Source organism: Streptomyces sp. NBC_01497 (genome assembly GCF_036250695.1).
GTDB lineage: Bacteria > Actinomycetota > Actinomycetes > Streptomycetales > Streptomycetaceae > Streptomyces.
In genome coordinates, this window is the sequence record NZ_CP109427.1 from 6733672 (window position 1) to 6848235 (window position 114564).

Annotated in this window: 100 protein-coding genes and 8 tRNA genes (2 of these 108 cut by a window edge); 71 read left to right on the forward strand and 37 right to left on the reverse strand. The window is 72.3% G+C overall.

The genetic code is table 11. The features are described 5' to 3' along the window. Positions 1-67: the 3' portion of an aminotransferase-like domain-containing protein gene (locus tag OG310_RS28470; RefSeq protein ID WP_329458710.1), read on the forward strand. Its footprint begins 1400 nt before the window's first position; 67 of the gene's 1467 nt are visible here — the last part of the coding sequence; the start codon falls outside the window, past its left edge; it ends in the stop codon at positions 65-67. A 196-nt stretch (positions 68-263) separates the two neighbouring features. Here the strand turns inward: OG310_RS28470 and recQ are convergent, their stop codons facing one another. Next, positions 264-2309, reverse strand: a complete 2046-nt coding sequence (gene recQ / locus OG310_RS28475) for a DNA helicase RecQ (protein WP_329460436.1) — start codon at positions 2307-2309, stop codon at positions 264-266. A 379-nt stretch (positions 2310-2688) separates the two neighbouring features. Here recQ and OG310_RS28480 point away from each other — a divergent pair, with 379 nt between their 5' ends. Further along, entirely contained in the window at positions 2689-3552 is an 864-nt protein-coding gene (locus tag OG310_RS28480) for a LysR family transcriptional regulator (protein ID WP_329458711.1), read from the forward strand. Between the two features lie 26 nt (positions 3553-3578). Here OG310_RS28480 and OG310_RS28485 read toward each other — a convergent pair whose 3' ends face one another. From OG310_RS28485 to OG310_RS28495, 3 genes are all read right to left on the reverse strand, one after another. Next, positions 3579-4898, reverse strand: coding sequence for a tetratricopeptide repeat protein (locus OG310_RS28485; protein WP_329458712.1), 1320 nt, complete (start codon positions 4896-4898; stop codon positions 3579-3581). Positions 4899-5086: 188 nt separating this feature from the next. Beyond that, positions 5087-5749 (reverse strand): hypothetical protein, encoded by a 663-nt coding sequence (locus tag OG310_RS28490; protein ID WP_329458713.1) that lies wholly within the window; start codon positions 5747-5749, stop codon positions 5087-5089. Next, entirely contained in the window at positions 5749-6216 is a 468-nt protein-coding gene (locus OG310_RS28495; RefSeq protein WP_329460437.1) for a DUF2199 domain-containing protein, read from the reverse strand. The genes OG310_RS28490 and OG310_RS28495 overlap by 1 nt, the downstream gene beginning before the upstream one ends. Positions 6217-6374: 158 nt before the next feature. Between OG310_RS28495 and OG310_RS28500 the strand changes: the two genes are divergently transcribed. Then, on the forward strand, positions 6375-6752 hold the full coding sequence (locus OG310_RS28500; RefSeq protein ID WP_329458714.1) for a hypothetical protein: 378 nt from the start codon (positions 6375-6377) through the stop codon (positions 6750-6752). 114 nt (positions 6753-6866) lie between these two features. Here the strand turns inward: OG310_RS28500 and OG310_RS28505 are convergent, their stop codons facing one another. From OG310_RS28505 to OG310_RS28520, 4 genes are read right to left on the reverse strand one after another with little or no spacing between them, the layout of a single operon-like run. After that, a complete protein-coding gene (locus OG310_RS28505; RefSeq protein ID WP_329458715.1) occupies positions 6867-8693 on the reverse strand; it encodes a TniQ family protein in 1827 nt (608 codons plus the stop codon). 8 nt (positions 8694-8701) lie between these two features. Further along, positions 8702-9919: a TniB family NTP-binding protein gene (locus OG310_RS28510; RefSeq protein WP_329458716.1), complete on the reverse strand. Its 1218-nt coding sequence runs from the start codon at positions 9917-9919 to the stop codon at positions 8702-8704. 53 nt (positions 9920-9972) lie between these two features. Next, positions 9973-12021 carry a transposase gene (locus OG310_RS28515; RefSeq protein ID WP_329458717.1) on the reverse strand — a complete coding sequence of 683 codons (2049 nt, stop codon included), beginning with the start codon at positions 12019-12021 and terminating at the stop codon, positions 9973-9975. After that, the gene (locus tag OG310_RS28520) at positions 12021-12863 is read right to left on the reverse strand and encodes a TnsA-like heteromeric transposase endonuclease subunit (RefSeq protein WP_329458718.1); all 843 of its coding nucleotides are present in this window, start codon (positions 12861-12863) and stop codon (positions 12021-12023) included. The genes OG310_RS28515 and OG310_RS28520 overlap by 1 nt, the downstream gene beginning before the upstream one ends. 472 nt (positions 12864-13335) lie before the next feature. Between OG310_RS28520 and argC the strand changes: the two genes are divergently transcribed. Genes argC through OG310_RS28545 form a run of 5 tightly spaced genes read left to right on the forward strand, consistent with a single transcriptional unit; the run spans position 13336 to position 18403 of the window. After that, positions 13336-14364: an N-acetyl-gamma-glutamyl-phosphate reductase gene (gene argC / locus OG310_RS28525; protein ID WP_329458719.1), complete on the forward strand. Its 1029-nt coding sequence runs from the start codon at positions 13336-13338 to the stop codon at positions 14362-14364. After that, complete coding sequence (argJ, locus tag OG310_RS28530) at positions 14361-15560, forward strand: bifunctional glutamate N-acetyltransferase/amino-acid acetyltransferase ArgJ (protein WP_329458720.1); 1200 nt, start codon at positions 14361-14363, stop codon at positions 15558-15560. Before argC ends, argJ begins: the two co-directional genes overlap by 4 nt. Then, the gene (argB, locus tag OG310_RS28535) at positions 15557-16540 is read left to right on the forward strand and encodes an acetylglutamate kinase (RefSeq protein ID WP_329458721.1); all 984 of its coding nucleotides are present in this window, start codon (positions 15557-15559) and stop codon (positions 16538-16540) included. Before argJ ends, argB begins: the two co-directional genes overlap by 4 nt. A 5-nt stretch (positions 16541-16545) precedes the next feature. Next, on the forward strand, positions 16546-17826 hold the full coding sequence (locus tag OG310_RS28540; protein WP_443078903.1) for an acetylornithine transaminase: 1281 nt from the start codon (positions 16546-16548) through the stop codon (positions 17824-17826). A gap of 25 nt (positions 17827-17851) precedes the next feature. Further along, positions 17852-18403 carry an arginine repressor gene (locus OG310_RS28545; RefSeq protein WP_329458722.1) on the forward strand — a complete coding sequence of 184 codons (552 nt, stop codon included), beginning with the start codon at positions 17852-17854 and terminating at the stop codon, positions 18401-18403. A 191-nt stretch (positions 18404-18594) separates the two neighbouring features. Here OG310_RS28545 and OG310_RS28550 read toward each other — a convergent pair whose 3' ends face one another. The 5 genes from OG310_RS28550 to OG310_RS28570 all read right to left on the reverse strand — a co-directional run bounded on the left by OG310_RS28550 (position 18595) and on the right by OG310_RS28570 (position 23867). Next, on the reverse strand, positions 18595-19563 hold the full coding sequence (locus OG310_RS28550) for a PfkB family carbohydrate kinase (protein ID WP_329458723.1): 969 nt from the start codon (positions 19561-19563) through the stop codon (positions 18595-18597). Continuing rightward, a complete protein-coding gene (locus tag OG310_RS28555) occupies positions 19560-21071 on the reverse strand; it encodes a purine-cytosine permease family protein (protein ID WP_329458724.1) in 1512 nt (503 codons plus the stop codon). Before OG310_RS28555 ends, OG310_RS28550 begins: the two co-directional genes overlap by 4 nt. 84 nt (positions 21072-21155) lie before the next feature. Next, positions 21156-22082, reverse strand: a complete 927-nt coding sequence (locus OG310_RS28560; protein WP_329460439.1) for an ADP-ribosylglycohydrolase family protein — start codon at positions 22080-22082, stop codon at positions 21156-21158. 71 nt (positions 22083-22153) lie between these two features. Continuing rightward, a complete protein-coding gene (locus OG310_RS28565) occupies positions 22154-22873 on the reverse strand; it encodes a GntR family transcriptional regulator (RefSeq protein WP_329458725.1) in 720 nt (239 codons plus the stop codon). Positions 22874-23153: 280 nt separating this feature from the next. Next, positions 23154-23867 (reverse strand): L,D-transpeptidase family protein, encoded by a 714-nt coding sequence (locus OG310_RS28570; RefSeq protein WP_329458726.1) that lies wholly within the window; start codon positions 23865-23867, stop codon positions 23154-23156. Positions 23868-24047: 180 nt separating this feature from the next. On the opposite strand from OG310_RS28570, the gene OG310_RS28575 reads away from it, so the two are divergent. The 3 genes from OG310_RS28575 to OG310_RS28585 all read left to right on the forward strand — a co-directional run bounded on the left by OG310_RS28575 (position 24048) and on the right by OG310_RS28585 (position 27016). Next, positions 24048-25244, forward strand: coding sequence for an argininosuccinate synthase (locus OG310_RS28575; RefSeq protein ID WP_329458727.1), 1197 nt, complete (start codon positions 24048-24050; stop codon positions 25242-25244). Positions 25245-25431: 187 nt separating this feature from the next. Further along, positions 25432-26859 (forward strand): argininosuccinate lyase, encoded by a 1428-nt coding sequence (gene argH, locus OG310_RS28580; RefSeq protein WP_329458728.1) that lies wholly within the window; start codon positions 25432-25434, stop codon positions 26857-26859. An 84-nt stretch (positions 26860-26943) separates the two neighbouring features. Further along, positions 26944-27016: transfer RNA gene (locus OG310_RS28585), tRNA-Trp, on the forward strand. Between the two features lie 131 nt (positions 27017-27147). Here OG310_RS28585 and OG310_RS28590 read toward each other — a convergent pair. After that, a complete protein-coding gene (locus OG310_RS28590; RefSeq protein ID WP_329458729.1) occupies positions 27148-29370 on the reverse strand; it encodes an NADP-dependent isocitrate dehydrogenase in 2223 nt (740 codons plus the stop codon). Positions 29371-29530: 160 nt separating this feature from the next. Between OG310_RS28590 and OG310_RS28595 the strand changes: the two genes are divergently transcribed. Next, positions 29531-30079 (forward strand): TetR/AcrR family transcriptional regulator, encoded by a 549-nt coding sequence (locus OG310_RS28595; protein WP_329458730.1) that lies wholly within the window; start codon positions 29531-29533, stop codon positions 30077-30079. Further along, a complete protein-coding gene (locus OG310_RS28600) occupies positions 30076-31701 on the forward strand; it encodes an MFS transporter (RefSeq protein ID WP_329458731.1) in 1626 nt (541 codons plus the stop codon). The genes OG310_RS28595 and OG310_RS28600 overlap by 4 nt, the downstream gene beginning before the upstream one ends. 135 nt (positions 31702-31836) lie before the next feature. On the opposite strand, the gene OG310_RS28605 is transcribed toward OG310_RS28600, so the two are convergent. After that, on the reverse strand, positions 31837-32511 hold the full coding sequence (locus tag OG310_RS28605) for a lysophospholipid acyltransferase family protein (RefSeq protein ID WP_329460440.1): 675 nt from the start codon (positions 32509-32511) through the stop codon (positions 31837-31839). A 490-nt stretch (positions 32512-33001) separates the two neighbouring features. Here OG310_RS28605 and OG310_RS28610 point away from each other — a divergent pair, with 490 nt between their 5' ends. Both OG310_RS28610 and OG310_RS28615 read left to right on the forward strand, forming a co-directional pair. Continuing rightward, positions 33002-33544, forward strand: a complete 543-nt coding sequence (locus tag OG310_RS28610) for a sigma-70 family RNA polymerase sigma factor (protein WP_329458732.1) — start codon at positions 33002-33004, stop codon at positions 33542-33544. Between the two features lie 38 nt (positions 33545-33582). Beyond that, positions 33583-34086 carry a GNAT family N-acetyltransferase gene (locus tag OG310_RS28615; protein ID WP_329458733.1) on the forward strand — a complete coding sequence of 168 codons (504 nt, stop codon included), beginning with the start codon at positions 33583-33585 and terminating at the stop codon, positions 34084-34086. A gap of 248 nt (positions 34087-34334) precedes the next feature. Here OG310_RS28615 and OG310_RS28620 read toward each other — a convergent pair whose 3' ends face one another. Continuing rightward, entirely contained in the window at positions 34335-34817 is a 483-nt protein-coding gene (locus OG310_RS28620) for a hypothetical protein (RefSeq protein WP_443078904.1), read from the reverse strand. 75 nt (positions 34818-34892) lie between these two features. Then, positions 34893-35252: a hypothetical protein gene (locus tag OG310_RS28625; protein WP_329458735.1), complete on the reverse strand. Its 360-nt coding sequence runs from the start codon at positions 35250-35252 to the stop codon at positions 34893-34895. 152 nt (positions 35253-35404) lie between these two features. Here OG310_RS28625 and OG310_RS28630 point away from each other — a divergent pair, with 152 nt between their 5' ends. From OG310_RS28630 to OG310_RS28655, 6 genes are all read left to right on the forward strand, one after another. Then, the gene (locus OG310_RS28630; protein WP_329458736.1) at positions 35405-36043 is read left to right on the forward strand and encodes a GNAT family N-acetyltransferase; all 639 of its coding nucleotides are present in this window, start codon (positions 35405-35407) and stop codon (positions 36041-36043) included. Between the two features lie 471 nt (positions 36044-36514). After that, a complete protein-coding gene (gene cbiE / locus OG310_RS28635; RefSeq protein ID WP_329458737.1) occupies positions 36515-37762 on the forward strand; it encodes a precorrin-6y C5,15-methyltransferase (decarboxylating) subunit CbiE in 1248 nt (415 codons plus the stop codon). Between the two features lie 347 nt (positions 37763-38109). After that, positions 38110-41406: a nicotinate-nucleotide--dimethylbenzimidazole phosphoribosyltransferase gene (gene cobT, locus OG310_RS28640; RefSeq protein WP_329458738.1), complete on the forward strand. Its 3297-nt coding sequence runs from the start codon at positions 38110-38112 to the stop codon at positions 41404-41406. Between the two features lie 486 nt (positions 41407-41892). Further along, the gene (cobA, locus tag OG310_RS28645; protein ID WP_329458739.1) at positions 41893-43185 is read left to right on the forward strand and encodes a uroporphyrinogen-III C-methyltransferase; all 1293 of its coding nucleotides are present in this window, start codon (positions 41893-41895) and stop codon (positions 43183-43185) included. Positions 43186-43189: 4 nt separating this feature from the next. After that, the gene (locus tag OG310_RS28650) at positions 43190-44002 is read left to right on the forward strand and encodes a TrmH family RNA methyltransferase (RefSeq protein WP_329458740.1); all 813 of its coding nucleotides are present in this window, start codon (positions 43190-43192) and stop codon (positions 44000-44002) included. A gap of 298 nt (positions 44003-44300) precedes the next feature. After that, on the forward strand, positions 44301-45308 hold the full coding sequence (locus tag OG310_RS28655) for a 1-aminocyclopropane-1-carboxylate deaminase (protein WP_329458741.1): 1008 nt from the start codon (positions 44301-44303) through the stop codon (positions 45306-45308). A gap of 43 nt (positions 45309-45351) precedes the next feature. Here the strand turns inward: OG310_RS28655 and OG310_RS28660 are convergent, their stop codons facing one another. Next, entirely contained in the window at positions 45352-46584 is a 1233-nt protein-coding gene (locus OG310_RS28660) for a serine/threonine-protein kinase (RefSeq protein ID WP_329460441.1), read from the reverse strand. A 642-nt stretch (positions 46585-47226) separates the two neighbouring features. On the opposite strand from OG310_RS28660, the gene OG310_RS28665 reads away from it, so the two are divergent. The 3 genes from OG310_RS28665 (at position 47227) to OG310_RS28675 (ending at position 49081) form a co-directional block, all read left to right on the forward strand. Continuing rightward, a complete protein-coding gene (locus OG310_RS28665) occupies positions 47227-47430 on the forward strand; it encodes a hypothetical protein (RefSeq protein ID WP_329458742.1) in 204 nt (67 codons plus the stop codon). A 335-nt stretch (positions 47431-47765) separates the two neighbouring features. Then, complete coding sequence (locus OG310_RS28670) at positions 47766-48698, forward strand: phosphotransferase family protein (protein ID WP_329458743.1); 933 nt, start codon at positions 47766-47768, stop codon at positions 48696-48698. Between the two features lie 80 nt (positions 48699-48778). Continuing rightward, positions 48779-49081, forward strand: coding sequence for a TFIIB-type zinc ribbon-containing protein (locus OG310_RS28675; RefSeq protein WP_329458744.1), 303 nt, complete (start codon positions 48779-48781; stop codon positions 49079-49081). 152 nt (positions 49082-49233) lie between these two features. On the opposite strand, the gene OG310_RS28680 is transcribed toward OG310_RS28675, so the two are convergent. From OG310_RS28680 to OG310_RS28700, 5 genes are all read right to left on the reverse strand, one after another. Further along, a tRNA-Val gene (locus OG310_RS28680) sits at positions 49234-49305 on the reverse strand. A gap of 29 nt (positions 49306-49334) precedes the next feature. Then, positions 49335-49406 (reverse strand) — tRNA-Val (locus tag OG310_RS28685). 20 nt (positions 49407-49426) lie between these two features. Next, positions 49427-49498 (reverse strand) — tRNA-Val (locus OG310_RS28690). A 1-nt stretch (position 49499) separates the two neighbouring features. Then, a tRNA-Cys gene (locus tag OG310_RS28695) sits at positions 49500-49573 on the reverse strand. 39 nt (positions 49574-49612) lie between these two features. Continuing rightward, a tRNA-Gly gene (locus OG310_RS28700) sits at positions 49613-49685 on the reverse strand. Between the two features lie 375 nt (positions 49686-50060). Between OG310_RS28700 and OG310_RS28705 the strand changes: the two genes are divergently transcribed. Together OG310_RS28705 and OG310_RS28710 are read left to right on the forward strand one after the other, a co-directional pair. Further along, entirely contained in the window at positions 50061-50891 is an 831-nt protein-coding gene (locus OG310_RS28705; RefSeq protein WP_329458745.1) for an aminotransferase class IV, read from the forward strand. 85 nt (positions 50892-50976) lie between these two features. After that, the gene (locus OG310_RS28710) at positions 50977-51816 is read left to right on the forward strand and encodes a GNAT family N-acetyltransferase (protein WP_329458746.1); all 840 of its coding nucleotides are present in this window, start codon (positions 50977-50979) and stop codon (positions 51814-51816) included. Between the two features lie 50 nt (positions 51817-51866). Here the strand turns inward: OG310_RS28710 and OG310_RS28715 are convergent, their stop codons facing one another. Then, a complete protein-coding gene (locus OG310_RS28715) occupies positions 51867-52376 on the reverse strand; it encodes a DsbA family protein (RefSeq protein ID WP_329458747.1) in 510 nt (169 codons plus the stop codon). A gap of 179 nt (positions 52377-52555) precedes the next feature. On the opposite strand from OG310_RS28715, the gene OG310_RS28720 reads away from it, so the two are divergent. Continuing rightward, entirely contained in the window at positions 52556-53017 is a 462-nt protein-coding gene (locus tag OG310_RS28720; RefSeq protein ID WP_329458748.1) for a hypothetical protein, read from the forward strand. Between the two features lie 177 nt (positions 53018-53194). Further along, entirely contained in the window at positions 53195-53365 is a 171-nt protein-coding gene (locus OG310_RS28725; protein ID WP_329458749.1) for a hypothetical protein, read from the forward strand. A 98-nt stretch (positions 53366-53463) separates the two neighbouring features. Here OG310_RS28725 and OG310_RS28730 read toward each other — a convergent pair whose 3' ends face one another. Then, complete coding sequence (locus tag OG310_RS28730; RefSeq protein ID WP_329458750.1) at positions 53464-54036, reverse strand: CGNR zinc finger domain-containing protein; 573 nt, start codon at positions 54034-54036, stop codon at positions 53464-53466. 267 nt (positions 54037-54303) lie between these two features. Continuing rightward, a complete protein-coding gene (locus tag OG310_RS28735) occupies positions 54304-54717 on the reverse strand; it encodes an SsgA family sporulation/cell division regulator (RefSeq protein WP_003959770.1) in 414 nt (137 codons plus the stop codon). Positions 54718-54907: 190 nt separating this feature from the next. Between OG310_RS28735 and OG310_RS28740 the strand changes: the two genes are divergently transcribed. Together OG310_RS28740 and OG310_RS28745 are read left to right on the forward strand one after the other, a co-directional pair. Beyond that, entirely contained in the window at positions 54908-55300 is a 393-nt protein-coding gene (locus OG310_RS28740; protein ID WP_329458751.1) for a TIGR02611 family protein, read from the forward strand. Between the two features lie 72 nt (positions 55301-55372). Continuing rightward, a tRNA-Val gene (locus OG310_RS28745) sits at positions 55373-55444 on the forward strand. 85 nt (positions 55445-55529) lie between these two features. Here OG310_RS28745 and OG310_RS28750 read toward each other — a convergent pair. Beyond that, positions 55530-57998: an SCO7613 C-terminal domain-containing membrane protein gene (locus OG310_RS28750; RefSeq protein WP_329458752.1), complete on the reverse strand. Its 2469-nt coding sequence runs from the start codon at positions 57996-57998 to the stop codon at positions 55530-55532. 158 nt (positions 57999-58156) lie between these two features. On the opposite strand from OG310_RS28750, the gene OG310_RS28755 reads away from it, so the two are divergent. Continuing rightward, positions 58157-58228: transfer RNA gene (locus OG310_RS28755), tRNA-Val, on the forward strand. 66 nt (positions 58229-58294) lie between these two features. On the opposite strand, the gene OG310_RS28760 is transcribed toward OG310_RS28755, so the two are convergent. Continuing rightward, positions 58295-59017: a 3'-5' exonuclease gene (locus OG310_RS28760; RefSeq protein ID WP_329458753.1), complete on the reverse strand. Its 723-nt coding sequence runs from the start codon at positions 59015-59017 to the stop codon at positions 58295-58297. A 200-nt stretch (positions 59018-59217) separates the two neighbouring features. Here OG310_RS28760 and thrS point away from each other — a divergent pair, with 200 nt between their 5' ends. Then, positions 59218-61200 (forward strand): threonine--tRNA ligase, encoded by a 1983-nt coding sequence (gene thrS, locus OG310_RS28765; RefSeq protein WP_329458754.1) that lies wholly within the window; start codon positions 59218-59220, stop codon positions 61198-61200. A gap of 33 nt (positions 61201-61233) precedes the next feature. On the opposite strand, the gene OG310_RS28770 is transcribed toward thrS, so the two are convergent. Continuing rightward, positions 61234-61908: a potassium channel family protein gene (locus OG310_RS28770; protein ID WP_329458755.1), complete on the reverse strand. Its 675-nt coding sequence runs from the start codon at positions 61906-61908 to the stop codon at positions 61234-61236. Between the two features lie 66 nt (positions 61909-61974). On the opposite strand from OG310_RS28770, the gene OG310_RS28775 reads away from it, so the two are divergent. Continuing rightward, the gene (locus OG310_RS28775) at positions 61975-62538 is read left to right on the forward strand and encodes an HIT family protein (protein WP_329458756.1); all 564 of its coding nucleotides are present in this window, start codon (positions 61975-61977) and stop codon (positions 62536-62538) included. A gap of 29 nt (positions 62539-62567) precedes the next feature. Here the strand turns inward: OG310_RS28775 and OG310_RS28780 are convergent, their stop codons facing one another. Both OG310_RS28780 and OG310_RS28785 read right to left on the reverse strand, forming a co-directional pair. After that, positions 62568-64196, reverse strand: a complete 1629-nt coding sequence (locus OG310_RS28780; RefSeq protein WP_329460442.1) for a hypothetical protein — start codon at positions 64194-64196, stop codon at positions 62568-62570. A 175-nt stretch (positions 64197-64371) separates the two neighbouring features. Then, positions 64372-66606 (reverse strand): elongation factor G-like protein EF-G2, encoded by a 2235-nt coding sequence (locus OG310_RS28785; protein WP_329458757.1) that lies wholly within the window; start codon positions 66604-66606, stop codon positions 64372-64374. A gap of 281 nt (positions 66607-66887) precedes the next feature. Here OG310_RS28785 and pgsA point away from each other — a divergent pair, with 281 nt between their 5' ends. The 15 genes from pgsA to OG310_RS28860 all read left to right on the forward strand — a co-directional run bounded on the left by pgsA (position 66888) and on the right by OG310_RS28860 (position 82930). Next, a complete protein-coding gene (pgsA, locus tag OG310_RS28790) occupies positions 66888-67589 on the forward strand; it encodes a phosphatidylinositol phosphate synthase (RefSeq protein WP_329458758.1) in 702 nt (233 codons plus the stop codon). Further along, positions 67586-68521 carry a phosphatidylinositol mannoside acyltransferase gene (locus OG310_RS28795; RefSeq protein ID WP_329458759.1) on the forward strand — a complete coding sequence of 312 codons (936 nt, stop codon included), beginning with the start codon at positions 67586-67588 and terminating at the stop codon, positions 68519-68521. Before pgsA ends, OG310_RS28795 begins: the two co-directional genes overlap by 4 nt. Next, positions 68518-69666, forward strand: a complete 1149-nt coding sequence (locus tag OG310_RS28800; RefSeq protein ID WP_329458760.1) for a glycosyltransferase family 4 protein — start codon at positions 68518-68520, stop codon at positions 69664-69666. The genes OG310_RS28795 and OG310_RS28800 overlap by 4 nt, the downstream gene beginning before the upstream one ends. Before the next feature lie 321 nt (positions 69667-69987). Next, positions 69988-70539 (forward strand): hypothetical protein, encoded by a 552-nt coding sequence (locus tag OG310_RS28805; protein ID WP_329458761.1) that lies wholly within the window; start codon positions 69988-69990, stop codon positions 70537-70539. Positions 70540-71056: 517 nt separating this feature from the next. After that, positions 71057-71986, forward strand: coding sequence for a pyridoxal 5'-phosphate synthase lyase subunit PdxS (gene pdxS / locus OG310_RS28810; RefSeq protein WP_329458762.1), 930 nt, complete (start codon positions 71057-71059; stop codon positions 71984-71986). 4 nt (positions 71987-71990) lie between these two features. After that, positions 71991-72581 (forward strand): pyridoxal 5'-phosphate synthase glutaminase subunit PdxT, encoded by a 591-nt coding sequence (gene pdxT / locus OG310_RS28815; protein WP_329460443.1) that lies wholly within the window; start codon positions 71991-71993, stop codon positions 72579-72581. Between the two features lie 62 nt (positions 72582-72643). Continuing rightward, positions 72644-73396, forward strand: a complete 753-nt coding sequence (locus OG310_RS28820; RefSeq protein ID WP_329458763.1) for a YebC/PmpR family DNA-binding transcriptional regulator — start codon at positions 72644-72646, stop codon at positions 73394-73396. A gap of 127 nt (positions 73397-73523) precedes the next feature. Next, positions 73524-74093 (forward strand): crossover junction endodeoxyribonuclease RuvC, encoded by a 570-nt coding sequence (gene ruvC, locus OG310_RS28825; RefSeq protein ID WP_329458764.1) that lies wholly within the window; start codon positions 73524-73526, stop codon positions 74091-74093. Next, entirely contained in the window at positions 74090-74719 is a 630-nt protein-coding gene (gene ruvA / locus OG310_RS28830) for a Holliday junction branch migration protein RuvA (RefSeq protein ID WP_329458765.1), read from the forward strand. Before ruvC ends, ruvA begins: the two co-directional genes overlap by 4 nt. 88 nt (positions 74720-74807) lie before the next feature. After that, positions 74808-75911, forward strand: a complete 1104-nt coding sequence (gene ruvB, locus OG310_RS28835) for a Holliday junction branch migration DNA helicase RuvB (RefSeq protein WP_443078749.1) — start codon at positions 74808-74810, stop codon at positions 75909-75911. 164 nt (positions 75912-76075) lie between these two features. Continuing rightward, entirely contained in the window at positions 76076-76618 is a 543-nt protein-coding gene (gene yajC / locus OG310_RS28840) for a preprotein translocase subunit YajC (protein ID WP_329458766.1), read from the forward strand. A 157-nt stretch (positions 76619-76775) separates the two neighbouring features. Beyond that, a complete protein-coding gene (gene secD / locus OG310_RS28845) occupies positions 76776-78569 on the forward strand; it encodes a protein translocase subunit SecD (protein WP_329458767.1) in 1794 nt (597 codons plus the stop codon). Between the two features lies 1 nt (position 78570). Continuing rightward, the gene (gene secF, locus OG310_RS28850) at positions 78571-79668 is read left to right on the forward strand and encodes a protein translocase subunit SecF (protein WP_329458768.1); all 1098 of its coding nucleotides are present in this window, start codon (positions 78571-78573) and stop codon (positions 79666-79668) included. Then, complete coding sequence (locus OG310_RS28855; protein WP_329458769.1) at positions 79665-80210, forward strand: adenine phosphoribosyltransferase; 546 nt, start codon at positions 79665-79667, stop codon at positions 80208-80210. Before secF ends, OG310_RS28855 begins: the two co-directional genes overlap by 4 nt. Before the next feature lie 197 nt (positions 80211-80407). Beyond that, positions 80408-82930, forward strand: coding sequence for a RelA/SpoT family protein (locus OG310_RS28860; RefSeq protein ID WP_329458770.1), 2523 nt, complete (start codon positions 80408-80410; stop codon positions 82928-82930). 110 nt (positions 82931-83040) lie between these two features. Here the strand turns inward: OG310_RS28860 and OG310_RS28865 are convergent, their stop codons facing one another. From OG310_RS28865 to OG310_RS28875, 3 genes are all read right to left on the reverse strand, one after another. Next, positions 83041-84585, reverse strand: a complete 1545-nt coding sequence (locus OG310_RS28865; protein WP_329458771.1) for a GMC family oxidoreductase — start codon at positions 84583-84585, stop codon at positions 83041-83043. 149 nt (positions 84586-84734) lie between these two features. After that, positions 84735-85964 (reverse strand): DUF349 domain-containing protein, encoded by a 1230-nt coding sequence (locus tag OG310_RS28870; protein ID WP_329458772.1) that lies wholly within the window; start codon positions 85962-85964, stop codon positions 84735-84737. Between the two features lie 161 nt (positions 85965-86125). Further along, entirely contained in the window at positions 86126-86935 is an 810-nt protein-coding gene (locus OG310_RS28875; protein WP_329458773.1) for a peptidylprolyl isomerase, read from the reverse strand. A gap of 189 nt (positions 86936-87124) precedes the next feature. On the opposite strand from OG310_RS28875, the gene OG310_RS28880 reads away from it, so the two are divergent. From OG310_RS28880 to OG310_RS28895, 4 genes are all read left to right on the forward strand, one after another. Further along, the gene (locus OG310_RS28880) at positions 87125-87847 is read left to right on the forward strand and encodes an MBL fold metallo-hydrolase (protein WP_329458774.1); all 723 of its coding nucleotides are present in this window, start codon (positions 87125-87127) and stop codon (positions 87845-87847) included. 14 nt (positions 87848-87861) lie between these two features. Next, entirely contained in the window at positions 87862-89130 is a 1269-nt protein-coding gene (hisS, locus tag OG310_RS28885) for a histidine--tRNA ligase (protein ID WP_329460445.1), read from the forward strand. A 120-nt stretch (positions 89131-89250) separates the two neighbouring features. Then, positions 89251-89886, forward strand: a complete 636-nt coding sequence (locus OG310_RS28890) for a vitamin K epoxide reductase family protein (RefSeq protein WP_329458775.1) — start codon at positions 89251-89253, stop codon at positions 89884-89886. Positions 89887-89959: 73 nt separating this feature from the next. Next, positions 89960-91312: a replication-associated recombination protein A gene (locus tag OG310_RS28895; protein WP_329458776.1), complete on the forward strand. Its 1353-nt coding sequence runs from the start codon at positions 89960-89962 to the stop codon at positions 91310-91312. Positions 91313-91441: 129 nt separating this feature from the next. On the opposite strand, the gene OG310_RS28900 is transcribed toward OG310_RS28895, so the two are convergent. After that, entirely contained in the window at positions 91442-92134 is a 693-nt protein-coding gene (locus tag OG310_RS28900; RefSeq protein ID WP_329458777.1) for a DUF2470 domain-containing protein, read from the reverse strand. Positions 92135-92351: 217 nt separating this feature from the next. Here OG310_RS28900 and rpsD point away from each other — a divergent pair, with 217 nt between their 5' ends. Beyond that, on the forward strand, positions 92352-92966 hold the full coding sequence (gene rpsD, locus OG310_RS28905) for a 30S ribosomal protein S4 (protein ID WP_329458778.1): 615 nt from the start codon (positions 92352-92354) through the stop codon (positions 92964-92966). 138 nt (positions 92967-93104) lie between these two features. Here the strand turns inward: rpsD and OG310_RS28910 are convergent, their stop codons facing one another. Continuing rightward, positions 93105-95285: an ATP-binding protein gene (locus tag OG310_RS28910; RefSeq protein ID WP_329458779.1), complete on the reverse strand. Its 2181-nt coding sequence runs from the start codon at positions 95283-95285 to the stop codon at positions 93105-93107. Positions 95286-95452: 167 nt separating this feature from the next. On the opposite strand from OG310_RS28910, the gene OG310_RS28915 reads away from it, so the two are divergent. The 14 genes from OG310_RS28915 (at position 95453) to nusB (ending at position 109807) form a co-directional block, all read left to right on the forward strand. Continuing rightward, positions 95453-95881: a DUF948 domain-containing protein gene (locus OG310_RS28915; protein ID WP_329458780.1), complete on the forward strand. Its 429-nt coding sequence runs from the start codon at positions 95453-95455 to the stop codon at positions 95879-95881. 7 nt (positions 95882-95888) lie between these two features. Beyond that, entirely contained in the window at positions 95889-96260 is a 372-nt protein-coding gene (locus OG310_RS28920; protein WP_329458781.1) for a hypothetical protein, read from the forward strand. Next, entirely contained in the window at positions 96260-98932 is a 2673-nt protein-coding gene (gene alaS, locus OG310_RS28925; protein WP_329458782.1) for an alanine--tRNA ligase, read from the forward strand. The genes OG310_RS28920 and alaS overlap by 1 nt, the downstream gene beginning before the upstream one ends. Next, on the forward strand, positions 98929-99393 hold the full coding sequence (gene ruvX / locus OG310_RS28930; protein WP_329458783.1) for a Holliday junction resolvase RuvX: 465 nt from the start codon (positions 98929-98931) through the stop codon (positions 99391-99393). The genes alaS and ruvX overlap by 4 nt, the downstream gene beginning before the upstream one ends. 122 nt (positions 99394-99515) lie before the next feature. Then, the gene (gene mltG / locus OG310_RS28935; protein WP_329458784.1) at positions 99516-101627 is read left to right on the forward strand and encodes an endolytic transglycosylase MltG; all 2112 of its coding nucleotides are present in this window, start codon (positions 99516-99518) and stop codon (positions 101625-101627) included. Then, entirely contained in the window at positions 101624-102493 is an 870-nt protein-coding gene (locus OG310_RS28940) for a shikimate dehydrogenase (protein WP_329458785.1), read from the forward strand. Before mltG ends, OG310_RS28940 begins: the two co-directional genes overlap by 4 nt. 435 nt (positions 102494-102928) lie before the next feature. Then, positions 102929-104113, forward strand: a complete 1185-nt coding sequence (gene aroC, locus OG310_RS28945) for a chorismate synthase (RefSeq protein WP_329458786.1) — start codon at positions 102929-102931, stop codon at positions 104111-104113. A gap of 29 nt (positions 104114-104142) precedes the next feature. Further along, a complete protein-coding gene (locus tag OG310_RS28950; RefSeq protein WP_329460446.1) occupies positions 104143-104628 on the forward strand; it encodes a shikimate kinase in 486 nt (161 codons plus the stop codon). Then, complete coding sequence (aroB, locus tag OG310_RS28955; RefSeq protein WP_329458787.1) at positions 104625-105728, forward strand: 3-dehydroquinate synthase; 1104 nt, start codon at positions 104625-104627, stop codon at positions 105726-105728. Before OG310_RS28950 ends, aroB begins: the two co-directional genes overlap by 4 nt. Continuing rightward, positions 105725-106165, forward strand: coding sequence for a type II 3-dehydroquinate dehydratase (gene aroQ, locus OG310_RS28960; RefSeq protein WP_329458788.1), 441 nt, complete (start codon positions 105725-105727; stop codon positions 106163-106165). Before aroB ends, aroQ begins: the two co-directional genes overlap by 4 nt. A 525-nt stretch (positions 106166-106690) precedes the next feature. Next, positions 106691-107548 carry an AAA family ATPase gene (locus OG310_RS28965; RefSeq protein ID WP_329460447.1) on the forward strand — a complete coding sequence of 286 codons (858 nt, stop codon included), beginning with the start codon at positions 106691-106693 and terminating at the stop codon, positions 107546-107548. Between the two features lie 72 nt (positions 107549-107620). Continuing rightward, on the forward strand, positions 107621-108736 hold the full coding sequence (locus OG310_RS28970) for an aminopeptidase P family protein (RefSeq protein ID WP_329458789.1): 1116 nt from the start codon (positions 107621-107623) through the stop codon (positions 108734-108736). Between the two features lie 73 nt (positions 108737-108809). Beyond that, complete coding sequence (efp, locus tag OG310_RS28975) at positions 108810-109376, forward strand: elongation factor P (RefSeq protein WP_329458790.1); 567 nt, start codon at positions 108810-108812, stop codon at positions 109374-109376. Between the two features lie 2 nt (positions 109377-109378). Further along, a complete protein-coding gene (gene nusB / locus OG310_RS28980) occupies positions 109379-109807 on the forward strand; it encodes a transcription antitermination factor NusB (RefSeq protein ID WP_329458791.1) in 429 nt (142 codons plus the stop codon). A 639-nt stretch (positions 109808-110446) separates the two neighbouring features. Here the strand turns inward: nusB and bldD are convergent. Further along, on the reverse strand, positions 110447-110947 hold the full coding sequence (gene bldD, locus OG310_RS28985; RefSeq protein ID WP_329458792.1) for a transcriptional regulator BldD: 501 nt from the start codon (positions 110945-110947) through the stop codon (positions 110447-110449). A 206-nt stretch (positions 110948-111153) separates the two neighbouring features. Between bldD and pyrR the strand changes: the two genes are divergently transcribed. From pyrR to OG310_RS29005, 4 genes are all read left to right on the forward strand, one after another. Continuing rightward, a complete protein-coding gene (gene pyrR, locus OG310_RS28990) occupies positions 111154-111744 on the forward strand; it encodes a bifunctional pyr operon transcriptional regulator/uracil phosphoribosyltransferase PyrR (RefSeq protein WP_329460448.1) in 591 nt (196 codons plus the stop codon). Positions 111745-111871: 127 nt separating this feature from the next. Beyond that, positions 111872-112921 (forward strand): aspartate carbamoyltransferase catalytic subunit, encoded by a 1050-nt coding sequence (locus OG310_RS28995; protein ID WP_329458793.1) that lies wholly within the window; start codon positions 111872-111874, stop codon positions 112919-112921. After that, positions 112918-114210: a dihydroorotase gene (locus tag OG310_RS29000; protein ID WP_329458794.1), complete on the forward strand. Its 1293-nt coding sequence runs from the start codon at positions 112918-112920 to the stop codon at positions 114208-114210. The genes OG310_RS28995 and OG310_RS29000 overlap by 4 nt, the downstream gene beginning before the upstream one ends. After that, positions 114207-114564: the 5' portion of a PH-like domain-containing protein gene (locus OG310_RS29005; RefSeq protein WP_329458795.1), read on the forward strand. The gene runs 323 nt beyond the window's last position; 358 of the gene's 681 nt are visible here — the first part of the coding sequence; the start codon lies at positions 114207-114209; its stop codon lies off the right edge, out of view. The genes OG310_RS29000 and OG310_RS29005 overlap by 4 nt, the downstream gene beginning before the upstream one ends.

Consider the following 114564-nt stretch of genomic DNA (forward strand, 5'->3'; position numbering starts at 1 on the left):
CGCGGAGATCGCGGAGGGCGTCCACCGGCTGCGCGCCGCGTACGACGAGGCCCGCGGGCAGCGATAGCCGCGCGCGGCGCAGGTGGAGGTGCGCGGGCGGGTGGCCCGCTCCCGCCCGGCCGGAACGCCGGGAACCCGCCCGGCCGGCGTACGAGCGCCGTACCGGGATCGCCGGGCTCGGCGGCCCGGGGCGCCGTCACACGGCCCGGCGGGGGCCCGGTACCGGAGCGGCCGGGCGCGACGAACGGCCCGGCCGGGACCGGTCAGACCCGGTCGTCCGGGAACGGCCCCTCGTCGAAGGGGTCTTCGGGGAAGTCGTCAGCCGGGAACGGGTCGTCCGGCAGCGACTCCTCGGGGAACGGGTCCTTGGGACCGGCGCCGCCCTGCGGGGGCGGGGTCCGGGGCGGCCCGGTCGTCCGGGACCCGGCAGGAGCGCCGCCCTCCGCGCCGCCGCCCTGCCCGCCGAGCGTGTCGAGGATCGACTGACCGTACTTGGCCAGCTTGTTCTCGCCCACGCCGTTGATGCCGCTGAGCCCACCCAGGGTCGACGGCATCGACAGCGCGATCTCCCGCAGGGTCGCGTCGTGGAAGATCACGTACGCGGGGACGCCCTGCTCCTTCGCCGTGGCCCCCCGCCACGCGCGCAGCGCCTCGAACACGGGCACCGTCGCGGCCGGGAGGTCCACCGCCGCCGGGCGGGCCCGCCCGCCGGCACCGCTGCCGGAACCGGCGGAGCGAGGGGCCTTCGCCACCCGCTCCGGCTCCTTGCGCAGTGTCACCTTCCGCTGCCCGCCGAGCACTTCGCCGCTGCCGTCGGTCAGGACCAGCGTGCTGTACTCACCCTCGACTGCGAGCAGGCCCTGCGACAGCAGCTGTCGCGCGACGCCGCGCCACTGCGCCTCCGCGAGGTCGGCGCCGATGCCGAAGACGCTCAGTCCGTCGTGGTCGAACTGGATGACCTTCGCCGTCTTCTTGCCGAGCAGGATGTCGATGGTCTGGCCCACCCCGAACTTCTGGTTGCGCTCGCGCTTGAGCCGTACGACGGTCGACAGCAGCTTCTGCGCCGGCACTGTGCCGTCCCAGGACTGCGGCGGGGACAGGCACGTGTCGCAGTTGCCGCAGGGGCCGCTCTTCTGCCCGAAGTAGTCCAGCAGCCGCACCCGGCGGCACTCCACCGTCTCGCACAGGGCCAGCATCGCGTCGACGTGCTCCCCGAGCATCCGCCGGTGTGCGGCGTCGCCCTCCGAGGTGTCGATCATCTTCCGCTGCTGGACGACGTCCTGGTAGCCGTACGCGAGCCAGGCCGTCGACGGCCGCCCGTCGCGGCCCGCGCGCCCCGTCTCCTGGTAGTACCCCTCCACCGACTTCGGCAGGTCGAGGTGGGCGACGAACCGCACGTCCGGCTTGTCGATACCCATACCGAACGCGATCGTCGCGACCATCACCAGCCCGTCCTCACGCAGGAACCGGGCCTGGTTGTCCCGGCGGACCCGCGCGTCCAGGCCCGCGTGGTACGGCAGCGCGTCGACGCCGTTCTTCACGAGGAACTCGGCGGTCTTGTCCACGGAGGCCCGCGAGAGGCAGTAGACGATGCCGGAGTCACCCGGGTGCTCGGCGCGCAGCAGTTGCAGGAGCTGGCGGCGGGGCTCGTCCTTCGGGGCGATCCGGTACTGGATGTTCGGCCGGTCGAAGCTCGCCACGAAATGACGGGCGTCCTCAAGCCCCAGCCGCGAGGCGATCTCCGCGTGCGTGGCCTCCGTGGCCGTCGCCGTGAGCGCGATGCGCGGGACGTCCGGCCACCGCTCGTGGAGCGCGGACAGGGCGAGGTAGTCCGGCCGGAAGTCGTGGCCCCACTGCGCCACGCAGTGCGCCTCGTCGATCGCGAACAGCGAGATCGTGCCCCGCTCCAGCAGCCGTACGGTCGACTCGACCCGCAGCCGCTCCGGTGCGAGGTACAGCAGGTCCAGCTCGCCGGCGAGGAACTCGGCCTCCACCAGCCGGCGTTCGTCCAGATCCTGGGTGGAGTTGAGGAACCCGGCCCGCACACCGAGCGCCCGCAGGGCGTCCACCTGGTCCTGCATGAGCGCGATCAGGGGGGACACCACGACACCGACACCCGGGCGCACGAGTGCGGGGATCTGGTAGCAGAGGGACTTCCCGCCGCCCGTCGGCATGAGCACCAGCGCGTCACCGCCGCCGGCCACATGGTCGATGATCTCCTGCTGGCTGCCGCGGAAGGCGTCGTACCCGAACACCCGGTGCAGCACGGCGAGCGCGTCGCCGCCACGCGCCACCTCCGCGGCCGGCATCGCGGGCGCCGCGGCGGGGCCGTCCTGGAGGGAGGCCTGGTCCGGGGCCGTGCCGGTGCGGGGGGTGTCGAAGTCTGGAGCGCTCACGGCCCCGAGTCTAGGGGCGCGGTACGACAGCCGTGCCCGGCGACCGGAACACGGACCGCCACCGTGACCCGGCGCACCGTGACCCGGCGCACCGGGTCACGGGAAGCACGCGCCGCGAGCGCCGCGGACTCCGGGGCCGGGGCCGGGCGAGGACTGCGGCTGGGCGGGGGCCGCGGCTGGGCAGGGGGCGGCCGGGCAGGGGGCGGCCGGGCAGGGGGCGGCCGGGCCCCGTCCCGGCGGAGCGCCATACCCTTGAGGTATCAGGCCGGGGCAGGCCGCTCAGGGAGAGTGGATGGACATCGATCTCAGGAAGCTGCGGTACTTCGTCGCCGTCGCGCAGGAGCTGCACTTCCGCCGGGCCGCCGAGCGCCTGCACATCGCGCAGCCCGTGCTGTCCCGGCAGATCCGGGCCCTGGAGAGCGACCTGGGGGCGGAGCTGCTGCGCCGGGACAGGCGCTCCACCGAGCTGACGGAGGCGGGACGCCGGCTGCTGGAGGACGCTCCGGCGCTGCTCGCGTCCGCGCAGGCAGTGCGGCGCAGGGTGGCCGACGCGACGCGCGCGGTCCCGAGGTTCGGGGTCGCGTTCATGCCCGGGATCACCGTCACCTCGGCCGTGCGCGCCCTGACCGCGCGCCATCCGGACCTCACGGTCGACGTCATGCGGACGTACTGGGGCGAGCAGGCGCAGGTGGTGCTGGACGGCCGGGTCGACGTCTGCTTCGTGCGCGTACCGGTGGACCGGCGCGGACTGCGCCTGCACCCGCTGTTCGAGGAGCCTCGGGTGGCGGTGCTGCCGGCCGGTCACCGGCTCGCGGGCAAGCCGTCGGTCGGTATCGCGGACCTGGCCGGGGAGTACCTGCTGCAGGACCCGGACGCGGTGCCCGAATGGCGCGATCTGCCGGGGCGCGGTGACGTGCCGTCCCGCAGCCGGCCGCGGGCGGCCACGGTGGAGGAGAAGCTCGAATACGTGGCGGCGCGCGAGGGCCTGGTGATCCTGCCGTTGTCGGCCGCGGCGTTCTACACGCGCGAGGACATCGTCCACGTGCCGGTCCACGACATCCCGCCGGGTCAGGTGCAGCTGGCCTGGAGCGCGGACCGCGGCACCCCGCTGATCGCGGAGTTCACGGCGCTCGCGAGCGCCTGCTACGAGGGCTGAGGCGGGGGCCCCTCCGCCTCCCGCCGTCACACGAAGCGTGAACTCGGCACCGGTCCTGACGAGTCGAGTCGCTCCCGGTCGCCCCGCAGCCAGCAGTCGCGTACCGCGGTGACGAACCGGGCGAAGTGCTCGGCCGGGTCGTCGGGCCCTTCGCCGTCCCCGCTGTCCGGCGCGGGGTCGGCGGCGCTGATGCCGGCCGCGACGGCGCCGGCGGGCCGGTCGTCGGGGGGTGTCCGCCGTACGCCGCCGCCGGCTCCGTGCCGCAGGCGCCCGTCCCAGGGCGGCACCACCGACTGGTGCAGCAGGCCCACGCTGTCGGCGGTGACGGCCGGGGCGTCGGACCAGCTGCTCGCGTGCTCGTGGAGCACCTGGCCCGGGACGCGCCGGAACAGCCGGCGGCGCAGTTCGGGCCCACCGCGTCGCGCCGTGAGCCTGTTCAGGTCGTACGCCACGACGACGGTGTCCTGCCGGCCGGGTTCGAAGGGCCGCGCGGGCAGACCGAGCACGTCGGCGGCGGCGAGGCCGAGGACCTGGCTGCCGCGGTCGGGCAGCAGCGACACCGAGCGCGGCGCCACCCCCGCGCTCTCCAGCAGCGCCCCGAGCCGCAGCAGCCCCCGGAGGCACTGGCCGTAGGTGTCCTGGAGCCAGGCGTAGCGGCCGTTCATGCCCGCCTCGAAGCCGAAGGGGGACAGGGTGCCGAGGACCGTGCCGCCCAGGACGAACTGCCAGCCGCGCAGGTCGGTCGCGTCCAGCGCACTGGTGCGCGCGACGCTCGCGGCCCGCGCCAGCATGCGGCGCTGCCGCTCCCGCGCCGGCGCCCAGCGCGGGTCCACCGGGTCGGGCAGCACCTCGGCCCGGTCCCGGGCCGGCGCGAGGTCGCCGGCCATGAGGGCGTTGACGACGAGGAGGTGGCCGTCGGGCCACTCCTGGAACCGGTCCTCGTAGCGCATCAGCAGGTCGGTGGCTTCCCGGTGCCGCCCCTGCCGCTCGTACGCCGCCACCAGTTCCCTGACGACCGCGAGGAGGTCCGGGTTCAGCCGGAGCGCCTCGCGCAGGGCGGGCACCGACATCCAGGGCGGACCGCGTTCGGCGCAGGCGTACCCGAAGCGGTGGAGCGCGAGTCCGCTGCGGGGCGCCCCGGCGAGTGTCCCGGCGGCGGAGCCGAGGTCGTCGAAACCGGCGGCCTCGGCGGCCCGGCGCACGACGAGCGCCATCTCCGCCAGGGGCAGCGTCTCCGCGCCCGCCCGCAGCCGCCGCAGCGCTCCGGGTACGTCCCCGGCGTCCAAGAGCTCCCAGCACTCCAGGAGTTCGGGCGTATTCGGTCGGCGTCTTTTGGACGAGAACATGCCGGGGATTCTCTACGGCGGCCCGGAAACGCAACAACGTGATCATCGATCCTCTCGGCATGTGAACGGACATTGCCGCGAAGGGCCCCAAGCGGCCGAAAGGCGTCCCCGGAGCCGGTGAGACTGAGTGCTCTACTTGGCCCGTTCGGCCAAGTAGAGCACTCAGCAGGTGGACAGGACCGGGGGCGTCAGTTGCCGCCCAGGCCCCATGCGTCGAGGCTGCCGTAGATGTGGGCCTCTCGGCAGTGGGGGGCAGCGAACCCGACGGCCTCGCCGCGGTAGATGGCGATGAGGGAGTCCTTGCCCCGCCACCAGGTGTCGGTGAGTCCCTCGACTTCGGGTACTGGCTCGAATCCGTTGAGGTCCAGGTGGTCGACGGCGTCGCCTTTGATCTTCGTGACGGTCTTGGCCCAGTAGCCCGCGTGGTGGGCCAGTGCCAGGGCTTCCACCCATCCCTCTGTGCTGGCGTGCAGTGGTGTCCACTGGTGGGCATCGATGCCGAACTCGCCTGCGGGCCCGATCATGAATCCGTGGGCCATGGACACGCGGCAACCGCCGGCCGGGAATCTCCATCCGTCTGCGGCCGGGCCATCGGGAACGTCGGCTTCTAGAACGCGCGGGCCGCCTTCATAGGCGGGGGCGGGAGGCAGGGCGATGCCGCCCCAGCGCTCCTGGAAGGCCACGGCCCGGTCGATCTCCGCAGCAGGTATCCCGTGCTCGAGCCACCCGTCCCTATGGGACCGGATGTCCCGGTGGGGAACCCGCAGTCCGTGCGCCTCGACGAAGTAGCGGGCCCGGCGGCTCAGCCCTTCTGGCGCCCGGAAGGCACGCAGCACTCGTGTGTCCGCCATTAGGACTGGTTCCTATCGAGGGAGGTGTGCAGCACCGCCGCGGCGATCTCCTCTACGCGGTCCCGGGTGATTCCCGTGCGCTGTTCGACGGCGAGGGGGTGGTCGGTGGGTTCGAGTTCGACGAAGGGGCGCTCGCCGACCGGGCGGGTGTGGACGTGGGTCTTCAAGTTGAGAGTTGTGGGCGAGTAAGCCAAGAGGTCAGTAGTAAGCCAGCCGAAGTAGGGCTCTTCCGCTTCTCGACCGGGGGCGTCCCACAAGTCCGCCGCGTGGGAGAAGTTCTCGCGGCTTAGCGAGACCCAGACAGCCCAGGAAAACACCTCGCCGCTGCCGATGACCGGTATCTCAATCAGGCCCTTGACGAAGTAGTGCTGTGCCCGGATCACGCACTGCTCCGAGGAGAGCAGGCAGTCGTCCGCGTCAGCGAAGGCTGGATCCCACACGGTCGGGGCCTCGGCCGCGTAGTTCATGGGCAGCTCAGGGTGGTGCGCCCCACAGCACGAGCAGGTGAATCCGGTAACGTCGGTCATGACATGGAGCCTAGTGATCGCCTCCGCCACCCTCGATCGTTGGCGAGCGATACCTGCCCATCGGCAAGTGCGGGACGGGGAGCGAGGATGATGGGTGCATGTCTTCCTTGTCCATCGCGCCTCGTCCCCTGAACGACTCTGAGCGAGCTGTGCTGGAGTGTGTCCTCTCGATTGACTTTGTCGGCGCTTCAGCGCTGCGGAGCCAGTTGGACCAGACGGAAGTCGTGGCCATCTGGGCGCCCGATTCCGTGAGTATCGACCTGCGGGTTCGTGAGCCGGCGCAGCGTGCGGCCATGGCCTCCGAACTTGTTCCCGTCGACGCCCAAGTCCTCAACCAGTTCGGCGAGTACGTCGGTGAGCTGCTGGTATGGACTGAGGGAGGCGACACCCTGGCGGGTCTGGAATATGCCTGGATTACCGACGAGATGCCGACCTCTCTGCCATCTGTCGACCGATTGCAGCTCACAGTCCGCTGAGTGCCTGCCGCCTCATGCTGCGCAGGGAGATCGGGCGTCAAAGAAATCGACCTTCCGGCGGCAACCAGAGCGCTCAGATCCGTTGCAGGGCCCAGATAGGGGGCACTGTCGGTATCATCTATCTCGCAAATCCGCGCATGCCTTGCTGGGTCGGAACGTCCTCGCCTCGATGTCTGCGGCGAACTGGTGAGCGTAATCGGTGAGTGCATTCCGCAGGTCGGCGTAATGCCGCATCGGATCAGGGCGGGTGAGTTGGAACCATGTGGTGTTCCGGCGTCGCGCCCAGTCTTGTTGGACGTCCAGTGATTGCGCGGCTTCGATGGGACGAGGCGCGAACAGGTGCTCACCACACGTGACATGGACCCAGATGAACACGGACGGGTCCTGGCGCTTGCGGTCATCGAGGACGGGTTGCTTGCCGTGCGGAGGCTCCAGTCGGCTGGTCAGTTCCTGCCAGGTGCTGGGGTCGAGGGACCAGTCGCGGAGGGCCTCGCGGCGGTACTGATAGTCGATGAGCCCGTCGGCTCGGTTGCTGAGTTCTGCGGCGAGGTCGCTGAGGGCGATCCTGAAGTCCTGCACTTCGTGGGTGGATTTCATCCAGATATGAGTGTTGTCTTCGGTGTAGAGGGCCTTCTCGGCTTCGACGCCGAGATAGCGGGCGGCTTCGGGAATTGACGCTTGAGCTGTCCACTGGACGAGTTGGATGGCTGCGATCCGTCGGAGGATCCTGTGGTCGGTTGGGCCATCGAGTTTCTGGAAGTGGCGGGCATACCAGTTCGGCTCCAGGTGGGCGGGAATGTTTTCAGCCCGGTAGCCGGTGGGGCTGGGGGCAGCCCAGCCAGGAGAGGGGGAGTAGGTGCGGATAAGGGGTGCTGCGGCAGTACGCAATCGCTGTGAGCAGGATTTTTCGTACTTGGTGAAGATCTGGGCCCATCCCGCGCGAGCTGAGGTGCCGGTGAAGGCCGAATCGAAGAATTCAGCGAGGGCATCACGAAGACTGTCGATCTGTAGCAAGGAGTGGGCAGTGTCGAGGATCGCGCCGCAGGCAATTGGGTCGATAGGGGAAGTGTCGTGGACTCGGATGCCGCCAAGGATCCTTCGGGCGTCGGCCTCGATGTCGACGACCGGGGCGAATGTGGAGTCGACTCGACGCCTGCTATGGGGCCACGAAATAGTGATCAACGCAGTGAGCAGATGCAGGTCGCTGAAGTACTCGCGGACTTCGGGATTGTCGTCCTGGGTTTTGAGGAGGCTGAGAAGATGATGCTGCAGTGCCAGCAGTCGGGGGGCAGGACGCAAGGCGGGGGTGGGAGCTTGGTCGAGCCGGGCCCCGCAAGGAGGTCGTCTGAGTCTTCGAGCCGTAGCGGGTAACGGATAGCGGCATGCGGTGGGGTGGAGACCGCGAAAGCCGTCGAAGGGGATCAGCCTTGGTGCTCGGTCGTAGTCCGGTGGCTGCCCGCCCTGCGGACAGTGGTGGCCGAGGAAGCACTCATGCTGTGGACAGGCGAAGACGATTCCAAGGTGCCATTCCTTCTTCCAGGGACCGCCGTATTCGCGCTGGATTGGGCTGTCATCCCCAACCAGACACTGGGGACAGTAACGGTCGAGTCCGCCCAGGATCCATTTGTCGATCTGCGGGGCTTGGCCGTGCAGCGGCGGCAACCAGCTTTGGATCGGGGGGTAGTTGCGACGCCACGTGCTCAGTGTGAGGAGCCTGGCCTCACTGCGCGACAATCGGGTAGCTTGCGTGAACTCGTTGAGTGACAGACCGGGGAAATCTAGGACGAGTCGGCGAGGGAGATAGCCGCCACTGGTGGACACCAGGCCAGTGGTGCGCCCGAGCTCGCCAGGAGTCAGGTCGAGCCGGAAGGACAGCCTCAATAGGTAACCGGGCAGGGACTCGTCAGGCAACGGATCAAGGCTCCGGGGAAGGGGATGCACCGGCGTATTCAGCTTCCGGTGTCCGCGGCTGCCGGGCCGTGATCGTCGAGCACGGTGTTTCTGGGGCGCTTACGTTTGGCCGAGCGAGGGCCGGCGGCAGGTCCGTTCTTGACCGACGGGACAGCGGGGATTTCTCCAGCTCCGGAATCACGGGCGGTGTCCCCGTCGACGGTGATGGCGATGCCTTCGAGGAGGCTCTCGGTCAAGCACTCCTCACTCGAATCGATGGCTTCCTGGCAGCCGTCTTCGATCAGCCGTTCCAGCAGGCCGACCACGCCGTTGGTGCGCTCGAAGAGGTACTCGGGCATGCGCCCTCCGGTAAGCATCTCTGAGGGGGCGTCCATTAGCCTGAGCTGGGCTTCGACGCCGGTGAGATGGTCGATCCAGGCGGTGATCTGTTCGGCGGTGTCGTAGCGGAAGTGATCAAGTTCAACGAGGTCGAAGCGCCGCTCGGTTTGTGTCGCCTCCAGTCCGTGAACCTTGGCCTGCCGGGAGGAGGGGAAGATCACCTGGCCTGTGCGGGGATCGTTCCGGCCTTCTCGGAGAAGGCCCGAGCCGGGGATGTCCACTCCGATGAGGACGAGGGTGACGTGCATGCTCATGAAGGCCCGGATCAGGTCGAGTGTGTCCTGATCGTCGACTCGATGGAGGCGGAGCCTCGTAATGTCGTCCAGTAGAAGCGCCCTCGTTCCATGGTCATGCAAGGAAGCGGCGACCTGCCGGATCAACTCGGGAAGGTCCATGCGCGGGTGGATCGGGGCGCCGTAGAAGTTCAGGATGGCCTTGCAAAGACTCTTCGGCTTCGCCGTCACCGGGGTTTGCACATAGGCGACAGGAATGTGCAGGTCGCGGGCCCCGGCGACGGCATCTGGATTGAGGTGGCGCCGCAGTTCCAACCAGGTGTCCTCGAATGTCGCCAAAATCTCGCATCCCGTCTCTGTCTTGCCCTGGTATCCCCCGCCCGTGACCATGACCCCGGCCCGGGTGGTCGGCTTGTGCTTGAGCGCATTGGTCATGACCCGTCCGTGCAGCAGCTTGGTGACGGCTTTGGTCATCGGGGTCTGAAGCAGTGGGAGATTGGCGTGCGTAGCCGCGCGGTGCAGATCGTGCAGCGTCTTCTTCCTCGGGCTCAGCAGTCGCCATTCAGCCGGACTCAGCCGAGGTGCGGGCACGAAGTCGTGGCGAGTGCTGCGCCAGCGCTCCCAGCCGTCGACCGTATCCCGCATCGGCGGAAGGCCCGGCAGGACGAAAGGGACAGATCCTCTGCCGCTCGGGGCACTCATGTGGTCCCCGATCCCGGCTCATCGGCCTGGTCGACATCCTCATCGGGCAGCAGGAACAGGCTGCGGGCCCGCAAGGACTCACCCAGCAGAGGAGGCGCTGTCGGCGGCTGCGAGACGGCGGCCTCGCGGCGCCTCTGCCGGTCTGCAGTGACGGCTCGCCGAGTGGTGGCGGCCAGCTCGGATGGTGAGGCGGGTGGAGGAAGAGTGCTCAACGGAACCGGCGCCCGGTCGGACGCGGCAGCGCGGGCTCGTGCCATCTCGCGAGCCCGCTCGCTCTTCTGCTTGGCGGTCATCTGGGTGGGCCATGCCGCAACCGGCGTGCGTGTAGCCACCAACTTCAGCAGCACGGGCAGCAGTTCACCATCGTCGCGCGGTTTGAGGCCGGCGCGGGCAGCCTCGCGCAGCACTTCACGTACGCGTGTATCAGAGAAGGCCGGAACGTCGTCTCCCGGCGGCAGGCCGTTGCAACTCAGGGCATGCCAGAGCCCCGGGTGCTCGGGGTCCTCGAAGTAGACCTCGCGGCAGTCCCGCGGATCGCGACTGATGGCCCACTTGCCCTCGTGCCGTCCGCTGCGGCCGGATCGCTGGCCGCGATAGGAGTCCAGAACCGGGTCGGTGCCGCCGTACCAGAGTCCGCCGATCTTCACCCCACGACGGCGGTCGATCTTCACGAAGTGTGCCGGCAGAAGCTCGTAGTACAGACTCGGCTCAGGGATCTCCAGACTGATCCCGTCGCGGGCCGCCGCAGCCGCGAAGAGCGTGTTCGGACTGTGTCGCCCGCCCGGGTCCCAAGCAGGCGAATACTGATCAAGTCTCCGGTTTTGCCACACTGCGACAACCCAGGTTGCCAACAGGTGCTCCATCTCCGCCAGCGTCCAGACCGCGTCCCCCTCCGGGTCCACTCCGCGGTCAGCGACATCGACGCCGCGGAACCCGAGCAGGAGTTCCAGCAGCAGCGACTGGATCCCGGCGAAAGCACGTTCGCAGGCAGCCTTGTCAGTCGGACGCATCGCACGGGCCGGCAACAACTCCATCCCCAACGTGCGCGCGACCTGCACGATCTGGTGATTCTTGTAAACGCTGCCGTGATCGCTTGTCACCGTCTCCGGAGCGAAGAACGGCAAGCCAGCCACCCGGTGCCCAGCGAACTCGGCGACCAAGGCGGCCGGGACGCCGGGGTAGAGCCACTCCATCTCCTCGCCCCAGTCCGGGCGCATCGGTAGCGGCAGCAGCACATCCCGCAGCAGCATCGCCACCTCCACCGACGAGTCAGACACCGGCGTGAGACGGAACGCGACCAGCGAATGCGAGTAGGTGTCCAGGGCCAGGGTGAGATGGACGGAGATCGGGGCACCGAAGATGTCATCGAGCACCTTCACCGGCAGCGGCGTGGTGTCCAGCGCGACCACCTGCCCCGGCCGGACGATCACCACCTTCGCCTTCCCCGTCTCCACCGCCGCAGCGGAGCGGATGTATCGCTGCCGGGCCCCCTCGGCGCCGAACCACTCCTTCCACACCTTCGCCAGCGTGGTGTAGTGCGGCACCTCCACCTTCTTGCCCTCGGTCTCGAACTTCTCCCGCACGTACTGGTGGATCAACCTCTCCTTCGTTTTCATGCTCAGCTTCGAGCGATGTAGCGACTCGGCATGAACGGCACGGATCGCCTCGGCGACTTCGTCCCCGATCGCCCGGCGGCCTCGCAGGGGTGGTGTCCACCTTCCGTCCGCCAGCCCCATCAACCCGTTCTCGTCGTACTGAACAGCCATGCGTTTCAGCGTGCGCTCGCTGATCCACTCCAGCCCCAGCTGTTTGGCCTCCTGGCGGTCCAGATCCTTCAGCTCGTCCACCTTCGCGCGCCGACGCTCGGTCAGCGTGGTCCGCTCCGGGTCGTACTCGGCCCTGGGCTCACCGGGCCGGGCCCAGGACCGGCTGCCACTGCGGTAGCCCGTCTCCACCTCCAGCAGATGCGCCATCCGGATCCGGGCCCGCGTCAGGTCGTGCTCTTCAAGATCCTCAGTCCGAGGCCGCTGCTGCGCAGCGGCCATCAGGCCCTCCCCACCGGGTAAATCCACGTGGCATCGTCCAGCGGCTGAGTCAGATCCATCGCCAGTCGGCGGTGCCAGAGCAAGTGAACCGCATGTACGCGGGCCACCGCAGGCAGCGACGTCTCCTCCGCCAGCTCTCCGAACCGCCGAGGACGTTCCCGAACCAGCCCCAGCAGTTCTCCCTGAAGCCCGAGGCGGTCGGACATCGGACGCCTCCGCGCGGACAGCGCATCAAGGCCGGTCAGGACCTGGCGGCGCCAGCCGGACGCCACCAGGTAGCGCCACCCCACCGCACCAGCCGCCCACTCCGTTGCGGCGAACTTCACCAGATCCTTGTCCTTGACCAAATGACCGGGCCGGACATCGATCAGTACAGCCGTATCGGGCAAGAGCACCAGGAAATCCGGCGTGTGGTCCTCACTGCCGTCTGCAGTGGTGAACCGCAGCTTGAACGGTTGCGACAGCACCTCCACCACCTCGCCGGCGAAGTCCAGGGCAAGCAGCAGATTCCGCTCGGCCAGGCTCTCGAAGCCATGCATTCGACCCGTAGCCAGCAGGTACTGCAGTCCGGGTCGGTGCCGCTGACCCGCCCGCCAGGTGAACCCGCGAACTGGCACCGACGCGATGGCCGGGACACTGGCCAGCTCTTGGACCGGGCAGATCACCTCCGCCTGCGCGGTCTTCCATCTCGCCGTCCACCGCCGGGTCCACCCAGGCCCCATGTCCAATCTCTCCGCCACCGCCGGATCGATGGCGTACGGCGAGACGAGGTCATCCAGGGCGCAGCTGTGCGACCAGATCGGCCGGGATTCGATCTCCGGAGCATGGACCGTAACCGTCATGCCTCCAGAACAACGCGCTGCACCGCTTCCCGTACGGCTTCTCTCGAAGTCCCAGCAGGTCAGCGAACCAACCGCTACCCTGCGTGCCAACATCAACGCCCAGCGGGGCCAACTCAAGCGCTAAAGGGCCAACTCAGCCGCTCAGTCTCAGGAGCTGTGACTGAGCGCTCGACTTGGCCCGTCCGGCCAACTCAAACGCTCAGCGCCCCAGCCTCCGGACCAGGGATTTCTACGGATGGGCGAGCAGGGTCCATCAGGACCTCGCCCACCCCGAGAGGCACGACGAATCGAGGAGAGTTCACTGGCCTGCTGGAATGGACGGGCCAGCTCGTCAGCTCAGGCGGGCCTCCTGAAGTGCTCAGGGGCCAAGTCGAGCGCTCAGTCTCAGGAGCCGGTGGCCGTGCCGCCATCCCGTCATTGCATAAAACTGCATGCATACGTATAGTCATGCCATTGAGAGGGAGGCTTTCCGATGGCTCTACGTGTGGCAGTGGCCGGCGCCAGTGGGTACGCCGGCGGTGAGATCCTGCGGGTGCTGCTCGGGCACCCCGAGGTCGAGATCGGGGCCGTCACCGGCAACTCCAACGCCGGGCAGCTGCTCGGGGCGCTCCAGCCGCACCTCCTGCCGCTCGCCGGCCGGGTGCTGGGGGAGACCACCGCCACGACGCTCGCCGGGCACGACGTCGTCTTCCTCGCGCTGCCCCACGGGCAGTCGGCGGCCGTCGCCCGGCAGCTCGGGGCCGACACCCTCGTCGTCGACATGGGAGCCGACTTCCGCCTCCGGGACGCCGCCGACTGGGAACGGTTCTACGGCTCCGAGCACGCCGGGACCTGGCCCTACGGGCTGCCGGAACTGCCGGGTGCCCGCGCCGCGCTGGAAGGCTCCAAGCGCATCGCGGTACCGGGCTGCTACCCCACCGCCGTCTCGCTCGCGCTGTTCCCCGCGTACGCCGCGGGGCTCGCCGAGCCCGAGGCGGTGATCACCGCGGCGTCCGGTACGTCCGGCGCCGGCAAGTCGGCCAAGGTCCACCTGCTGGGCAGTGAGGTCATGGGCTCCATGTCCCCGTACGGTGTCGGCGGCGGGCACCGGCACACGCCCGAGATCACCCAGAACCTCAGCCATGTCGCGGGCGAGCACGTCACCGTGTCCTTCACCCCCACTCTCGCGCCCATGCCCCGCGGCATCCTCGCCACCTGCTCCGCCACGGCCCGGCCCGGCACCACGGCCGAGACGGTCCGCGCCGCGTACGAGAAGGCCTACGCGGACGAGCCGTTCGTCCACCTGCTCCCCGAGGGGCGGTGGCCCGCCACGGCGTCCGTCCACGGGTCCAACGCCGTACAGCTCCAGGTCACCCACGATCCGTACGCGAACCGGATCATCGCGATCAGTGCCATCGACAACCTCGCGAAGGGCACCGCGGGCGGCGCCGTGCAGAGCATGAACATCGCCCTCGGACTCCCTGAGGACACCGGACTCTCCACGATCGGAGTCGCGCCTTGAGCGTCACCGCACCGAAGGGATTCGCCGCGGCGGGCATCGCCGCGGGAATCAAGCAGAACGGCAACCCCGATCTGGCTCTCGTCCTCAACCGCGGCCCCCGTCGCGCCGCCGCGGGCGTCTTCACCTCCAACCGCGTCAAGGCCGCGCCCGTGCTCTGGTCGGAGCAGGTCGTGAGCGGCGGCGAGATCGCCGCTGTCGTTCTCAACTCCGGTGGCGCCAATGCCTGCACGGGCCCCCAGGGCTTCCAGGACACCCACGCCACCGCGGAGCGGGCCGCCGAGGTCCTCAGCGCTCCCGCCGCCGGCTCCACCGGCCCGTCCGAGCCGGTGGAGATCGGGGCCGGCCAGATCGCCGTCGCCTCCACCGGCCTGATCGGCGAGCTTCTGCCGATGGACAAGCTGCTGGCCGGCGTCGAGCGGGCCGCGGCCGAGCTCTCCGAGCACGGCGGGGAGAAGGCCGCCCTCGCCATCAAGACCACCGACACCGTCCACAAGACGGCGGTCGTCACCGGTCCCGGCGGCGCCTGGACCGTCGGCGGCATGGCCAAGGGCGCGGGCATGCTCGCGCCGGGCCTCGCCACCATGCTCGTCGTCCTGACCACCGACGCCGACGTCGAGGCCCCGTCGCTGGACCGCGCGCTGCGCGAGGCGACCCGTACGACCTTCGACCGCGTCGACTCCGACGGCTGCATGTCCACCAACGACACGGTGCTGCTGCTCGCGTCCGGCGCCAGTGGCACCGCCCCGCGCTACGAGCCGTTCGCCGAGGCCGTCCGTGAGGTGTGCGCGGACCTCGCCCGTCAGCTCATCGGCGACGCCGAGGGCGCGTCCAAGGACATCCGCATCGAGGTGGTCGGCGCGGCCGACGAGGACGACGCCGTCGAGGTGGGCCGCTCCATCGCCCGCAACAACCTCCTCAAGTGCGCCATCCACGGCGAGGACCCCAACTGGGGCCGCGTCCTGTCCGCGATCGGCACGACCGGTGCCGTCTTCGAACCGGACCGGCTGAACGTCGCCATCAACGGCGTGTGGGTGTGCAGGAACGGTTCGTTCGGCGAGGACCGCGGCCTGGTCGACATGCGCTACCGCGAGGTCCGCATCACCGCCGACCTGGCCGCCGGCGACGAGTCCGCCGTCATCTGGGCCAACGACCTCACCGCCGACTACGTCCACGAGAACAGCGCGTACAGCTCATGAGCACACGCAAACACACCGCGCTCCCCAAGGCGCAGACCCTCGTCGAGGCGCTGCCCTGGCTGGTCCGGCACAACAACAAGATCGTCGTCGTCAAGTTCGGCGGCAACGCCATGGTCGACGACGACCTGAAGGCCGCGTTCGCGCAGGATGTCGTCTTCCTGCGGCAGGCCGGCCTCAAGCCGGTCGTCGTGCACGGCGGCGGACCCCAGATCAGCGCCCAGCTCGACCGGCACGGCCTGGTCAGCGAGTTCCGGGCGGGCCTGCGTGTCACCACGCCCGAGGCCATGGACGTCGTACGGATGGTGCTCGCGGGCCAGGTCCAGCGCGAGCTGGTCGGGCTGCTCAACGCACACGGCACGCACGCCGTCGGCCTCACCGGCGAGGACGCCCACACCCTCACCGCGACCAAGCACCAGCCGCGCATCGAGGGCGAACTGGTGGACATCGGCCGGGTGGGCGAGATCAGCGCGATCGACACGGGCCTGATCACCACGTTGCTGGACGACGACCGCATCCCGGTGGTCTCCTCCATCGCCCGCAGCGCCGACGACCACCACGTCTACAACGTCAACGCCGACACGGCCGCCGCCGCGCTCGCCGTCGCCCTCGGCGCGGAGATGCTCGTCGTCCTCACCGACGTCGAGGGCCTCTACGAGGACTGGCCGAACAGCGACGACGTCATCAGCCGCCTCACGGCGACCCAGTTGGAGAAGCTGCTGCCCGAACTCTCCAGCGGGATGGTGCCGAAGATGCAGGGCTGCCTGTACGCGGTGCGCGGCGGCGTGGCGACGGCGCGCGTCATCGACGGGCGGGTGCCGCACTCGATCCTGCTGGAGATCTTCACCGACGAGGGCATCGGCACGATGGTCGTACCGGACGGGCCGGCCGGCCGCGACGCATCCGGCGCGCCGCACGAGCGGGGCGCGGACGCCACCCCCGGCCCCGGCGCACCGCACACCACAGGAGGGGACACCCAGTGAGCGACATCGCGGTCACCGGCGCGAGCGGGACCACGCCGACCGGCGCCGGCGAACCAGCCGGCAACGACGCGCTCTCCCGCCGGTGGGAGGCCGTCATGACCGACAACTACGGCACGCCCGGCCTGTCCCTCGTCCGCGGCGCGGGCGCGACCGTCTGGGACGCGGACGGCGCCGCGTACACGGACTTCGTCGGCGGCATCGCCGTCAACGCGCTCGGCCACGCGCACCCCGCCGTCATCGAGGCGGTGTCCCGGCAGATCGCCTCGCTCGGGCACGTCTCGAACCTCTTCATCGCCGAGCCGCCCGTCGCGCTGGCCGAACGGCTGATCCAGCTGTCGGGCCGCCCCGGCCGCGTGTACTTCTGCAACTCCGGTGCGGAGGCCAACGAGGCCGCGTTCAAGATCGGCCGGCTGACGGGCCGCCGGCACATGGTCGCGACGGTCGGCGGCTTCCACGGCCGGACCATGGGCGCGCTCGCGCTGACCGGCCAGGAGGGCAAGCGGGCACCGTTCGCGCCGCTGCCGGGCGAGGTCACGCACGTCCCGTTCGGTGACACCGACGCGCTGCGCGCGGCCGTCACCGAGGAGACAGCGCTCGTGATCATCGAGCCGATCCAGGGTGAGCTGGGCGTGGTCGTCCCGCCGAAGGGCTACCTGGAGGCGGCCCGCGAGATCACCCGCGCCACCGGCACCCTGCTCGTCCTCGACGAGGTGCAGACGGGCGTCGGCCGTACGGGCCAGTGGTTCGAGTACCAGGCCCACCAGGGCGTCGAGCCCGATGTCGTCACCCTCGCCAAGGGCCTCGGCGGGGGCCTGCCGCTCGGCGCGACCCTCGCGTTCGGCGCGGCGGCGGACCTGCTGAAGCCGGGTCAGCACGGTACGACGTTCGGCGGCAACCCGGTCGCCTGCGCCGCCGGGCTCGCGGTACTCGACACGCTCGCCGCGGACGGCGCGCTCGATCACGTGAAAGCTCTCGGCGAGAAACTCCGCGAGGGGATCGAGGGGCTCGGCCACCCGCTGGTGTCCCACGTCCGCGGTGCGGGCCTGCTCCTCGGTATCGTGCTGGAGGAGCAGCTCGCGCCGGCGGTGCAACGGGCGGCTCAGGACGCCGGTTTCCTGGTGAACGCGCCCGCCCCCGATGTCGTACGGCTGATGCCGCCGCTGATCATGGGGGACGGCGAGGCCGACGGATTCCTGCGGGCGCTGCCGGGCGTCCTGGACGCGGCCCTTGAGGCGGTACGGGACGCGGCGGCGAAGAACGACGGAACAGGGCCCGGTCCGAACTGAGCAGAACTGAGATGAGACGACGACGATGAGTGAGCCGCAGCAGCAGGGCGGTCCTTCGCTGCCCCAGACGAGAATGGCCCGGCACCGCCGGATCGTGGACATCCTGGGCAGGCAGCCGGTGCGCTCGCAGAGCCAGCTGGCGCGGCTGCTCGCGGACGACGGACTGACCGTCACCCAGGCCACGCTCTCCCGCGACCTGGACGAACTCGGCGCGGTCAAGATCCGCAACGCCGGAGGCGAACTCATCTACGCGGTACCCAGCGAGGGCGGCTTCCGCACCCCGCACGCCCCGCTGGGGGAGTCGGTCAAGGAGGAGCGCATGCGCCGCCTCGCCGGCGAACTCCTCATCTCGGCGGAGGCGTCCGCGAACCTCGTGGTGCTGCGGACGCCTCCGGGCGCGGCGCAGTTCCTGGCGTCCGCCATCGACCAGGCAGAACTCGGCGACGTGCTCGGCACGATCGCGGGCGACGACACGCTCATGCTCATCAGCCGGGACCCGGCGGGCGGCCAGGAACTCGCCGCCCACCTCCTGAAACTGGCCGAGGCGGGCCACGAGCGCGAGGCCCGCGACCGCTGACCCGGCCCGTCGGGCCGCCGGCCCGGGTGTCGGGTGGACCGCTCCGCCCGCCTGCCCGGCCCGGTGCGAAGCTGAAGCCGAAGGCGGGGCCGTAGCCGTGGCCGGGGACAACGCGAAGGGGCGGGGAGCGCGATGCCTCGGCATCCGCGCTCCCCGCCCCTTCGCCGTTCCCGGACCGAGGGCCCCGGCGGCTACCCGCCGAGCAGTGCCACCACGTCCTGCGCGCCCGCGTCCCGGGCGAAGACGATCAGCTCCTGCCGGGTCGGCGCCGTGGCCGGCCCCCGGCGCGTCACCGCGTAGGCGGCCGCCGCGTTGGCGGCCCGCACGGCGGCCTCGGGCGCGGCGCCCTCGCCCAGCAGCGCCAGGAACGCGCCGACGTGCGCGTCACCCGCGCCGTTGCTGTCCACGGCCGTCACCGGGAAGCCCGCGACATGGACCGGGGCTGAGCCGTCCGGCGGCGCCAGCCAGCAGCCGTCCTTGTCCGCCCGTACCAGGACCCCCGCGCCCGGTGCGAGTCGCGCGCGCAGCGCCGCCGCGGCCCGTCCCGGACTCTCGCTCCCCGACATCAGGGAGGCCTCGCGCGCGTTGGCACTCAGCCAGTCGGTACGGGCGAGGACGGGCTCCAGCACGGCGGCCGGGATGTCCGCCACCAGCGGGGCCGGGTCGAGGCAGAGGGTCACTCCCCGCGGCAGGCCCGCCGCGAACGCGCAGAGCAGCGGGCCGTTCACCGGCATCACCAGGCCGTAGCCCGAGAGTTGCACCAGGTCCCCGGCCCGTACCTCCGCGGCCACCTTCGCCATGTCGTCGGGTCGCATCTCGGCGTCCACACCGAAGCTCGTCACGAACGTCCGCTCGCCGCCCGCGTCGACCAGCGCCACCGTGAAACCGGTGTCACCGTCCGTCCTGGCCGGCAGCAGCGGCCGTACGCCCTCCGCCGCGAGCGCGGTGCGGACCAGGTCGCCGTACGGGCCGGTGCCGTGCAGCCCGGCGAAGACCGTCTCCGCGCCGAGCCGGCCCGCGGCGACGAGCGTGTTGAAGCCGCCGCCCGCCGTCAGTTCGGTCCGGGTGCCGATGACGTCGCCGCCGCGCTCCGGCAGTGCGGGCACCTCGATGACCAGGTCGGCGATGACGTTGCCCGCCAGGATCAGCTGCCCGCTCACCGGCGTGCCCCTTCAAGGCCGGCTGCCGCGGGGGCCGGCTCCTCGGGCGCCCGTACCGGACGCCGGCCGAACACCCCGTAGACGAGCGCGCCCACGGCCATGGCGATCGCCCAGCCGAGCCCGTTCGTGCCGAGCCAGGTGTGCGCCCAGGGCCCCGCGAACCAGACGTCGTCCGCACTCGTCGAGGCCTCCGTGAACAGGAGTCCCATCACGATCGCGGCGGCCCAGGCCAGCACGGCCGGGACGTGGAAGCCGCCGGTGTACCAGTAGCGGCTGGTGCGGGTGGTGTCCATCAGCCCGTCGGGGTCGTAGGTGCGCCCGCGCCCCGAGTCGACCAGGATGACCCCGACCCACGCCGAGATCGGTACCGCGAGGAGCGTCAGGAACGTCGAGAACGGACCGTAGAAGTCCTTCGCGATGAGCATGAAGTACACGCCGCCGAGGAACATCAGCACGACGTCCACGGTCACCGCGAGGTGGCGCCGGACCTTCAGCCCCAGGGTCAGCATGGTCAGGCCCGCCGAGTACGTCGACAGGTGGTTCGACATCAGCAGCCCCCCGAAGGCCGCGATGAGGTACGGCACGGCCATCCACGACGGCAGCATGCCGTTGATCGCGGAGACCGGGTCGGACGCGCTCGCCAGGGTCTTGTCCCCGGCCGACAGCAGCGAACCGAGCGAGATCAGCAGGACCAGCGGGATGCCCGCGCCGAACGCGGACGCCGTCACCAGCCGTCCCGCGGGCAGTTTGCGCGGCAGGTAGCGGGCGTAGTCCGCACCGGCGTTGGCCCAGCCGATGCCCGTACCGGCCGCGATGAAGCCGATACCGGCGACGACGCTGCTGGCCGGTCCCGCGTGCACGCCGAGGACCTTGTTCCAGTCGACGGTCGCGACGAGGAAGCCCATCACGATCAGGTTCAGCACGCCGAAGAGGATCGTCGCCCACTTGTTGATCCACATGATGGTGGCGTGGCCGAGACCGCTGATCAGCAGCGTGCAGCCGATGAAGACGAGCAGGCAGATGATCGTCAGCACGGTGTTCTGGTGCCAGCCGAAGATCCACTGGACGAGGGCGAGCAGCGCGTACGCGGCCGTCGTGGTCGTGATCGTCTCCCAGCCCACCCGGCTGAGCCAGCTGATGAGGGTGGGGCCCGCGTTGCCGCGCTGCCCGAACACCGCCCGGGACAGCGTCAGCGCGGGCGCGCCGCCCTTCTTGCCGGCCAGGCTGAGGATGCCGACCAGGGCGAACGACCCGACGGATCCGATGGTGGCGACCAGGATGGCCTGCCAGATGTTCAGGCCGCGGAACGCCACGAGGGTGGCGCCGAGCGGCAGCCCGAGGATGGAGATGTTGGCGGCGAACCACGTCCAGAACATCTGGCTCGCGTGACCGTGCCGCTCGTTGTCGGGGACCGGTTCGATCCCTCGGGTCTCGATGGCGCCGACCTGCTCGCGGCCGGCTGCCTGATCGCCGGCACCGACGTGATCGTTCGTCGTCGAAGCGGTCATGACGGAACCTCCTTGCCTCTTACGGGGTGACTGGTGCCGCGCCGCCGGCGGGGGCCGGTGGTGCGAGGGGCGCGCCGACGGGGGTCAGCGCAGCGCGAGCAGGCGCTCCGTGAGGGGCTCAAGCTCAAGATCGTTGACGGTGCGCAGAGTGGTGACCGCGTCGGCGGGCAGGGCCGCGAGGCCCGCCACGGACCCGGCGATCGCACCCGCGATCGCACCGATGGTGTCGCTGTCGCCGCCGAGGTTCGCGGCGAGCAGTGTGCTGCGCCACGGGTCGCCACCGGCGACGGAGAGCACCGCGAACGCGGCGGGTACCGACTCCTGGCTGGCCACACTCGTCCCGACGAGCGAGCACACCAGGTCCAGCGCCTCCGCCTCCGGGACACCCTTGACCAGCTCGGACGCCCACTCGATGCGGGCGGCGATGTCGGCGCCCGCGATCCAGTGGCCGCGCTCCGCGCCGGCCCGCGCGGCCACGACGGCGGCGGCGACCGCGTCCTCAAGAGTGCCACCACCGACGCCGGTGCTGACGGCGGCGGCGACGGCCGCCGCGCCCGCGATGCCGACGGTGGTGTCGTGCGTCACCTGGCAGGACTCCACGACCCGGTCGAGGAACGCCTCGGTGGGCCGCGCGGGAAACGCGATGCCGACCGGTGTGACGCGCATCGCTGCGCCGTTCGTGGTGCCGTACCTGCCCGCCTCGCTGGGCGGCACCCCCTGCGCCACCCTGTCGAGCGCCGCCTTGGTGGAGGGGCCCAGGAGGTCGAAGGAGCCCTTCGCCTTCATGTCCTTCTCCCAGGCGAGCAGTTCGTGGGCGAAGCGCAGCGGGTCGATGTGGCCGGCGCCCTCCAGGAGCAGCCTGCCGACGATGACGGCCTGGTCGGTGTCGTCGGTCACGGAACCGGCCGGCATCCCGGCACTGACCGGGTTGCCGGGCCCGGCCGGCGCGAAGCCGGTGAGGGTGCCGTACGCCCTGACGACGTCGCGTCGCGACATGACCTGCGTGGGCATGCCGAGCGCGTCGCCGAGCGCGAGGCCGTAGAACGCGCCGAGGGCGCGGTCCCTGGTGGTGCTGTCGATGGTCACTGGCGGTCTCCTCGACCCGTGTGGACGTGCAGTTGGAACCTGGCGGGGTCGAGGAGGCTCGTCACCTGTTCGACGACGGACCCATCGGCGGCCCGGTACACCTGGGCCAGGTGCAGGAACGATTCACCGGGGGAACGGCGCAGCGTCGCCGCCTCGGCCTCGTCGAGACCGCGTACGGAGACCCGGCCGTCGCCGGATTCGGCGATCCGGCCCGCGGCGAGCAGGGTCTTGTTCAGCGATCCCTCGGTGAGCCCGTGCCGGGGCAGCTCCGCGAGCGCGCCGACGGCGGGCACCCGGCTCAGCTCCAGCGAGACCCCGGCTCCGTCGCCGAGCCGCCGGACCCGGTCGAGCGCGACGAACGCGTCCGTCCGCGTGTCCAGCGCCGCCGCGAGCGCGGGGTCGTGGACGGTCTCGAAGCGCAGCACCTCGGTGACCAGCTCGGTGGCCCCTGCGGCGAGGGCGTGTGCCCAGCCGAGCCGGTTGTCCAGCGGGGTGCCGTCGAAGGTGACGAACGATCCGATGCCGGGGTGCGTCGCGATCAGCCCCTGCTCGCCGAGGACCTGGAGCGCCTGCCGCAGCGTGGTGCGGCTGACTCCGAACCGCTCGGTGAGCGCGTGCTCCCCGGGCAGCCGCTCGCCGGTGCTGTGCACACCGGCTCTGATCTCGTCGGCGAGAACGCGGGCGATGCGATGATGCTTGTGAACCTGTCCAGGCATGTCTGGAGAGTAGTGGACATGCCTGGACAGGTCCATAGGCGAGGGAGGGTCATTTACGTCACCGCCCAGCGGGCAGCGGGACGGTCCGCTCCGGCGGCAGGGCCCCTTCGGGTTCGGCGCCCGCCCCGGACCCCACGGCCGCACGGCTGCACGGACCTGGGGGCGTAGCTCCGTACGGACGTCCGCGCTGACGGGCACCCGGCGGCGAGGCGGCGCGGGGCGGCGGGGCGGCGGCCGGGCGGCAGGCGGTCCTCGGGCCGCGCCCGACGGGACCGGGTGGTCAGTACGCCGTGAGCGCCGTGGCCCCGTCCTTGTCCGTGCCGATCGCGACGTGCGGGGCCCGCGAGACGTCCACCCAGGCCAGGACGGACGCCATCGCGTCCGCCGGGAGCGACACGCAGCCCGCCGTCGCGCCCTTCCCGTTCACGTGCAGGAAGATCCCGGCGCCCCGCCCGTGCACCGGGTGCGCGTAGTTGAACCCGATCACCAGCGCGTGGGCGTACTGCGTCGCGTAGTCCGCCAGGTGCTCCGACTCGCTCGCCCGGCAGTCCTTCGGCAACCCTTCCGTCCACCGGTTGTACGCGCGCGAGGCGTTGTCCTCGCACCACCAGGACCGCGCCGTCGTGCGCCGGTAGGGGTACGTCGTGCCGCGCGGCGGTGCCGCGTTGCCGAACGCGTACGGCAGGTCGTACAGCCCGGTCGGGGTCGTCGAGGTGCCCTGCTTCCTGCTCGCCCCGTCCGTCAGGCCGTGCGCGCCGAACCGCGCGGGCGCGGATCCCGTCGCGACCCAGGTCCGGCCGCGCCGGTCCCACCACGTCAGGCGGCCCGAGGTGGAGCCGAGGGCGGCGCCCTGGACGGTGATCAGCTGGCTTCCGCCACCGGTGTCCGCCATCCGTCCGGGCGCCGGCCCGGTGCCGGGGGGTGCCGCGCCCGCCGTGGCGGCGACGGCGGCGAGGGCGAGGAAGGCGGACGCTGCGGCGCGTACGGTCGTCATGCTCGGAGCGTAGGAGTGAGCGGCCGCCGGCGATCGCCGGGTGCGGCCGGACGGGCGAGTGCCCTTCCCCCGGCGTCCGCGCCATGCCCCGGTCGGCACCCTCGCGGCCACGGCTTTGACAAACCATGCGGAGGCTTGCATAGTTATACCCATCAGCGAATGCATCCAAAGGAGAGACCCGTGACCGAGCGCGTCGTACTCGCCTATTCGGGCGGCCTGGACACGTCCGTCGCCATCGGTTGGATCGCCGAGGAGACGGGGGCCGAGGTCATCGCCGTCGCCGTCGACGTCGGCCAGGGCGGCGAGGACATGGACGTGATCCGCAAGCGAGCCCTCGCCTGCGGTGCCGTCGAGGCCGAGGTCGCCGACGCGAAGGACGAGTTCGCCGAGGGCTACTGCCTGCCGGCGATCAAGGCCAACGCGCTCTACATGGACCGCTACCCGCTGGTCTCCGCCCTGTCCAGGCCGGCGATCGTCAAGCACCTGGTCGCCGCCGCCGAGAAGCACGGTGCCGACACCGTCGCCCACGGCTGCACCGGCAAGGGTAACGACCAGGTCCGCTTCGAGGCCGGCATCGTGGCCCTCGCGCCCGGTCTCAAGTGCATCGCCCCGGTCCGCGACTACGCGATGACCCGGGACAAGGCGATCGCCTTCTGCGAGGCGAAGAACCTCCCGATCGCGACCACCAAGAAGTCCCCGTACTCCATCGACCAGAACGTCTTCGGGCGGGCCGTCGAGACGGGCTTCCTGGAGGACATCTGGAACGCGCCGATCGAGGACATCTACGACTACACGCAGAACCCCGCCACGCCCCGCGAGGCCGACGAGGTCGTCATCTCCTTCAAGGCGGGCGTCCCCGTCGCCATCGACGGCAGGCCCGTCTCCGTCCTGCAGGCCATCCAGCAGCTCAACGAACGCGCCGGCGCCCAGGGCATCGGCCGGATCGACATGGTCGAGGACCGGCTCGTGGGCATCAAGTCCCGCGAGGTCTACGAGGCCCCCGGCGCGATCGCGCTGATCACGGCCCACCAGGAGCTGGAGAGCGTCACCGTCGAGCGCGAGCTGGCCCGCTACAAGCGGCAGGTCGAGCAGCGCTGGGGCGAACTGGTCTACGACGGCCAGTGGTTCTCGCCGCTCAAGCGTGCCCTGGACGGTTTCGTCAACGAGGCGAACGAGCACGTCACCGGCGACATCCGGATGACCCTGCACGCGGGCAGCGCCGTGGTCACCGGCCGCCGCTCCGGCGAGTCGCTCTACGACTTCAACCTCGCCACGTACGACACGGGCGACACGTTCGACCAGTCGAAGGCCCAGGGCTTCATCGAGATCTTCGGCCTCTCCTCGAAGATCGCGGCGAAGCGCGACCTGCAGGCGTAGTCCGCGCGCCGGCGGCAGCCGTACGGGCCCCACCACCGCCTCCCCGTTCCCTCGTGGGCGGGGAGGCGGTGGCGTTGGCGGGCCCGCGCCCGCCAGGAGCCCGGAACCGGGCCCGTCCGCGCACGGATCCCGGTCGCCGGCCCGTACCCTCGACCTCCTCCACCTCCACTCCACCTCGGGAGCAGCAGTGAGCAGCAACAACGGTGACGTCCGGCTCTGGGGCGGCCGGTTCGCCGGCGGACCGGCCGACGCCCTGGCCAAGCTCTCGGCGTCCGTGCACTTCGACTGGCGTCTCGCCCCCTACGACATCGCGGGATCACGCGCGCACGCCCGCGTGCTGCACAAGGCGGGGCTGCTCACCCGGGACGAGCTGACGGAGATGCTCGCGGGCCTCGCGCAGCTGGAGGACGACGTCACGGACGGGTCGTTCACCGGGACCGTCGCCGACGAGGACGTGCACACGGCGCTGGAGCGCGGCCTGCTGGAGCGCCTCGGTCCTGACCTGGGCGGCAAACTGCGGGCCGGCCGCTCCCGCAACGACCAGGTCGCCACCCTCTTCCGCATGTACCTGCGCGATCACGCCCGCGTCATCGGCGGCCTGATCGCCGAACTGCAGGACGCGCTGGTCGGCCTCGCCGACGCGCACCCCACCGTCGCCATGCCGGGCCGTACGCACCTCCAGCACGCACAGCCCGTCCTGTTCGCGCACCACGTCCTCGCGCACGTCCAGGCACTGACGCGCGACGCGGAGCGGCTGCGCCAGTGGGACAAGCGCACGGCGGTCTCCCCCTACGGCTCCGGCGCGCTGGCCGGCTCCTCGCTCGGCCTCGACCCGGAGGCCGTCGCCGTGGACCTGGGCTTCGAGCGCGGCTCGGTGGGCAACTCCATCGACGGCACGGCCTCCCGTGACTTCGTCGCCGAGTTCACCTTCATCACGGCGATGATCGGGGTGAACCTGTCCCGGGTGGCGGAGGAGGTCATCCTGTGGAACACGAAGGAGTTCTCCTTCGTGACCCTGGACGACGCCTACTCCACCGGTTCCTCGATCATGCCGCAGAAGAAGAACCCGGACATCGCGGAGCTGGCGCGCGGCAAGTCCGGCCGGCTCATCGGCAACCTGACGGGGCTGATGGCGACCCTGAAGGCGCTGCCGCTCGCGTACAACCGCGACCTCCAGGAGGACAAGGAGCCCGTCTTCGACTCCTGCGACCAGCTGGAGCTGCTGCTGCCCGCCTTCACCGGCATGATGGCCACGCTGAAGATCAACCGGACCCGGATGGAGGAGCTGGCCCCGGCCGGCTTCTCGCTGGCGACGGACGTCGCGGAGTGGCTGGTGAAGCAGGGCGTGCCGTTCCGGGTGGCGCACGAGGTCGCGGGGGAGTGCGTCAAGGAGTGCGAGGCGCTCGGCATCGAACTGGACGAGCTGACGGACGAGCAGTTCGCGAAGATCTCGCCGCACCTGACGCCGGACGTCCGCTCGGTGCTGAACGTGCAGGGCGCGCTGGCGTCCCGCAACGGGCGCGGGGGCACCGCCCCTTCGGCGGTCGCCACCCAGCTCTCCGAGCTGAAGGCGGACCTGGTCATCCAGCACGCGTGGGCCACCGCCAGGAAGTGACGGCCATTCGGGGTACGCGGACCCGACACACCGATAATCGGATGGCACCCCTGAGGCGGACCTGTCAGAGTCTGGACCAGCCGAAGGGGTGTAGCTCAGAGGCCAGAGCGTCGCTCTCCAAAAGCGAATGCCGTAGGTTCGACTCCTGCCGCCCCTGCTGACGTACGAAGAAGGCGAACGGCCCGCGATTCGCGGGCCGTTCGCCTTCTTCGTCGGGTACGCCCCCGGGCCGGTCCGGGACCGGCCCGGGGGCGGCAGCCGGTGCCCCGGCCGCCGCGCCCTTTTCGATCAGCCCTTCAGGCCGTCGATCGCCTGGTTGAACGTCTTCGACGGGCGCATGACGGCCGCGGCCTTCGCCGGGTCCGGCTGGTAGTAGCCGCCCAGCTCGACCGGCGAGCCCTGCACCGCCGCCAGTTCCCCGACGATGGTCGCCTCCTGCTCGCCCAGCGTCTTCGCGAGACCCGCGAACGCCTCCGCCAGCTGCGTGTCGTCCGTCTGCTTCGCCAGCTCCTGGGCCCAGTACAGGGACAGGTAGAAGTGGCTGCCGCGGTTGTCGATCCCGCCGACGCGGCGGCTCGGCGACTTGTCCTTGTCGAGGAAGGTGCCGGTTGCGCGGTCCAGGGTGTCGCTGAGCACCTGGGCGCGCGCGTTGCCCGTGCTGGTCGCCAGCTGCTCGAAGCTGACCGCGAGGGCCAGGAACTCGCCCAGGCTGTCCCAGCGGAGGTAGTTCTCCTTGACGAGCTGCTGCACGTGCTTGGGCGCGGAGCCGCCGGCGCCCGTCTCGAACAGCCCGCCGCCGTTGATCAGCGGGACGACCGAGAGCATCTTGGCGCTCGTACCGAGCTCCAGGATCGGGAACAGGTCGGTGAGGTAGTCGCGCAGCACGTTGCCGGTGACCGAGATGGTGTCCTCGCCGCGGCGGATGCGCTCCAGGGAGTACCTGATCGCGTCGACGGGCGACTTGATCTCGATGGTCAGGCCCTCGGTGTCGTGCTCCGGCAGGTACGCCCTGACCTTCTCGATCAGGTTCCGGTCGTGCGCGCGGGTCTCGTCCAGCCAGAAGACGGCCGGGGTGCCGGTGGCACGTGCCCGCGTGACCGCGAGCTTGACCCAGTCCCGGATCGGGATGTCCTTGGTCTGGCACATGCGGAAGATGTCACCGGCGCCGACGGCCTGCTCCAGCACCGCCTCGCCGGACGCGTCGAGGACGCGGACCGTGCCGGTGGTGGGGATCTCGAAGGTCTTGTCGTGGCTGCCGTACTCCTCGGCTGCCTGCGCCATCAGACCGACGTTCGGCACCGAGCCCATGGTGGACGGGTCGAAGGCGCCGTGCGCGCGGCAGTCCTCGATGGTGGCCTGGTAGATGCCCGCGTAGCTGCTGTCGGGGATGACCGCGAGGGTGTCGTGCTCGCCGCCGTCCTTGCCCCACATGTGACCCGAGGTACGGATCATCGCGGGCATGGACGCGTCCACGATGACATCGCTCGGCACGTGCAGGTTGGTGATGCCGCGGTCGGAGTCGACCATCGCGAGCTCGGGGCCCGCGGCGAGCTCGGCGTCGAAGGACGCCTTGATCGCGGGGCCCTCGGGCAGCGACTCGATGCCCTTCAGGATGCCGCCGAGACCGTCGTTGGGGGTCAGGCCGGCCGCGGCGAGCACGTCACCGTACTCGGCGAACGTCTTCGGGAAGAAGGCGCGGACGACGTGACCGAAGATGATCGGGTCGGAGACCTTCATCATCGTGGCCTTCAGGTGTACGGAGAACAGCACGCCCTGGCGCTTGGCCTCGGCGATCTGCGCGGTGAGGAACTCGCGCAGCGCGGCCACGTGCAGGACGGACGCGTCCACGACCTCGTCCTTGAGGACCGGCACCGACTCGCGCAGCACCGTGGTGGTGCCGTCGTCGCCGGACAGCTCGATGCGCAGGGTTCCCTCGGCGCCGATGACCGCGGACTTCTCGGTGGAGCGGAAGTCGTCGGCGCTCATGTGCGCGACGTTCGTCGTCGAGTCGGGGGACCAGGCGCCCATGCGGTGCGGGTGCTTCCTGGCGTAGTTCTTCACGGACGCGGGCGCGCGGCGGTCCGAGTTGCCCTCGCGCAGCACCGGGTTGACGGCGCTGCCCTTGACCTTGTCGTAGCGGGCGCGGATGTCGCGCTCCTGGTCGGTCTTCGGGTCGTCCGGGTAGTCCGGCAGCGCGTAGCCCTGGCTCTTGAGCTCCGCGATCGCGGCCTTGAGCTGCGGGATCGAGGCCGAGATGTTCGGCAGCTTGATGATGTTCGCGTCGGGCGTCCTGGCGAGTTCGCCCAGCTCCGCGAGGGCGTCGCCGACCCGCTGCTCCTCCTTGAGACGCTCGGGGAAGTGCGCGATGATCCGCCCGGCCAGGGAGATGTCCCGGCTCTGCACGGCGATGCCCGCCGTGGAGGCGTACGCCTCGATCACCGGCAGGAACGAATAGGTCGCCAGGGCCGGCGCCTCGTCGGTGTGCGTATAGATGATGGTCGGGTCAGTCACCGGTGCTCCGCTCCACGTTGCTCACGTCAGCAAGGACTTCTGCAATATTGCTCGACATCAAGATATCCCGTGACCGGACCCGACCGGACATGGCATGGGTCGCACGTGACATCGCCCACCTTGTGAGACGTCATTGTCTCATTCGGGTTAGGGTCGTCTCATGGCTGTCGACCGTGACCACGTCCTGCGCAGCGCCGCCGCGCTCCTGACCCGCCGCGCCACCGCCACCATGGACGAGGTGGCGAAGGCGGCCGGAATCGGCCGCGCCACCCTGCACCGGCACTTCGCCGGGCGGGAGGCGCTCGTACGGGCGCTGGAAGCGCTCGGCATACAGGAGATCGAGGCCGCGCTCGACGCGGCCCGGCTCGACGAGGGCCCGGCCGAGGACGCGCTGCGCCGCTTCGTCGGCGCGGTCGAGCCCGCCGCGGGCCTGCTGGCCTTCCTCGTCACCGAGAACCAGTTGTTCGAGGACGGCGTGCACGCGGGCTGGAGCCGGATAGACGCCCGGATCTCGGCCCTGTTCCGGCGCGGTCAGGAGCGCGGCGAATTCCGCATCGACCTGCCCCCGGCCTGGCTCACCGAGGCCCTGTACGGGCTGATCGGTGCGTGCGCCTGGTCGATCCAGGACGGCAGGGTCGCGGCGAAGGACTTCACGTACATGACCACCGAGCTCCTGCTCGGTGGGGTACGCCGGGGAGCGCGGACATGAGCGGCGGCACGACGCGGACCGGCCGGACGCCGCCCAGGACCCAGGAGCCGCCGCGCGGCCGTGCGGGCCGCTGGCTCGCGCTGTCCGTGCTGGTGCTCGCCGTACTGCTGGTGGCGGTCGACGCGACCGTCCTCGGCCTCGCCACCCCCTTCCTCAGCGAGGACCTGCGCCCGTCGAGCACCCAGCTGCTGTGGATCGGCGACATCTACTCGTTCGTCATCGCCGGGCTGCTCGTCTCGATGGGGAGCCTCGGCGACCGCATCGGCCGCAAGAAACTGCTGCTGTGCGGATCAGTCGCCTTCGGCGGCGTCTCCGTGCTCACCGCGTACGCCACCAGCCCGGGGATGATGATCGTCGCGCGCGCCCTGCTCGGCGTCGCGGGCGCGACCCTGATGCCGGCGACGCTGGCGCTGATCCGCAACATCTTCCACGACCCGAAGGAGCGCAGTCTCGCCGTCGGCATCTGGGGCGCGATGGCCTCGGCGGGCGCCGCGGTCGGTCCCGTCGTCGGCGGCTTCCTGCTGGAGCACTTCTGGTGGGGCTCGGTCTTCCTGATCAACCTGCCGGTGATGGCGGTACTCGTCATCGTCGGCGTCAGACTGCTGCCCGAGTCGAAGAACCCGCGCCCGGGCCCCTGGGACCTGCCGAGCGTGCTGCTGTCCCTGATCGGCGTCATCGGCGTGGTGTACGCGGTCAAGGAGGCGGCCGCCCACGGGCTGCGCTGGGACATCGCGACGACGGCGCTGATCGGGATCGTCGCGCTCGCCTGGTTCGTACGGCGTCAGCTGACCCTCCCGGTACCGCTGCTGGACATGCGGCTGTTCACGCACCGGGGGTTCAGGGGCGCGGTCCTCGCCGATCTCCTGACCATCCTCGGCCTCTCCGGCCTGGTCTTCTTCCTGTCGCAGTACCTGCAACTCGTGCAGGGCAGGGACCCGCTGGAGGCGGGCCTGGCCGAGCTCCCGGCGGCGGTCGGCGCCGTCGCGGCCGGCCTGGTCGCGGGCCGGGCGGCCCGGCGCTTCTCGGTCCGCGCCATCGTGTCCGGGGGCCTCGCGGCGATCGGGCTGGCACTCGCCGCGGTCACCCTGTTCGGCGAGCACACGGGATACCCGGCGCTGGGCAGCGTCCTGCTGGTCGTCGGGATCGGCGCGGGTTTCAGCTTCACCGTGACGGCCGACGTGATCCTCGGCAGCGTCCCCAAGGAGGAGGCCGGCGCGGCGGCCGCCGTCTCGGAGACCGCCTACGAGCTGGGCGCGGCGCTCGGCATCGCGCTGCTCGGCACGATCGTGACGGGCGTGTACCGCGGTTTCCAGGCGCCCGCCGGCATCCCGGCGAGTGCTTCGGCCGCGGCCCACCAGTCGCTCGGTGGGGCGACCCTGGCGGCCGGTGGCCTCGGCCGCCAGGGCCAGGCCCTCCTCGCCGCCGCGCAGGAGTCGTTCATGAGCGGGCTGCGGGTGGCCGCGGGCGTCGGCGCGGTGATCCTGCTGCTGACCGCGGGCGCTGCCTGGGTCCTGCTGCGGGGCCAGCACCTCGGGGAGTCCTCGGCCGAGGACGCGTCCGGGGGCGAGCCGGGGCGCGCGGCGGACACCTCACCGGCGCGTGCCGAAAGCCGGGCGAAGTGACCCGGCGGACCGGTCGGGGATCCGGCCGGCCGGACGTGCCGAAGGCGCCGGCCCGGCGGGCCCCAGTCGCCGGGCCGTCGTCCGGCGCCGGTTACGCGGTGGCATCGGGCGGGCCCTGGGCCCGCCCGGGGGGCCTCAGGCCGCTGCCTTCGCCTTCGTCGCGTACATGTCCACGTACTCCTGGCCGCCGAGCCGCATGACCTCCGCCATGACGGAGTCCGTCACCGCGCGCAGGACGTAGCGGTCGCGCTCCATGCCGTCGTAGCGCGAGAACTCCATCGCGGGGCCGAAGCGCACGGTCACCTTGCCCGCGCGCGGCAGTCCCTTCCCGTCGGGCTGGAGCTTGTCGGTGCCGATCATCGCGAACGGCACCACCGGCGCGCCCGTCATCAGCGTCAGCCGCGCGATGCCCGTACGGCCCCGGTACAGACGCCCGTCCGGGGAGCGGGTGCCCTCGGGGTAGATCCCGAAGATCTTGCCCTCCTCCAGGACCCGGCTCCCCGTCATCAGCGCCGCGACCCCGCCGCGCCCGCCGTCGCGGTCCACCGGGATCATGCCGACGCCCGTGAAGAACCAGGCCATCGCCCGGCCCTTGATGCCCCGGCCGGTGACGTACTCGTCCTTGCCGATGAAGAAGACCTGCCGGTCGCAGACCAGGGGCAGGATCATCGAGTCGATGAAGGTCAGATGGTTGCCGGCGAGGATCACTGGCCCGGTGCCCGGAATGTGCTCCGCACCCTCCACCCTCGTACGGAACGCGAGGCGCACCAGCGATCCGATCGTTGCCTTGAGGAACGCGAAACGGGACAACGGGTCCTCCGTGTCGTCGGCGGGCATGGATGAACGGCGAGGTCTGTGCAGGTGAGGACATTACTCGCGAGGCGTGTCGGAGCGCACCTCGGGAGCGTCGCCCGGGTAGCGGGGAGCCTCACACGCGCCGCACAGTGAACTCACAGACATACGGCGGGATTCCGTCGGATCCCGCCAACTTCCCTCATACGGGGGCCCGTCGACCCGGAGGCCTGCCGTTCATTGTCAGGTTCCGTACACAATCTCCGTGCGGTGAAAGGGGCGTCGGAAAGCCGGCGCCCACCCGTCGGCGACCCCGGAGCGGCTGCGCCTGCCGCCGGGACGTGCGGCGCCGGGTCGCCCGGCCGGCGTGGTGGCCGGGCGCTCGCTCGATCCCGGCCCTCGCGCTCCCGCCGGGCAGAAAAATCGCACGCGCGTCCCATGTCTTCCCGAACGGGTGAGCTGTTCGAACCGGGGCAACCCGCGGCTGTGCAAAAACGTCTCGGCGTGCATGGTCACCACCCCAGGGGCCGGCGAACTGTTCGCCGCGCTGTCCCCCCTCGTACGCGCCGAGGCGACCGCGGAGGCCCCGGCCGCCGCCGTCGAGGCGCGCGATCTCGAACAGGCCGTATGGGTACGCCTCCTGGAACGCCTGTCGGGACAGGGCCCACCGCCCGACGCCTCCCGCTGGGTCAGGGAGACGGTCCGCGGCGAGGCCCGCCGGGCCCGCCGTACCGCCGCCCGCGAGATGCCGTACGGCACCGGGTCCGCGCACCACCCCCGCACCGACCCCGAAGCGGGGCCCGAACGGGTGGTCCTGCGCGCCGAGCGGCGCCTGGCGATACGCGAGGCGGTCGGCAGGACACCCGGCCGCTGTCCGGGCCTGCTGACCGCGATGCTGTCGCCGGGCGACCCCACGTACCGGGAGATCGCAGGGGCGTTGGGTATGTCACAGGGCAGTTTGGGACCGATCCGTTCCAGATGCCTGGGATGCCTGCGGAGAATGCTCGCGCCGGAGGTTGCAGCTCATGGACATCTGGGAAAAGAGCCGTAGACAATCGGCGTAACCAGGTGAGCGGGAGGCATGCACACATGGGCATGAGCGTGACCATCTCAGCGGCACGTGCGCAGGACGCGGAGAACATCCTCAAACTCCAGTACCTGTGCTACCAGGGGGAGGCGGAACTCAGCGGTGACTACACCATCGAGCCGCTGACCCAGACACTCGACGAACTCAGGGCCGACCTCGACGGCGGCCACTGTTTCGTCGCGCGCCTCGGTGACGAGGTCGTCGCCTCGGTGCGCGGCAGGATCGACCCGTCCGGTACGGCCCGGATCGGCAAACTCATGGTCCACCCGAGGATGCAGCGCCACGGCCTCGGCGGACGGCTGCTCGACGCGATCGAGACGCGGTTCGCCCAGGATCCCGCGGCGAGGCGCTTCCAACTGGTCCCGGGCGGCCGCGCCGACGGCAACATGCGCCTGTACCGCAGCCGGGGGTACGCCCCGGTCCAGGCGGGCGCCGACGACACCCGGCTGGACCTGATCGCGCTGGAGAAGCCCGCCTCCGCCGGCACCTTCGTGGCGAGCGCCTGACGCGAGCCCCTGACGTCCCGGGGCGCGGACGTCAGGGGCGAACACCCCGCCGCCGATGACGGGGCCGGCGACCATCGTCCGGCCGTCCAAGCCCGTCGGGCACGCGGGGGCCGGCACACCGGCCGTCGGGTACGCGGAGGGCGGTCATCCGGCCCTCGAACGCCCGGTCCTCGATCAGCGCACCGCCCACCCGGGAGAGCCCCCGACGGCCCCTCGCGCCGACGGCGTCAAGCTCGCCGCGCAGGGCCTCAGGCCGCCGGCGCGGACGCGGTGAGCGCCCGGGACCTGCGCAGCCACAGGATGCCCGTCACGGGAAGCGCCACCGGGATGAGGATGTAGCCGGCGCCGTAGTACGACCAGACCGTCGCGTCCGGGAAGGCCGACGAGTCGAGCAGCGTCCAGGTCCCCACCGTCAGCACCCCGACGAGTTCGAACGCGCAGCAGACCAGCGCCACCTTCCGCGCCGTCTCCCCGCCGCGCACCAGGGTGTACGTAATGAACACGTAGACCAGCGCGGCGACCGCCGACAGTGAGTACGCCAGCGGCGCCCGGCCGAAGTCGGAGGCGATCTGGTACACCGACCGGGAGGCCGCGCCGACCGTCATCACGCCGTAGAGCCACACGAGCACGATCCCCGGGCCGCTGACCAGCTTGGTCCGCTTGCCGGGCCGCTCTGCCGGGCCCGCCTGCTCCGCGGCCCCGGCCACGTCGGCCGCCGCCGTAGGGCCCATCTCCCCTGCGGCGGTCCCCACGGGTCCCGCCGTCCGCTCCGTCACGTCCGATCCGTCCCTTTCCATCGCCGTCCGTCACCCTCCCCAGATCGCGTGAAGCCGTACTTCCAGCACCGCGAGGACGACCCCGCCCCCCGCGACCACCACGGACCCCCACCTGCTGCGCTCCGTCAGGGACATGAAACCGGCCACCGGCACCGAAAGCGCCGCGCCCAGCAGGTAGGCGAAGAAGATCACCGACCCGTCGTGGGCCTTCTCCCCGCGCGCCACCTGGACGATCCCCACCACCAGTTGCACCAGCGCCAGGACGGACACCACGGCCATGCCGATGAAGTGCCAGTCCTTCGTGGGCTGGTCCCGGTAGGCGGCAAGAGCGCACCACGCGGCGAGGGCGAGCGCGGCCACGGTCACCGCGATCGTCAGGGCGACAAGCATTGACCGAGGGTATTACGGCGCGGGCCGCCTCCCACGCCCGGCCCTGCCCCGCCCCGACCACCCCCTATGCGTCGGGGGCGTCCGATGCTGCATGCTGTGCTTTTACGGCGGACTGGACGCACTGCCGGACGGACCGAGGCATGGAGCTGCGGATGACCACCACCTTTCCGGACGTTTCCATCAGTACGGAGCGACTGGTGCTGCGCCCGTTGGAGTCGGCCGACGTCCCGGCGTACACCGACATGATGAACGACGAGATGGTCACCGCCTGGACGTCCGTTCCGCACCCCTTCTCCGCTTCCGACGCCGCAAGGTGGGTCGGCCGGTCGGCCCCGGCCGTGCGCAGGGAGGGGCGCGGCATCGTCTTCGCCGTCACCGAGTTCCTCACCCAGCGCCTCGTCGGTACGGTCCGGCTGCACGACACGGACTGGCACACGCTGGCCGTGCACGCCGAGTACACGACGGCGCCCTGGGCGCGCGGCGAGGGCTACGCCACGGAGTCGATGCTCGCCGTATCCCAGTGGCTCTTCCGGGACCAGAAGTTCGAGCGGCTCGAACTGCGCACCGCCGCCGACAACACGGCGGCCCAGCAGGTCGCCCAGAAGATGGGCTGCATCAGCGAGGGAGTGCTGCGCAACGCGTGGATAGCGCGCACGCAGACCGAGGACGGCGGCTGGACGGACATCCGCACGGACCTGATCGTGTGGAGCCTGCTGCCCGAGGACCTCGAAGGCACCGGCGAGCAGCTGGCCGACGCCGGCGGATACGCCACCTACACCGACTGGCGCTGACAACGGGACCCGCGCGGCGGGCACGGAGCCGTGGCCGTCGGCGTCCCTGGCGTGCGGGATCAGGGGCGGGCGTGTCCCGTCGCGCGGTGCGGCCGGTACTCCCCGGCCTCGGGACCCTCGGGTCCTCCGCTCCTTACGGGTCCCCTTGGGTCCACCGTGCCCTTCGCCGCCCTGCGGCCGCGCCCACCGGGTCCTGCGGGCGGCGGCCCGAGGCCCCACCGGCGCTGCCCGCGCGGCGCAGGGGAACGAGCCTGATCGGCGCGGGGGTCGCCCTGCCGACTCGTCGGCACCCGGGCCCCCGCGCGCCGTGAGGACCCGGCCGGCCCCGGCCCGTACCCCCACCGGTCTGCCGCCCGGCGACGCGGCCCGGTACTCTCACCGTGCCCGGCGTCCCGCGCCCCACCGCGACGGACCCACCGTCCACGCACTCCACTCCACCCCACTCGCGACACCTCCGGGAGAGATACGACGATGGCCGACCGCGTCACGGTGATCGGCTGGGACGGCTCACCGCTCACCCCTGCGGCCCGATCCGCGCTCCTCGCCGCCACTTTGGTGGCCGGCGCCGCGCACCACCTGGCCCTGCCCGAAGTACCCGACGACGCCGAGCACATCAGGCTCGGCAGCATCGACCTCGCGGCCCGCCGCATCGCCGGACACCGCGGCAGCGCCGTCGTACTCGCCGACGGGGACCCGGGGTTCTTCGGGGTCGTCAGGACCCTGCGTGCCCCGGAGCACGGCCTGGAGGTCGAGGTCGTGCCCGCCGTCTCCGCCGTGGCCGCGGCCTTCGCACGCGCCGGCATGGCCTGGGACGACGCGCAGGTCGTCGTCGCGCACCGCCGCACCCTGCGGCGCGCCGTCAACGTCTGCCGCGCACACACCAAGGTGGCGGTTCTCACCTCGCCGGGGGCGGGACCGGTCGAACTCGCGCTCCTCCTCGAAGGCGTCCACCGCACGTTCGTCATCTGCGAGGAGCTCGGCACCGACCGCGAACAGGTCTCCGTCCTGACCTCCGACAAGGTCGCCGACCACGTGTGGCGCGACCCCAACGTCGTGATCGTCATCGGTGGCACCGCGGTGGGCTCCGGCGCGTCCGGCACCGCGATAGCCGCCGCACCCGGCTGGCTCCTCGGCGGCGACTCCGCCCGGCCCTCCGGGACCGGCGCGCGCGGTTGGGCCCTGCCCACCGAGGAGTACGGGATCACCCTCGACGAGGGCGAGTCGACGTGGCTGCGGGCCGCGCAGCTCGCCCGCATCGGCGCGCGGACGGGCGACCTGGTCTGGGACATCGGTTCGGGCAGCGGGGCCGTCGCGGCCGAGGCCGCCCGGTTCGGCGCCGCCGTCATCGCCGTGGACGAGGAGGAGGGAGCCTGCGCGGCCACCGCGGCGGCGGCCCGCCGCGCGGGGGTCCAACTCCAGGTCGTCCAGGGCCGCGCACCCCATGTCCTCGAAAGTCTCCCGGAACCCGATGTCGTACGGATCGGCGGCGGCGGACTCGACGTCGTCACCGCGTGCGCCGATCGCAGGCCCGAGCGGATCGTCACCCACGCGGCCACTCGTGACGAGGCGGAGGCCGTCGCGGCGGCGCTCGCCGGGGGCGTCTACACCGTGGAGTGCTCCCTGCTCCAGTCCGTGGACCTGGACACCCGTGACTGGTCGGAACGGGAACGCGCGGTGGTCTTCCTCGTCGCGGGACGGCGCCGCGAAAGCGCCCCCTGACCCTGCCGCGTGAGAGCGCGCGGTAGGCTGGCGGACTGTTGTACCGCAGCCGGCCACCCGTGGATTCGGTGGTCAATGTCCGGGAAATCCGGTCGAAATGGAGTCGCTTCCGGCTCCCGCTGTGGTACGCGGAAACCGGGGGGACGCGCAACGAGGCGCGGTCCGCGGCCGGTCGTCGGGGCGCGTGTCCCGCGACCCGTGGGAATGCGCGAGGACACGCCAGGACCGCGGTCCTTCGTGCCGCGCGGCGGCCCCGCTCGTTGTTATCGACGGGCGGCAGGGGCCAACGGCCCCGCGCGACCCCGGCGAAGGGCTGAAGGAGCAGAACCGATGGGCGAGGGGTACGCATGACTGACACCGGCAGGGTCCCGGGCGAGGGACAGCCGGAGAACGCAGGCATGGCGGAGCAGCCGGGCATCCCGACTGCCGGTGAGTACGCCTACCTGGGCCCCTCCGAGACCCCTCAAGAGGACGACGACCTGCTGCTGATGCCGAGCGCGCAGGGCGCCTGGAGCGACCCGCAGCCGGTGCCGCCGCAGGAGCCCGCGCACCAGGCGCCGCCCGTGGAGCACGGCGGCTACCCGGTTCAGGAGCAGCACGCCGTCGTGGGCCGGGACCCGGAGGCCCCGACGACGACCGCGCCGCCGATAGATGAGCCGGCGCCGGTGACGGAGCCGGCGGCAGGGACCCCTGCGTACGCGGCCCCACAGGAGCCGTACTCCCCGCTGCAGCAGCACACCCCCGCGCACGGAACGGCCTACGAGGTGCCGGGCACCCCCGCGCACGGAACGGCCCACGAGGTGCCGCAGGCCCCGCACCCCCAGGAGCAGACGTACAGCTCCGACGGCCGGGGATTCGCCTACGCGCAGGTACCGGCGCAGGGCCACGACCCGGTGGAGCAGGCCGCCCACGCCCCCGAGAGCTTCGGCGGCGGCCAGGTGCCGTCGCCCTCCGCGGCCCCCGACGCCTCCCTCGGCGGCCCCGTACCGGTCGCCGCGGGCGTCGCGGCTGCCACCGTCCGCAGGCCGCTGCACCTCGGCCCGCCGGTCTCCGACCCGACCAGCGGCGTCGTGCGCTCGCTCGCCGACCGGGGCCCCGCCGCCCGTACGGCACCGGCCTACCCGACACGCTCGGGGACGTCCGGCCCGCCCACGACGGGCCCGGAATACCTCGACATCCCGCCCGACGGGAGCGCCGCCACGCAGGGCGGATCGGTGCTCGCGCCCGACGCGGCCGAAGCGCCGCAGGGCGGCGTCCCCTGGGTGCCCGAGCCCCAGCGCCCCCAGCAGGAGGAGGCGGCGGAACAGGACACACCGGTGTCCGCCGAGGCGGCCCCCGCGGCTTCGCCCGTGGAGATCCCGGCGGATCCCGAGGTCATCGAGACGCAGGCGGCGGCAGTGCCGCAGCAGGCGGCCGAGGCACCCGAGACCCCGGAAGTGCCGGACGCCGACGCCGCCGTTGACCCCGCCACCCCGGTGCAGGCCACCGCGGAGCAGGAGCCGTTGCCGGCGCAGACCCCGGCGCACGAAGCCCCCGCACCCCTGGCCATGGAGCTCCGGGCCACCGCACCGGAGGCCGCGCCGCACGAAGCCCCGGCCCCCGAGGACCCCGAGCCGGCCACCGCGGACGTGGCCGTCCCGCAGGACCCCGCGGCGGAGCCCGGGACCGCGGACGCCGCCGAGGCCGTTGCCGCCGAGCCCGCCGCGCCGGAGCCCGTCGCCGTCGAGGCGCCGCCGGCCGCCGACCCGGCACAGCCGGACGTACACGAACCCGCTCCCGTACCCCTCGCCGAGGCGCAGGCGCCCGCCGCCACCCCGGAACAGCCGGCCGCCACCCCGTCGGTACCCGACCTGGAGCCTGCCCCGGAGGCCGGGACGGCCGCACCCGCGGCAGCCGGTACCCCGGCCTCCCCGCCGGCCCCCTCCGGCTACGACGAGGCCGAACGGGACACCGTGCTGCGGGTGATGCGCGAACGCCGCGACATCCGCAACGGCTTCCGCTCCGACCCCGTCCCGCACGACGTGCTGATGCGCGTCCTGGAAGCCGCGCACACCGCGCCCAGCGTGGGCCACTCGCAGCCCTGGGACTTCGTCGTCATCCGCTCCGAGGAGACCCGGCGCGCGATGCACGAACTGGCCGAGCGCCAGCGCGACGCGTACGCCAAGTCGCTGCCGAAGGGCCGCGCGAAGCAGTTCAAGGAACTGAAGATCGAGGCGATCCTCGACACCCCGGTGAACATCGTCGTCACAGCGGACCCGACCCGCGGCGGCCGGCACACCCTCGGCCGGCACACCCAGCCGCAGATGGCGCCCTATTCCTCCGCGCTCGCCGTGGAGAACCTCTGGCTCGCCGCGCGCGCCGAGGGCCTCGGTGTCGGCTGGGTCAGCTTCTTCGACGAGCGCGAGATGGTCAGGGCGCTCGGCCTGCCGGACCACCTGGAGGTCGTGGCGTACCTCTGCGTCGGGTACGTCGACGCGTTCCCGCAGGACCCCGAACTGATGCAGGCGGGCTGGTCCAAGCGGCGCCCGCTCGCGTGGGTGGTCCACGAGGAGACGTACGGCAGGCGGGTCCTGCCCGGCGCGGAACCGCACGACCTGCTGGAGGAGACGGTCGCCAACATCCGGCCGCTCGACGCGAAGGCACTCGGCGAGGCCTGGGAGCGCCAGAAGCGCATGACCAAGCCGGCCGGCGCGCTCGGCGTGCTGGAGATCATCTCCGCGCAGCTCAGCGGGCTGTCCCGGATGAGCCCGCCGCCCATCCCGGAGCCCGCGGCCGTGGCGATCTTCGCCGGTGACCACGGGGTCCACGCGCAGGGCGTCACCCCGTGGCCGCAGGAGGTCACCGGGCAGATGGTGGCGAACTTCCTCGGTGGCGGCGCGGTGTGCAACGCGTTCGCCACCCAGGTCGGCGCCGAAGTGTGCATCGTCGACGTCGGAGTCGCCTCCGAACTGCCCGCCACCTCCGGCCTGCTGCCGCGCAAGGTGCGGCCGGGCACCGCCGACTTCACCACCGGGCCCGCGATGACCCGCGAGGAGGCGGTCGCCGCGATCGAGGTGGGCATCGAGACGGCGCGCGATCTCGTCACGGCCGGCAACAAGGCGCTCCTCACGGGCGAGATGGGCATCGCGAACACCACCGTGTCCGCGGCGCTGATCTCCGTGTACACGGGCATGGACCCGGCGGAGGTCACGGGCCGGGGCACCGGCATCAACGACGAGACCCACGCCCGCAAGGTCGACGTGGTGCGCCGCGCCCTGGACCTGCACCGCCCGGACCCGGCCGACCCGATCGGCGTCCTCACGGCGGTCGGCGGTCTCGAACACGCCGCGCTGGTCGGCTTCCTGCTGGGCGGCGCCTCCATGCGTACGCCGGTGATCCTCGACGGGGTCAGCGCGGGCGCCGCCGCCCTGGTGGCCCGCGCGATCGCGCCCGAGGCGCTCGCGGCCTGCATCGCGGGACACCGCAGCGCGGAGCCGGGGCACCAGGCGGCCCTGACCAAACTGGGCCTGCGCCCGCTGGTCGACCTGGACCTGCGCCTCGGCGAGGGCACGGGCGCGCTGCTGGCGCTGCCGCTGGTGCAGAGCGCGGCGCGCGCGATGCACGAGGTCGCGACGTTCGACTCGGCCGGAGTCACGGAGAAGTAGACGACGGGACGAGCCGCCGGGACCCGCCCCGCTCAGGGGCCCCGGCGGCTCGCGCCGTCCTGCCGGTGCGGGGGAGCGGGGACGGCTCGCGGTCCCGGGCGACGCGCCGGCGGCGAGCGGAGCGGGTGCCGGGACGAGCGAGACGCGGGACGCGCGGGGCCGGGGCCCCCGGGGCCCGGGACGCGTGGTCACCGCGAAGTCCCGTACCGCGAAGTCCCGTACCGCGAAGTCCCGTACCGCCGGGCCTGCACCGTCGGGCCCGGGCCCCGATGCGTCCTCCTGTGGACACGACCCCGGCGAGCGACCCGTGTCGTGCCTGGTACCTGGTGGACAAGGCCCCGTGATCCCGGTGCCGCCGCCTCGGGAACGGGGACCCCGGCGACCCCGGCACGCCCGCCCCGTAAAGTGGTCGCACCACCCGTCCCACCAGCCGCTCCACCGGCGCAGCGGCCGCCAGAAGAATCCGCCCGAGGAGCCGCACGCACCATGGCCGAGCCCCACGACGACGCCCCACGAGAGCCGCGACCCGCCCCGGGGGCCGGCCGGCACTCCGCCTACCCGGTCGGCCTGCGGCTCTCCGGCCGCCGGGTCGTCGTCGTCGGCGGCGGCCAGGTCGCCCAGCGCCGCCTGCCGGCCCTGATCGCCGCCGGAGCGGACATCGTGCTCGTCTCGCCGTCCGCCACCCCCTCGGTCGAGGCCATGGTCACCGCGGGCGAACTGCGCTGGGAGCGCCGCCGCTACGCCGAGGGCGACCTCGCGGACACCTGGTACGCGCTGGTCGCGTCCAGCGACCCGGCCGCCAACGCCGCCGCGTCCGCCGAGGCGGAGCGCACCCGCACCTGGTGCGTGCGCAGCGACGACGCCGAGGCCGCCACCGCCTGGACCCCGGCCACCGGCCGCGACGGCGGCATCACCGTCGCCGTCCTCGCCGGCTCCGACGCACGCCACCGCGACCCGCGCCGCTCGGCGGCCGTGCGGGACGCCGTCATCGAAGGGCTCCGCGAGGGGACCATCGCGCCGGCACCCGCCCGCGGCCGGCAGGACGGCGGGGCACCGGCCCCCGTCGCCCTCGTCGGTGGCGGTCCCGGCGACCCCGACCTCATCACGGTGCGCGGCCGCCGCCTGCTCGCCGCCGCCGATGTCGTCATCGCCGACCGGCTCGGCCCGCGCGACCTGCTGGACGAACTCCCGCCGCACGTCGAGGTCATAGACGCGGCGAAGATCCCCTACGGTCGCGCCATGGCGCAGGAGGCCATCAACGCGGCGCTCGTGGAGCACGCGAGGGCGGGCAGGAACGTCGTACGGCTCAAGGGCGGCGACCCGTTCGTCTTCGGCCGCGGCATGGAGGAGGCGCAGGCGCTCGCCGAGGCCGGGATCCCCTGCACGGTCGTGCCCGGCATCTCCAGCAGCATCAGCGTGCCGGGCGCCGCGGGCATCCCGGTCACGCACCGGGGCGTGGCCCACGAGTTCACCGTCGTCAGCGGCCATGTGGCCCCCGACGACGCGCGGTCCCTGGTGGACTGGGAGGCACTGGCGCGACTGCGGGGCACCCTCGTCGTCCTCATGGGTGTGGAGAAGATCGGTGCGATCGCCGAGGCCCTCATCCGGCACGGCAAGGACCCTGCGACGCCCGTCGCGCTCGTCCAGGAGGGCACGACCGCGGCCCAGCGCCGCGTCGACGCGACGCTCGCCACCGTGGGGGCCACGGCCAGGGCCGAGGCCGTGAGGCCGCCCGCCGTGATCGTGATCGGTGACGTCGTCGCGCTGGGGAACGGCTGAGCCGATGGCAGAACCCATCGTCCTGGACGACCCGGACGACCCGCGCCTGCACGACTACAGCGGCCTCACGGACGTCGAGCTGCGGCGCCGTCGCGAGCCGGCGGAGGGCCTGTTCATCGCGGAGGGCGAGAAGGTCGTCCGCCGGGCCGTGGGCGCCGGATACGCCATGCGCTCGATGCTGCTGTCCGCGAAGTGGCTCGGCCCGCTGCGGGACGTCGTGGACGCCGCGACCGCGCCGGTCTACCTGGTGGATCCGGCACTCGCCGAGCAGGTCACCGGCTACCACGTCCACCGCGGCGCCCTCGCCTCCATGGCGCGCAAGCCCCTTCCCGCGGCCGGTGAACTCCTGCCCGGCGCACGGCGCGTGGCGGTGTTCGAGGACATCGTGGACCACGCCAACATCGGTGCCGCCTTCCGCAACGCGGCGGCTCTCGGCATCGACGCGGTCCTGCTGACACCGCGCTGTGCCGACCCGTTCTACCGCCGGTCCGTGAAGGTCTCGATGGGGGCCGTCCTGCAGGTCCCCTGGACCCGCGCCACCGCGTGGCCGGGCGACCTGGCGGAGCTGCGTGCCGCGGGTTTCACGGTGGCGGCGCTGTGTCTGAGCGACCGCGCGGTCACGCTCGACACGCTCGCGTCGCGTCAGGAGCCGAAGCTGGCGCTGGTGTTCGGCACGGAGGGCGCGGGGCTCTCCTCCACGACGCTGGAGGCGGCCGACGTGCACGTCCGCATCCCGATGGAGGCGGGCGTCGACTCCCTGAACGTCGCGGCCGCCTCGGCCGTGGCCTTCTACGCGACGCGCCCCGCAGCGGGCTGACCCGGGCGCGGTTGCCGGTCCTGTGCGGTTCCGGGGCCGGTCCGCTTGGGCGCCGACCGAACGGGCCGCGCGCGGCGGCCTCTTGACTCCGTCCGCCGTGGCGGCGTGCACTGACTGGCATGCCGGTCTCCACCCAACCGGGGGCCCGTGCGAAGACCGGCCCTGCGGGAGAAGCGCCCACCGCGAGAACCGCGACACCGTCGTCGACGGCGACCTCGCCCCCGGCGAACGTCTCCACGACGTGGCCCCGTCCCGTGGCCGGCGCCCGCCGCACCCGAGCCCGGACCGAGGAGCGCGCATGTCACTCGACGACTTCGACCGCTACCCCCTGCTGTTCGGGCCCAGCCCCGTGCACCCGCTCGGCCGCCTCAGCGACCACCTCGGCGGCGCGCGGATCTGGGCCAAGCGGGAGGACTGCAACAGCCCTCTCGCTCACGGCGGAAACAAGACCCGCAAGCTGGAGTACCTGCTGCCCGACGCCCTCGCGAGCGGCGCCGACACTCTCGTCAGCATCGGCGGGGTGCAGTCCAACCACACCCGGCAGGTGGCCGCCGTCGCCGCCCGGGCCGGCCTGCGGGCCGTGCTCGTCCAGGAGAGCTGGGTCGACTGGCCCGACCCGGTCAACGACAAGGTCGGCAACATCCAGCTCTCCCGCATCATGGGCGCCGATGTGCGCCTGGTGCGGGCCGACTTCGGCATCGGGTTCAAGGACAGCTGGCAGCAGGCACTGGACGACGTCCGCGCCGCCGGCGGCACTCCGTACGCGATTCCCGCCGGCGCCTCCGACCATCCGCTCGGCGGCCTCGGCTTCGCCCGCTGGGCCGAGGAGGTGCGGGTGCAGGAGGAGGAGCTGGGCGTCTTCTTCGACACGATCGTCGTGTGCAGCGTCACGGGGAGTACCCAGGCGGGCATGATCGCGGGCTTCGCCGGGCAGGACCGGCCCCGCCGTGTCCTGGGCATCGACGCGTCGGCCCGACTCGCGGCGACCCGGGCCCAGGTGGAGAAGATCGCCCGCGATACGGCGCGACGTGTCGGCCTCGGCCGGGAGTTGCGCGACGACGAGATCACCGTCCTCGACGGCTGGGCGGGGGAGCGGTACGGCATCCCCGTGCGGTCCACGCTCGACGCGATCCTGCTGGCCGGCCGCCTCGAAGGGATGATCGTCGACCCGGTCTACGAGGGGAAGTCGATGGCCGGACTCATCGACCTCGTGGGCGGCGGCGACATCCCGAAGGACAGCGAGGTCCTGTACGTCCATCTCGGCGGCCAGCCCGCGCTGAACGCCTACAGCGGCATCGTCCCCTGACGTCGGGGACACCGGCCGCCGGCCTCCCGGCGGGGCGTCGTCGTCACAGCTGCTGGGCGAGCCAGATCCCCAGCACGACCAGCAGGGTGACGATCACGAAGACGATCAGCCGCTGCCGCAGGAGCCGCGGGTTGGCGGGCCTGCGCCCCGGCGCCGTGCTCCGTGCTCCGGGCCGGCTCGCGCCGCGCGGCTGCGGCGGGCGGGTACCGCCCGTGCGCGGTGCGGAGGCCCCGCTACGCTTCTGGGCCGGGCGCGAGGAACCCGCGGCGCGCGGCTGCGAGGGGTGTTCGCCGTGCTCGCCCGCTTCCGCGGCGGCGGCACGCCGCATCGACCGCTCCGTGTACTGCTCCGTCGGGCGCTCGCCGACCCGGCGCTCCCGCTCCCGCATCCGCCCCGTCGGTACGTCCTGCGGTGCCCGGTCACGCTGCGCGGGCGGTCTCGCCTCGGTGAGCCCCTGTGCCTCACGCGCGGCGATCTCCTTCAGCCGCATCGACAGCTGCAGCGTGCTGGGCCGGTCGCCCGGGTCCTTCGCCAGGCACGCGCGCAGCAGCGGCGCCAGGGTGTCCGGCACGTCGCGCAACTGCGGCTGCTCGTGCACCACCCGGTAGAGCATGACCTCGGAACTTCCGTGCCCGAAGGGCGAGTCGGCGGTCGCGGCGTAGGCCAGCGTCGCACCGAGCGCGAACACGTCCGTGGCGGGCGTGACCATGGCCCCGCGTACCTGTTCCGGTGCGAGGAAGCCGGGGGAGCCGACGGCGGTGCCCACGTGCGTCAGGGTGCTCGCCCCGGTGGCCCACGCGATCCCGAAGTCGATGATGCGGGGGCCCTTGGGTGACAGCAGGATGTTCGACGGCTTCAGATCGCGGTGCACGACGCCGGCCTCGTGCACGGCGACCAGGCCCTCCGACAGGGCGGCTCCGACGGCCGCGACGTCGGAGGCGGTCAGAGGGCCCTCCTCGGCGACCTTGTCGTGCAGCGAGGGGCCGGGCACGTACTGCGTGGCGAACCAGGGGCGCTCCGCCTCCAGATCGGCGGCGACGAGCCGGGCGGTGCAGCCGCCACGGATGCGCCGGGCCGCCGAGACCTCGCGCGCGAAGCGGGACCGGAACTCCTGGTCCTCCGCGAGGTCCGGTCTGATGACCTTCAGCGCGACGCGCTGTCCGCGCCGGTCGGAGCCCAGATAGACGACGCCCATGCCGCCGGCGCCGAGTCGCCGGTGAAGACGGAAGGAACCGACGACTCGCGGGTCCTCGCGCCGGAGCCGCATCATCGCCATGTCCATCCCCGCTGCCCGGTCGACCGTCTGACGTCGCACAGCTTACGTACCCGCGCCCCGGCGTGCTCACAGGCCGCGCCCTGGCGACCAGATCGATTGTCAGTACGCCGCCGGGGACATGAGGAGCGGTCAGCAGGGCCGCTGTTCAGGCGGGCTTGACCCGGACGTGACCCCAAGGCCCCCGCACAGCAAAGGGATTGCGTCCCGGGGTCCGGCCGGGACGGCCGGGGACGGACGGCGCGTCCCGCACCGGGCGCGGCAGGGCGGCCGGGCGGGGCCCCGCCCGGCGACGCCGGGTACGGTCCCGCGCGGGTGAGTGATGTCACGCGTACCGGGCTCCGGCGTGCGCGGCGCACGTAGGCCCGGGGGCGGACCCGCCCGGCGCGCGGGGGCGGACCCCCGCGCAGGTGGGACGGCGCGCGCCGGGGAGCGGGGGCCGACCCCGAGACGGGAGCGCCGGGACTCCACCCAGGGGAGTAGGCGTCCCCGTGCCGGGTCATCCCCTGGGAGGCCGGACAAGCCGTGCGCGGGCATGACGACCCGGCGCCCGCGGGTCCCTAGTGTTGAGGTCGAGCGGCGGGTCCAGCACTCGTCCCCCGAGGTCAGGTACTCGCCGCTGCAGGATTCGACGGGAGAGGGATCATGGCGGACACGGTGGCACGGACCACGCTCCGCGCGCAGCGCAAAGCCTTCGCCGCGCTCGGCGTACGGCCGTCCGGCACACGCCACCCGCTGGTGGCGGTGGCCATGGTCCTTCCCCTCGCGGCCCTGCTCGTCGTCGTCTTCGGCGGCTGGAGCGCTGTGGTCGAACAGGCGTCGTCCGTGGGCGTGATGCTGGGGCGCTGAACGCGTCCCGGGCCCGGGAGAGCGGTCCGGGCCGGGGGCATCCGGCCAACAGCCCCGTGGGGACGGGGGTGCGGCGGACGGCAGCGTACGGCCGGTCAGCTGGGGAGCTGACCGGCCGGCGCGTTGTGCGGGGACCCGCGGCCCGGCCCCCGGGCCGCGGGCCGCGTACGCTCCCCACGGGAATCAGGGACTTCGGGGATCCCAGGACTTCGGCCGGTGGGGAATCCGGCCGGTGGGGAATCCGGGCAGCGGGGAATCCGGCCGGTGGGGAATCCGGGCAGCGCAGCGCCGGGCACCGAAGCGCAGGACACGGGGACACGGGGACACGGGAGATCATGACCGCCGACGGGCTCCTGCCCACACTCCAGCGCGTCGCGCGCGCCACCGCCCATCGCTCGGGGGCCTGCTCCGCCTGTGACCTGGAGAGTGTCCTCGCGGACCGCCCCGACGCCGCCGTCGTGCGGCACGGTTCCGCCGTGGTGAAGGCACACGCCGACGACACCGACCCGGCCGCCCACCGGGTGCGGATGGCCCTCGCCGCACACCCGCGCCTCGCGGGGACGTTCCTGGCGCCGCTCCCCTCCACCGCCGCGGACGTGCACGGCCGCCTGGTGACGGCCTGGCCCTACGGCGTGCCGGTCGACCCCGAGGACCCGGACGCCGCACCCTGGGAACACGTGGCCGAACTCCTCGCCCGCCTGCACCGCGTACCGCTCGCGGCCCTCGCCGGAGCGCTGCCCGGGCCGCTGCCGCCGATGCGCGCCCCGCTCAAGGTGCGTGCCGCCGTCGCGCGGATGCGCGCCGCTGCCCCCGGCCACCCGGGGGCCCGAGCGGTCGAGCGCGCCCACCGCGCTCTCACGTCCGGCGCGGCCGGCTCCGGCCCCACCGCCCTGTGCCACGGAGACCTCCATCTGGGGCAGCTCGTGCGCGATCCGTCCGACGGACGCTGGCTCCTCATCGACGTGGACGACGCCGGCACCGGCGACCCCGCGTGGGACCTCGCGAGGCCCGCCGCCTGGTACGCGGCCGGGCTGCTGCCGCCGGAGGTCTGGGGACGCTTTCTCGACGCGTACCGGGCCGCCGGCGGCTCCGCGGTGCCCCGGGACGGGGACCCCTGGCCGCGCCTCGACCTCCCGGCCCGCGCCCTCACCGTGCAGACGGCGGCTCTCGCGATCGCCAAGGCCGCCGAGGAGGGCCGGGAGACCGACGAGGTCGAGGAGTTGGTGGTCGCGGCGTGTGTCCGGATCGCCGCGCTCGGCCCCAACTGAGCGCGCGGGCAACCGTGCAGGGCCCCGGTGCGTCGTCGTAGGGTGAAGCGTTGGTCCACGTGCCGAGGAGCTGAAGCCGGATGAAGTGCCCCAAGTGCCATGCGGAGATGCACACCTACAACCGCAACGGTGTCCAGATCGAGCAGTGCAGCGGCTGCCGGGGGATCTTCCTCGACTTCGGTGAGCTGGAGACCCTGACCCGCATCGAGTCGCAGTGGTCCCAGCCGATGCCGCCAGGCCCGCCTGCCGCGCCCTACCCGCCGGCCCCCGGCCCGGCCTGGGGAGCCCCGTACGGCGGGGGCCACGGCGGCGGCGGTCACTACGGCGGCCACGGCCACCACGGTCACCACAAGAGCTTCTCCCACATGCTCTTCTCGACCTGATCCGGCGGCGTACGCCAGCGGGAGAGGGCCCCGGCGGAGGAGAGGGCGGGGGCCCGCCCGCACCGGCGCCGCGAATCACGGGCGAGGCACCGGGAAACCGGCCCGACGCAACGACGAAGCCCCGGCGGACGAATCCGCCGGGGCTTGCTCTGTGCGCGATACTGGGATTGAACCAGTGACCTCTTCCGTGTCAGGGAAGCGCTCTCCCGCTGAGCTAATCGCGCAGGTCACCACCGAGATGGCTACTGCTGCGTGCGCGATACTGGGATTGAACCAGTGACCTCTTCCGTGTCAGGGAAGCGCTCTCCCGCTGAGCTAATCGCGCGGGAATCCTTGCGGATCCAGTGGACGATACTGGGATTGAACCAGTGACCTCTTCCGTGTCAGGGAAGCGCTCTCCCGCTGAGCTAATCGTCCTTGGAGGTGGAGACGGGATTTGAACCCGTGTAGACGGCTTTGCAGGCCGTTGCCTCGCCTCTCGGCCACTCCACCCGGAGTGCGCGGGCGCTGATCGTTACAGCTCCCACATCGAGCGGACGACGAGATTCGAACTCGCGACCCTCACCTTGGCAAGGTGATGCTCTACCAACTGAGCCACGTCCGCCTGTCGTTTCCGGTCCGTTTTGCGTGCCGGGCGACGGAGTGAACTCTAGCGGATTTGAGGGCCAGCACAAAAACGCGTTTACGCAGCGTGCTGAGGGCGCGGCGCCGGCGGTGGCGCGCACCGTCCCGTTCCCCGCCCTCCCGCCGGCCCGCGCCGTACGGGCTCCGGGTCCGGCCCGAGCGTGCCGGGACGTCGCGGTCGGGCCGGGCGGTGAGCCGTCGGTCCTGGCCGGGCGGCCGCGCCGCGCCACCGGCACAGGGGCGGCCCCGAGCCGGACCGCGGCCCGTAGCGTGAGCGGGCGTGGAGCCGTCCCGAGGTCGCGAGGGCTCCTCGGGTAGCGTCGGACAGGTACGGGCGAGTGGGAGGATCGGGCACATGAAGATCTGGGTGAACGGCGGACTGCGCGAGGCGGACGAGGCCCAGGTGTCGGTCTTCGACCACGGACTGACCGTCGGCGACGGGGTGTTCGAGACCCTCAAGACGGTGCGGGGCCGCCCCTTCGCGCTGACCCGGCACCTGGACCGGCTGGCGCGCTCCGCGCGCGGTCTCGGCCTGCCGGAGCCCGACCTCGACGAGGTGCGCGCCGCGTGCGCGGCCGTCCTGGACGCCTCACCCATGGCGCTCGGCCGGCTGCGCGTCACATACACCGGCGGGCTGGCCCCGCTCGGCTCGGACCGGGGAGAGCCCGACTCCACCCTGGTCGTCGCGCTCGGCGAGGCCCACCGGCCGCCCGCCTCGACCGCCGTGGTCACCGTGCCGTGGGTACGCAACGAGCGCGGCGCCCTCTCCGGCCTGAAGACCACGTCGTACGGCGAGAACGTCGTCGCCCTCGCCCGGGCGCACGAGTCGGACGCCTCGGAGGCGCTGTTCGCGAACACCGTCGGCCGGCTGTGCGAGGGCACGGGATCCAACGTCTTCGTCGTCGTCGACGGCGAACTCCACACCCCGCCGCTCGCCTCCGGCTGCCTGGCCGGGATCACCCGCGCGCTGACCGTCGAGTGGACCGGTGCCCGCGAGAGCGACCTGCCGATGGACGTCCTCGGCAGCGCGGAGGAGATCTTCCTGACGTCGAGCCTGCGCGACGTCCAGGCAGTGCGCCGGGTGGATGACCGCGACCTCGACGAGGCGCCGGGACCCGTCACGGCCAAGGCGATGCGGATCTTCCAGGAGCGCGCGGCGGCCGAACCCGACCCGGCCGCGGTCTGAGCGTGCGCGCGGACCCGGCCCGGCGCGGCCCGGCCGCCCCCCGGCGGGGTGACGCGCGGTGCGGTGGACGGGTAGAACACCAGGGATGACCACCACCCTGCGGCCGACCGGGCCGCTCAACGAGAGTCCGGACGGCGTCAGGTCCCGCGCCTACCAGGTATGTGTCAACAGCCGTCCCGTCGGGGCCGTCGAACTCGGCACCGATCCCTCCTTCGGCCCCACCGCGGGCGTGGTCCGGGCGCTGCGCATCGACGAACCGGACCGGCGCAGGGGCAGGGGCACGGTCGCCGCGCTCGCCGCCGAGGAGGTGCTGCGCGGCTGGGGCTGCCGGCAGGTGCTGGCCTCGACGCCCGGCGACGCGGGGACCCCGGCCCGGATGCTGGGCGCGCTCGGGTACACCGAGCGCAGCGTGAACATGGTCAAGGACCTGCCGTCAAAGGCGCCGGAGCTGCCCCCGGGCGTCACCGAACGGGCCATGACGGCGGACGAGTTCGACGCGTGGTGGGCGGGCGCCCACGCCCTCTTCGCGGACAGCTGGGCCAGCCGCGGCATGACCCGTGAGCAGGCCGCGGCCAAGGCGGAGGCGAGCCGGCGCCAGGCCCTGCCCGACGGGTTCGCGACCCCCGGCGCGGCCTTTCGGGTCCTGGCCGCCGCGGGAGCCGTCGTGGGCCGGGTCTGGGTCGCCCGGCAGGAGATCGCCCCGGGGGTGCCCGGCGCGTACGTCTACGAGGTCGAGGTCGCCGCGCCGAGCCGGGGCCGGGGGTACGGGCGCTCGCTGATGGGCGTCGCCGAGCGGGTGGCCCTGGACTGGGGCGGCGCGGCACTCGGCCTGCACGTCTTCACGGACAACACCCCGGCGGTGCGGCTCTACACGTCGCTCGGCTACCGCGTCACCGCCCGCCACTTCGCCAAACAGCTGCTCTGAGGTCCCGGCCGCAGGCGCGGCCTGGACCCGCGGCGCGAGGGCCCCGGATCTCAGCGGGCGAGCAGGGCGTCCACGATCTCCTCGACGCGCTCCCGTATGCCGTCCTGGCTCTTGCTCCCGTCCAGCAGCCGGCCGCCCACCTCGTAGGTGGGCGTCCCCTTGACGCCGATGGCCTTGCCTTCGGCGTGGTCGGCGTCCACGACCAGGATGTGCCGGCCGTCGACCAGCGCGGTGTCCACCTCCTCCGCGTCGAGGCCCAGCTCGCGCGCGACCTCGACGAGTACCTCCTCACCGCGGTCCCCGAGCGCCTCGGTGCGGGCGAGTACCGCCGCGACGTACTCCCAGCCGCTGCCCTGCCCGGCGGCCTCCTCGGCGGCCTGCGCCGCGGCGAAGGAGTGCTGGTGCTTCTCCAGCGGGAAGTGGCGCAGCCGGGGCTCGACGCGGTCCCCGTACTTCTCGCGCAGCGCGTCGAGGTCGGCGAGGGCGCTGCGGCAGTCCGGGCACTGGAGCTCGCACCACACGTCGAGCACGACGGGGGAGGCGGCCGGGGAATCGTTCATGGAAGCAGTCTTCCAGGAGGGTGACCGGCCGCCCAAACGCGACCTGGGAAGGACGCCGCCCCGGACTTCCCCCTGAGGTGCGCCGCGATCGTGGCCCCGACGGGGACCTCGGGTGCAGGATGGAGGGGTACGAACCTGTTCGTATCGACAGGACGACGGCAGACCGCCAGGAGGACCGGATGATTGCCGAGACCATTTGCGCCGCGGTGTCGGCCGCGGGGCTGGGTATCGCCGCGGTCACGGCGTACCGCAAGCGGTTCCTGACCGCCACGAAGATCGCCGCGTTCGCCCTCGTCCCCATCGGGCTGGCGATGACGGGCGTCGTCAAGTGGGTGGCCCACACGGCCTTCAGCCCGACGGCGTGGGGCGGCTTCGCCGTGCTCGCGATCGCCGTCGTGCTGTTCCTCATCACGAGGGCCGTGGACCGCCACCGGGGGATGACGCGCAAGGAGCGCCGCGAGGCCGAGAAGGCCCGCAGGCGCGAGGCCGTCGCCCCCGCGGCATCGGCGCCGTCGCTCGGCGCGGGCGGCGGGCAGCCGACGGGGGCCTCGGACGCCGTGCGGCCGAAGGGTGCGACGCAGCAGCAGAAGCCGGAGGATTTCAGCGACATCGAGGCGATCCTCAAGAAGCACGGCATCTGACCTCGCGGGCGGCCCCCGGGCGCGGGGCCGCCGCCCCCTCGGGGAGCAGGCTTGCGCCTCGCGATGATCAAGGTCGCTCAGATAGTGCAAGGTCACCGACGAAATCAGGTGAAGTCCTTGCCCTAGGTGGTCTGTTGGTCAGGAGCACTCGCCCGGCTGCGTCATCATCTGTCCGAGATGCTCGATACCTCCGGGGATCAGTACCCCGCACCGCCGGAACAATACGTTCCCTCCGAAGAGCAGCGCGGCTGCCTCTTCGCACTGTCCCAGCCGCCGCTGATGATCTTTCTGGCCGTCGTCGGCTCGCTCCTCCTGGCGGCGGCCGTCCATGACCTGCTCGCCCTGTGACCGCCGTCCTGGCGCGCCGAGACGCCCGCGACGGTCTCCGCGACAGCGGGCATGACCGTCGCCGTGACAGCTGCCACGACCTGTCGTGGCCGCCCCCGTCAGCCGGCGGCCGCCTCCTTGCGGCGGGCCCGGTACGCGGCGACATGCAGCCTGTTCCCGCATGTGCGGCTGTCGCAGTAGCGGCGCGAGCGGTTGCGGGACAGGTCGACGAAGGCCCGTCCGCAGTCCGGCGCCTCGCAGCGCCGCAGGCGCTCCTGTTCGCCCGCGACGACGATGAACGCGAGCGCCATGCCGCAGTCCGCGGTCAGGTGGTCCGCCACCGAGGCGCCCGGCGCGAAATAGTGCACGTGCCAGTCGTAGCCGTCGTGATCGGTGAGCCGAGGCGTGGTGCCGGCGCCCGCGACCAGCTGGTTGATCAGCGCCGCGGCGGCGACGGCGTCGGGCGCCGCGAAGACGTCGGCGAAACGCCGGCGCACGTCCAGCACGGCGCCGAGGTCCCGGGCGTCGAGGTCCGTGACGCCGCTGATGTCGTGGGCGCGGACGAAGGAGAACAGCGCGTCGACGTCGGCCAGGCCGTCCGCAGGGTCGCTGCCGGACATGCCTTCCGGCGCTGTGTTCACCAGGTCGACCACCGTGTCGAGGGCGATCCGGGTGTCATGGGGGATCTGCACGCCTCGACTCTAGTCGCCGCCACCAGGGACGGTGCGGGGCCGAATCCGGCGGTAGGCGCCGAGCGCGGGCGCCGTGGCCGGGAGCGGGCTCGGGCCCCCGGGGGCACACCGGCGGGCCGGTAGGAGCATGCCGGCGGGTCACGGGAACACGGCGGCGCCGCTGCCGCGGTGGATTCCGCGACAGCGACGCCGGCCGGGCTCACGCGTGCGTCTGCGCGCGGTGCCGTCCCCCCGAGTCGGACGGCACCACGCGGCTCTCGGCCTGGCTCAGCTCTCGGCCAGGATGTGTGAGAGCTCCGTATCGAGGTCGAAGTGCCGGTGCTCGGTACCGGGTGGCACCGCGGCGTCGGTCCGCTTCAGGAAGGATTCGAGCGCCCGCGCCGGGGCTTCGAGCAGGGCTTCGCCCTCCGGGGAGCTCAGGGCGATGCAGACGACGCCCTGACCGTGGCTGCGGGACGGCCAGACACGGACGTCGCCGGTGCCGGTGGGCCGGTGCAGCCCCTCGGCGAGCAGGTCGCGGGCGAAGACCCATTCGACCGTCTCTTCGGCTCCGGTGTGGAAGGTGGCGTGCACGGCGTAGGGATCGGCCGTGTCATACCGCAGGCCCGCTGGGACAGGCAGGGAGGACTCGCTCGACACAACGAGGCGCAGGTGCAGCTCGCAGCTGACCGTGGTGTTCATAAGCGCCAGGGCCTTTCGCTCAGTGTGCGCTCGGGGATTCGCACGTCGGCGAAATCGACATGCCACTTCCCGTGCCGTTGTAAACCCCTCTGACCTTTTTGTGCGTCTTGAGGTCACTCGTGTGGCGGTGGGAGGATTTGTCTCATTCGGCCATTCCGGTGAACGGCGTGAGTCCGGTACGTTGGTCCATGTGATCGCGGAGAGTGACGAAAAGGGGCTCGGGTCCCGTGCCCCGGAGTTCATCAAGGCATCGCGCCCGCTCCACCAGGGCTGGAAGGTCGGCGTCTTCATGGTGGGGCTCGCCGTCGTCGGGGGCGGCGTCATCCTGCTGCCCCTGCCCGGCCCGGGCTGGCTGGTGATCTTCGGCGGGATGGCTGTCTGGGCCACGGAGTTCGTCTGGGCCCAACGGGTGCTGCGGTGGACGAAACGCAAGGTCACCGAGGCCGCGCACAAGGCGCTTGATCCCAAGGTCAGGCGCAGGAACATCGTCCTGACCGCCGTCGGCGTGGTGATCGTCGGAGCGTTGATCGCGCTCTACGTCTGGAGGTTCGGCGCGGTCATGCCCTGGCGGATCCACCGCTGAGCGGCCGGGCGCGGATCGTCGTAAAGCGGTGCGGGGACACCCCTGACATGGGGTAATGTGTGCCCTGCGCGCGGGCGATTAGCTCAGTGGGAGAGCGCTTCGTTCACACCGAAGAGGTCACTGGTTCGAACCCAGTATCGCCCACCCGTCACGAGGCCCCCGGAAGATCCTTCCGGGGGCCTCGTCATGCGCGCGGCCCGGCCACGGCCCGTGCGCTCAGACGCGTTCCTCAGCGCATGCCGCCCAGCACCTCGCGCAGCCTGCGGGCGTCCCGCAGTCGCTGCTCGTAGGTCGCGCCGAGGCCGAGCAGCAGCAGCCCCGCCAGCGCCATCGGCACCCAGCGCGGCACCAGGCCCGCCACCTGCACCACGTACGGAGCCAGCTCGTGCAGGGCGTCGAGCGCGAGGACCCCGCCGCCGAGCAGCAGCGGCGCGAGCAGCCTGCGCCGCCCGCCCGCCAGGGTCACCGCCAGGGCGGCCAGACCCAGCAGCAGCGGGCGGGGCCAGTGCGCGTCCACCCAGGAGGCCCCCAGAGCGGGCACCAGCGCGAGCGCGAGCCCCGGGCCGTACGCGACCCACGACGACGCCGTCCGCTCGCTCCTGCGGCGCACAGCGCCCACCGCGAGCAGCGGCAGTGCCACCGGCACCGTGTACGCCTCGGGCGCGCTCACGCCCGCCTGTGCCAGCCACACCCACAGTGACGCCACAAGCAGCACGGCCGCCGCGCAGGTCCCCGCCCCGCGCCTGACCGGGCGCAGGGCCGTCCCCGCCGCGATCAGCGCGCACACCGCGAGGACCACGGCGAGCACCCGCGGACCGGCCGCCGCCGCGTACACCACCGGCACCACGGCAGCCGCCGCGCCGGTGGCCTCCACCGGGACGCCCACCAGGGCCGGACGTACGCCCGGCCACGCCGCGAGCACCGCCACCAGGGCGGGTACCAGGAGCACCGCGGAGGCGACAGTGGCCGCCGGCCGCCCGGCTGTCGCGGGTACCGCCGCCGTGAACGCCGTGGCACACACCACCGCCAGGCATCCCAGCACCGCCCGGACGCCCAGCGGAGCGCGCCGCGAGTGGGCTCCGCCGAGCGCGGCGAGCGCCGCGAGGAGCGCGGTGAGCACACCGAGGCACAGCAGCAGTGACCATCGGGCCGACGTCGACAGCGCCACTACGGGCGCCGCGCACAGCCCCGCCCCCACCGCGGCCGTCACCGCCGTGGGCGCTCCCACCGGGCCCGGCCGCGCCGCCACCACCAGCAGGGCCGCGACCAGCGCGAGCAGCAGGGCCACCGTCGCCGCGAACCCTAGGCCGAGCGTCGCGGGCAGCGCCGCGACCGCCGCGAGCCCCAGCGCGGTCGTGACACCGCCCGCCGCCGCATGCCGCACCCGTGCGCGTGGCGCCGGCCCGTCCGCCCCCGGCCGGGGTGCCGCCAGGAGCCACCGCCCGGCGCACAGCGGCAGCGCCGCCGTCACCGCCAGTACCAGCGGCGCCGCCGCCACGGGCAGTGCGAGGCCGCCGCCGCTCCACACGTACCCCGCGAGGGCGGACGCAAGGACCAGGGCCGGCACGGGCAGGACCCACAGCACGCAGCAGGCCGTCAGGCCCGCCGCGGTGGCGGCGACGGCGCGCGCCGCGCCGCGCGGCAGCGGGCCCCGGGCGGTTCCGGCCGCGGCCAGCGCGCACGCCAGGTACACCGCCACCGCCCCGTCGGCCGGCACCGCGTGCCGTGCCACGTCGCCGACCGCGGCGACCGTCGACAGCGTCGCCACGATCGCGGCGGCCGGAGCGAGCCGCCGCTCCCGCAGCGCCGCGCTGACGACGGCGGCCGCCCCGGCGAGCAGCAGAAGTCCCGGCGCGACCGCGTGCGCGGCGGTCGGCGCGGAGACCGAGAACCACCAGGCGCCGAACATCCCCCAGCCGCCCGTACCCGCCGCCGCTAGCGCCGCCGGGATCCACACCGAGGAGCGCCTGACCCGGAGGGCCACCGCCGCGTCGGCCACCCCGGTCGCCAGCAGCGCTCCCGCGAGGCCGAGCGGAGCCGCGCCCGCGGCCAACGCCCAGAGCAGCGGCACGAACTGACCCGCGAGCACAGCGGCGGGCAACGGAATGCCGAGCTCCCCTACGACCAGTCCGTACGCCGTCCACACCGCGGTGAGCACCAGCGCCGCGCCCCCGGCGAAGGCGAAGCCGTTCGAGGGCTGCGCCAGCACGGAGACCTGCACGGTGTCGAGGACCGTCAGGATCAGCGCCAGCACGGACACCGTCCTGGCGGTCGCGACGAGTCCCCGGCGCACCAGCAGGGCGGGCACGGCCAGTGCGGCGAGCGTCACCAGCGACAGCACCGCCGCCCTGCCGCCCTCGCCGAGAGCGCCCCAGCTGACGACGGTGAAGGCGATCGCGGCGATGGCGAGGAGCGTCCCACCGAGCGTCAGCAGGACGTTCTGCGCTCCTTTCGGGGCCACTTCGCGTGGCCGGGCGGCCGGGCGCGCCGTGGCACGGACCGCCGGGCCGACTGCCGGAGGCGTGGCCGGACGCCCCGGGCCGTGGCCGGCCCGGGGCGGCGGCGCCGCGCTCGCGTGGGTCAGCAGCGACACCAGGTGGGCCCGGCGCGCGAGCAACTCGTGCCTGCGCCCGTCGAGTCGGAGCAGTTCCCCGTCGACAGCGGCCAGTTCGGCCCTCACTGAGGCAACGTTCGTCATAAGGGGGAGTGTGCTGGCCGCCGCCGGGCGGGCCATCGGCTCGGGTACTCAGGGACCCGCCCGGTCCGTACTCAGGGGGGTGGCTGAGTACGGACCGGGCGTCACGCGGCGCGGTTTGAAGGAGAGCCGAGGCGACCTGTATGGTTCAGTCCGTTGCCGGGCGATTAGCTCAGTGGAAGAGCGCTTCGTTCACACCGAAGAGGTCACTGGTTCGAACCCAGTATCGCCCACCGGAAACAGGCCGGTCCGTCCCCGACGGACCGGCTTTTCGCATGCCGGAGCCCCGCCGCCGGGCCTCAGGCGGCCGTCGCGGGCAGGTCCGGAGGCAGCGGCCAGCCCTCCGCGGCGCGCGCCCTCGCCAGGTCGCCGCCCTTCACCAGCCAGCCGAGCGGCCCCCGCGTCTGCGCGGTGTGCCACACCCCCTGCAGACGGTGCAGTTCGACCGCTGTCAGGCGGCCGAGCCGGGTCGCGAACCGGCGCCCCACCGCCCGGGTCACCTCCAGCGCCGCCAGCGCGCAGGCCGCCGGGTCCCGCACGTCCACCGCCCCCTGCCCGTAGCGGGCGCACAGCTGCGCGGTTCCGGTCCGCCGCGGCCCGCGCCGGTCCAGGTGGCCGTCGAGCACGCAGGGGTCGAGGACGCACAGCGGCGCGGGCTCCACGTAGCGGGCGAGCCGGGAGGCCCGGTGCCGCCACAGCTCACGGTCGACGACGGTCAGCCCGTAGGAGGCGTTCGGCACCACCAGGGGAACCCCCGCCGCGCACGCGCCGCCGAGGGCTCTCGCTATCTCCTCCACCACGGGTGCCGGCCAGCGGCCGTTGCGGTGCAGGAACTCGTCCGTCAGCCCGTGCGTACCCGGCACCGGCACCCCGGGATCCACCAGCCACCGCCTGACCCGTGGCGCCCGGTCCGGCGCCTCCTGAGTCACCAGCGCCGCGGAAACGATCCTGTCGCCCTCCGCGTCCGTCCCCGTGGTCGCGGCCCCGAACGCGGCGAGCGGCCCCTCGTACCACAACGTCATTCACGAACTCCTCTGGCCCGTAGGGCACATGGCTGTCCGGACGGCCGCCATGCGCGGCACGGACCGGTAGGTACCCGGACAGGTGGTGAGGTACGCGGTCTTTAAGGTCGCTATACCCTTTCGCGAAGGACCGCCGATGCTCGGTACGATTCACGGGCGCAGCGCCCGCTGTGGCAGCCCGTGCAGTGAGGGAGAGACCGGTGTCAGACGTCCGTGTGATCATCCAACGCGATTCCGAGCGGGAAGAGCGCGTGGTGACGACGGGGACTACGGCCGCCGACCTCTTCCCGGGTGAGCGCACTGTCGTCGCCGCCCGGGTGGACGGGCAGCTCAAGGACCTCGCGTACGCGATCGGCGAGGGCGAGGTCGTCGAGCCGGTGGCGATCTCCTCGCCCGACGGCCTGAACATCCTGCGCCACTCGACCGCGCACGTCATGGCGCAGGCCGTGCAGGAGATCTTCCCCGACGCCCGGCTCGGCATCGGTCCGCCCATCAAGGACGGCTTCTACTACGACTTCGACGTCGAGAAGCCGTTCACGCCGGAGGACCTCAAGGCCGTCGAGAAGAAGATGCAGGAGATCCAGAAGCGCGGCCAGCGCTTCTCCCGGCGCGTCACGAGCGACGAGGATGCGCGCGTAGAGCTCGCGGCCGAGCCGTACAAGATCGAGCTGATCGGGCTCAAGGGCAAGGCGGCCGACGCCGCCGAGGGCGCGGACGCCGAGGTCGGCGCCGGCGAGCTGACGATCTACGACAACCTCGACGCGAAGACCGGCGAGCTGTGCTGGAAGGACCTCTGCCGGGGTCCGCACCTGCCCACTACCCGCTACATCCCGGCGTTCAAGCTGATGCGCTCCGCCGCCGCCTACTGGCGGGGCAGCGAGAAGAACCCGCAGCTCCAGCGCATCTACGGCACCGCGTGGCCGACGAAGGACGAGCTCAAGGCGCACCTGGAGTTCCTGGCCGAGGCGGAGCGCCGCGACCACCGCAAGCTGGGCGCGGAGCTCGACCTGTTCTCCTTCCCCGACGAGCTGGGCCCCGGCCTCGCGGTCTTCCACCCCAAGGGCGGGATCATCCGCAAGGAGATGGAGAACTACTCCCGCAGGCGGCACGAGGACGAGGGGTACGAGTTCGTCAACACCCCCCACATCTCGAAGGAGCACCTCTTCGAGACGTCCGGGCACCTGCCGCACTACGCGGAGAGCATGTTCCCGCCCATCGAGTTCGACGGGCAGAACTACCGCCTCAAGGCCATGAACTGCCCCATGCACAACCTGATCTTCAAGTCGCGGGGGCGTTCCTACCGCGAGCTGCCGCTGCGCCTGTTCGAATTCGGCACTGTGTACCGGTACGAGAAGTCGGGTGTGGTGCACGGCCTGACCCGCTCCCGCGGCTTCACCCAGGACGACTCGCACATCTACTGCACCAAGGAGCAGATGCCCGGGGAGCTGGACACGCTCCTGACCTTCGTCCTGGGCCTGCTGCGTGACTACGGCCTGGACGACTTCGAGCTGGAACTCTCCACCCGGGACCCGGAGTCGGACAAGTTCATCGGTTCCGACGAGGACTGGGAGGAGGCCACCGAGGCGCTGCGGCTGGCCGCCGAGAAGCAGGATCTCCCGCTGGTGCCCGACCCGGGCGGCGCCGCCTACTACGGGCCGAAGATCTCCGTGCAGGCGAAGGACGCGATCGGCAGGTCGTGGCAGATGTCGACCCTCCAGGTCGACTTCAACCAGCCCAAGCGGTTCGGTCTGGAGTACACCGCCGCCGACGGCTCCAAGCAGCAGCCGGTGATGCTGCACCGCGCGCTGTTCGGCTCCATCGAGCGGTTCTTCGGTGTGCTCCTGGAGCACTACGCGGGCGCGTTCCCCGCCTGGCTCGCGCCGGTGCAGGCCGTCGGCATCCCGGTCGGCGACACGCACGTGCCGTACCTGGAGGAGTTCGCGGCGGAGGCCCGCAAGCGGGGTCTGCGCATGGAGGTGGACTCCTCCTCCGACCGCATGCAGAAGAAGATCAGGAACCACCAGAAGGCCAAGACCCCGTTCATGGTCATCGTCGGCGACGACGACATGCAGGCGGGCACCGTGTCCTTCCGCTACCGCGACGGCTCGCAGGAGAACGGCCTGTCCCGCGGCGACGCCCTGGACAAGATCGCCCAGGCGGTCGCGGACCGCGTCCAGGTCTGACGCCTCGCGCGCGTCCCGGCCCCCGGAGCGGTATCACCGCTCCGGGGGCCGCGGTGCGTCCCGGCTCTCCCGCCGGAAGATCTCGATCACCCACGACGAGAACGAGCCGGTCACCGCGCCCAGCAGGGCGAGGCCGCAGGACATCAGGCCCACCGCCACCAGCCGCCCCTCGGCCGTGATGGGCACCGCGTCCCCGTACCCGACGGTCGTGATGGTCGAGGCCGCCCACCACAACGAGTCCCCGAAGGTCCGGATCGTGGCCCCCGGCGCACCGCGCTCCGCCTGGTAGACGGTCAGCGCGGCGGTGAAGGCGAGCAGCACCGACGCGAGGCCCGCGTAGGTGATCACCCGGGCGTACAGGTTCATCCACGGCTGGTCGCTGCGCCGGTGCTGGACCGTCGTGTACAGCTTCACCAGCCGCAGCGGGCGCAGCAGCGGCAGCAGCAGGACGAGCGAGTCGAGCCAGTGCGAGCGTACGAAGCGCCGGCCCTCGCCGCTCAGGACCAGCCGTACCGCGTAGTCCCCCGCGAACACCGCCCAGGCGGCGAGCATCACGGTGAGCCCGACGTCCCGCCACACCGCCGCGGCCTGCCAGGCGAGCACCCACACCGTGTACCCGCCCAGATACACGAAGGACATCGCGAACAGGGGGAGCTCCACGTGCTCCTCCCAGCGGCCCAGCCGCGACGGGCCCGTTTCGTCACGCATGGCCCCAGCATCCCGGTGGGCCCGGAGGGCGGGCACCGGCGACACGCCCCGACAGCGCCACGTCTTATGCTGCAGAGCATGACGACTGAGCCGGAGCAGCAGATCGGAGTGGGGAGCCCGGACGCGTTCCAGCGCCTGTGGACGCCTCACCGGATGGCGTACATCCAGGGTGAGAACAAGCCCAGCGGGTCGGGGGCCGAGGACGGCTGCCCCTTCTGCGCCATCCCGTCCAAGTCGGACGAGGACGGGCTGGTCGTCGCGCGCGGTGAGCTGGTGTACGCGGTGCTGAACCTCTACCCGTACAACGGCGGCCACCTCATGGTGGTGCCCTTCCGGCACGTCGCCGACTACACGGAACTGGACGACGCCGAGACCGCGGAGCTCGGGCTGTTCACGAAGCGCGCGATGACCGCGCTGCGCACCGCGTCCGGCGCGCACGGCTTCAACATCGGGATGAACCAGGGTGCGGTGGCCGGCGCGGGGATCGCGGCGCACCTGCACCAGCACGTGGTGCCCCGCTGGGGCGGTGACACCAACTTCATGCCGGTCGTCGGTCATACGAAGGTGCTGCCGCAGCTCCTCGCGGACACGCGCACGATGCTCGCCAAGGCCTGGCCTGCCGCGTCCTGAGCCGCCGGGGACCGTGCCGTGTCCCCGCCCTAGGCGTTGTACGTGTCGGCCTTCGACGGGGACGGGTCCTGTACCGCGCCGCTGAGGAAGCCCGCGCGGTTGCCGAAGCCGGTCGTGTCGACGCCGTGCTCGTCCAGTACCCGCAGCGCCGCGTTGTGCGCCGCCCGCAGGACGGGCGTCGCCATGCGCAGCGCGTCGTCGGCCATGAAGCGGTGCAGCCACGGCTGTTCGGCCCACGCGTGCCGCAGGCCGAAGGGCTCGGGCAACTCCAGTTTGCCGCCGAGGTGGTCCAGGACCGGCGGGTACCACAGCAGCGGGGCGCGCACCGCGAGCCGCACGACCTCGTCGTTGTCCACGAGCGGCAGGGTACGGGTGTTGGTCTCCCAGAACTTGACCATTTTCGGTGAGGTCACGGTCTTGGCGGCGGGCCCGGTGAGGAAGAGGCCGTGCACCGGCCCGAGGGCGTGCCCGGTGACCTCGATGCGCAGGGTCTCGTGCAGCACGGTCACGCTGATCATCATGGTCAGGACCAACTGGCCGTCCCACAGCGTGAACTGCACACCCAGGTAGTGCCGGTTGCCGCTGCCGAACTGCTGCTCGTTGCAGATGCGCTGTATCTCGTGCGGCTTGACCTGGTACGCCTCGATGTTCTGGCCCTCGGGCCTGCTGACGGCACCCGCGCCCTGGGCGACCGGCGAGACGATCCAGTGCTTCACGGACGGGGTCGGGAAGCCGCCCGTGTTGAGCGGGCCGCGCTCCAGCAGCTTCAGCTGGTCGTGGATGGCCTTGATGACGTCCCAGCTGCGGAAGCCGTGGATCTCCTTGCCCGCTTCCTTGGGAACGAGCTGCTCCGCGAGCTGCCAGCCGCCCCAGCGGGTGCCCATGCCGAGTATGCCCTTCGGGCCCGCGTAGAAGACCACGTTGGACTGCTGCTCGGCGGTGAGTTTCTGCAGGCCCTGCCGCAACTGCTCGCGGGCGGACTCGCCCGGGTGACCCGGCACCGCGTCGGGGACCTTCGCGCCGATGCCGCCGCCCGCGAGCAGCGCGTCCCACCTGCCGCGCAGGTCCTTGGCGGTGGACTCGGAGATGCGCTTGGCGAGGTACCAGCCGACGACCGGCATGAGGATCATGCCGCGCAGGTACCAGCCGAGCACGCCGTTGAACGGCAGGAACAGCAGGACGATCACCGCGAGGACGCCGACCGCGACGAGCAGCAGCGTGCCGATCACGCCGGCGCTCTTGGCGGCGCCCTTCGACAGGCCACGACGCAGCACGAACACGCCGAACCACAGCAGCAGTCCCGGCAGGAACAGCACGCCGAAGACCACCGTGACGAGGGTGAGGCGCCGGTCGCGCTCCTTGCGGATGTGGTTCGCGGCCAGGCAGTGCTCCACGACGGTCTGCGCCTCGATCCCGAAGGACTGGATGAGCGCCTTGCGCCCGCCGCCGAGCGTCCGCGTCTGCACCGCGCGCGAGAACGCCTCACCGAGGTTCGGGGCGAAGATGTTCCGCTTCTCGCCCTCCTTGGTGCGCGAACCGCCCTTGATGGTGGACTTGTGCCACTCGTTGTCCGCCTTCAGGATCTCCGTGATCGGGCTGTCCCTGTAGGCCGCCGAGGCCAGCGCCTGGGTCGCCGCGGTCTGACCCGCCGCGCCCATCAGGGGCACCTGTGCCCCCGGGCTGAAGTCGAACCCGTCGCTCACTGCTGACCGCCCCCACCCGTCGCCCGAGGTCCCGCTGTGCCACCTCTTCCCGCTCGGCGGGCCTCGCACGCCTGCTGAGCTGGGCACCCAGCCTATCCGGGGTGCCCCGCCCGTGGCAGTCATATGTCAACTATGCGTCGATCAGGCTCCGTTCCCGCAGCTTTTCGGCCACCGCGGGCGGCATCGGCTCGTGGCGCGCGTACCGGCGGCTGAAGCGGCCGGTGCCGTGCGCGAGGGACCTCAGGTCGACCGCGTAGCGGCCGATCTCCAGCTCCGGCACCTCCGCGCGCACCAGGGTCAGCCCCCGGCCCGCCGGTTCGGTGCCGACGACACGGCCCCTGCGGCCGGACAGGTCGCTCATGACAGGACCGACGTACTCGTCGGGCACCAGTACGGCGACGTCGGCGACCGGTTCGAGCAGATGGATCGGCGCGGCCCCGGCAGCGTCCCGCAGCGCCAGCGCGCCCGCGGTCTGGAACGCGCCGTCCGAGGAATCCACCGAGTGGGCCTTGCCGTCGAACAGGGTGACCCGCACGTCGACCAGCGGGTGCCCGGCCGCGACCCCGCGCGCGGCCTGGGCGCGGACGCCCTTCTCGACGGACGGGACGAACTGCCGGGGCACCGCGCCGCCCACCACCTTGTCGACGAACTCGACGCCCGACCCCGGCGGCAGCGGCTCCACCTCGACCTCGCAGATCGCGAACTGGCCGTGTCCGCCGGACTGTTTGACGTGTCGGCCGCGACCCGTCGCCACGGCGCCGAACGTCTCCCGCAGCGGCACCCGGTGCGCCACGGCGTCGACCCGGACGCCGTAGCGGCTGCGCAGCCGCTCCAGCGCGACCTCCTGGTGCGCCTCGCCCAGGCACCACAGCACCAACTGGCCGGTTCCCCGGTTGTGTTCGAGGCGCATGGTGGGGTCCTCCGCGACGAGCCGCGCGAGGCCCTGCGACAGCCTGTCCTCGTCGGCCTTGCTGTGGGCCTCGACGGCCAGCGGCAGCAGCGGGTCGGGCAGGGGCCACGGCTGGACGAGCAGCGGATCGGACGGCGCGGAGAGGGTGTCACCGGTCTCCGCGTGCGTGAGTTTCGCGACGCACGCGAGGTCGCCCGCCCGGCACTCGGTCACGGCGCGCTGCTGCTTGCCGAAGGGGGAGGAGAGCGAGCCGACGTGCTCGTCCGCGTCGTGCGCGGCGTCCTGCCCGGCCGCGGCGCCATCGGGGCCGCTCCCGTCGGCGGGGTGGTGGCCGCGGACGTGCACCGTCGCGTCGGGCAGCAGCGTGCCGGAGAACACCCGTACCAGCGAGATCCGCCCCACGTACGGGTCGGAGGCGCTCTTGACGACCTCCGCGACGAGCGGGCCCGCCGGGTCGCAGCCGATGCCCTCGCGCGCGGCGCCGGCCGGGGTGGTGATCCCGGGAGCGGTGCGTTCGAGGGGCGAGGGGAAGCCACCGGTGACCAGCTCCAGCAGCTCGACGGTGCCGAGCCCCTGGGCGGCGCCCTCCGGGGCGGGCGCCGCCGCGAGCACCGGATGGAACACCCCGCGGGCCACGGCCTTCTCCAGGTCGGCCGTCAGGGTGTCCACGTCGATGTCCTCACCCGCGAGGTAGCGGTCCATGAGGGTCTCGTCCTCGCTCTCGGCGATGATCCCCTCGATGAGCCGGTTGCGCGCCGCCTCCACGGCCGGCAGTTCCTCGTCGGACGGGGGCCGGGCGGTGCGCCCGCCCGTCGCGTAGTCGTACAGCCGCCGCGTCAGCAGGCCCGTCAGGCCGGTGGCGGGCGCGTGTCCGTCCGGTCCCTCGGGGCCGAGGACGGGGAGGTACAGCGGCACGACGGCGTCGGGGTCGTCGCCGCCGAGGACGCGTCCGCACACCTCGGTCATCGCCTCGAAGGCGGTGCGCGCGGTGTCGAGGTGGGTCACGACGATGGCGCGCGGCATGCCGACCGCCGCGCACTCGTCCCAGACGGCGCGTGTGGCGCCCGCGACGGCCTCGGCCTCCTGCGCGGCCGAGACAACGAAAAGGGCCGCGTCCGCTGCGCGCAGACCGGCCCTCAGCTCGCCGACGAAGTCGGCATAACCCGGTGTGTCAAGGAGATTGATCTTGTATCCGCCCCATTCGACCGGCACCAGTGACAGCTGTACGGAGCGGTGCTGCCGGTGTTCGATCTCGTCGTAGTCGGAGACGGTCCCGCCGTCCTCGACCCGCCCCGGCCTCACCACCGCTCCCGCGGTCTGGGCCAGCGCCTCGACGAGCGTCGTCTTGCCCGATCCGCTGTGCCCGACCAGGACCACGTTCCTGACCGCCGCGGGCCGGCCGGCCGCCGGTGCCCCCGCGGCGGCCCCGGCAGGTTTCTTCGCCTTGTCGCCCATGGTCCTGCCTCCCGGTTGTCATCGCGCGCTGAGGAGATGTGAAGGGCGCGGACGCAGGGGGAGCGGCACGGGCAGCTCCGGCGGTGCCCACGGTGTCCTTCGAGCTTCGCACTTCGCTCAGGTCGCGTCCATCCGTCGTTCCCCGGCGTCCGGGCGCCGCGCGCCCCGTGCGCGGGCGCCACGCCCCCCGGGGACCCGGCAGTGACGGGCGGCGGTCGTGGCTACGATGGGCCAGCCGACGGCCACCGGGGCCGTCAGGCGCCAACGACCCCGGGAAAGCCATGCTGAACAAGTACGCGCGTGCGTTCTTCACGCGTGTCCTCACGCCGTTCGCCGCGCTCCTGCTCCGAAGAGGGGTGAGCCCGGACACGGTCACGCTGATCGGCACGGCGGGGGTGGTGGCGGGCGCGCTGGTGTTCTACCCCCGTGGCGAGTTCTTCTGGGGCACGATCTGCATCACCGTCTTCGTCTTCTCCGACCTGGTCGACGGCAACATGGCGCGGCAGGCCGGCGTCTCCAGCCGGTGGGGCGCGTTCCTCGACTCGACGCTCGACCGGGTCGCCGACGGTGCGATCTTCGGTGGCTTCGCGCTCTGGTACGCGGGCACCGGCGACAACGACATGATGTGCGCGGTCGCCATCTTCTGCCTCGCGAGCGGCCAGGTCGTGTCGTACACCAAGGCCCGCGGCGAGTCGATCGGCCTGCCCGTCGCCGTCAACGGACTGGTGGAACGCGCGGAACGCCTGGTGATCACCCTCGTCCTGGGCGGTCTGGCCGGGTTCCACCGCACCTTCGGGGTGCCGGGCATCCAGATCCTGCTGCCCATCGCGCTGTGGATCGTGGCGGCCGGATCGCTGGTGACGCTGTGCCAGCGGGTCGTCACCGTACGGCGCGAGGCGGCGGAGGCCGACGCGGCGAAGGCCGAGGCGGAGGCCGGCGCCCCTGGCGCCCCCGGCGCCGGCGCGTCCGGGGCCGCCTCGTGAGCGACGCGAAGGACCGCGCCACCGACGCCCTCTACGGGCTCGGCTGGGCCACGGTCAAGACCCTCCCGGAACCCGTCGCCCGCTCGCTGGGCCGGACCGTCGCGGACGTCGCCTGGAAGCGGCGCGGCAAGGCGATAGAGCGTCTGGAGAGCAACCTCGCCCGGGTGGTCCCGGACGCGGGCCCCGAGCGGCTCGCCGAACTGTCGAAGGCCGGGATGCGCTCGTACCTGCGCTACTGGATGGAGTCCTTCCGGCTGCCCACCTGGTCCAAGGAGCGGGTGGTGAACGGCTTCGCGCCGAAGGGGGTGCACCACCTCGACGAGGCGTTCGCCGCGAACCGGGGCGTGATCATAGCGCTGCCGCACCTCGCCAACTGGGACCTCGCGGGCGCCTGGGTGGCCCAGGCCCTCGGCCGGAACTTCACCACGGTCGCGGAACGGCTCAAGCCCGAGAGCCTGTACGACCGGTTCGTCGCCTACCGCGAGAGCCTCGGCATGGAGGTGCTGCCGCACGCGGGCGGCGCCGCGTTCGGCACGCTCGCCCGGCGCCTGCGCGGCGGCGGCATGGTCTGTCTGGTCGCCGACCGCGACCTGTCGTCCTCGGGCGTCGAGGTCGACTTCTTCGGGGAGCGCGCCACCATGCCCGCGGGGCCCGCCCTGCTCGCCCAGCACACCGGCGCGGCGCTGCTGCCGGTCACCCTCTGGTACGACGACTCGCCGGTCATGCGCGGCGCGGTGCATCCGCCCGTCGAGGTGCCCGCCTCGGGCACGCGCGCCGAGAAGACGTCGTCCATGACCCAGGCGCTGGCCGACGTCTTCGCCGGGGGGATCGCCGAACACCCGCAGGACTGGCACATGTTGCAGCGGCTGTGGCTCGCGGACCTCGATCCGCGCGGCCCCGGCGCGCCGGGGCAGGGGCGGGCGCAGTCATGAGGATCGGCATCGTCTGCCCGTACTCCTGGGACGTCCCGGGGGGCGTGCAGTTCCACATCAGGGACCTCTCGGAACACCTCATCAAGCTCGGCCACGAGGTGTCCGTCCTCGCACCCGCCGACGACGAGACGCCGCTGCCGCCCTACGTGGTCTCCGCGGGCCGCGCGGTACCCGTCCCGTACAACGGGTCGGTGGCGCGCCTCAACTTCGGCTTCATCTCGGCGGCGCGCGTGCGGCGGTGGCTGCACGACGGCCACTTCGACGTCGTGCACATCCACGAACCGTCCTCGCCGTCCCTCGGACTGCTCACCTGCTGGGCGGCGCAGGGCCCGATCGTCGCGACGTTCCACACGTCGAACCCGCGCTCGCGCGCGATGATCGCCGCCTACGCGATCCTCCAGGCGGCGCTGGAGAAGATCAGCGCGCGCATCGCGGTGAGCGAGTACGCGCGGCGCACCCTGGTGGAACACCTCGGCGGCGACGCCGTGGTGATCCCCAACGGCGTCGACGTCGACTTCTTCGCGAAGGCGGAGCCCGACCCGGCCTGGCAGGGCCGGGGCAGGGCGAGCACGATCGGCTTCGTCGGCCGCATCGACGAGCCGCGCAAGGGCCTGCCGGTCCTGATGCGGGCCCTGCCGAAGATCCTCGCGGCGCGGCCGGAGACCCGGCTGCTGGTCGCGGGGCGCGGCGACGAGAAGGAGGCGGTGGCGTCACTGCCCCGGGAGTCGCGCTCGCGGGTCGAGTTCCTCGGCATGATCAGTGACGAGGACAAGGCGCGGCTCCTGAGCAGCGTCGACCTGTACGTGGCGCCCAACACGGGCGGCGAGAGCTTCGGCATCATCCTGGTCGAGGCGATGTCCGCGGGGGCGCCGGTGCTGGCGAGCGACCTGGAGGCGTTCGCGCAGGTGCTGGGGCAGGGCCAGGCGGGCGTGCTGTTCCCGAACGAGGACGCGGACGCGCTGGCCACGACGGCGCTCGCGCTGCTGGCGGACGACCCGCGCCGGGCCGCGCTGCGCGACCGCGCCTCGGCGCACGTGCGGCGCTTCGACTGGTCGACGGTCGGTGCGGACATCCTCGCCGTGTACGAGACGGTCGCGGACGGCGCGGCCCAGGTGGCGGCGGTGGAGCGCGGGCCCCGCGTCTAGGCGTCGGTCGCCGTGGCGCGGAGGGGCTTTGTCGCTTTGTCGCCTCCCGGCGGGACGCGTCGCGCCGGGCACGGCGCCGCCTTCGCCCGCGTCCGGCAGGGGCCGGCGGGCGTCCCGCGTCGCCGCGTGCGCGCCGGTCCGTCGGGGGGCTGGCGCCCAACACCCGGTTTCTTGGCGCTGGTTGGGGCGCCAGGAGTTCCATGGACGCTCCCCGGCAGGGGCGTTCGGAGCGGCGGACGGCAGCCGTTCGCCCGCGCCCGGTGCCGGCGGGACGGCCGGAGACCGGGGTACGGGCCGGCCCGTGGCCGGTAGCCTGCTGGCGTGATCGTGACCCTCGCCTGGATCGGCGTCGCCGTCGTCGTGCTCGTCGCCTTCGGCCTCTACCTGAGCTGGACCGCCGGCCGGCTCGACCGGCTGCACGCCCGGATCGACGCCACCCGCGCCTCGCTCGACGCCACCCTGCTGCGCCGCGCCTCCGTCGCCCAGGAGGTCGCGACCTCCGGCGTGCTCGACCCGGCGGCGTCCATCGTGCTGTACGAGGCCGCACACGCGGCCCGGCAGGCGGAGGAAGAGGAGCGCGAGGTCGCGGAGAGCGAACTGAGCCAGGCGCTGCGCGCGGTGTTCGGCGAGTCCGTGCAGGTCGAAGCCGTACGGGCGGTACCGGGCGGGGTGGAGGCGGCCGACGAACTCGGCGCCGCGGTACGCCGCGTCCCCATGGCGCGCCGCTTCTACAACGACGCCGTGCGGGCCGCCCGGGCCCTGCGCAGGCACCGCAAGGTGCGCTGGTTCCGGCTGGCCGGGCACGCCCCGCGCCCGCTCGCGTTCGAGATGGACGACGAGGCGCCGGTCGCGCTCGCGGACCGCGCCGCCTAGCGCGCTGCCGCGGATCGGGCGCCCCCGCGGAGCCCGGACGCCCTGGCGGGAACTGGCGCCGTCCGGCAGGGCCGGGCGCCCCTCCCTGGGAGCGGCGCCCGCCGGGTGAACCAGCGCGGTCCCCGAGAGGCGGGCACTGCCGGAGATTGAGCAGCCCGCCGGAGAACGGACGCCATGCCCCAGGAGCCGGGGGATTTCCGCGAGCTCGGGCAGAGCGCCGGAGAACGAGCGCCCTGCCGGGAGAACGAGCGCCCCGCCTGGAGAACGAGCGCCCCGCCCGGAGTGCGGGCGCTCTCCGGTGAGTGAGCGCCCCGCCCTGGATCGGGCTCCCTGGGGCGCCCCCTGAAGCGGGCGCCTTGAAGGGGCTCCCCGGCGGGAGGGCGAGCCCCGGCGGACAGTGGCGCGGATCGCGTCCCGAGAGGTCCACCGCCCGCGCATTGGCTCTTGTCGCCCGCCCGTCACCAGGCGTTTCCTCTGATTGGCAGGTTTCCGTCCCTTTCACCTCAGCGAGGCCCTTGTGTCCACTGCTCCGCAGTCCGCCCCCCAGGCCCCCCAGTCGGCGAACCCCGAGACCGGTACCGCCCGTGTGAAGCGCGGCATGGCCGAGCAGCTCAAGGGCGGCGTGATCATGGATGTCGTCACCCCCGAGCAGGCGAAGATCGCCGAGGACGCGGGCGCCGTCGCGGTCATGGCCCTGGAGCGGGTCCCCGCCGACATCCGCAAGCACGGCGGCATCGCGCGGATGTCCGACCCCGACATGATCGAGGGGATCATCAACGCCGTGTCGATCCCCGTCATGGCGAAGTCCAGGATCGGCCACATCGTCGAGGCGCAGGTCCTGCAGTCCCTCGGCGTCGACTACATCGACGAGTCCGAGGTCCTCACCCCCGCCGACGAGGCCAACCACTCCGACAAGTGGGCGTTCACCACCCCCTTCGTCTGCGGTGCCACCAACCTCGGTGAGGCCCTGCGCCGCATCGCCGAGGGCGCCGCCATGATCCGTTCCAAGGGCGAGGCCGGCACCGGCAACGTCGTCGAGGCCGTGCGCCACCTGCGCCAGATCAAGGGCGAGATCGCCCGTCTGCGCGGCGCGGACCGCAACGAGCTGTACGCCGCCGCGAAGGAACTGCGCGCGCCGTACGAGATCGTGCGCGAGGTCGCGGAGCTGGGCAAGCTGCCCGTCGTGCTGTTCTCCGCGGGCGGTGTCGCCACCCCCGCCGATGCCGCGCTGATGCGCCAGCTCGGCGCCGAGGGCGTGTTCGTCGGCTCCGGCATCTTCAAGTCCGGCGACCCTGCCAAGCGCGCCGCCGCCATCGTGAAGGCCACCACCTTCTACGACGACCCGAAGATCATCGCCGACGCGTCGCGCGACCTCGGCGAGGCCATGGTCGGCATCAACCTCGACGCGGCCCCCGACGCCGAGCGGTTCGAGAACCGTGGCTGGTAAGGACATCACGGGCCCCACCATCGGGGTGCTCGCCCTGCAGGGGGACGTGCGCGAGCACGTCGCGGCGCTGGCCGCCTCCGGGGTGGCCGCCGTGTCCGTGCGCAGGCCCGAGGAACTCGCCGCCGTGGACGGCCTCGTCGTCCCCGGCGGCGAGTCCACCACCATGTCGAAGCTCGCCGTCCTGTTCGGCCTGATGGAACCGCTGCGCGAGCGGGTCCGCGGCGGCCTGCCGGTGTACGGCACGTGCGCGGGGATGATCCTGCTCGCGGAGAAGATCCTCGACCCGCGGTCGGGGCAGGAGACCGTGGGCGGCATCGACATGATCGTGCGCCGCAACGCCTTCGGGCGGCAGAACGAGTCCTTCGAGGCGGCCGTCGAGGTCGAGGGCGTCGACGGCGGACCCGTCGAGGGCGTCTTCATCCGGGCGCCCTGGGTGGAGTCGGTCGGCGCCGAGGTCGTGGTGCTGGCCGAGCACGCGGGCCATGTCGTCGCCGTACGCCAGGGCAACGTGCTCGCCACGTCGTTCCACCCGGAACTGACCGGGGACCACCGTGTGCACCGGCTGTTCGCCGACATGGTGCGCTCCGTAGCATGAGCGGATCCCGGTAGGATCTCTGGCGAACAGAGCTGCATCGGTTACGCGAAGGAGACAGGCAGATGTCCGGCCACTCTAAATGGGCTACGACGAAGCACAAGAAGGCCGTGATCGATGCCAAGCGCGGCAAACTCTTCGCGAAGCTGATCAAGAACATCGAAGTCGCCGCGCGCACCGGTGGCGCCGACATCGAGGGCAACCCGACACTGTTCGACGCCGTGCAGAAGGCGAAGAAGCAGTCGGTCCCCAACAAGAACATCGACTCGGCGCTCAAGCGCGGCGCCGGCCTTGAGGCCGGCGGCGCCGAGTACGAGACGATCATGTACGAGGGTTACGGCCCGAACGGCGTCGCCGTGCTCATCGAGTGCCTCACGGACAACCGCAACCGCGCCGCCTCCGACGTCCGCGTCGCCATGACGCGCAACGGCGGCTCCATGGCGGACCCGGGCTCCGTGTCGTACCTGTTCAACCGCAAGGGTGTCGTCGTCGTCCCCAAGGGCGAGCTGTCCGAGGACGACGTCCTGGGCGCGGTCCTCGAAGCGGGCGCCGAGGAGGTCAACGACCTCGGTGAGTCCTTCGAGGTGCTGAGCGAGGCCACCGACCTGGTCGCGGTGCGCACCGCCCTGCAGGAGGCCGGCATCGACTACGACTCCGCCGACGCCAACTTCGTCCCGACCATGCAGGTCGAGCTGGACGAGGAGGGCGCGCGGAAGATCTTCAAGCTGATCGACGCGCTGGAGGACAGCGACGACGTGCAGAACGTCTTCGCGAACTTCGACGTGTCCGACGAGGTCATGGAGAAGGTCGACGTCTGACCGGCCCCGGCCGGCAGCCGCACAGCCGACGGGCCGACGGAGCGTGTCTCCGTCGGTCCGTCGCTTTGTCAGTGGCGGCCACTAGGGTGCTGAACGGCTGGAACAGTTGACCGAAGGGGGGTGTGCGATGCGGGTTCTTGGCGTCGACCCCGGTCTGACCCGGTGCGGCATCGGCGTCGTCGAGGGGGTCGCGGGCCGGCCGCTCACGATGCTGGGTGTCGGGGTGATCCGTACGCCCGCGGAGAGCGACCTCGGGCCGCGGCTGGTCGCCGTCGAGCAGGGCATCGAGGCCTGGTTGGACGAGTACCGGCCCGAACGCGTCGCGGTGGAGCGGGTGTTCAGCCAGAACAACGTCCGTACGGTGATGGGCACGGCACAGGCCAGCGCCGTCGCGGTGCTCTGCGCGTCCCGCCGCGGGATCCCGGTGGCGCTGCACACCCCGAGCGAGGTCAAGGCCGCCGTCACCGGCAGCGGGCGCGCCGACAAGGCTCAGGTCGGCGCGATGGTCACCCGGCTGCTGCGCCTCGCGGCGCCCCCGAAGCCGGCGGACGCCGCCGACGCGCTCGCCCTCGCGATCTGCCACATCTGGCGGGCCCCCGCCACCGACCGCCTCCAGCAGGCCCAGGCCGCCGCGCGGGCCGCGCGCGCCCCGCGCCTGCCGGGAGGCGGCCCATCCGTCCGGAAGGTCACCCCATGATCGCGTTCCTCAGCGGCCGGGTCGCCGCCGTCGCCCCGAGTACGGCGGTGATCGAGGTCGGCGGCGTCGGCATGGCCGTGCAGTGTGCGCCCGCCACCCTCGCCGGGCTCCGCCTGGGCGAGCAGGCCCGACTCGCCACCTCCCTCGTCGTACGGGAGGACTCGCTCACGCTCTACGGCTTCGCCGACGACGACGAGCGGCAGGTCTTCGAGCTGCTGCAGAGCGCCAGCGGGGTGGGTCCCCGGCTCGCCCAGGCCATGCTCGCCGTGCACAGCCCGGACGCGCTGCGCATCGCCGTCGCCACGGGGGACGAGAAGGCGCTCACGGCCGTGCCCGGCATCGGCAAGAAGGGCGCGCAGAAGCTCCTGCTGGAGTTGAAGGACCGGCTCGGCCCGCCGCTCGGCACGGGCGCGGCGGCCCGTCCCGGCGCCCTGGCGGCCGGACCCGCCCCCTGGAGCGAGCAGCTGCTCGCGGCGCTCGTCGGGCTCGGCTACCAGAGCCGGGAGGCCGAGGAGGCCGTCGTGCAGGTCACCCCGCAGGCCGAGGCCGCCCTCGCCCAGGGGACCGCGCCGCCGGTGCCGCAGCTGCTGCGGGCCGCGCTGCAGAGCCTGAACCGCACGCACTGACCCGTGCCGCCCGGCCGCCGCACGAGCCGGCGCCCGGGGCCGGGCCGGCAGCCCGCAGATCCACCGAAGGACCACCGAAGGGCACGCAGTGAACTGGGACGTTCCCGCAGAGGACACCGACGTCGCAGACGCCACGGACATCGGGACCGAGGCCGTCGACCGGCTGGTCGGCGCGTCCGCGGACGGCGAGGACCAGGCCGTCGAGGCGGCACTGCGTCCCAAGTCGCTGTCCGAGTTCGTCGGCCAGGAGCGCGTACGGGAGCAGCTCGACCTGGTGCTCAAGGCGGCGCTCGCCCGTGGCGCCACCTCCGACCACGTCCTGTTCTCGGGATCGCCGGGCCTCGGCAAGACCACCCTCGCGATGATCGTCGCGGCCGAGATGGGCGCCCCGATCCGCATCACCTCTGGCCCCGCGATCCAGCACGCGGGCGACCTCGCGGCGATCCTCTCCTCCCTCCAGGAGGGCGAGGTGCTGTTCCTCGACGAGATCCACCGCATGTCGCGGCCGGCCGAGGAGATGCTGTACATGGCGATGGAGGACTTCCGCGTCGACGTCATCGTCGGCAAGGGTCCGGGCGCCACCGCGATCCCCCTGGAGCTGCCGCCGTTCACCCTGGTCGGTGCCACCACCCGGGCCGGACTGCTGCCGCCGCCGCTGCGGGACCGTTTCGGCTTCACCGGCCACATGGAGTTCTACAACAGCGCCGAGCTGGAGCGCGTGCTGCACCGCTCCGCCCAGCTGCTCGACGTCGACGTCGACCCGGCGGGCGCCGCGGAGATCGCCGGCCGCTCCCGCGGCACGCCGCGTATCGCGAACCGCCTGTTGCGCCGCGTACGGGACTACGCCCAGGTCAAGGGCGACGGGCATGTCACCCGCGAGGTCGCCGCCGCGGCCCTTCGGGTGTACGAGGTGGACGAGCGCGGCCTCGACCGGCTCGACCGGGCGGTGCTGGGCGCGCTGCTCAAGCTGTTCGGCGGCGGCCCCGTCGGCCTGTCCACCCTCGCGGTGGCGGTGGGGGAGGAGCGCGAGACCGTCGAGGAGGTCGCCGAGCCGTTCCTCGTGCGGGAGGGCCTGCTCGCGCGCACGCCCCGTGGTCGCGTCGCGACTCCCGCGGCCTGGGGGCACCTGGGTCTCACGGCCCCGCAGCACGCACCGGGAGCAAGCGGACAACAGGGCCTGTTCGGAGCCTGAGAGCACACTTACTCGCCGCCTGCGGAACCCGGGTGCCATGCTGGGCGTTGTTCCAACGATGCGGACTCGCCTAGACTCCGCCGGTGCCGCCCCTTCCGGTCGGCGTTCCCACCCCCGAATACCAGGCCGTTTCGACAGCGGTCGTGCGAAGGAAGTTCCCGCCCGTGAGTATCGTGACCCTCCTCCCCTTCATCGTGCTCATCGGGGCCATGTTCCTGATGACGCGCTCCGCCAAGAAGAAGCAGGCGGCCGCGGCCTCGATGCGCAGCGACGTGCAGCCCGGTGTCGGCGTTCGCACCATCGGCGGCATGTTCGCGACCGTCAAGGAGGTCCACGACGAGATGGTCCTTCTGGAGGTCGCTCCCGGCGTGCACGCCGTCTACGCGAAGAACGCCATCGGTGCCGTCCTCGACGACGAGGAGTACAACCGGATCGTGCACGGCGAGGAGCCGGCCGGCGACCTCGGGCTGGACGCGCCGGTCGTCCCGGACGACGCCTCGTCGCTGACCGAGGGCGGGATCTCCAAGATCGACCTGGGCAAGAAGCCCGGCGCCGACCTGACGAAGTCCGAGGGTGAGTCCAAGGACTCCGCCGCGGGCGAGGCCGGCAGCGCGGACACCGAGTCGAAGGACGCCGAGCCGAAGGACGCCGCCGCCCAGGACGCCAAGGACGAGGCCAAGACCGACGGCGAGACCGGAACGAAGTAGTCACCTCCGCGACCGCGGGCCGCCGCACCGCGGCTGTCGGCGGTGCACGGGCCGTAACGAACTTGGCGGGGCAGGGTCCCCACAACACTTCGTGGCCGCTTCAGGCTCCGGCGCTCGCCACCGGACGGAGGGCGGTTGGACAGGGAGAATCGAGAAGGTGGCAGCACCCAAGAAGGGTCGAAGGTCTGCGGGCTCGCCAGGCAGGCCGGGCCGCACCCTTTCATTGTTCCTGATCGTCATCGCCGCCCTGGTGGGCGGCATGTTCTGGTCGGGAGACACCGCACCGCGCCTGGGCATCGACCTCGCGGGCGGTACGACGATCACGCTGAAGGCGCAGAACACGCCGGGTAAGCCCAACGCGATCAACAAGACCAACATGGACACCGCGGTCGACATCATGAACCGCCGTGTCAACGGTCTCGGTGTCTCCGAGGCCGAGGTCCAGACGCAGGGCAGCGACAACATCGTCGTGAACATCCCCAAGGGGACCAACGAGGCCCAGGCCCGTCAGCAGGTCGGCCAGACCGCCCAGCTGTACTTCCGGCCCGTGCTGACCGTGGCGGCGGGCGCTCCGACGCCCCAGCCGTCCACCAGCGGCTCCCCGAAGGCCACCCCGAGCGGTTCGCCCGGCGCGACCCCGAGCGGCAAGGCGTCGTCCTCCGCAGGGGGAACGACCGCCACCGACAAGGCCTCCGGTTCGCCGTCGGCCAGTTCCACCACCCAGGGGCGCGCGGTCACCAGCGCCCTGCAGAAGGATCCCTCTCCGACGCCGTCCGGCGACGCGAGTGCCCCGGCCTCACCGCCGGCCACGGACGCCACCACACCGCCGGACCCGGCGACCGCGGCGCTGCAGAAGAAGTTCGAGGCCCTGGACTGCAGCAGCAAGGCGCAGCGGACCAAGGCCAACCAGGGTGCGGGCCCGAAGGACACGATCGTCGCCTGCGGCCAGGACTCGAACAAGCAGTGGGAGAAGTACGTCCTCGGCCCGTCCGCCCTGGAGGGCACTGACGTCAAGAAGTCCCAGGGCGTCTTCGACAGCCAGAACGCCCAGTGGATCGTCACCCTCGACTTCACCGGCGCGGGCAGCAAGAAGTTCTCGACGATCACCGGCCAGCTGTCGCAGCAGCAGGCGCCGATGAACCAGTTCGCCATCGTCCTCGACGGCAACGTCGAGTCCGCCCCCTCGGTCAGCCAGACCCTGAGCGGCAGCGCCCAGATCTCCGGCAGCTTCGACCAGCAGTCGGCGAAGGACCTCGGCAACGTGCTGTCGTACGGCGCTCTGCCGCTGTCCTTCCACGAGGAGACGGTCACGACCGTCACGGCGGCGCTCGGCAGCCAGCAGCTCAAGGCGGGCCTGATCGCCGGCGGCGTCGGCTTCCTGCTGGTGCTGATCTACCTCATCGCCTACTACCGGGGTCTGGCCGCGATCGCGGTCCTCAGCCTCGTGGTCTCGGCGGTGCTCACGTACACACTGATGGCGCTCCTCGGCTCCGGCATCGGCTTCGCGCTGAACCTGCCGGCCGTCTGCGGTGCCATCGTCGCGATCGGTATCACCGCCGACTCGTTCATCGTGTACTTCGAACGGATCCGGGACGAGATCAGAGAGGGCCGCACCCTGCGGCCCGCCGTCGAGCGCGCCTGGCCGCGCGCCCGGCGCACGGTGCTGGTCTCCGACTTCGTCTCCTTCCTGGCCGCCGCCGTGCTGTTCATCGTCACGGTCGGCAAGGTGCAGGGCTTCGCGTTCACGCTGGGCCTGACCACCGTCCTCGACGTAGTCGTGGTGTTCCTGTTCACCAAGCCCGTGATGACGTTGCTGGCGCGCCGGAAGTTCTTCTCCGACGGCCACCCGTGGTCCGGTCTCGACCCGAAGCGGCTCGGAGCCAAACCGCCCCTGCGCCGCTCCCGCCCGGTCGGTGGCGCTTCCTCGTCCGACCACCCGAAGGAGGCGTGAGATGTCACGGATCAGTGCGTTCACCGCTCGTCTCTACCGCGGCGAGGTCGGCTACGACTTCGTGGGCAAGCGCAAGATCTGGTACAGCATCTCGGTGCTCATCGCGATCACGGCGATCGTCGGGCTCGGGGTGCGCGGCATCAACGAGAGCATCGACTTCAAGGGCGGCGCGGTCTTCACCACGCCGAAGACGAGCATCTCGGTCGAGGAAGCCGTCTCCGACGCGCAGAGCGCGTCGGGCAAGACGGCCCTCGTCCAAAAGCTCGGCAACGGCTCGCTGCGCATCCAGATCGCGGACATCACGACCACACAGTCCGACCCGATCAAGGCGGAGCTGGCCAAGGACCTCAAGGTCGACCAGAACGCGATCACGGCGGACCTGGTCGGTCCGAGCTGGGGCTCCACCATCGCCAACAAGGCGTGGACCGGTCTGATCATCTTCCTGGTCCTTGTGGTGATCTACCTGGCGATCGCCTTCGAATGGCGCATGGCGGTCGCGGCGTTCGTCGCGCTGCTGCACGACATCGTCATCACCGTCGGTGTGTACGCGCTGGTGGGCTTCCAGGTCTCGCCCGGCACCGTGATCGGCCTGCTGACGATCCTCGGTTACTCGCTCTACGACACGGTCGTGGTCTTCGACAGCCTCAAGGAGCAGTCGAAGGGGATCACCAAGCAGACCAGGTACACGTACTCCGAGGTCGCCAACAACTCGATCAACAGCACCCTGGTCCGGTCGATCAACACGACCGTCGTGGCCCTGCTGCCCGTCGCGGGCCTGCTGTTCATCGGCGGCGGCTTCCTCGGCGCCGGCGACCTGAACGACATCGCGCTCTCGCTGTTCGTCGGCCTCGCGGCCGGCGCGTACTCCTCCATCTTCATCGCGACGCCGCTCGTGGCGGAGCTCAAGGAGCGCGAGCCGCAGATGAAGGCGCTGCGCAAGCGGGTCCTCGCCAAGCGCGCCAAGGAGGAGCAGGCCGGCGGCCCGGGTGGCGAGGCGTCCCCTCTGCCGGCCGGCGCCGGTCCCACCCCCGCGGTGGCGGGACCGCGTGACCGTCCGCGCGGCGGCCGCTCCTCCGGCTCCACGGGGAGGCGCAGGTGAGCGGGGAGGAGACCAGGGAGCTGCTGCTCTCCCGGATCCGGGACGTCGCGGACTATCCGGAGCCCGGCGTGATGTTCAAGGACATCACCCCGCTGCTCGCGGACCCGGCCGCGTTCCGGCTGCTGACCGAGGCGCTCGCCGAGGACTGCCGCAGGATGGGCGCCACGAAGATCGTGGGCCTGGAGGCCCGCGGCTTCATCCTGGCCGCGCCCGTCTCGGTCGTGACCGGCATCGGCTTCGTGCCGGTCCGCAAGGCGGGCAAGCTGCCGGGCGCGACGCTCTCGCAGAGTTATGACCTGGAGTACGGCACCGCGGAGATCGAGGTCCACGCCGAGGACCTCGTCGCCGGCGACCGGGTCGCCGTCATCGACGACGTGCTCGCCACGGGAGGTACGGCCGAGGCCGCCGTGGAGCTGATCAGGCGGGCCGGGGCCGAGGTCGCCGGGGTGTCCGTGCTCATGGAGCTCGGGTTCCTGGACGGCAGGGCCCGGCTGCAGAAGGTCCTGCGGGGTGCCCCGCTGGAGGCCCTCCTCACGGTCTGACGCGTCCCTCGGACGTGTGATGGCGGGCATCCGGCAACAACCGGGTGCCCGTCCGTCGTTCCTCCGGGCCCGGGGGCCGGCTCCGGCCCCGGCTCCCGTAGGATCCGCCGTTCCCGGAGCGAGCGAAATGGCCGGGATCGCTACCATGGACCTTTCCGGGGCTGAACGGGTGGTCCCGATCCGCACGAGGAGCGCTCTTGCCAGACGAGGCCAAGCCACTGGCCGCCACGCCCGAGCCGCACGCCGACCGGGCCCAGGCGGAGCCCGAGACGAAGCAGCAGGCCCGAGCGGGCGACGCCGGGCCGGCCGGCGGCTCAGGGACGCACCCGGCCGAGGCAGCACCGGGGGCGCCTCAGGCGCGCCCGAACCACACGCCGCCCACGGCCCCCAAGCCCGTCCCCGCGACCCCTTCGCGCGCCGCGTCCCCCAATCGGGTACGTGCCAGGCTCGCCCGTCTGGGCGTGCAGCGGTCGTCCCCGTACAACCCGGTGCTGGAACCGCTGCTGCGCACGGTGCGGGGCAACGACCCCAAGATCGAGACGGCCACGCTGCGCCAGATCGAGCGGGCCTACCAGGTCGCGGAGCGCTGGCACCGGGGCCAGAAGCGCAAGAGCGGCGACCCGTACATCACGCACCCGCTCGCCGTCACCACCATCCTGGCCGAGCTGGGGATGGATCCGGCCACGGTGATGGCCGGGCTGCTGCACGACACCGTCGAGGACACCGAGTACGGCCTGGACACCCTGCGCCAGGACTTCGGCGACCAGGTGGCGGCCCTCGTGGACGGCGTCACCAAGCTCGACAAGGTCAAGTTCGGTGAGGCGGCGCAGGCCGAGACCGTCCGCAAGATGGTCGTCGCGATGGCCCGCGACCCGCGCGTCCTGGTGATCAAGCTCGCCGACCGCCTGCACAACATGCGCACCATGCGCTTCCTCAAGCGGGACAAGCAGGAGAAGAAGGCCCGGGAGACGCTGGAGATCTACGCCCCCCTGGCCCACCGGCTCGGCATGAACACCATCAAGTGGGAGCTGGAGGACCTCGCCTTCGCGATCCTCTACCCCAAGATGTACGACGAGATCGTCCGCCTCGTCGCGGAGCGCGCGCCCAAGCGCGACGAGTACCTGGCCATAGTGACCGACGAGGTGCAGGCCGACCTGCGGGCCGCGCGGATCAAGGCGACCGTCACCGGCCGACCGAAGCACTACTACAGCGTGTACCAGAAGATGATCGTCCGCGGCCGGGACTTCGCGGAGATCTACGACCTGGTGGGCATCCGCGTCCTCGTCGACACCGTCCGTGACTGCTATGCGGCGCTCGGTACCGTCCACGCCCGGTGGAACCCGGTACCGGGGCGGTTCAAGGACTACGTCGCGATGCCCAAGTTCAACATGTACCAGTCGCTGCACACGACGGTCATCGGGCCCAGCGGCAAGCCCGTCGAACTGCAGATCCGCACGTTCGACATGCACCGCCGCGCCGAGTACGGCATCGCCGCGCACTGGAAGTACAAGCAGGACGCCGTCGCGGGCGCCTCCAAGGTCCGCACGGACGTGCCCAAGTCCGCCGGCAAGGGCGGCGGGCAGGACACCGTCAACGACATGGCGTGGCTGCGCCAGTTGCTCGACTGGCAGAAGGAGACGGAGGACCCCAGCGAGTTCCTGGAGTCGCTGCGCTTCGACCTCTCCCGCAACGAGGTCTTCGTCTTCACACCGAAGGGCGACGTCATAGCGCTGCCGGCCGGCGCCACCCCCGTCGACTTCGCGTACGCGGTGCACACCGAGGTCGGTCACCGCACCATCGGCGCGCGGGTCAACGGGCGGCTCGTACCGCTGGAGTCGACGCTCGACAACGGCGACCTGGTGGAGGTCTTCACCTCCAAGGCGTCCGGTGCGGGCCCCTCCCGCGACTGGCTCGGCTTCGTCAAGTCGCCCCGGGCACGCAACAAGATCCGCGGCTGGTTCTCCAAGGAGCGCCGCGAGGAGGCCATCGAACAGGGCAAGGACGCCATCGCGCGGGCGATGCGTAAGCAGAACCTGCCGATCCAGCGGATACTGACCGGCGATTCGCTGGTGACCCTCGCGCACGAGATGCGCTACCCCGATATCTCGTCCCTTTACGCGGCGATCGGCGAGGGCCATGTCGCGGCGCAGGGCGTCGTGCAGAAGCTGGTGCAGGCGCTCGGCGGCGAGGAGGCGGCCAACGAGGACATCGAGGAGACGACACCGCCCGCGCACGGCCGGGGCAAGCGCCGGTCCAACGCGGACCCCGGGGTCGTCGTCAAGGGTGTCGACGACGTGTGGGTGAAGCTCGCGCGGTGCTGTACACCGGTGCCGGGCGACCCGATCATCGGTTTCGTCACGCGCGGCAGCGGGGTGTCCGTGCACCGCGCCGACTGCGTCAACGTGGACTCGCTGTCGCAGCAGCCCGAACGGATCCTCGAAGTCGAGTGGGCGCCGACCCAGTCGTCGGTGTTCCTCGTGGCGATCCAGGTCGAGGCGCTGGACCGGTCCCGGCTGCTCTCGGACGTCACCCGGGTGCTGTCGGATCAGCATGTGAACATCCTGTCGGCAGCGGTCCAGACATCCCGCGACCGTGTGGCCACCTCGCGCTTCACCTTCGAGATGGGCGACCCGAAGCACCTCGGGCACGTCCTGAAGGCGGTACGGGGCGTGGAGGGCGTGTACGACGTCTACCGCGTCACGTCGGCGCGCAGGCCCTGACGGCGCGGCGCCCGCATCGGGGGCCGGGGAGCGGAGTCCGGGGCGTGCCCGCAGGCGTCGCACGGGCGGCGCGGACGGCGGCGGAGGGGCCCGCTGTGCCGACCCCGGCGTCACGCCATCCGGCCGCCGCCCCGGCCGTCCAGCAGGTCCGCCGCGCGTTCGGCGATCGCGTACACCGTCGCGTTCGGATTGGCGGAGACCACCGACGGCATCACCGACGCGTCCGCGACCCGCAGCCGCTCCACCCCGCGCACCCGCAGCTCGGGGTCCACGACGGCCTCCCCCGCCGTGCCCATCCGGCAGGTCCCCACGTGGTGCGAGTACGTCCTGAGGCTGTTGTAGAGATACGTGCGGACCGCGTCCACGTCGCCGAGGTCGCGGTCGGGCCCCGGCAGCACCTCCGCGGCACGCCAGGGAGCCAGGGCGTCCGCCCCGGCTATCTCCCGTGCGATGCGCAGGCCCTCCGCCATCGTGGCGACGTCGTGCGGATCCCCGTAGTAGTTGGGATCGAAGCGGATACGCCCGCCGGGCTCGCCGTCCCGCAGCCGCAGGCTGCCCCGGCTGCGGGGCGTCATCGCGCCGAACGCCACCGAGTACGCCTGGCCCGGCACGGGCAGCGAGGGCGGCAGGCCCGGCGAGTGGTACGGGACGTCGAGTACCTGGAACTGCAGGTCGGGTGTGCCCGGCGACAGCGCGCTCGCGATCAGCCCGATCACCTCGGCATGGTTGTTGACCCCCGGCGGAACGGGCCGGGGCGAGCCGACGACGACCGTGGAGCGCGGGTGGTCGTGCAGGTTGGCGCCGACCCCCGGGAGGTCGAGGACGACCTCGACACCCCTCGTGCGCAGATGGTCGGCGGGTCCGATGCCGGAGAGCATCAGCAGGTGCGCCGAACCGGCCGTACCGGCGCACAGGACGACCTCGCCGTCGCAGTCCGCCGTATGGATCTCATCGCCGAGGCTGAACGTGACGCCGGTGCAGCGCCCGCCCTCCACCCGCACGCGGTGGGCCAGGGCGCCGGTGACGACATCGAGGTTGGAACGGCCGATGACCGGGATCAGGTACGCGTCGGCCGCGCTCTGCCGGCGGCCGTCGACGATGTTGAGGTCCGCCCAGCCGAATCCCTCCTCCTCGCCGCTGTTGATGTCGTCGGCGGCGGGTGCGCCCACCTCGTACGCGGCCCGCAGCCCGGCGGCGGCCAGCGGATGGCGCTCCGGTGCCGGTGCGACCGTCAGCGGTCCCGATGTGCCGCGCAGCGCCGGATCCCGGCCCGGTGCCGACTCGGTGCGTCGCAGGTACGGCAGGAGGTCGTCGTAGCCCCAGCCCTCGGCGCCCCCGGCGGTCCACGCGTCGTAACTGCTGCGGTGCCCGCGGGTGAACACCATGGCGTTGATCGCGGACGATCCGCCGAGGGTCCTGCCGCGTGGCAGCGGGACGGTGTCGCAGGTCGACGCCTGGACGGCCGAGACGTCGGCCCAGTCGACGGCCGTGCCCTGCAGGGAGAGCCACACCGAGGGCACGGACACCGCCTCCGGGACCGAGGCGCCCCCGGCTTCCAGCAGCAGGACCCGCGCGGCGGGGTCCTCGGACAGGCGCGCGGCCAGGACGCATCCGGCCGTCCCCGCCCCCACGACGACGTAGTCGTAGCCGGCCACGGCACGGCCTCGCTTCCAGCGGAGGGGAATATGGCGGTATGTCCGAAGGTAACTCCCCTGGCCCGGCACAGCACGCAGGGGCCCGGTGGAGTGCGCGCACTCCACCGGGCCCCTGCGAGAACGTATGCCGCGCGGTCGCGCGACCTGGTTCAGCCGCCGAACTCCTGCAGGCCCTTCTGCGCCTGGTCCAGCAGGGCCTGCCGGCCCTCCAGCTCCCGCGTCAGCTTGTCCGCCCTGGCGTTGTTGCCCGCCGCGCGTGCCGTGTCGATCTGCCCGCGCAGCTTGTCGACGGCTGCCTGGAGCTGCCCCGTCAGCCCGGCCGCACGCGCCCGCGCCTCCGGGTTCGTACGGCGCCACTCGGTCTCCTCGGACTCCTGCAGCGCGCGCTCGACGGCCTGCATCCGGCCCTCGACCTTGGGACGCGAATCCCTCGGCACATGGCCGATGGCCTCCCAGCGCTCGTTGATCGCCCGGAACGTGGCCCGCGCCGACTTCAGGTCCCCGACGGGCACCAGGCGCTCGGCCTCCGCCGCCAGTTCCTCCTTGAGCTTCAGGTTGTCCGACTGCTCGGCGTCCCGCTCGGCGAACACCTCACCCCGCGCGGCGAAGAAGACGTCCTGGGCGCCGCGGAAGCGGTTCCACAGGTCGTCCTCGGCCTCGCGCTGCGCACGGCCGGCCGCCTTCCACGCCGTCATCAGGTCGCGGTAACGGGCCGACGTGGTACCCCAGTCGGTGGACCCGGAGAGCGACTCGGCCTCGGTGACCAGCGCTTCCTTGGTCGTGCGGGCCTCCTCGCGCTGCGCGTCGAGAGCCGCGAAGTGCGCCTTGCGGCGCTTGGAGAACGCGGAGCGGGCGTGCGAGAAGCGGTGCCACAGCTCGTCGTCGGACTTGCGGTCGAGCCTCGGCAGGCCCTTCCACGTGTCCACGAGGGCCCGCAGCCGCTCGCCCGCCGACCGCCACTGGTCGCTCGCCGCCAGCTCCTCGGCCTCGGTGACCAGCGCCTCCTTGGAATGGCGCGCCTCGTCCGTCTGCTTCGCGCGGTGCGCCTTGCGCTCCTCGCGGCGGGCGTCGACCGTCGCCACGAGCGCGTCGAGGCGCTTGCGCAGTGCGTCGAGGTCGCCGACGGCATGGTGTTCGTCGACCTGCCCCCGCAGATGGTCGATGGCCGCCACCGCGTCCTTCGCGGACAGGTCGGTCGTCTTCACCCGGCGCTCGAGGAGGCCGATCTCGACGACCAGACCCTCGTACTTGCGCTCGAAGTAGGCCAGGGCCTCCCCGGGCGATCCCGCCTGCCAGGACCCGACGACCACTTCACCCTCGGCCGTACGCACGTACACGGTGCCCGTCTCGTCGACACGGCCCCACGGGTCGCTGCTCACAGCGCCTCCTCCAGCTGATGCCCAGGGGGCTCCAGCCCCCTGGCATCGTCCACGGTTCCTGGGGCGGGCAGCGCCCACCCTGCATAACGCCCAACATAGGCGAACGGCTGCCCGGCTGTCCGCACTCCGGGCGGCCGAAATTCATTGGCCGATACAGCGGGTCACTGCTTGTCGACCGTGGCCTTCTGTACAGTCACCGCTTCCTTGGGGGCGCCGTCCGTCACCGGCGTCTTCGTGGTGCTCCCGGACACGCCCGCCTTGGCCACCGCCTGCACGGCCTTCAGCCCGGCGGCGTCCATCGTGCCGAACGGCGTGTAGGAGGGCGGGAGCTTCGAGTCCTTGTAGACCAGGAAGAACTGGCTGCCACCGGTGTGCGGCTGCCCGGTGTTCGCCATCGCCACCGTGCCCGCCTTGTACGTGACGGAGCCGTCGGCGCCCGCCTTGCCCAGCGACGTCAGGTTCTCGTCGGGGATCGTGTAGCCGGGGCCGCCCGTGCCGTCGCCCTTCGGGTCGCCGCACTGGAGCACGTAGATGCCACTCGTGGTCAGCCGGTGGCACTTGGTGTTGTCGAAGAACTTCTTGTCCGCGAGGGACTTGAAGGAGTTGACCGTGTGCGGGGTCTTCGCCGCGTCCATGGCGATGGCGACGGTGCCCCGGTTCGTCGTGAGGCTCATCGTGTACTTCGCGGTCTTGTCGATGGTCATCTTCGGCTCCGGCGGGGCGGAGGCCGACGCGGAAGGCGAGGGCGCCGCCGCCGGGGACGCCGCGGCGTCGGCCTTCTTCCCGCCGCCGTTACCGCCCATCACGGCGAAAGCGGTACTGCCGCCGCCGATCACCACCACGGCCGCCACCACCGAGGCGATGATGATGTTGCGGCGCTTGGCGCGGTTGCGGGCCTCCACCCGGCGCCGCTGCTGCCGTTCGAACTTCTCCCTGGCAAGCTGCCGCCGCCGCTGGTCGTTGTTGGCCACCGGGTCTACTCCCTAGATCGCGGATCTCGTGTCCGTCCGGCAAGACTGACCCCGTACGCTATATGGGTTCGCTGTGGAAAACGCAGTCCCGGTACGCTCTGTGCACTGCCTGTGATCTGCCGCGACGTCTGCCCGTGACCTGCCTCCGCCACGGGGCGTCCGCCGGCCCGACCGACATGAAGGACGATCGTGCTCATTGCCGGGTTCCCCGCCGGGGCCTGGGGGACCAACTGTTACCTGGTCGCCCCCGCCGCCGGCGAGGAGTGCGTGATCATCGACCCTGGCCACCAGGCCGCAGAGGGCGTGGCCGAGACGGTCGCGAAGCACCGCCTCAAGCCCGTCGCCGTGATCCTCACCCACGGCCACATCGACCATGTCGCCTCGGTGGTGCCGGTGTGCGGTGCGCACGGTGTGCCCGCCTGGATCCACCCCGCCGACCGGTACATGATGAGCGACCCCGAGAAGGGGCTCGGCCGCTCGATCGGCGCCCCACTGATGGGCGAACTGACCGTGGGCGAGCCCGACGACGTCCGGGTGCTGTCCGACGGGGCGGCGCTGTCCTTGGCGGGGCTCGACCTGAGCGTCGCGCACGCGCCCGGCCATACCAAGGGGTCGGTGACCTTCGGGCTGCCCGGAGCGAGCGACGGCGACATCCCGCCGCTCCTCTTCTCCGGCGACCTGCTGTTCGCCGGCTCCGTCGGACGTACCGACCTGCCGGGCGGGGACACCGCCGAGCTGCTCGACTCGCTGGGCCGTGTGTGCCTGCCGCTCGACGACTCGACCGTGGTGCTCTCGGGCCACGGCCCCCAGACGACCATCGGCCAGGAGCGCGCCACCAACCCCCACCTGCGCCAGGCGGCCACCGCCCGCGCGGACGGGGCCGGTACCGGCGCGCCACGACGAGGAATGTGAACGCAGCGATCTTCATGAGTACCTTCCAGGCCCCCAAGGGCACCTACGACCTGATCCCGCCCGTCTCCGCGACGTATCTGGCGGTGCGCGAGGCCCTCGCCGAACCGCTCAGGCGCTCCGGGTACGGCTATGTCGAGACGCCCGGTTTCGAGAACGTCGAACTGTTCGCGCGCGGTGTCGGCGAGTCCACCGACATCGTCACCAAGGAGATGTACGCCTTCGAGACGAAGGGCGGCGACCGGCTCGCGCTACGCCCCGAGGGCACCGCTTCGGTGCTGCGCGCCGCGCTGGAGGCCAACCTGCACAAGGCCGGCAACCTCCCGGTCAAGCTCTGGTACTCGGGCTCGTACTACCGCTACGAACGCCCCCAGAAGGGCCGCTACCGGCACTTCTCGCAGGTCGGCGCCGAGGCGATCGGTGCCGAGGACCCGGCTCTCGACGCCGAGCTGATCGTGCTGGCCGACCAGGCCTACCGCTCGCTCGGGCTGCGCGGCTTCCGCATCCTGCTCAACTCGCTCGGCGACCGCGAGTGCCGCCCCGTCTACCGCGAGGCGCTCCAGGACTTCCTGCGGGGGCTCGACCTGGACGAGGAGACCCGGCGCCGCATCGAGATCAACCCGCTGCGGGTCCTCGACGACAAGCGCCGGGACGTGCAGCAGCAGCTGACCGGCGCCCCGCTGCTGCGCGACTACCTGTGCGACGCGTGCCGCGCCTACCACGACGAGGTCCGCGCGCTGCTGAGCGCGCAGGGCGTCGCCTTCGAGGACGATCCGCGGCTCGTGCGCGGCCTCGACTACTACACCCGCACCACCTTCGAGTTCGTGCACGACGGCCTCGGCTCGCAGTCCGCCGTCGGCGGCGGCGGGCGCTACGACGGCCTGTCCGAGATGATCGGCGGCCCCGCGCTGCCGTCCGTCGGCTGGGCGCTCGGCGTGGACCGCACGGTCCTGGCGCTGGAGGCCGAGGGCGTCACCCTCGAACTCCCGTCCGCCACCAGTGTGTTCGCCGTGCCGCTGGGCGACGAGGCCCGCAAGGCCCTGTTCTCCGTGGTCACCGAGCTGCGGCGGGCGGGCGTCGCCGCGGACTTCGCGTACGGCCGCAAGGGCATCAAGGGCGCCATGCGCAGTGCCGACCGGTCGGGAGCGCGCTACACCCTCGTCGTCGGCGAACGCGACCTCGCCGAGGGTGTCGCGCAGCTCAAGGACATGGAGAGCGGCGACCAGCACGCGGTGGCGCTCGACGCCGTCGTCGACAAGCTGCGGGCGCTGCTCGGCCGGCACTGAGCGCGGCGGGGTGAGGGCCGGTCCCGGGGCCGGCCCTTATCCCCGCCGAACGGTGCGGGGCAACGCTGGTGCGGCACAATAGCGGTGCCCACAACGCCTTCCTAGCGACCGGACAGGGATATGACGACCACGCTGGACAGCGTCTCCTCACGCGGGGAGACGAAACGGCTCGGCGGTGCGCCGATCGCCGGCAGCCGTGCTTTCGGAGTGCTTCTCATGCTCACCGGGGCGGCGGGGCTGCTCGCCGCCTGGGTGATCACCCTGGACGAGTTCAAGCTGCTGAAGAACCCGAACTTCGTGCCCGGCTGCAGCCTCAACCCGGTCGTGTCCTGCGGCAGTGTGATGAAGAGCGACCAGGCTCATGTCTTCGGGTTCTCCAACCCGATGCTGGGCCTTGTCACCTACCCGGTCGTCATGGGCATCGGTCTCGCGATCCTGGCGGGCGCCAGGCACCAGCGCTGGTACTGGCTGGGGCTCCAGGCGGGCACCCTGTTCGGTGTCGGTTTCGTCACCTGGCTCCAGTTCGAGTCGCTGTACCGCATCCACGCGCTGTGCCTGTGGTGCTCGCTGGCATGGGTCGGCACCGTGATCATGTTCTGGTACACGCTGTCGCACAACGTGCGGAGCGGTGTGATTCCCGCGCCGCGCTGGCTGCGCTCCTTCTTCGCCGACTTCACCTGGATCCTGCCGACCCTGCACCTCGCGATCATCGGCATGCTGATCCTCACCAACTGGTGGAGCTTCTGGACCAGCTGATCCGTCCCGGCTGCCGGGCGCCGCGGTGTCGGTGGGCGCCGCGGTGTCAGTGGGCTGGCTTAGGCTTTCAGGCGTGGAGCCCGACCTCTTTACCGCAGCGGCGGAAGACCGCCAGGAGAAAGATCCTTCCAGCAGTCCCCTGGCGGTCCGGATGCGTCCGCGCGTCCTGGACGAGGTGGTCGGCCAGCAGCACCTGCTGCGGCCCGGTTCGCCCCTGCGGCGCCTGGTCGGCGAGGGGAGCGGCCCGGCCGGGCCGTCCTCGGTGATCCTCTGGGGCCCGCCCGGCACCGGCAAGACGACCCTCGCGTACGTGGTCTCCAAGGCGACCGACAAGCGCTTCGTGGAGCTCTCCGCCATCACGGCGGGCGTCAAGGAGGTCAGGGCCGTCATCGACGGCGCCCGCCGGGCCTCCGGCGGGTACGGCAGGGAGACCGTCCTCTTCCTCGACGAGATCCACCGCTTCAGCAAGGCGCAGCAGGACTCGCTGCTGCCCGCCGTGGAGAACCGGTGGGTGACCCTGATCGCGGCCACCACCGAGAACCCGTACTTCTCGATCATCTCCCCGCTGCTGTCCCGGTCCCTGCTGCTCACGCTGGAGCCCCTCACCGACGAGGACGTACGGGCCCTGCTGCGCCGCGCCCTGTCCGAGGAGCGCGGGCTCGGCGGCGCGGTCGGGCTGCCCGAGGACACCGAGTCGCACCTGCTGCGCATCGCGGGCGGGGACGCCAGGCGGGCACTCACCGCCCTGGAGGCGTCGGCGGGCGCCGCGATCGACAAGGGCGAACAGGAGGTCTCGCTCGCGACGCTGGAGGAGACCGTCGACCGCGCGGCCGTCTCCTACGACCGGGACGGCGACCAGCACTACGACGTGGCGAGCGCCCTGATCAAGTCCATCAGGGGCTCCGACGTGGACGCGGCCCTGCACTACCTGGCCCGGATGATCGACGCGGGTGAGGATCCCCGGTTCATCGCACGCCGCCTGATGATCTCGGCGAGCGAGGACATCGGCCTGGCCGACCCGGCGGCGCTCCCGCTCGCGGTCGCCGCCGCGCAGGCGGTGGCGATGATCGGCTTCCCCGAGGCCGCGCTGACACTCAGCCACGCGACGATCGCACTGGCGCTCGCCCCGAAGTCCAACGCGGCGACACTCGCGATCGGGGCCGCGCTTCAGGACGTGAAGAAGGGCGTGGCCGGCCAGGTGCCCCCGCATCTGCGGGACGGGCACTACCAGGGCGCGGCCAAGCTGGGGCACGCCCAGGGCTATGTGTATCCGCATGACGTGCCGGGCGCGATCGCCGCTCAGCAGTACCTGCCGGAGGGCGTGAAGGACCGCAGGTACTACACGCCGACGCGGTACGGCGCCGAGGGGCGGTACGCGGACGTCGTGGAGAAGGTGCGCGAGCGGCTGCGCGGCGACACCTCCTGATCGCACCGGCAGCTCGTTTCCGGGAGCGAGCACAGGGGCGGGTCACACCGGTCCCGCGCACCGGCCTTCCCCACCAGGCGCGCGCGTGACGGGCGGCCGGCCGCCGTGCTCGCCGCGCGGGCGGGCCCCTCAGCCCGCCGCGGCCTCGAAGAGGGTGTGCATGGCGCGGCGCAGGCCCCCGACGTCCGCGACGGGTTCCGGCAAGTCGAAGCGCGCGTCGAAGGTCTGCACCCCGACGAACCGCACCCGCAGCCCGAACCGGTCGAGCGCGAGCGGCACCGCGACGGCCCCCGCGGCGGACCCGGCGCCGGTGTGTTCGCCCAGCAGGCCGCGCAGCAGCTGGACCTCGGAGCCGTGCGCGGCGGCGAGGTGCTGGAGCAGTTCGGCCTCGTGCGCGGACAGCGGGTCGGGGCGGGCGGCGGCGAAGTCCTCCGGCTCCACGCGTTCGGCGCCCCACAGGTCGTCGAGCGAGAGTTCGCCGGTCTCCAGGCGCAGCGTCGCGGTGCCGGGACCGGTGTCGCGGGGTACGCGGGTCAGCCGGCCGGACACCCAGGTCCGGCCGCGGACGCGGTGGGGGACGGCGACGGGCGCGACATCGGTGACCTCCAGCACGGCGCTGAGTTCGTCGTCGTGCGCGTGGGCCGCGGCCCGTACGGCGGGGGAGTGCTCGGGGAAGGTCAGCAGCACCTCGCCGTCCCTGCCCACGGTCCGCTCGTCGGGGGTCAGGGCGTACGGCGGGGCCTGTTCGAGACCGGGAATGAGCAGTACCGATGAGCATGTACTCTGTACGAGAGTTCGTGTGCGCTCGGCTGCTGACGGCAACCGGGCGATCCCCAGCCCGTTGTCGTGACTGTGTCCGCTGGTCGGTTCACGGTCCTGACAGGGACGCGGCTGACCATGAGCTGATCGGACCTCCGTCGATTCGGTGCCCCGCCTTTTGTCGGGGCCGTCTGTGATGCGCGTGGTGTTCCCAGGGCGAGACATGCGATCTCCTTTAGTAAGGTGAGCCTAACCTAACCTACACGGAGGTCTGGAGAACGTGCCTAACCAGTCGCGTCCCAAGGTCAAGAAGTCGCGCGCGCTCGGTATCGCGCTGACGCCGAAGGCCGTCAAGTACTTCGAAGCCCGCCCCTACCCGCCGGGCGAGCACGGCCGCGGCCGCAAGCAGAACAGTGACTACAAGGTCCGTCTGCTGGAGAAGCAGCGCCTGCGTGCGCAGTACGACATCAGCGAGCGCCAGATGGCCCGCGCCTACGACCGTGCCCGCAAGGCCGGCGGCAAGACCGGTGAGGCCCTGGTCATCGAGCTGGAGCGCCGCCTGGACGCGCTGATCCTGCGCTCCGGCATCGCCCGCACCATCTACCAGGCCCGCCAGATGGTCGTCCACGGCCACATCGAGGTCAACGGCCAGAAGGTCGACAAGCCGTCCTTCCGTGTCCGTCCCGACGACGTCGTGATGGTCCGCGAGCGCAGCCGCACCAAGGTCCCCTTCCAGGTGGCCCGCGAGGGTGGCAACGACACGGACGGCGAGACGCCGCGCTACCTGCAGGTCAACCTGAAGGCCCTGGCGTTCCGCCTGGACCGCGACCCGCAGCGCAAGGAAGTCCCGGTCATCTGCGACGAGCAGCTCGTCGTCGAGTACTACGCCCGCTGATCCGGACGCGGTACTCGCGCCCAGCGCGCCTCAAGGCCCGCCTGTCCCCGCCCTCGTGGCGTGGACGGGCGGGCCTTCGCCGTACGGGCGGGCGGTGCGCACCGCGCCGATCAGCGCCGGCAGGCTGCCGGCGTCACCTCAGCGCTCCCGCGCCGCCGCCGGCTCGCCGCGTGATCCGGCGGGCGCGCCGCCCCCGGCCGCGGAGCCTCCCGGACCCCGGAGCACCCGGCCCACCGCCTCCGCCTCCGTCAGCCCACGGCCCCGCTCCACGCACGCCGTGTACCGCGCCCGGCCCAGCACCCCGACGGCCCGCCGCTCGCACAGCACGTGCGGCGCCCCGAAGTGGCGCGAACCGAACAGCGGGGGCCCCACCGAGTCCCAGATCCTGAGCGCGGCCCCGTGCAGCACCGCGCCCTCCTGCGGGTCGCCCTCGCTCGTCGCCACCAGCGCCACCAGTTCCAGCGCCAGCACCAGACCCACCAGGTCGTGGAAGGTGTGGCTGATGGTGACGCACTCGGCCAGCAGTTCCCGCGCCGCGGCGTTGCGGCCGTGCTCCCACTGCGCGTACGCCAGCACGTACAGGGCGTACGAGCGTGCCCAGCGCTCCCCGCTGTCCCGGCACACCTCCAGCAGCCGCTCGCACTGGGCCACCGCGCGCTCCCGCTCGCCCTGGAACGCCAGCGCCATCGCCAACTCGGCCCGCGCGACCAGGACGTTGCTGTTCAGCTCGCCCAGCTCGCGGTACACGGACAGGGCCACCTCCAGCAGGTCCTGAGCACGGGGCATGTCGTCACCCAGCAGCGCCACGCACCCCAGCCGGTGCACGGCGTAGGCGTACGCCAGCCGGTCGTCCGTGGACAGTGCCTCCTCGCGGCACCCGGACAGTGCGCGCAGGGCCGTCGCCGTGTCGCCCTGCAGCACGGACACGTACCCCTGCACCCACAGCGCCTTGAGACGGGCGCCGTCGCCCCGTGGCGACGGGCGGGCCAGGGCGCGGTCCAGCCAGTACCGGCCCTCGGCGAGCCGGCCGCAGCCGGCCCAGTAGAACCACAGGGTCCCGGCCAGGTGCTGCCCGAGGCGGGTGCCGTCCGGTGAGCGCAGGCACAGCTCCAGCGCGGCGCGCAGGTTCGCCATCGCGCTCCCGGTGCCCGCGGCGACCTCCGCCTGCCGGGGTCCGTACCAGTCGAGCTCGTACCAGGTGGCGAGCCCCACGTACCAGTCGCGGTGCAGCGCGCGCAGCCGTTCGGTGTCCCCGACCTCGTCCAGCCACCGCGCGCCGTACGCGCGCACGCTCCCCAGCATCCGGTACCGACTGCCCGCCGGTGTCTCTTCCCTGACCAGCAGTGACTGGTCGATCAGCGAACCCAGTACGTCGAGTACGCGCTCGGCGGGCAGGTCGGGGCCGCCGCACACGTACTCGGCCGCGTCCAGGTCGAAGGGGCCGCAGAAGACCGACAGGCGGGCCCACAGCAGCCGTTCGGCCGGGGTGCACAGCTCGTGGCTCCAGCCCACGGCCGTACGCAGGGCCCGGTGCCGGGGCAACGCGCCCCTGGCGCCGTCGGTCAGCAGCCGGAAGCGGTCGTCCAGCCGCGCGACGATCCCCTCCGGCGACAGCGCGGGCAGCCGGCCGGCGGCCAGTTCGAGCGCCAGCGGGATGCCGTCGAGCCGCGCGCACAGTTCGGTGACCGCCGCCCGCTCACCGCCCTCGGGGGCGAAGCCCGGCAGCCGCGCGGCACCCCGGGCCAGGAACAGTTCCTCCGCGTCCGCCGCAGGCAGTGGTGCGAGCGGCACTGTACGTTCGCCCTCGACACCCAGCGGCCTGCGGCCCGTCGCGAGGATCCGCAGACCCGGGGCCCGGCGCAGCAGATCGGACACGGCCGCGCCGCACGTCTCGACCAGGTGCTCGAAACCGTCGAGGACGAGCAGCAGCCGGCGCTGCCGCAGGAACTCCCTGAGCACCTCGCGGGGCGGGCGCGGGCTCTGGTCCGTCAGCCGGAGCGCCTGCGCGAGCGCGTGGTCGAGCAGGTCCGGGGTGTGCAGCGGCGCGAGCTCCACCAGCCGCACCCCGTCGCCGTAGCGTTCGTGCCCGGCGCTCGAACGCGCCACGGCGGCCGCGGCCCGCAGCGCGAACCGGGTCTTCCCGACGCCCCCGGCCCCCACCACCGTGACGAGGCGGTCCCCGCCGGCCGTCAGCCGCTCCACGAGTTCCGCCAGTTCGTCGCCGCGGCCGACGAAGGAGGACAGCTCCGCGGGAAGACCGCCCGCTTCGGGCCCCTCGGGAGGGGCGGGGACGAAAGCCGCGCCGGATGTGCCGTGCATGGGACACAGAGGGTACCGAGGCGACCCCGCTGCGTACAACCGCCCTGACAGCGGCCTCGCCGGCCGCCCTTTATCCGGTTCGGGCCGGGGGTGGTGGCGCGATAAGGTCGGAGGACGACTCTTCGGACCCCGTCGGGTGTCCGTGACCAAGCAGGAAGCGGTGCGGTGTGACCGGTGGAGAGGTGGCCGGGATCCTGGTGGCCGTGTTCTGGGCGATCCTCGTGTCGTTCCTCGCCGTGGTGTTGGTGAGGCTCGCGCAGACGCTCAAGGCGACCACCAAGCTCGTGGCGGACGTGACGGAACAGGCGGTGCCGCTGCTCGCGGACGCCTCGGCGACGGTGCGCAGCGCGCAGACGCAGCTGGAGCGCGTCGACTCCATCGCGTCCGACGTCCAGGAAGTCACCTCCAACGCCTCCGCGCTCTCCTCCACGGTGGCCTCCACGTTCGGCGGCCCGCTGGTCAAGGTCGCCGCGTTCGGCTACGGCGTGCGCCAGGCGATGTCCCGCCGCGGCGCCGGGGCCGTACCGGAACCAGAGCGCCGCCGCGTGGTCGTCGGACGCACCGTTCCCGCCGCACGCAGGAAGAAGAAGGGCTGACGCAGCGATGTTCCGCCGTACGTTCTGGTTCACCGCGGGCGCAGCGGCCGGCGTGTGGGCCACCGCCAAGGTCAACCAGAAGATCAAGCAACTCACGCCCGAGAGCCTCGCGGCGCAGGCGGCCGGCAAGGCGGTCGAGGCCGGCCACCGGTTGAAGGGCTTCGCCGTCGACGTCAGGACCGGCATGGTCCGCCGGGAGGCCGAACTCGGCGAGGCGCTCGGCATCGAGGCGCCCTCCGAACGCGCGCTCCCCCCGGCCGGACCCCGTCCGATCACGGCGCCCGGCAGGCCGGGCGGACGCGGCGCGCCCCCGCGGGCCGGCCGCCGCCCCGGGCCCCACCACACCTCCAACGAATCCAACCGGAATGAGGACCACTGATGGAGTCGGCTGAAATTCGCCGCCGCTGGCTGAGCTTCTTCGAGGAGCGCGGGCACACCGTCGTCCCTTCGGCGTCGCTCATCGCGGACGACCCGACTCTGCTCCTGGTCCCCGCGGGCATGGTCCCCTTCAAGCCGTACTTCCTGGGTGAGGTCAAGCCGCCCTTCGCCCGCGCCACGAGCGTGCAGAAGTGCGTGCGTACGCCGGACATCGAAGAGGTCGGCAAGACCACCCGGCACGGCACCTTCTTCCAGATGTGCGGCAACTTCTCCTTCGGTGACTACTTCAAGGAAGGCGCCGCGAAGCTCGCCTGGGAGCTGCTCACCACGTCGCAGGACGACGGCGGTTACGGGCTGGACCCCGACCGGCTGTGGATCACGGTCTACGAGGAGGACGACGAGGCCGAGCGCATCTGGCGCGAGGTCGTCGGCTTCCCCGCCGAACGCATCCAGCGCCTCGGCAAGAAGGACAACTACTGGTCCATGGGCGTGCCGGGACCGTGCGGCCCCTGCTCCGAGATCTTCTACGACCGCGGCCCCGAGCTCGGCGTGGAGGGCGGCCCCGCCGTCAACGACGAGCGGTACGTGGAGATCTGGAACCTGGTCTTCATGCAGTACATCCGCGGCGAGGGCATCGGCAAGGACGACTTCGAGATCCTCGGCGACCTGCCGCAGCAGAACATCGACACGGGCCTCGGCCTCGAACGCCTCGCGATGATCCTGCAGGGCGTGCCGAACATGTACGAGATCGACACGTCGATGGCCGTCATCGAGAAGGCCACCGAGCTGACCGGCGTCCGGTACGGCGCCGACCACACCTCGGACGTGTCGCTGCGCGTGGTGACCGACCACATGCGGACGTCCGTGATGCTCATCGGCGACGGTGTCAGCCCCGGCAACGAGGGCCGCGGCTACGTGCTGCGCCGCATCATGCGCCGCGCCATCCGCAACATGCGCCTGCTGGGCGCCACCGGTCCCGTGGTCGAGGAACTCGTCGACACCGTCATCGAGACGATGGGGCAGCAGTACCCGGAGCTGGAGAGCGACCGCAAGCGCATCGAGACGGTGGCCCTCGCCGAGGAGGCCGCCTTCCTCAAGACGCTGAAGGCCGGCACCAACATCCTCGACACCGCTGTCACCGACACCAGGACCGCCGGTGCCTCGGTCCTCTCCGGCGACAAGGCGTTCCTGCTCCACGACACCTGGGGCTTCCCGATCGACCTCACCCTGGAGATGGCCGCCGAGCAGGGCCTGTCCGTGGACGAGGACGGCTTCCGCCGCCTGATGAAGGAGCAGCGGGAGCGCGCCAAGGCCGACGCCCGCGCCAAGAAGTCCGGCCACGCCGACATGTCCGCGTACCGCGAGGTGGCCGACGCCCACGGCGTCACCCGGTTCACCGGCTACGGCCTCACCGAGGGCGAGTCCACGATCGTGGGCCTGCTCGTGGACGGCGTCTCCTCGCCCGCCGCCTCCGAGGGCGACGACGTCGAGATCGTGCTCGACCGCACACCGTTCTACGCCGAGGGCGGTGGCCAGCTCGCCGACCAGGGCCGCATCAAGCTCGACACCGGCGCCGTGGTGCAGGTGCGCGACGTGCAGCAGCCCGTGCCAGGCGTGTACGTGCACAAGGGCAGTGTGCAGGTCGGCGAAGTGACCGTGGGAGCCTCCGCGTTCGCCGCCATCGACACGCACAGGCGCCGGGCCATCGCCCGCGCCCACAGCGCCACGCACCTCACGCACCAGGCGCTGCGCGACGCCCTCGGCCCGACGGCCGCCCAGGCCGGCTCCGAGAACAGCCCCGGCCGCTTCCGCTTCGACTTCGGTTCGCCCGCCGCCGTACCCGGCACGGTCCTCACCGACGTCGAGCAGAAGATCAACGAGGTGCTCGCCCGCGACCTGGACGTCCAGGCCGAGGTGATGGGCATCGACGAGGCCAAGAAGCAGGGCGCCATCGCCGAGTTCGGCGAGAAGTACGGCGAGCGGGTGCGCGTCGTGACGATCGGCGACTACTCGAAGGAGCTGTGCGGCGGCACGCACGTGCACAACACCGCCCAGCTCGGCCTCGTGAAGCTGCTGGGCGAGTCGTCCATCGGTTCCGGGGTGCGCCGCATCGAGGCCCTCGTCGGCGTCGACGCCTACAGCTTCCTGGCCAAGGAGCACACGGTCGTCGCCCAGCTCCAGGAACTGCTGAAGGGCGCCCGCCCGGACGAACTGCCCGAGCGTGTCTCCGGCATGCTCGGCAGGCTGAAGGACGCCGAGAAGGAGATCGAGAAGTTCCGGGCCGAGAAGGTCCTCGCCGCCGCGGGCGGGCTCGTCGACGGCGCCAAGGACGTCCACGGCACGGCCCTGGTCACCGGGCAGGTCCCGGACGGCACGAGCGCCGACGACCTGCGCCGCCTCGTCCTCGACGTACGCGGCCGCATCCCGGCCTCCCGGCCGGCCGTCGTCGCCCTGTTCACCACGGCGAACGGCCGCCCGCTGACGGTCATCGCCACCAACGAGAGTGCCCGCGAGCGTGGCCTGAAGGCCGGCGAGCTGGTCCGTACGGCCGCCAAGACCCTCGGCGGCGGAGGCGGCGGCAAGCCGGACGTCGCCCAGGGCGGCGGGCAGAACGTCGAGGCGATCGGGGACGCCATGGCGGCCGTCGAGCGTCTGGTCGCCGAGACCTCGTGAGGCGCGGCCGCCGTCTCGCGATCGACGTCGGGGACGCCCGGATCGGGGTCGCGTCCTGCGACCCCGACGGGATCCTCGCGACGCCGGTGGAGACCGTGCCGGGACGTGACGTCCCGGCCGCCCACCGGCGGTTGCGGGCGCTCGTCGAGGAGTACGAGCCGCTGGAGGTGCTGGTCGGCCTGCCGCGCTCCCTGGGGGGCGGTGAGGGCCCGGCCGCGGTCAAGGTGCGTGCCTTCGCCGCCGAGGTGGCGCGCGGTATCGCGCCCGTACCCGTACGCCTGGTCGACGAACGTATGTCCACCGTCACGGCGGCCGGGGGCCTGCGGGCCTCCGGTGTGACCTCGCGCAAGGGCCGCTCCGTCATCGACCAGGCGGCCGCGGTCGTCATCCTGCAAAGCGCGTTGGAGACGGAGCGCACCGCGGGCGGGGCCCCGGGCGAGGCCGTCGAAGTGGTCATCTGATCGCGGTACGGTAACGTTCCGCGCGATGCGGCGGCGTTCGAACAGCAGCCGCACAACGAAGAGGCGATGCGGCCGGCGCAGTCCGCGCACGACGGCCGCCCCTCGCGGCCTTTTGGGGATCGATGACCGACTATGGCCGGGGCTCCGGCTCCGAACCGTGGCACCCCGAGGATCCCCTGTACGGGGACCAGGGGTGGGGGGCGCAGCAGGCCGGTGACGGCCAGGCGGCCCAGGACGGCGCGCCGCAACAGCAGTACGGGCAGCAGGGCCAGCCGCAGGAGCCGTACGGGGCGGGCCAGGACCCGTACCAGCAGCAGTACCAGCAGCAGGGATACGACGGCGGGCAGGGCGCCCAGCAGGGGTACGGCGGCGAGCAGTACCCCCAGCAGCAGGGATACGACGGCGGACAGTACCCGCAGCAGCACTACCCGGAGCAGTCGTACCCGCAGCAGGGCTATCCCGGCCGGCAGTACCCGCAGCAGTACCAGCAGCAGCCCGGACACCCCGGCCAGCAGCCCCAGGTCCCCCAGCAGTACGACGGCTCCGGTCAGGGCTACGCGTCCGGCTACGAGCAGCAGCAGCCGCCGGGGCAGCACCCTCAGCAGGGGTACGCGCAGGACCCCGGCTACCCCGGGCAGGGCCAGGACCCCTACCAGCAGGGCCGGCCGCAGCAGCAGCCGCAGTACGACCCGAACTACGGCGGCGGCTGGGACACGGGGCAGCAGCAGCCCGTCAACTACCAGCAGCCCGCCGGCTACGACGGGCAGAGCCCCGTCCCCGACGACGCGAACGGGGGCGGCCCCGGGGCAGGCGCGCCGGGCGACGGCTACGGCACCCCGTACCCGCAGGCCGGGTACGCGCAGGCCCCCGGCGCGCCCGCCGAATCCCGCCCCGCCCCGGCGCCCGCCCCCCAAAGGCCCCGCGCCGCCCAGCAGCCCCCGGCGGCCCAGCAGGAGCCGGAACGCTCAGAGTGGGACGAGGAGCCGCCGGAGGAGACGCATCCCTTCTTCACCGGTGCGGACACGCCCCTGCCGGGCCGGGACCGCACGGCGCGCGGCGCGGGCGACCTGTCGGGCGACGACGATGACGACGACGAGTACGACGACCGGGACACCGGCGACGGCCCCGGCGGCAAGAGCAAGAAGCGCAAGGGCCGCAGCGGGGTGGCCTGCCTGGTCGTCACCGTGGTGCTGATCGGTGGCGTCGGCGGCCTCGGATACTTCGGCTACACCTTCTACCAGCACAGATTCGGCCCCCCACCGGACTACACGGGCGCCGGCACGTCGACGGTTCAGGTCACCGTCCCGGACGGGGCGAACGGATCGGACATCGCGACGCTGCTGATGAAGAGCGGAGTGGTCAAGAGTCCCGCCGCGTTCGTCGACGCGCAGAACCACAACCCCAAGGGCAACACCATCCAGGCCGGCGTCTACACGCTGAAGCGGCAGATGTCGGGCGCGAACGCCGTGGCGCTGATGCTGAGCCCGAAGAGCCGCAACGCGCTGATCATCCCCGAGGGCACCCGCGACGCCACCATCTACAAGGCGATCGACAAGCAGCTGAAGCTGAAGGCGGGCACGACCAGATCCGTCGCCTTCGCGCAGGCGAAGAAGCTCGGCATGCCCGCCTGGGCCGACGACAGCAAGAACATCAAGGACCCGCTCGAAGGCTTCCTCTTCCCCGCGAGCTACCCGGTCGCGGCGAACTCGAAGCCCGAGGACGTCCTGAAGGGCATGGTCGCCCGTGCGAACGCCGAGTACGACAAGTACGGGCTGGAGGCCAAGGCGAAGTCGGTGGGGCTCGACAACCCGTGGCAGCTGCTCACCGTCGCGAGCATGGTGCAGGCCGAGGGCAAGACCCCCGACGACTTCCGCAAGATGGCGGAGGTCATCTACAACCGGCTCAAGCCGACCAACCAGCAGACGAACCAGAAGCTCCAGTTCGACTCGACGTACAACTACCTCAAGGGCCAGAGCCACATCGACATCACCGAGGCCGAGGTCCTCGGCAACCACGACCCGTACAACACGTACACGCAGCGGGGCCTGCCGCCCGGGCCCATCGGCAACCCCGGCGAGGACGCCCTCGCGGGGGCGATCGCCCCGACGCACGACGGCTGGCTGTACTTCGTGGCGACCGACGGCGACAACAAGACGGAATTCGCCAAGACGAACGCCGAGTTCCAGCAGCTCAAGACGAAGTTCAACGACAAGCAGAAGGGTCTGGGCGGATGACACGGCAGGACGGGACCCTGTACGCGCCGCACTTCGCGGGTGTCCTCGGCTCACCGATCGGCCACTCCCTCTCCCCGGTGCTGCACCGTGCCGCGTACGCGGAACTCGGCCTCACCGAGTGGCGCTACGAGAGCCACGAGGTGGACGAGGCCGCGCTGCCCGGCTTCTTCGCGCGTCTGCCCGACGCGGCGCGGGACGCGGGGTGGGCCGGCTTCTCGCTGACCATGCCGCTGAAGCGCGCGGTCATCCCCCTGCTCGACGAGATCAGTGACACGGCCGCCTCGGTGGAGGCCGTCAACACGGTGACGTTCGGTCCCAAGCTCTCCCCGAAGGGCGACAACACCGATATTCCCGGCATGGTGGCGGCCCTCGCGGAGCGGGGGGTGGACTCCGTCGAGTCGGCGGCCGTCCTCGGCGCGGGTGCCACCGCCTCGTCCGCGCTGGCCGCACTGGCGAGCGTGTGCGCGGGACCGGTCACCGCGTACGTGCGCGGCGAGGCCCGCGCGGCCGAGATGCGCGGCTGGGGCGAGCGGCTCGGGGTGGACGTCCGCACGGCCCCGTGGGCCAAAGCCGCCGACGCGTTCGACGCGCAGCTGGTGATCGCGACGACGCCCGCAGGGGCGACGGACGAGCTGGCGCAGCGGGTGCCCCCCGGCCCCGGCGTGCTGTTCGACGTCCTCTACGACCCCTGGCCGACGCGCCTCGCGGCGGCCTGGTCGGCGCGGGGCGGGCAGGTGGTCTCCGGGCTCGACCTGCTGGTGCACCAGGCCGTCCTGCAGGTCCGGCTGATGACGGGACTGCCCGAGGCGCCGCTGGCGGCGATGCGGGCGGCGGGTGAGCGGGCCCTCGCGGCCCGGGGGGTGTAAGCCCGCGGGCGAGGCCTTCGGCGGCGCCGGGCGCGGCCCGCGGCCGGGTCCGGGCGCGCCGGCACGGCCGGGGTGCGGCGGGACGCAGCGCGCGTACGGTCGGGCGCCGCGGCAGCGCGCGTACGGCCAGGGTTCCGTAAGACACAGCGCGCGTACGGCCGGGGTTCCGTAGGACGCAGCGCGCGTACGGCCGGGGGCCGCGGCAGCGCGCGTACGGCCGGGGTTCCGTAGGACACAGCGCGCGTACGGTCCGGCCCGGCCGCCGGACCCCCGCGGGTGGCCGGTCCCGGTCCGGTACGACGATCGCAGGAGTCGTCCGTCCTGTGGACCGGCGGCCGGGGCTCCACCCCGGGCGTGGGAGGATCGGGACACGGCGGGCCGGGCCCCACGCCCGGCCGCCGCAGCAGTTCCCAGGCGCGGACATGAGGAGCACCGTTGAGCAGGTTGCGCTGGCTGACGGCGGGGGAGTCGCACGGCCCCGCACTCGTCGCGACACTGGAGGGACTTCCCGCCGGCGTCCCGATCACCACGGACGCCGTCGCGGACCACCTGGCCCGTCGGCGCCTCGGGTACGGGCGCGGGGCGCGGATGAAGTTCGAGCGCGACGAGGTGACCTTCCTCGGCGGGGTGCGGCACGGCCTCAGCCTCGGCTCGCCCGTCGCGGTCATGATCGGCAACACCGAGTGGCCGAAGTGGGAGCAGGTCATGGCGGCCGATCCGGTCGACCCGGCCGTCCTCGCCGAACTGGCGCGCAACGCGCCGCTGACCCGGCCCAGGCCCGGCCACGCCGACCTCGCGGGCATGCAGAAGTACGGCCTCGACGAGGCGCGGCCCATCCTGGAACGGGCGAGCGCCCGCGAGACCGCCGCGCGCGTCGCGCTCGGCGCGATCGCCCGCTCGTACCTGAAGGCGACGGCCGGCATCGAGATCGTCTCCCACGTCGTGGAGCTGGCCTCGGCCAAGGCGCCCCGCGGGCTCCTGCCGAAGCCGTCGGACGTGGAGCGGCTGGACGCGGATCCGGTGCGCTGCCTCGACGCGGACACGAGCAAGGCGATGGTCGCGGAGATCGACCAGGCCCACCAGGACGGCGACACCCTGGGCGGCGTCGTGGAGGTCCTCGCGTACGGCGTGCCGGTCGGCCTCGGCTCGCACGTCCACGCGGACCGCAAGCTGGACGCGCGCCTCGCCGGAGCACTCATGAGCATCCAGGCGATCAAGGGCGTCGAGCTGGGCGACGGGTTCGAGCTGGCGCGTGTGCCGGGCTCGCAGGCCCACGACGAGATCCTGGTGACGGACGAGGGCATCAGGCGCGCCTCCGGCCGCTCCGGTGGCACCGAGGGCGGCCTCAGCACGGGCGAACTCCTGCGGGTGCGGGCCGCGATGAAGCCCATCGCGACCGTGCCGCGCGCCCTGGCCACCGTCGACGTGGCCACCGGCGAGCCCGCCAAGGCCCACCACCAGCGCTCCGATGTCTGCGCGGTGCCCGCGGCGGGGATCGTCGCCGAGGCGATGGTCGCCCTCGTGCTGGCGGACGCGGTCGCGGAGAAGTTCGGCGGGGACAACGTCGTGGAGACCCGGCGCAACGTCGAGTCGTACCTCGAACACCTGGCGATCCGGTGACCGGGCCCAGGATCGTGCTGGTCGGCCCGATGGGGGTCGGCAAGTCGACCGTGGGAGAACTCCTCGCACAGCGCCTCGACGCGGCCTACCGCGACACGGACGCGGACATCGTCGCCTCCCAGGGCAAGGAGATCTCCGACATCTTCCTGGACGACGGCGAGCCGCACTTCCGGGCGCTGGAGAGCGCGGCGGTCAGGGCGGCGCTCGCCGAGCACACCGGCGTCCTGTCGCTCGGCGGGGGCGCCGTCCTCGACGCGAGCACGCGGGAACTGCTCGGGGGGCTGCCCGTCGCCTACCTGACGATGGAGGTCACGGAGGCCGTGCGGCGCACCGGCCTCAGCGCCGCTCGTCCGCTGCTCACGGTCGTCAACCCCCGCCAGCAGTGGAAGCAGCTCATGGAGGAGCGGCGCCACCTCTACACGGAGGTCGCCCGGGTGGTCGTGGCCACCGACGAGCGCACCCCCGAAGAGGTCGCCGACGCCGTACTGGACGCACTGGAACTGAGGAAGGCATGACGGAGCAGACAGCGGAGCACCCGGTCACCCGCATCCAGGTCGCCGGCACCGCCGGCACGGACCCCTACGAGGTGCTGGTCGGCCACCGGCTGCTGGGCGAGCTGCCCGCGCTCGTCGGCCGGGCCAAGCGCGTCGCCGTGATCCACCCCGAGGCGCTGGCCGAGACGGGCGAGGCGCTGCGCGGCGACCTCGCCGAACAGGGGTACGAGGCCATCGCCGTCCAGGTGCCCAACGCCGAGGAGGCGAAGACCGCCGAGGTCGCCGCGTACTGCTGGAAGGCGCTCGGGCAGAGCGGCTTCACCCGCACCGACGTCATCGTCGGTGTCGGCGGCGGCGCCACCACGGACCTCGCCGGGTTCGTCGCGGCGACCTGGCTGCGCGGGGTGCGCTGGATCGCGGTGCCGACGACCGTGCTCGGCATGGTCGACGCGGCGGTCGGCGGCAAGACGGGCATCAACACCGCCGAGGGCAAGAACCTCGTGGGCGCCTTCCACCCGCCCACCGGGGTGCTGTGCGACCTCGCGGCCCTGGACTCCCTCGGCACCCACGACTACGTCAGCGGCATGGCCGAGATCATCAAGGCGGGCTTCATCGCCGACCCCGCCATCCTCGACCTCGTGGAGTCCGACCCCGAGGGCGCGAGGAGCCCCGGCGGCCCGCACACGGCGGAGCTGATCGAGCGGTCGATCCGGGTGAAGGCCGAGGTCGTCTCCAGCGACCTCAAGGAGTCCGGTCTCCGGGAGATCCTCAACTACGGCCACACGCTGGCCCACGCCATCGAGAAGAACGAGCGCTACAAGTGGCGGCACGGCGCCGCGGTCTCCGTGGGCATGGTCTTCGCCGCCGAACTGGGCCGGGTCGCGGGCCGGCTCGACGACGCGACGGCCGACCGCCACAAGGCCGTCCTCGGCTCGGTCGGTCTCCCGCTCACCTACCGGGGCGACCAGTGGCCCAAGCTGCTGGAGACGATGAGGGTCGACAAGAAGTCACGCGGTGACCTGCTGCGCTTCATCGTCCTCGACGGGCTCGGCAAGCCCTCGGTGCTGGAGGGGCCCGACCCGGCGTTCCTGGTCGCCGCGTACGGGGAGGTCTCGGCGTGAGCCGGCGCGTGCTCGTGCTCAACGGCCCGAACCTCGGCCGCCTCGGCTCGCGCGAGCCGGACATCTACGGTGCGACGACGTACGCGGGCCTGGTCGCGACGTGCGAGACCTTCGGCAAGGAGCTGGGGTTCGACGTCGAGGTGCGCGAGACGAACGACGAGGGCGAGATGATCCGCTGGCTGCACGAGGCGGCCGACGGCAGCCTTCCCGTGGTCGTCAACCCCGGCGCGTTCACGCACTACTCGTACGGCATGCGGGACGCGATGGCGCAGCGCACCGCCCCGCTCATCGAGGTGCACATCTCCAACCCGCACGCCCGCGAGGAGTTCCGGCACAACTCCGTGGTGGCGTCGGTCGCGAGCGGCACGATCGCGGGCTTCGGCATCGGCTCGTACCGGCTCGCGCTGCGGGCCCTCGCCGAGGAACTGACGGGCTGACAGCCGCCCACCGGCCCGGGTGCCGGGGGCGGTACCGTTCAGTAGGCAACACGCCGGTCGTACGAGACGGAGTGGCAGGAGATGCAGGACGCGATGGGTGCCTCCGAGGACGACGACTGGCACCTCCCGGTCTGGGCCCCGCCCGCCGCGCCGCCACCCGGTGGGAGCCCCGCTCCGGCGCCGGATCCCACCGGACGGATCCCCGCCGACGACGGCGCGGCGCCCGAGGAGGACGACGGCTTCGCCCTCCAGGACCCGCCGGCGTCCCCGCCCGCGCCGCCGCTCCGGGCCGGGGACGCCGCGCTTCCCGGTATGCCGCGGGCCGCGGCCGCGGTTCCGGGTGCGCCCCAGGCGGGGGTCCCCGGCCTTGAGGTGCCGCAGGCCGGGGTCCCCGGCTCTGCTCCGCCACCGCCCGGAGCCGCCGGTCCGGGCGGGTACCGGCCCGGCATCCCTGCTTCCGGCCTGCCGCGGGCGGGAGTTCCTGGCGCGGGCGTGCCGCAGCCCGCGGTTCCGGGCGCCGGTCCGCTGCCCGGGCTCGTCGGCCCAGGTCTGCCCCCGTCCGTCACGCCACCGTCCGCTCCGCCGGGGCCCGGCCTTCCCCCCGCCGGTCCCCCCCGGTCCCACACTCCGCAGACCGGTGTCCCGCCCCTCCCGCCCGGGGCGCCCGCCGCCCCCGCGCCCCGCCGGCCGGCCCCGGTGGGCGCCCGTCCGGCCGCCGCCGTCCCGCAGGCACCGGTACGGCCCGATTCCACCGGACATGTCGCCCTGCCGCCCGGCGGGCCCGTCCCCATGCCGGTGCCCTTCGCGCCCGAGGGCGGTACGGGGGCGGCCACGCTCGCCGTCCTGCTGATCGGCCCCGCGGGCGCGGGCAAGACCACCGTGGCCCGGCACTGGGCGCGCACCCGCCGGGTGCCGACCGCTCACATCAGCCTCGACGACGTGCGCGAATGGGTGTGTTCGGGCTTCGCCGACCCGCAGAGCGGCTGGAACGAGCACTCGGAGGCCCAATACCGGCTCGCCCGCCGCACCTGCGGCTTCGCCGCGCGCAACTTCCTCGCGAACGGCATCTCCTGCATCCTGGACGACGCCGTCTTCCCCGACCGCCCCGTCATCGGCCTCGGCGGCTGGAAGCGGCACGTAGGCCCCGGCCTGCTGCCCGTCGTCCTGCTGCCGGGCCTCGAAGTGGTGCTGGAGCGCAACGCGAAGCGCGAGGGTAACCGGCGGCTGTCCGACGAGGAGGTCGCCGGAATCCACGGCCGGATGGCCGGCTGGTACGGCTCCGGTCTGCCGATCATCGACAACAGCGCATTGGACGTGCCGACCACGGCGCGGGTCCTGGACGAGGTCCTGGCCCAGTCCGTCGCGAGCCCGCCCGCCTGGTAGGCGCGGGGCGCCCCGTCCCCGGTCGGACGCGCTCGACCGGCCGGACGGGGCCCGTCCTCTTACGCTCGGACCATGTCAGAGGTGTACGCGGGCCGTCGTACCCGGCTGCGCGAGAGGTACGGCGCCTCACACGGCGCCGCGGCCCTGGTCTGCGGCCACGCCAACGTGCGTTACCTCGCCGGCGGGGCGCCGCCCGGCGCCGTCCTGCTGCTCGCGCCGGGTCAGGACGTGCTGCTGTGTCCCCGGGCGTCTGCCGAGGACACCGCGCCCGGACGGGTGGACGAAGGACTGCGCGCCGTCGTCTGCGAGGAGGCGGGCGATCCGGCTGTCGCCGCGGCCCGCCTCCTCTCGGGTGCCGGGCGCGAGGCAGGCGCGGGCTCGCTCGCGGTGGAGGAGGACCACCTGACCGTCTCGCGGCACCGGGAGCTGGCCGCCGCCGTACCGGAACTGCGGCTCACCGACCTGGCGGGCGCCGTCGAGCAGCTGCGCGTGGTCAAGGACGAGGAGGAGATCTCCCGGCTGCGGATCGCCGCCGAGATCGCCGATCAGGCCCTCGGCGAACTGCTCGAATCGATCCTCGTCGGCCGCACCGAACGGCATCTCGCCCTGGAGCTGGAGCGCCGGCTCGTCGACCACGGCGCGGACGGACGGGCCTTCCCGACCTCCGTCGCCACCGGTCCGCACTCGGGGCGCCGGGCCCACCGGCCGAGCGACCGCAGGGTCGAGGAGGGCGATTTCCTGACCGTCAGCCTGGGCGCCGAGTACCGCGGCTACCGGTGTAGTGTCGCGCGTACGTTTGTCATCGGGACGTCCCCCGCGGACTGGCAGATCGACCTGTACGAGCTGGTCTTCGCGGCCCAGCGGGCCGGCCGGGAGGGGCTGCTGCCCGGCGTCGGCTGCCGCGACGTCGACCGCACGGTGCGGCAGCGGCTGGTCGCCGCGGGCCACGCGGAGGGACTGGACCCGTGCACAGGGCACGGTGTGGGGCTCGAAATCGTGGAGGAGCCGCAGTTGGCACCCGCGTCCATGGGTAAACTGGACGCCTGCGTGCCGGTCACCGTCGGACCTGGAGTGCACCTCCCGGGCCGGGGCGGCGTCCGGATCGATGACACGCTCGTCGTCCGCCCCGAGGCGGACGGCGGACCCGAGCTACTCACCATCACGACCAAGGAGCTGCTCGCGCTCTAGGACCTGCTCGCACGGGGCCTGGGGAGCAGCGCACCCGTGGTCCCACCTGCTTCAGTCCAGGAGATCCGCAACCGTGGCATCCACCAACGACCTCAAGAACGGTTTGGTGCTCAAGCTCGACGGGAACCAGCTCTGGTCCGTCGTCGAGTTCCAGCACGTGAAGCCCGGCAAGGGCCCGGCCTTCGTGCGCACCAAGCTCAAGAACGTGCTGTCCGGCAAGGTGGTCGACAAGACCTTCAACGCCGGCGTGAAGGTCGAGACCGCTGTCGTCGACCGCCGCGACATGCAGTTCTCCTACATGGACGGCGAGTACTTCGTCTTCATGGACATGGGGACCTACGACCAGATCCACGTCAGCCGGGAGGTCGTCGGCGACGTCGCGAACTTCCTGCTGGAAGGCTTCGAGGGCACGGTCGCGATGTACGAGGGCAGCCCGCTGTACGTCGAACTGCCCGCAGCGGTCGAGCTGGTCATCGAGCACACCGACCCGGGTGTCCAGGGCGACCGCTCCACCGGCGGCACCAAGCCGGCGAAGCTGGAGACCGGCTACGAGATCGGCGTTCCGCTGTTCATCTCGACCGGCGAGAAGATCAAGGTCGACACGCGTTCGGGCGAGTACCTCGGCCGGGTGAACAGCTAACCGTGGCCGCTCGCAACAACGCCCGGAAGCGCGCGTTCCAGATCCTCTTCGAGGCCGACCAGCGCGGCGAGTCCGTCGGCACGGTCATGGCTGACTGGATCCGGCACGCCAGGACCGACGACCGTCAGCCTCCGGTGACGGAGTTCACGATGGAGCTCGTCGAGGGTTACGCCGGACAGGCGACCCGTATCGACGATCTGATCTCGACCTACGCGGTGGGCTGGACGCTCGACCGCATGCCGGTCGTGGACCGCAACATCGTCCGTCTCGCCGCGTACGAGCTGGTCTGGGTCGACGGGACGCCGGACGCGGTGGCGATCGACGAGGCGGTGCAGCTCGCGAAGGAGTTCTCGACCGACGAGTCGCCGTCCTTCGTCAACGGCCTGCTCGGCCGCTTCAAGGACCTCAAGCCGAGCCTGCGCCGCTCCTGACGGCCCGGCCTGCCCCGCTCCGTCCCATCGCGCGGACGGGGCGTCCGTACGCCCCAACGGGCCCGGTGGCCCGGCAGGGAAGCGTGTGACACGCCTGTGCGGCCCCTCGGCCCGTGGTGGACAGGACGTCCGAGACGACGTCCCCGCCACGGGCCGCCGTGCGTCCCGACGCCGTCCGGCGGCCCGGGGCGGCCCGCCACGGGCGCCGCGATACGGATGGGTGACACCTGTGACGGGCTGCCGCGGGCTGTGATCCCCGCCACGGTGCCTGCCGTGCGATCCAGTGCGATGCCGTGGCGCGCCGAGCCCCGCCCGTGGCGCGGACCGTGGCATGCCACGGTCGCTGTCAGGACCTTGGGGGCTCACCGCCCCACCGGCCGGCCCGTGCGGGGCTCTGCCGCGGCCCAGGGGCCCGCGGGGCCGTCGGGCGCCCGCGGGGGCGGCCCCGTGTCCGGAAACCGTCGTACGGCCGTCCGAGAGCGGTGGCGGGGCCCCGGGCCCGCCGAGCGGAGGCGGGGCTCGGCCGTCGCTCGTAGGCAATCACGTTGCGCATATGCCGAGGGGCGAGCTTCCCCGAAGGGTGCTCGCCCCTCAGGACGTGACGTTTCTGCTGCTTTTGTCCCCGAGGGATCCGGGCTGTCAGCCCTCCTCGTGCGCCACCGCTCGCCTGGCGTCGGCGCCGAGGACGCCCCAGTTGATGAGCTGCTCGGTGAGGACCGAGGGCGACTGGTCGTAGATCACGGCCAGCGTGCGCAGGTCGTCCTGGCGGATCGACAGCACCTTGCCGTTGTAGTCCCCGCGCTGGCTCTGGATCGTCGCCGCGTAGCGCTGGAGGGGCCCGGCCTTCTCCGCCGGCACATGGGCCAGCCGCTCCAGGTCCAGGACCAGCTTCGGCGGCGGCTCGGCAGCCCCGCCGGGGGTCGTGCCGGGAAGCAGCTCCTGGACCGGGACGCCGTAGAAATCAGCGAGCTCGGCGAGGCGCTGCACCGTCACGGCGCGGTCACCGCGCTCGTAGGAACCGACCACCACGGCCTTCCAACGCCCTTGGGACTTCTCCTCCACACCGTGGAGTGACAGGCCCTGCTGGGTGCGGATGGCCCGGAGTTTGGTCCCGAGCTGTTTTGCGTATTCGCTGGACATATGGCTCCCCGGACGAAGTCTCGTAACTCACTGTAAGGTTACGCAGCGTTACCCTGATGCGTCAAGCCGGATGGTCCGTACCGGATACTCCCGAGGGTCCCCCGGGGGTCGCGGGTCCGCCACTGGTAGGATGCATGGCGCAATCATGACGTCCTTTAACGTCCGTCCTGTGAGGCGGAGAAGGAGGTCCGTTTTCCATGAGTTCCATGGATGCAGACAGCACGGAAAATCTCTCCGGCGCCGGCGCCGCACGGCCCGTCCTGGAAGCACCCGACATCGCGCGGGTGCTCACCCGCATCGCCCACGAGATCGTGGAGCGCGCCAGGGGCGCGGACGATGTGACGGTGCTCGGCATTCCCACCCGCGGTGTCTTCCTCGCCCGCAGGGTCGCGGCGAAGCTTCAGGAGATCACCGGCAGGGTGGTCCCCGTCGGTTCGCTCGACATCACGATGTACCGGGACGACCTGCGGATGCGGCCCGCGCGGGCCCTGGCCCGCACGGAGATCCCCGGGGACGGCGTCGACGGCAGGCTGGTCGTCCTCGTGGACGACGTCCTGTTCTCGGGCCGTACGATCCGCGCGGCGCTCGACGCGCTCGGGGACATCGGCCGCCCGCGCGCGGTCCAGCTCGCGGTCCTCGTGGACCGCGGCCACCGCGAGCTGCCGATCCGCGCCGACTACGTGGGCAAGAACCTCCCGACCTCCCTCAGGGAGACCGTCAAGGTCCAGCTCAGCGAGATGGACGGGCGCGACACCGTACTGCTCGGCGTCAAGCAGCCCGCGTCCGGCGAGCGCTAGCGGCCCTCCACGGGCCCGTCGCGCGCCCCTCGGGGCGCGCACCCGGACCCCGCCCGTCCTGACCTGCCACGGCCGCGAGCGCGCGCCCGCGCGCGTTCACGCACCAGACCCACCGGAGCACACCGAGATGCTGCGTCTCCCCGGGGCGAACCCCCGGACACCAGGCCACCTGATCTCCGCCGCCGACCTCTCCCGCGACGACGCCGTCCTGATCCTCGACACCGCCGAGGAGATGGCACGGGTCGCGGACCGGCCCATCAAGAAGCTGCCCACCCTGCGGGGACGGACGGTGGTGAACCTCTTCTTCGAGGACTCCACGCGGACGAGGACGTCCTTCGAGGTGGCGGCCAAGCGGCTGTCCGCCGACGTCATCAACTTCTCCGCCAAGGGCTCGTCCGTGTCCAAGGGCGAGTCCCTGAAGGACACGGCCCTCACCCTGGAGGCGATGGGCGCCGACGCCGTCGTCATCCGGCACAGCGCCTCCGGGGCCCCCTACCGGCTCGCCACGTCGGGCTGGATCGACGGCGCCGTCGTCAACGCGGGCGACGGCACCCACGAGCACCCCACCCAGGCCCTGCTGGACGCCTTCACACTGCGCCGCAGGATCGTCGGCGCCGACGCCGGCCTCGGCAGGGACCTCGACGGCGTGCGCGTCACGATCGTCGGCGACGTCCTGCACAGCCGCGTCGCCCGCTCCAACGTCCTGCTGCTGCACACGCTCGGGGCGCACGTCACCCTGGTTGCCCCGCCCACCCTGGTGCCGGTGGGCGTCGGCGCCTGGCCGTGCGAGGTCTCCTACGACCTGGACGAGGCACTGCCCGGGACGGACGCCGTGATGATGCTGCGCGTGCAGCGCGAGCGCATGAACGCGGCGTTCTTCCCCACCGAGCGCGAGTACTCCCGCCGCTACGGCCTGGACGCCGACCGGATGAACCGCATGCCGGACGGCGCCCTCGTGATGCACCCCGGGCCGATGAACCGGGGCATGGAGATCACCGCCGAGGTCGCGGACTCGCCGCGCGCCACCATCGTCGAGCAGGTCGCGAACGGCGTCTCCATCCGCATGGCCGTCCTGTACCTGCTGCTCGGAGGCAACGAACCGGCCGTGGCCCAGCCCCGACCGAGCGCCACCGACACCGTCACGACGTCCACCGGCGTCACCGAGGAGAGCAAGTGAGCAAGAACAAGATCCTTATCCGCGGTGCCCGGGTACTCGGCGGCCGACCGGCGGACGTCCTGATCGAGGGCGAAACGATCAGCCAGGTCGGCACGGACCTCGACGCCGCAGGCGCCACCGTCGTGGAGGGCGAGGGCCAGGTCCTGCTGCCCGGCCTCGTCGACCTCCACACCCACCTGCGCGAGCCGGGCCGCGAGGACTCCGAGACGGTCCTCACCGGCACCAGGGCCGCCGCCAGGGGCGGCTTCACCGCCGTGCACGCCATGGCCAACACCTTCCCCGTCGCCGACACCGCGGGCGTGGTCGAGCAGGTCTGGCGGCTCGGGCAGGCCTCCGGCTACTGCGACGTCCAGCCCATCGGCGCCGTCACCGTCGGCCTGGAGGGCAAGCAGCTGGCCGAACTCGGCGCCATGCACGACTCGGCCGCGCAGGTCCGCGTCTTCTCCGACGACGGCAAGTGCGTCGACGACGCCGTGATCATGCGGCGCGCCCTGGAGTACGTGAAGGCCTTCGACGGCGTCGTCGCCCAGCATGCGCAGGAGCCCCGGCTGACCGAGGGCGCCCAGATGAACGAGGGGGTCGTCTCCTCGGAACTGGGACTCGGCGGCTGGCCCGCCGTCGCCGAGGAGTCGATCATCGCCCGGGACGTGCTGCTGGCCGCGCACGTCGGCTCCCGCGTGCACATCTGCCACCTGTCCACCGCGGGCTCCGTGGAGATCGTGCGCTGGGCGAAGTCCAAGGGCTGGAACGTCACCGCCGAGGTGACCCCGCACCACCTGCTGCTGACCGACGAGCTGGTCCGCTCGTACGACCCGGTCTACAAGGTCAATCCGCCGCTGCGCACCGACGCCGACGTGATGGCGCTGCGCGAGGCGCTGGCCGACGGCACGATCGACTGCGTCGCCACCGACCACGCGCCGCACCCGCACGAGGACAAGGACTGCGAGTGGGCCGCGGCCGCCATGGGCATGGTCGGACTGGAGACGGCCCTGTCCGTGGTGCAGGAGACCATGGTCGACACCGGCCTGATCGACTGGGCGGGCGTCGCCGACCGGATGTCGTTCCGTCCGGCCGCCATCGGCCGGCTCGCCGGTCACGGCCGCCCGCCGGCCGCGGGCGAGCCCGCGAACCTCGTGCTCGTCGACCCGGCATACCGTGGTGCGGTGGACCCCGCGGACTTCGCCTCCCGCAGCCGCAACAGCCCCTACGCGGGCCGCGAGCTGCCGGGGCGTGTCACCCACACCTTCCTGCGGGGCAAGGCCACGGTCACCGACGGGAATCTCGCATGACTTCTGCGCACCTCTCCGCCCTCCTGCCCACCGCCCGGCTCGCCGAGGGCAAGCACTCGGCGCCCGTGACGGACTGGAGCGGCCGCATCGGCTGGCTCGTCGGGCTGGCGATCCTCATCGCGCTCGTGTACTGGCTGATGCGCCAGGGCTGGAAATGGCGCGGCAATCTCCAGTCGGACGTACCGGAACTGCCAGCCGTGCCGGAGCGGCAGGGCACCGTCAAACTGACCATGAGCGGCCGCTACCACGGCTCGACCACCGCGGGGCAGTGGCTCGACCGCATCGTGGCCCACGGCCTCGGCGCCCGCAGCCGCGTCGAGCTGACCCTCACGGACGCGGGCCTCGAAGTCGTAC

Bases quoted from the DNA above. Each gene is read 5' to 3' on its own strand.
- OG310_RS28675 (WP_329458744.1), top strand. From the start codon at position 48,779: ATGAAGTGCCCCAAGTGCCATGCGGAGATGCACACCTACAACCGCAAC.
- OG310_RS28480 (WP_329458711.1), top strand. From the start codon at position 2,689: ATGGACATCGATCTCAGGAAGCTGCGGTACTTCGTCGCCGTCGCGCAG.
- OG310_RS28800 (WP_329458760.1), top strand. From the start codon at position 68,518: ATGAGGATCGGCATCGTCTGCCCGTACTCCTGGGACGTCCCGGGGGGC.
- OG310_RS28710 (WP_329458746.1), top strand. From the start codon at position 50,977: ATGACCACCACCCTGCGGCCGACCGGGCCGCTCAACGAGAGTCCGGAC.
- secF (WP_329458768.1), top strand. From the start codon at position 78,571: ATGTCACGGATCAGTGCGTTCACCGCTCGTCTCTACCGCGGCGAGGTC.
- hisS (WP_329460445.1), top strand. From the start codon at position 87,862: ATGAGTACCTTCCAGGCCCCCAAGGGCACCTACGACCTGATCCCGCCC.
- OG310_RS28665 (WP_329458742.1), top strand. From the start codon at position 47,227: ATGGCGGACACGGTGGCACGGACCACGCTCCGCGCGCAGCGCAAAGCC.
- OG310_RS28660 (WP_329460441.1), bottom strand. From the start codon at position 46,584: ATGGCGATGATGCGGCTCCGGCGCGAGGACCCGCGAGTCGTCGGTTCC.
- OG310_RS28600 (WP_329458731.1), top strand. From the start codon at position 30,076: ATGAGCGGCGGCACGACGCGGACCGGCCGGACGCCGCCCAGGACCCAG.
- OG310_RS28910 (WP_329458779.1), bottom strand. From the start codon at position 95,285: ATGCACGGCACATCCGGCGCGGCTTTCGTCCCCGCCCCTCCCGAGGGG.
- OG310_RS28760 (WP_329458753.1), bottom strand. From the start codon at position 59,017: ATGACGTTGTGGTACGAGGGGCCGCTCGCCGCGTTCGGGGCCGCGACC.
- mltG (WP_329458784.1), top strand. From the start codon at position 99,516: ATGACCGACTATGGCCGGGGCTCCGGCTCCGAACCGTGGCACCCCGAG.
- OG310_RS28490 (WP_329458713.1), bottom strand. From the start codon at position 5,749: ATGGCGGACACACGAGTGCTGCGTGCCTTCCGGGCGCCAGAAGGGCTG.
- OG310_RS28775 (WP_329458756.1), top strand. From the start codon at position 61,975: ATGCTGCAGAGCATGACGACTGAGCCGGAGCAGCAGATCGGAGTGGGG.
- OG310_RS28545 (WP_329458722.1), top strand. From the start codon at position 17,852: ATGAGTGAGCCGCAGCAGCAGGGCGGTCCTTCGCTGCCCCAGACGAGA.
- OG310_RS28630 (WP_329458736.1), top strand. From the start codon at position 35,405: ATGACCACCACCTTTCCGGACGTTTCCATCAGTACGGAGCGACTGGTG.
- OG310_RS28785 (WP_329458757.1), bottom strand. From the start codon at position 66,606: ATGGGCGACAAGGCGAAGAAACCTGCCGGGGCCGCCGCGGGGGCACCG.
- OG310_RS28595 (WP_329458730.1), top strand. From the start codon at position 29,531: ATGGCTGTCGACCGTGACCACGTCCTGCGCAGCGCCGCCGCGCTCCTG.
- OG310_RS28610 (WP_329458732.1), top strand. From the start codon at position 33,002: ATGGTCACCACCCCAGGGGCCGGCGAACTGTTCGCCGCGCTGTCCCCC.
- OG310_RS28890 (WP_329458775.1), top strand. From the start codon at position 89,251: ATGACGACCACGCTGGACAGCGTCTCCTCACGCGGGGAGACGAAACGG.
- OG310_RS28620 (WP_443078904.1), bottom strand. From the start codon at position 34,817: ATGGGCCCTACGGCGGCGGCCGACGTGGCCGGGGCCGCGGAGCAGGCG.
- OG310_RS28750 (WP_329458752.1), bottom strand. From the start codon at position 57,998: ATGACGAACGTTGCCTCAGTGAGGGCCGAACTGGCCGCTGTCGACGGG.
- OG310_RS28485 (WP_329458712.1), bottom strand. From the start codon at position 4,898: ATGTTCTCGTCCAAAAGACGCCGACCGAATACGCCCGAACTCCTGGAG.
- OG310_RS28705 (WP_329458745.1), top strand. From the start codon at position 50,061: ATGAAGATCTGGGTGAACGGCGGACTGCGCGAGGCGGACGAGGCCCAG.
- bldD (WP_329458792.1), bottom strand. From the start codon at position 110,947: ATGTCCAGCGAATACGCAAAACAGCTCGGGACCAAACTCCGGGCCATC.
- pyrR (WP_329460448.1), top strand. From the start codon at position 111,154: ATGGATGCAGACAGCACGGAAAATCTCTCCGGCGCCGGCGCCGCACGG.
- OG310_RS28670 (WP_329458743.1), top strand. From the start codon at position 47,766: ATGACCGCCGACGGGCTCCTGCCCACACTCCAGCGCGTCGCGCGCGCC.
- cobA (WP_329458739.1), top strand. From the start codon at position 41,893: ATGGCCGAGCCCCACGACGACGCCCCACGAGAGCCGCGACCCGCCCCG.
- OG310_RS28555 (WP_329458724.1), bottom strand. From the start codon at position 21,071: ATGACCGCTTCGACGACGAACGATCACGTCGGTGCCGGCGATCAGGCA.
- OG310_RS28715 (WP_329458747.1), bottom strand. From the start codon at position 52,376: ATGAACGATTCCCCGGCCGCCTCCCCCGTCGTGCTCGACGTGTGGTGC.
- OG310_RS28725 (WP_329458749.1), top strand. From the start codon at position 53,195: ATGCTCGATACCTCCGGGGATCAGTACCCCGCACCGCCGGAACAATAC.
- OG310_RS28510 (WP_329458716.1), bottom strand. From the start codon at position 9,919: ATGCGGGATACGGTCGACGGCTGGGAGCGCTGGCGCAGCACTCGCCAC.
- OG310_RS28625 (WP_329458735.1), bottom strand. From the start codon at position 35,252: ATGCTTGTCGCCCTGACGATCGCGGTGACCGTGGCCGCGCTCGCCCTC.
- OG310_RS28515 (WP_329458717.1), bottom strand. From the start codon at position 12,021: ATGGCCGCTGCGCAGCAGCGGCCTCGGACTGAGGATCTTGAAGAGCAC.
- OG310_RS28500 (WP_329458714.1), top strand. From the start codon at position 6,375: ATGTCTTCCTTGTCCATCGCGCCTCGTCCCCTGAACGACTCTGAGCGA.
- OG310_RS28950 (WP_329460446.1), top strand. From the start codon at position 104,143: ATGGGGGTCGGCAAGTCGACCGTGGGAGAACTCCTCGCACAGCGCCTC.
- OG310_RS28520 (WP_329458718.1), bottom strand. From the start codon at position 12,863: ATGACGGTTACGGTCCATGCTCCGGAGATCGAATCCCGGCCGATCTGG.
- OG310_RS28920 (WP_329458781.1), top strand. From the start codon at position 95,889: ATGTTCCGCCGTACGTTCTGGTTCACCGCGGGCGCAGCGGCCGGCGTG.
- OG310_RS28655 (WP_329458741.1), top strand. From the start codon at position 44,301: ATGTCACTCGACGACTTCGACCGCTACCCCCTGCTGTTCGGGCCCAGC.
- cobT (WP_329458738.1), top strand. From the start codon at position 38,110: ATGACTGACACCGGCAGGGTCCCGGGCGAGGGACAGCCGGAGAACGCA.
- OG310_RS28770 (WP_329458755.1), bottom strand. From the start codon at position 61,908: ATGCGTGACGAAACGGGCCCGTCGCGGCTGGGCCGCTGGGAGGAGCAC.
- ruvC (WP_329458764.1), top strand. From the start codon at position 73,524: ATGCGGGTTCTTGGCGTCGACCCCGGTCTGACCCGGTGCGGCATCGGC.
- OG310_RS28820 (WP_329458763.1), top strand. From the start codon at position 72,644: ATGTCCGGCCACTCTAAATGGGCTACGACGAAGCACAAGAAGGCCGTG.
- OG310_RS28650 (WP_329458740.1), top strand. From the start codon at position 43,190: ATGGCAGAACCCATCGTCCTGGACGACCCGGACGACCCGCGCCTGCAC.
- OG310_RS28570 (WP_329458726.1), bottom strand. From the start codon at position 23,867: ATGACGACCGTACGCGCCGCAGCGTCCGCCTTCCTCGCCCTCGCCGCC.
- pgsA (WP_329458758.1), top strand. From the start codon at position 66,888: ATGCTGAACAAGTACGCGCGTGCGTTCTTCACGCGTGTCCTCACGCCG.
- OG310_RS28565 (WP_329458725.1), bottom strand. From the start codon at position 22,873: ATGCCTGGACAGGTTCACAAGCATCATCGCATCGCCCGCGTTCTCGCC.
- OG310_RS28615 (WP_329458733.1), top strand. From the start codon at position 33,583: ATGGGCATGAGCGTGACCATCTCAGCGGCACGTGCGCAGGACGCGGAG.
- recQ (WP_329460436.1), bottom strand. From the start codon at position 2,309: ATGCCGGCCGCGGAGGTGGCGCGTGGCGGCGACGCGCTCGCCGTGCTG.
- aroB (WP_329458787.1), top strand. From the start codon at position 104,625: ATGACGGAGCAGACAGCGGAGCACCCGGTCACCCGCATCCAGGTCGCC.
- alaS (WP_329458782.1), top strand. From the start codon at position 96,260: ATGGAGTCGGCTGAAATTCGCCGCCGCTGGCTGAGCTTCTTCGAGGAG.
- argB (WP_329458721.1), top strand. From the start codon at position 15,557: ATGAGCACACGCAAACACACCGCGCTCCCCAAGGCGCAGACCCTCGTC.
- ruvA (WP_329458765.1), top strand. From the start codon at position 74,090: ATGATCGCGTTCCTCAGCGGCCGGGTCGCCGCCGTCGCCCCGAGTACG.
- OG310_RS28940 (WP_329458785.1), top strand. From the start codon at position 101,624: ATGACACGGCAGGACGGGACCCTGTACGCGCCGCACTTCGCGGGTGTC.
- OG310_RS28720 (WP_329458748.1), top strand. From the start codon at position 52,556: ATGATTGCCGAGACCATTTGCGCCGCGGTGTCGGCCGCGGGGCTGGGT.
- OG310_RS28735 (WP_003959770.1), bottom strand. From the start codon at position 54,717: ATGAACACCACGGTCAGCTGCGAGCTGCACCTGCGCCTCGTTGTGTCG.
- OG310_RS28495 (WP_329460437.1), bottom strand. From the start codon at position 6,216: ATGAACTACGCGGCCGAGGCCCCGACCGTGTGGGATCCAGCCTTCGCT.
- OG310_RS28995 (WP_329458793.1), top strand. From the start codon at position 111,872: ATGCTGCGTCTCCCCGGGGCGAACCCCCGGACACCAGGCCACCTGATC.
- OG310_RS28780 (WP_329460442.1), bottom strand. From the start codon at position 64,196: ATGGGCGCGGCGGGTCAGACCGCGGCGACCCAGGCGCTGGCCTCGGCG.
- cbiE (WP_329458737.1), top strand. From the start codon at position 36,515: ATGGCCGACCGCGTCACGGTGATCGGCTGGGACGGCTCACCGCTCACC.
- argC (WP_329458719.1), top strand. From the start codon at position 13,336: ATGGCTCTACGTGTGGCAGTGGCCGGCGCCAGTGGGTACGCCGGCGGT.
- OG310_RS28560 (WP_329460439.1), bottom strand. From the start codon at position 22,082: ATGCCCACGCAGGTCATGTCGCGACGCGACGTCGTCAGGGCGTACGGC.
- OG310_RS28970 (WP_329458789.1), top strand. From the start codon at position 107,621: ATGTCAGAGGTGTACGCGGGCCGTCGTACCCGGCTGCGCGAGAGGTAC.